The sequence below is a fragment of the Mucilaginibacter sp. P5_A6 genome, assembly GCF_056400585.1.
Genome location: NZ_JBFUKZ010000012.1, coordinates 57,672 through 168,407, shown reverse-complemented (window position 1 = coordinate 168,407; position 110,736 = coordinate 57,672). Strand labels below are relative to the sequence as shown.

General features: G+C 42.6%; 102 protein-coding genes and 2 tRNA genes (1 of these 104 cut by a window edge). 33 read left to right on the top strand and 71 right to left on the bottom strand.

All coding sequences use genetic code 11. The features are described 5' to 3' along the window. Nucleotides 1-276 precede the first annotated feature (276 nt). Nucleotides 277-1,863, bottom strand: coding sequence for a 2-oxoglutarate dehydrogenase complex dihydrolipoyllysine-residue succinyltransferase (odhB, locus tag AC1DO4_RS14930; protein WP_477417134.1), 1,587 nt, complete (start codon nt 1,861-1,863; stop codon nt 277-279). Nucleotides 1,864-1,989: 126 nt separating this feature from the next. Continuing rightward, on the bottom strand, nt 1,990-4,818 hold the full coding sequence (locus tag AC1DO4_RS14925) for a 2-oxoglutarate dehydrogenase E1 component (protein WP_477417132.1): 2,829 nt from the start codon (nt 4,816-4,818) through the stop codon (nt 1,990-1,992). 873 nt (nt 4,819-5,691) lie between these two features. On the opposite strand from AC1DO4_RS14925, the gene AC1DO4_RS14920 reads away from it, so the two are divergent. Beyond that, nucleotides 5,692-7,017, top strand: coding sequence for an IS4 family transposase (locus tag AC1DO4_RS14920; RefSeq protein WP_477417130.1), 1,326 nt, complete (start codon nt 5,692-5,694; stop codon nt 7,015-7,017). Nucleotides 7,018-7,131: 114 nt separating this feature from the next. On the opposite strand, the gene AC1DO4_RS14915 is transcribed toward AC1DO4_RS14920, so the two are convergent. From AC1DO4_RS14915 to msrA, 4 genes are all read right to left on the bottom strand, one after another. Beyond that, on the bottom strand, nt 7,132-8,445 hold the full coding sequence (locus AC1DO4_RS14915; RefSeq protein WP_477417128.1) for a DASH family cryptochrome: 1,314 nt from the start codon (nt 8,443-8,445) through the stop codon (nt 7,132-7,134). A gap of 69 nt (nt 8,446-8,514) precedes the next feature. Next, on the bottom strand, nt 8,515-8,619 hold the full coding sequence (locus tag AC1DO4_RS14910; RefSeq protein WP_477402267.1) for a DUF2256 domain-containing protein: 105 nt from the start codon (nt 8,617-8,619) through the stop codon (nt 8,515-8,517). A 72-nt stretch (nt 8,620-8,691) separates the two neighbouring features. Further along, nucleotides 8,692-9,498 (bottom strand): 5'-nucleotidase, lipoprotein e(P4) family, encoded by an 807-nt coding sequence (locus AC1DO4_RS14905; RefSeq protein WP_477417126.1) that lies wholly within the window; start codon nt 9,496-9,498, stop codon nt 8,692-8,694. A gap of 209 nt (nt 9,499-9,707) precedes the next feature. Next, on the bottom strand, nt 9,708-10,283 hold the full coding sequence (msrA, locus tag AC1DO4_RS14900; RefSeq protein ID WP_477417124.1) for a peptide-methionine (S)-S-oxide reductase MsrA: 576 nt from the start codon (nt 10,281-10,283) through the stop codon (nt 9,708-9,710). 217 nt (nt 10,284-10,500) lie between these two features. On the opposite strand from msrA, the gene AC1DO4_RS14895 reads away from it, so the two are divergent. Then, nucleotides 10,501-11,415 (top strand): hypothetical protein, encoded by a 915-nt coding sequence (locus tag AC1DO4_RS14895; RefSeq protein WP_477417122.1) that lies wholly within the window; start codon nt 10,501-10,503, stop codon nt 11,413-11,415. 116 nt (nt 11,416-11,531) lie between these two features. Further along, nucleotides 11,532-11,924: a DoxX family membrane protein gene (locus AC1DO4_RS14890; RefSeq protein WP_477417120.1), complete on the top strand. Its 393-nt coding sequence runs from the start codon at nt 11,532-11,534 to the stop codon at nt 11,922-11,924. A 351-nt stretch (nt 11,925-12,275) separates the two neighbouring features. On the opposite strand, the gene AC1DO4_RS14885 is transcribed toward AC1DO4_RS14890, so the two are convergent. Continuing rightward, nucleotides 12,276-14,462: a TonB-dependent receptor gene (locus AC1DO4_RS14885; protein WP_477417118.1), complete on the bottom strand. Its 2,187-nt coding sequence runs from the start codon at nt 14,460-14,462 to the stop codon at nt 12,276-12,278. A gap of 172 nt (nt 14,463-14,634) precedes the next feature. Then, the gene (locus AC1DO4_RS14880; protein WP_477417116.1) at nt 14,635-14,952 is read right to left on the bottom strand and encodes a DUF6660 family protein; all 318 of its coding nucleotides are present in this window, start codon (nt 14,950-14,952) and stop codon (nt 14,635-14,637) included. 570 nt (nt 14,953-15,522) lie between these two features. On the opposite strand from AC1DO4_RS14880, the gene AC1DO4_RS14875 reads away from it, so the two are divergent. Next, entirely contained in the window at nt 15,523-16,692 is a 1,170-nt protein-coding gene (locus AC1DO4_RS14875) for a hypothetical protein (protein WP_477417114.1), read from the top strand. A gap of 77 nt (nt 16,693-16,769) precedes the next feature. Here AC1DO4_RS14875 and AC1DO4_RS14870 read toward each other — a convergent pair whose 3' ends face one another. From AC1DO4_RS14870 to AC1DO4_RS14855, 4 genes are all read right to left on the bottom strand, one after another. Next, complete coding sequence (locus tag AC1DO4_RS14870) at nt 16,770-18,194, bottom strand: hypothetical protein (protein ID WP_477417112.1); 1,425 nt, start codon at nt 18,192-18,194, stop codon at nt 16,770-16,772. Between the two features lie 70 nt (nt 18,195-18,264). Next, nucleotides 18,265-18,897 carry a hypothetical protein gene (locus AC1DO4_RS14865; protein WP_477417110.1) on the bottom strand — a complete coding sequence of 211 codons (633 nt, stop codon included), beginning with the start codon at nt 18,895-18,897 and terminating at the stop codon, nt 18,265-18,267. A gap of 241 nt (nt 18,898-19,138) precedes the next feature. After that, nucleotides 19,139-21,475 (bottom strand): M1 family metallopeptidase, encoded by a 2,337-nt coding sequence (locus AC1DO4_RS14860; protein ID WP_477417108.1) that lies wholly within the window; start codon nt 21,473-21,475, stop codon nt 19,139-19,141. Beyond that, complete coding sequence (locus tag AC1DO4_RS14855) at nt 21,472-22,062, bottom strand: HupE/UreJ family protein (RefSeq protein ID WP_477417106.1); 591 nt, start codon at nt 22,060-22,062, stop codon at nt 21,472-21,474. The genes AC1DO4_RS14860 and AC1DO4_RS14855 overlap by 4 nt, the downstream gene beginning before the upstream one ends. Nucleotides 22,063-22,818: 756 nt before the next feature. On the opposite strand from AC1DO4_RS14855, the gene AC1DO4_RS14850 reads away from it, so the two are divergent. The 3 genes from AC1DO4_RS14850 (at nt 22,819) to AC1DO4_RS14840 (ending at nt 25,518) form a co-directional block, all read left to right on the top strand. After that, entirely contained in the window at nt 22,819-23,295 is a 477-nt protein-coding gene (locus tag AC1DO4_RS14850; protein WP_477417104.1) for a DUF6702 family protein, read from the top strand. A gap of 630 nt (nt 23,296-23,925) precedes the next feature. Beyond that, nucleotides 23,926-24,663 (top strand): hypothetical protein, encoded by a 738-nt coding sequence (locus AC1DO4_RS14845; protein WP_477417102.1) that lies wholly within the window; start codon nt 23,926-23,928, stop codon nt 24,661-24,663. A 75-nt stretch (nt 24,664-24,738) separates the two neighbouring features. After that, nucleotides 24,739-25,518, top strand: coding sequence for a hypothetical protein (locus tag AC1DO4_RS14840; protein WP_477417100.1), 780 nt, complete (start codon nt 24,739-24,741; stop codon nt 25,516-25,518). Nucleotides 25,519-25,713: 195 nt separating this feature from the next. Here the strand turns inward: AC1DO4_RS14840 and AC1DO4_RS14835 are convergent, their stop codons facing one another. Further along, the gene (locus AC1DO4_RS14835) at nt 25,714-27,162 is read right to left on the bottom strand and encodes a serine hydrolase (protein ID WP_477417098.1); all 1,449 of its coding nucleotides are present in this window, start codon (nt 27,160-27,162) and stop codon (nt 25,714-25,716) included. A 537-nt stretch (nt 27,163-27,699) separates the two neighbouring features. Between AC1DO4_RS14835 and AC1DO4_RS14830 the strand changes: the two genes are divergently transcribed. After that, a complete protein-coding gene (locus tag AC1DO4_RS14830; RefSeq protein WP_477407208.1) occupies nt 27,700-27,996 on the top strand; it encodes an ArsR/SmtB family transcription factor in 297 nt (98 codons plus the stop codon). A gap of 30 nt (nt 27,997-28,026) precedes the next feature. Further along, entirely contained in the window at nt 28,027-29,130 is a 1,104-nt protein-coding gene (locus tag AC1DO4_RS14825) for an NADH:flavin oxidoreductase (protein ID WP_477417095.1), read from the top strand. A gap of 53 nt (nt 29,131-29,183) precedes the next feature. Here the strand turns inward: AC1DO4_RS14825 and AC1DO4_RS14820 are convergent, their stop codons facing one another. The 5 genes from AC1DO4_RS14820 to AC1DO4_RS14800 all read right to left on the bottom strand — a co-directional run bounded on the left by AC1DO4_RS14820 (nt 29,184) and on the right by AC1DO4_RS14800 (nt 32,781). Next, nucleotides 29,184-29,657 carry an SRPBCC family protein gene (locus AC1DO4_RS14820; protein ID WP_477417093.1) on the bottom strand — a complete coding sequence of 158 codons (474 nt, stop codon included), beginning with the start codon at nt 29,655-29,657 and terminating at the stop codon, nt 29,184-29,186. A gap of 37 nt (nt 29,658-29,694) precedes the next feature. Then, nucleotides 29,695-30,531 (bottom strand): sulfurtransferase, encoded by an 837-nt coding sequence (locus AC1DO4_RS14815; RefSeq protein WP_477417091.1) that lies wholly within the window; start codon nt 30,529-30,531, stop codon nt 29,695-29,697. Between the two features lie 60 nt (nt 30,532-30,591). After that, nucleotides 30,592-31,065, bottom strand: coding sequence for a ribonuclease H-like YkuK family protein (locus AC1DO4_RS14810; RefSeq protein ID WP_295717807.1), 474 nt, complete (start codon nt 31,063-31,065; stop codon nt 30,592-30,594). Between the two features lie 379 nt (nt 31,066-31,444). Next, nucleotides 31,445-32,179, bottom strand: a complete 735-nt coding sequence (locus AC1DO4_RS14805) for a lysophospholipid acyltransferase family protein (protein ID WP_477417089.1) — start codon at nt 32,177-32,179, stop codon at nt 31,445-31,447. Nucleotides 32,180-32,220: 41 nt separating this feature from the next. Next, nucleotides 32,221-32,781, bottom strand: coding sequence for an NUDIX domain-containing protein (locus AC1DO4_RS14800; RefSeq protein ID WP_477417087.1), 561 nt, complete (start codon nt 32,779-32,781; stop codon nt 32,221-32,223). Between the two features lie 262 nt (nt 32,782-33,043). Here AC1DO4_RS14800 and AC1DO4_RS14795 point away from each other — a divergent pair, with 262 nt between their 5' ends. Next, nucleotides 33,044-34,483, top strand: a complete 1,440-nt coding sequence (locus tag AC1DO4_RS14795) for a glycoside hydrolase family 125 protein (RefSeq protein WP_477417085.1) — start codon at nt 33,044-33,046, stop codon at nt 34,481-34,483. Between the two features lie 217 nt (nt 34,484-34,700). Here AC1DO4_RS14795 and AC1DO4_RS14790 read toward each other — a convergent pair whose 3' ends face one another. From AC1DO4_RS14790 to AC1DO4_RS14770, 5 genes are all read right to left on the bottom strand, one after another. Next, nucleotides 34,701-34,922 carry a hypothetical protein gene (locus tag AC1DO4_RS14790; RefSeq protein WP_477417083.1) on the bottom strand — a complete coding sequence of 74 codons (222 nt, stop codon included), beginning with the start codon at nt 34,920-34,922 and terminating at the stop codon, nt 34,701-34,703. A gap of 180 nt (nt 34,923-35,102) precedes the next feature. Beyond that, complete coding sequence (locus AC1DO4_RS14785; protein WP_477417081.1) at nt 35,103-35,867, bottom strand: hypothetical protein; 765 nt, start codon at nt 35,865-35,867, stop codon at nt 35,103-35,105. Then, nucleotides 35,864-36,280: an ABA4-like family protein gene (locus AC1DO4_RS14780; RefSeq protein WP_477417079.1), complete on the bottom strand. Its 417-nt coding sequence runs from the start codon at nt 36,278-36,280 to the stop codon at nt 35,864-35,866. The genes AC1DO4_RS14785 and AC1DO4_RS14780 overlap by 4 nt, the downstream gene beginning before the upstream one ends. A gap of 120 nt (nt 36,281-36,400) precedes the next feature. Then, nucleotides 36,401-36,982, bottom strand: a complete 582-nt coding sequence (locus tag AC1DO4_RS14775) for a Crp/Fnr family transcriptional regulator (RefSeq protein ID WP_477417077.1) — start codon at nt 36,980-36,982, stop codon at nt 36,401-36,403. Nucleotides 36,983-37,200: 218 nt separating this feature from the next. Further along, nucleotides 37,201-37,533, bottom strand: coding sequence for a hypothetical protein (locus tag AC1DO4_RS14770; protein ID WP_477417075.1), 333 nt, complete (start codon nt 37,531-37,533; stop codon nt 37,201-37,203). A gap of 398 nt (nt 37,534-37,931) precedes the next feature. On the opposite strand from AC1DO4_RS14770, the gene AC1DO4_RS14765 reads away from it, so the two are divergent. Then, the gene (locus AC1DO4_RS14765) at nt 37,932-38,111 is read left to right on the top strand and encodes a histone H1 (protein WP_090652322.1); all 180 of its coding nucleotides are present in this window, start codon (nt 37,932-37,934) and stop codon (nt 38,109-38,111) included. A gap of 232 nt (nt 38,112-38,343) precedes the next feature. Here AC1DO4_RS14765 and AC1DO4_RS14760 read toward each other — a convergent pair whose 3' ends face one another. From AC1DO4_RS14760 to AC1DO4_RS14740, 5 genes are all read right to left on the bottom strand, one after another. Further along, the gene (locus AC1DO4_RS14760; RefSeq protein ID WP_477417073.1) at nt 38,344-39,141 is read right to left on the bottom strand and encodes a Fic family protein; all 798 of its coding nucleotides are present in this window, start codon (nt 39,139-39,141) and stop codon (nt 38,344-38,346) included. A 224-nt stretch (nt 39,142-39,365) separates the two neighbouring features. After that, nucleotides 39,366-40,244: a 4-hydroxy-tetrahydrodipicolinate synthase gene (gene dapA / locus AC1DO4_RS14755; RefSeq protein WP_477417071.1), complete on the bottom strand. Its 879-nt coding sequence runs from the start codon at nt 40,242-40,244 to the stop codon at nt 39,366-39,368. A gap of 171 nt (nt 40,245-40,415) precedes the next feature. Next, the gene (locus tag AC1DO4_RS14750; RefSeq protein WP_477417069.1) at nt 40,416-42,869 is read right to left on the bottom strand and encodes a DUF5686 and carboxypeptidase regulatory-like domain-containing protein; all 2,454 of its coding nucleotides are present in this window, start codon (nt 42,867-42,869) and stop codon (nt 40,416-40,418) included. 295 nt (nt 42,870-43,164) lie between these two features. After that, nucleotides 43,165-45,180, bottom strand: coding sequence for an NAD-dependent DNA ligase LigA (gene ligA, locus AC1DO4_RS14745; protein WP_477417067.1), 2,016 nt, complete (start codon nt 45,178-45,180; stop codon nt 43,165-43,167). Nucleotides 45,181-45,247: 67 nt separating this feature from the next. Then, nucleotides 45,248-46,174, bottom strand: coding sequence for a DUF6263 family protein (locus AC1DO4_RS14740; RefSeq protein WP_477417065.1), 927 nt, complete (start codon nt 46,172-46,174; stop codon nt 45,248-45,250). 152 nt (nt 46,175-46,326) lie between these two features. Between AC1DO4_RS14740 and AC1DO4_RS14735 the strand changes: the two genes are divergently transcribed. Then, a complete protein-coding gene (locus AC1DO4_RS14735; protein ID WP_477417063.1) occupies nt 46,327-46,572 on the top strand; it encodes a hypothetical protein in 246 nt (81 codons plus the stop codon). 149 nt (nt 46,573-46,721) lie between these two features. On the opposite strand, the gene AC1DO4_RS14730 is transcribed toward AC1DO4_RS14735, so the two are convergent. Beyond that, nucleotides 46,722-48,506 (bottom strand): DUF885 domain-containing protein, encoded by a 1,785-nt coding sequence (locus AC1DO4_RS14730; RefSeq protein ID WP_477417061.1) that lies wholly within the window; start codon nt 48,504-48,506, stop codon nt 46,722-46,724. Between the two features lie 86 nt (nt 48,507-48,592). On the opposite strand from AC1DO4_RS14730, the gene AC1DO4_RS14725 reads away from it, so the two are divergent. Then, entirely contained in the window at nt 48,593-49,066 is a 474-nt protein-coding gene (locus AC1DO4_RS14725) for a DinB family protein (RefSeq protein WP_477417059.1), read from the top strand. Between the two features lie 40 nt (nt 49,067-49,106). Here AC1DO4_RS14725 and AC1DO4_RS14720 read toward each other — a convergent pair whose 3' ends face one another. Then, nucleotides 49,107-50,429, bottom strand: a complete 1,323-nt coding sequence (locus AC1DO4_RS14720) for an alpha/beta hydrolase (protein WP_477417057.1) — start codon at nt 50,427-50,429, stop codon at nt 49,107-49,109. Nucleotides 50,430-50,701: 272 nt separating this feature from the next. Between AC1DO4_RS14720 and AC1DO4_RS14715 the strand changes: the two genes are divergently transcribed. After that, a complete protein-coding gene (locus AC1DO4_RS14715; RefSeq protein WP_477417055.1) occupies nt 50,702-53,149 on the top strand; it encodes an outer membrane beta-barrel protein in 2,448 nt (815 codons plus the stop codon). Between the two features lie 9 nt (nt 53,150-53,158). On the opposite strand, the gene AC1DO4_RS14710 is transcribed toward AC1DO4_RS14715, so the two are convergent. The 3 genes from AC1DO4_RS14710 to AC1DO4_RS14700 form a co-directional block, all read right to left on the bottom strand. After that, entirely contained in the window at nt 53,159-53,374 is a 216-nt protein-coding gene (locus AC1DO4_RS14710) for a KTSC domain-containing protein (protein ID WP_477417053.1), read from the bottom strand. Between the two features lie 61 nt (nt 53,375-53,435). Further along, nucleotides 53,436-53,816, bottom strand: coding sequence for a DUF1634 domain-containing protein (locus tag AC1DO4_RS14705; protein ID WP_477417051.1), 381 nt, complete (start codon nt 53,814-53,816; stop codon nt 53,436-53,438). Between the two features lie 154 nt (nt 53,817-53,970). Beyond that, entirely contained in the window at nt 53,971-54,807 is an 837-nt protein-coding gene (locus AC1DO4_RS14700; RefSeq protein ID WP_477417049.1) for a sulfite exporter TauE/SafE family protein, read from the bottom strand. Between the two features lie 145 nt (nt 54,808-54,952). On the opposite strand from AC1DO4_RS14700, the gene AC1DO4_RS14695 reads away from it, so the two are divergent. From AC1DO4_RS14695 to AC1DO4_RS14670, 6 genes are all read left to right on the top strand, one after another. Next, nucleotides 54,953-56,338 carry a M16 family metallopeptidase gene (locus AC1DO4_RS14695; protein ID WP_477417047.1) on the top strand — a complete coding sequence of 462 codons (1,386 nt, stop codon included), beginning with the start codon at nt 54,953-54,955 and terminating at the stop codon, nt 56,336-56,338. Then, a complete protein-coding gene (locus tag AC1DO4_RS14690; RefSeq protein ID WP_477417045.1) occupies nt 56,335-57,645 on the top strand; it encodes a M16 family metallopeptidase in 1,311 nt (436 codons plus the stop codon). The genes AC1DO4_RS14695 and AC1DO4_RS14690 overlap by 4 nt, the downstream gene beginning before the upstream one ends. 174 nt (nt 57,646-57,819) lie before the next feature. Beyond that, entirely contained in the window at nt 57,820-59,664 is a 1,845-nt protein-coding gene (locus AC1DO4_RS14685) for a UbiD family decarboxylase (RefSeq protein WP_477417136.1), read from the top strand. A gap of 294 nt (nt 59,665-59,958) precedes the next feature. After that, entirely contained in the window at nt 59,959-60,654 is a 696-nt protein-coding gene (locus tag AC1DO4_RS14680; protein ID WP_477417043.1) for a hypothetical protein, read from the top strand. 140 nt (nt 60,655-60,794) lie between these two features. Then, nucleotides 60,795-62,174, top strand: coding sequence for a M16 family metallopeptidase (locus AC1DO4_RS14675; protein WP_477417041.1), 1,380 nt, complete (start codon nt 60,795-60,797; stop codon nt 62,172-62,174). 17 nt (nt 62,175-62,191) lie between these two features. Beyond that, the gene (locus AC1DO4_RS14670) at nt 62,192-63,529 is read left to right on the top strand and encodes a M16 family metallopeptidase (protein ID WP_477417039.1); all 1,338 of its coding nucleotides are present in this window, start codon (nt 62,192-62,194) and stop codon (nt 63,527-63,529) included. Between the two features lie 119 nt (nt 63,530-63,648). On the opposite strand, the gene AC1DO4_RS14665 is transcribed toward AC1DO4_RS14670, so the two are convergent. From AC1DO4_RS14665 to AC1DO4_RS14640, 6 genes are all read right to left on the bottom strand, one after another. Beyond that, nucleotides 63,649-64,746 (bottom strand): AI-2E family transporter, encoded by a 1,098-nt coding sequence (locus tag AC1DO4_RS14665; protein ID WP_477417037.1) that lies wholly within the window; start codon nt 64,744-64,746, stop codon nt 63,649-63,651. Between the two features lie 493 nt (nt 64,747-65,239). Beyond that, the gene (gene galB, locus AC1DO4_RS14660; protein WP_477417035.1) at nt 65,240-67,669 is read right to left on the bottom strand and encodes a beta-galactosidase GalB; all 2,430 of its coding nucleotides are present in this window, start codon (nt 67,667-67,669) and stop codon (nt 65,240-65,242) included. Between the two features lie 273 nt (nt 67,670-67,942). Further along, entirely contained in the window at nt 67,943-68,425 is a 483-nt protein-coding gene (locus tag AC1DO4_RS14655) for a hypothetical protein (RefSeq protein WP_477417033.1), read from the bottom strand. A 69-nt stretch (nt 68,426-68,494) separates the two neighbouring features. Beyond that, complete coding sequence (locus AC1DO4_RS14650; RefSeq protein ID WP_477417031.1) at nt 68,495-69,868, bottom strand: type IX secretion system plug protein; 1,374 nt, start codon at nt 69,866-69,868, stop codon at nt 68,495-68,497. A gap of 126 nt (nt 69,869-69,994) precedes the next feature. Beyond that, the gene (locus AC1DO4_RS14645; protein ID WP_477417029.1) at nt 69,995-71,917 is read right to left on the bottom strand and encodes an ABC-F family ATP-binding cassette domain-containing protein; all 1,923 of its coding nucleotides are present in this window, start codon (nt 71,915-71,917) and stop codon (nt 69,995-69,997) included. A gap of 169 nt (nt 71,918-72,086) precedes the next feature. Then, nucleotides 72,087-72,848, bottom strand: coding sequence for an SGNH/GDSL hydrolase family protein (locus AC1DO4_RS14640; RefSeq protein ID WP_477417027.1), 762 nt, complete (start codon nt 72,846-72,848; stop codon nt 72,087-72,089). A 174-nt stretch (nt 72,849-73,022) separates the two neighbouring features. Between AC1DO4_RS14640 and AC1DO4_RS14635 the strand changes: the two genes are divergently transcribed. Continuing rightward, nucleotides 73,023-74,066, top strand: coding sequence for a quinone-dependent dihydroorotate dehydrogenase (locus AC1DO4_RS14635; protein ID WP_477417025.1), 1,044 nt, complete (start codon nt 73,023-73,025; stop codon nt 74,064-74,066). A 118-nt stretch (nt 74,067-74,184) separates the two neighbouring features. Here AC1DO4_RS14635 and AC1DO4_RS14630 read toward each other — a convergent pair whose 3' ends face one another. From AC1DO4_RS14630 to AC1DO4_RS14620, 3 genes are all read right to left on the bottom strand, one after another. After that, the gene (locus AC1DO4_RS14630; RefSeq protein WP_477402690.1) at nt 74,185-74,358 is read right to left on the bottom strand and encodes a spore protein; all 174 of its coding nucleotides are present in this window, start codon (nt 74,356-74,358) and stop codon (nt 74,185-74,187) included. A 33-nt stretch (nt 74,359-74,391) separates the two neighbouring features. Beyond that, nucleotides 74,392-74,462 (bottom strand) — tRNA-Cys (locus AC1DO4_RS14625). 50 nt (nt 74,463-74,512) lie between these two features. After that, nucleotides 74,513-75,262, bottom strand: coding sequence for a TrmH family RNA methyltransferase (locus AC1DO4_RS14620; RefSeq protein ID WP_477417023.1), 750 nt, complete (start codon nt 75,260-75,262; stop codon nt 74,513-74,515). Here AC1DO4_RS14620 and tamL point away from each other — a divergent pair. Further along, complete coding sequence (gene tamL / locus AC1DO4_RS14615; RefSeq protein ID WP_477417021.1) at nt 75,253-77,613, top strand: translocation and assembly module lipoprotein TamL; 2,361 nt, start codon at nt 75,253-75,255, stop codon at nt 77,611-77,613. The genes AC1DO4_RS14620 and tamL overlap by 10 nt on opposite strands. Before the next feature lie 35 nt (nt 77,614-77,648). Here tamL and AC1DO4_RS14610 read toward each other — a convergent pair whose 3' ends face one another. Together AC1DO4_RS14610 and AC1DO4_RS14605 are read right to left on the bottom strand one after the other, a co-directional pair. Continuing rightward, nucleotides 77,649-78,182, bottom strand: a complete 534-nt coding sequence (locus tag AC1DO4_RS14610) for a hypothetical protein (protein WP_477417019.1) — start codon at nt 78,180-78,182, stop codon at nt 77,649-77,651. 52 nt (nt 78,183-78,234) lie between these two features. Beyond that, the gene (locus AC1DO4_RS14605; RefSeq protein ID WP_477417017.1) at nt 78,235-78,729 is read right to left on the bottom strand and encodes a TspO/MBR family protein; all 495 of its coding nucleotides are present in this window, start codon (nt 78,727-78,729) and stop codon (nt 78,235-78,237) included. 126 nt (nt 78,730-78,855) lie between these two features. Between AC1DO4_RS14605 and AC1DO4_RS14600 the strand changes: the two genes are divergently transcribed. Continuing rightward, a complete protein-coding gene (locus AC1DO4_RS14600; protein ID WP_477417015.1) occupies nt 78,856-79,224 on the top strand; it encodes a hypothetical protein in 369 nt (122 codons plus the stop codon). Nucleotides 79,225-79,348: 124 nt separating this feature from the next. Here the strand turns inward: AC1DO4_RS14600 and AC1DO4_RS14595 are convergent, their stop codons facing one another. Beyond that, entirely contained in the window at nt 79,349-79,765 is a 417-nt protein-coding gene (locus AC1DO4_RS14595; RefSeq protein WP_477417014.1) for a hypothetical protein, read from the bottom strand. Between the two features lie 118 nt (nt 79,766-79,883). On the opposite strand from AC1DO4_RS14595, the gene purU reads away from it, so the two are divergent. Both purU and AC1DO4_RS14585 read left to right on the top strand, forming a co-directional pair. Further along, nucleotides 79,884-80,708 (top strand): formyltetrahydrofolate deformylase, encoded by an 825-nt coding sequence (purU, locus tag AC1DO4_RS14590; RefSeq protein WP_477417012.1) that lies wholly within the window; start codon nt 79,884-79,886, stop codon nt 80,706-80,708. A 163-nt stretch (nt 80,709-80,871) separates the two neighbouring features. Beyond that, nucleotides 80,872-81,750, top strand: a complete 879-nt coding sequence (locus tag AC1DO4_RS14585) for an endonuclease/exonuclease/phosphatase family protein (protein ID WP_477417010.1) — start codon at nt 80,872-80,874, stop codon at nt 81,748-81,750. A 40-nt stretch (nt 81,751-81,790) separates the two neighbouring features. On the opposite strand, the gene AC1DO4_RS14580 is transcribed toward AC1DO4_RS14585, so the two are convergent. From AC1DO4_RS14580 to AC1DO4_RS14565, 4 genes are all read right to left on the bottom strand, one after another. After that, nucleotides 81,791-83,251, bottom strand: coding sequence for a glycoside hydrolase family 30 protein (locus AC1DO4_RS14580; RefSeq protein ID WP_477417008.1), 1,461 nt, complete (start codon nt 83,249-83,251; stop codon nt 81,791-81,793). 306 nt (nt 83,252-83,557) lie between these two features. After that, nucleotides 83,558-83,935: a chorismate mutase gene (locus AC1DO4_RS14575; RefSeq protein WP_477417006.1), complete on the bottom strand. Its 378-nt coding sequence runs from the start codon at nt 83,933-83,935 to the stop codon at nt 83,558-83,560. Nucleotides 83,936-84,111: 176 nt separating this feature from the next. Beyond that, nucleotides 84,112-84,474, bottom strand: a complete 363-nt coding sequence (locus AC1DO4_RS14570) for a hypothetical protein (protein ID WP_477417004.1) — start codon at nt 84,472-84,474, stop codon at nt 84,112-84,114. Between the two features lie 91 nt (nt 84,475-84,565). After that, nucleotides 84,566-85,000 (bottom strand): pentapeptide repeat-containing protein, encoded by a 435-nt coding sequence (locus AC1DO4_RS14565; RefSeq protein ID WP_477417002.1) that lies wholly within the window; start codon nt 84,998-85,000, stop codon nt 84,566-84,568. 172 nt (nt 85,001-85,172) lie between these two features. On the opposite strand from AC1DO4_RS14565, the gene AC1DO4_RS14560 reads away from it, so the two are divergent. Further along, a complete protein-coding gene (locus tag AC1DO4_RS14560) occupies nt 85,173-85,520 on the top strand; it encodes a hypothetical protein (RefSeq protein ID WP_477417000.1) in 348 nt (115 codons plus the stop codon). Nucleotides 85,521-85,561: 41 nt separating this feature from the next. On the opposite strand, the gene AC1DO4_RS14555 is transcribed toward AC1DO4_RS14560, so the two are convergent. Further along, entirely contained in the window at nt 85,562-86,557 is a 996-nt protein-coding gene (locus AC1DO4_RS14555) for an EamA family transporter (RefSeq protein ID WP_477416998.1), read from the bottom strand. Continuing rightward, the gene (locus AC1DO4_RS14550; protein ID WP_477416996.1) at nt 86,544-87,011 is read right to left on the bottom strand and encodes a DoxX family protein; all 468 of its coding nucleotides are present in this window, start codon (nt 87,009-87,011) and stop codon (nt 86,544-86,546) included. Before AC1DO4_RS14550 ends, AC1DO4_RS14555 begins: the two co-directional genes overlap by 14 nt. 81 nt (nt 87,012-87,092) lie before the next feature. On the opposite strand from AC1DO4_RS14550, the gene pdxR reads away from it, so the two are divergent. After that, complete coding sequence (gene pdxR / locus AC1DO4_RS14545; RefSeq protein WP_477416994.1) at nt 87,093-88,592, top strand: MocR-like pyridoxine biosynthesis transcription factor PdxR; 1,500 nt, start codon at nt 87,093-87,095, stop codon at nt 88,590-88,592. A 42-nt stretch (nt 88,593-88,634) separates the two neighbouring features. Here pdxR and AC1DO4_RS14540 read toward each other — a convergent pair whose 3' ends face one another. The 6 genes from AC1DO4_RS14540 to AC1DO4_RS14515 all read right to left on the bottom strand — a co-directional run bounded on the left by AC1DO4_RS14540 (nt 88,635) and on the right by AC1DO4_RS14515 (nt 92,086). Then, a complete protein-coding gene (locus AC1DO4_RS14540) occupies nt 88,635-88,799 on the bottom strand; it encodes a hypothetical protein (protein WP_477416992.1) in 165 nt (54 codons plus the stop codon). Nucleotides 88,800-88,888: 89 nt separating this feature from the next. After that, nucleotides 88,889-89,359, bottom strand: a complete 471-nt coding sequence (locus AC1DO4_RS14535) for an OsmC family protein (RefSeq protein ID WP_477416990.1) — start codon at nt 89,357-89,359, stop codon at nt 88,889-88,891. Nucleotides 89,360-89,387: 28 nt separating this feature from the next. Further along, nucleotides 89,388-90,395, bottom strand: a complete 1,008-nt coding sequence (locus AC1DO4_RS14530) for an aldo/keto reductase (RefSeq protein ID WP_477416988.1) — start codon at nt 90,393-90,395, stop codon at nt 89,388-89,390. Between the two features lie 94 nt (nt 90,396-90,489). Then, nucleotides 90,490-90,942, bottom strand: a complete 453-nt coding sequence (locus tag AC1DO4_RS14525) for a nuclear transport factor 2 family protein (RefSeq protein WP_477416986.1) — start codon at nt 90,940-90,942, stop codon at nt 90,490-90,492. 75 nt (nt 90,943-91,017) lie between these two features. Beyond that, nucleotides 91,018-91,626 (bottom strand): hypothetical protein, encoded by a 609-nt coding sequence (locus AC1DO4_RS14520; RefSeq protein ID WP_477416984.1) that lies wholly within the window; start codon nt 91,624-91,626, stop codon nt 91,018-91,020. After that, nucleotides 91,610-92,086 (bottom strand): RNA polymerase sigma factor, encoded by a 477-nt coding sequence (locus AC1DO4_RS14515; RefSeq protein ID WP_477416982.1) that lies wholly within the window; start codon nt 92,084-92,086, stop codon nt 91,610-91,612. Before AC1DO4_RS14515 ends, AC1DO4_RS14520 begins: the two co-directional genes overlap by 17 nt. 189 nt (nt 92,087-92,275) lie before the next feature. Between AC1DO4_RS14515 and AC1DO4_RS14510 the strand changes: the two genes are divergently transcribed. From AC1DO4_RS14510 to AC1DO4_RS14490, 5 genes are all read left to right on the top strand, one after another. After that, on the top strand, nt 92,276-92,629 hold the full coding sequence (locus AC1DO4_RS14510; protein ID WP_477416980.1) for a YciI family protein: 354 nt from the start codon (nt 92,276-92,278) through the stop codon (nt 92,627-92,629). A gap of 48 nt (nt 92,630-92,677) precedes the next feature. Continuing rightward, the gene (locus AC1DO4_RS14505) at nt 92,678-93,907 is read left to right on the top strand and encodes an RNA polymerase sigma factor (RefSeq protein WP_477416978.1); all 1,230 of its coding nucleotides are present in this window, start codon (nt 92,678-92,680) and stop codon (nt 93,905-93,907) included. 39 nt (nt 93,908-93,946) lie between these two features. After that, on the top strand, nt 93,947-94,297 hold the full coding sequence (locus AC1DO4_RS14500; RefSeq protein ID WP_477416976.1) for a TfoX/Sxy family protein: 351 nt from the start codon (nt 93,947-93,949) through the stop codon (nt 94,295-94,297). A 183-nt stretch (nt 94,298-94,480) separates the two neighbouring features. Continuing rightward, nucleotides 94,481-95,338: a helix-turn-helix domain-containing protein gene (locus AC1DO4_RS14495; protein WP_477416974.1), complete on the top strand. Its 858-nt coding sequence runs from the start codon at nt 94,481-94,483 to the stop codon at nt 95,336-95,338. A gap of 35 nt (nt 95,339-95,373) precedes the next feature. Further along, the gene (locus tag AC1DO4_RS14490) at nt 95,374-97,839 is read left to right on the top strand and encodes a TonB-dependent receptor (RefSeq protein ID WP_477416972.1); all 2,466 of its coding nucleotides are present in this window, start codon (nt 95,374-95,376) and stop codon (nt 97,837-97,839) included. Nucleotides 97,840-97,869: 30 nt separating this feature from the next. Here the strand turns inward: AC1DO4_RS14490 and AC1DO4_RS14485 are convergent, their stop codons facing one another. From AC1DO4_RS14485 to AC1DO4_RS14450, 8 genes are all read right to left on the bottom strand, one after another. Next, a complete protein-coding gene (locus AC1DO4_RS14485; protein ID WP_477416970.1) occupies nt 97,870-99,918 on the bottom strand; it encodes a copper-translocating P-type ATPase in 2,049 nt (682 codons plus the stop codon). 33 nt (nt 99,919-99,951) lie between these two features. Further along, the gene (locus tag AC1DO4_RS14480; RefSeq protein ID WP_477416968.1) at nt 99,952-102,213 is read right to left on the bottom strand and encodes a multicopper oxidase domain-containing protein; all 2,262 of its coding nucleotides are present in this window, start codon (nt 102,211-102,213) and stop codon (nt 99,952-99,954) included. A 43-nt stretch (nt 102,214-102,256) separates the two neighbouring features. Continuing rightward, nucleotides 102,257-102,772, bottom strand: coding sequence for a DUF3347 domain-containing protein (locus tag AC1DO4_RS14475; protein WP_477416966.1), 516 nt, complete (start codon nt 102,770-102,772; stop codon nt 102,257-102,259). A 33-nt stretch (nt 102,773-102,805) separates the two neighbouring features. After that, entirely contained in the window at nt 102,806-103,369 is a 564-nt protein-coding gene (locus tag AC1DO4_RS14470) for a helix-turn-helix domain-containing protein (RefSeq protein WP_477416964.1), read from the bottom strand. A gap of 72 nt (nt 103,370-103,441) precedes the next feature. Then, nucleotides 103,442-103,843, bottom strand: a complete 402-nt coding sequence (locus tag AC1DO4_RS14465) for an HYC_CC_PP family protein (RefSeq protein WP_477416962.1) — start codon at nt 103,841-103,843, stop codon at nt 103,442-103,444. A 130-nt stretch (nt 103,844-103,973) separates the two neighbouring features. After that, complete coding sequence (locus AC1DO4_RS14460) at nt 103,974-104,186, bottom strand: heavy-metal-associated domain-containing protein (protein WP_477416960.1); 213 nt, start codon at nt 104,184-104,186, stop codon at nt 103,974-103,976. A 332-nt stretch (nt 104,187-104,518) separates the two neighbouring features. Further along, nucleotides 104,519-105,136 carry a hypothetical protein gene (locus tag AC1DO4_RS14455; protein WP_477416958.1) on the bottom strand — a complete coding sequence of 206 codons (618 nt, stop codon included), beginning with the start codon at nt 105,134-105,136 and terminating at the stop codon, nt 104,519-104,521. Between the two features lie 10 nt (nt 105,137-105,146). Beyond that, nucleotides 105,147-105,503, bottom strand: coding sequence for a VOC family protein (locus tag AC1DO4_RS14450; protein ID WP_477416956.1), 357 nt, complete (start codon nt 105,501-105,503; stop codon nt 105,147-105,149). A gap of 196 nt (nt 105,504-105,699) precedes the next feature. On the opposite strand from AC1DO4_RS14450, the gene AC1DO4_RS14445 reads away from it, so the two are divergent. Further along, nucleotides 105,700-106,071 (top strand): hypothetical protein, encoded by a 372-nt coding sequence (locus AC1DO4_RS14445; protein WP_477416953.1) that lies wholly within the window; start codon nt 105,700-105,702, stop codon nt 106,069-106,071. A gap of 25 nt (nt 106,072-106,096) precedes the next feature. On the opposite strand, the gene AC1DO4_RS14440 is transcribed toward AC1DO4_RS14445, so the two are convergent. The 6 genes from AC1DO4_RS14440 to AC1DO4_RS14415 form a co-directional block, all read right to left on the bottom strand. After that, nucleotides 106,097-106,792, bottom strand: a complete 696-nt coding sequence (locus AC1DO4_RS14440) for a DUF2461 domain-containing protein (protein ID WP_477416951.1) — start codon at nt 106,790-106,792, stop codon at nt 106,097-106,099. Between the two features lie 4 nt (nt 106,793-106,796). Then, nucleotides 106,797-107,969, bottom strand: coding sequence for a metallophosphoesterase (locus AC1DO4_RS14435; protein ID WP_477416949.1), 1,173 nt, complete (start codon nt 107,967-107,969; stop codon nt 106,797-106,799). Between the two features lie 152 nt (nt 107,970-108,121). After that, nucleotides 108,122-108,895, bottom strand: a complete 774-nt coding sequence (xth, locus tag AC1DO4_RS14430) for an exodeoxyribonuclease III (protein WP_477416947.1) — start codon at nt 108,893-108,895, stop codon at nt 108,122-108,124. A gap of 132 nt (nt 108,896-109,027) precedes the next feature. Then, nucleotides 109,028-109,100, bottom strand: a tRNA-Cys gene (locus AC1DO4_RS14425). A gap of 55 nt (nt 109,101-109,155) precedes the next feature. Then, entirely contained in the window at nt 109,156-110,595 is a 1,440-nt protein-coding gene (locus tag AC1DO4_RS14420; RefSeq protein ID WP_477416945.1) for a SusD/RagB family nutrient-binding outer membrane lipoprotein, read from the bottom strand. Nucleotides 110,596-110,600: 5 nt separating this feature from the next. After that, nucleotides 110,601-110,736, bottom strand: partial view of a SusC/RagA family TonB-linked outer membrane protein gene (locus AC1DO4_RS14415; protein ID WP_477416943.1) — the end only. It continues 3,044 nt past the right edge of the window; only the last 136 of its 3,180 coding nucleotides appear in the window; its start codon lies off the right edge, out of view — the gene reads right to left on this strand; the stop codon is at nt 110,601-110,603.

Genomic DNA, 110,736 nt, shown 5'->3' with positions numbered 1-110,736 from the left:
GATCTTGGTAGTGAGAGACAAATTTGCTATGAGTGCCTCGGGAACGAACCCTAACAGCTGTTTTACGCTGATGTTGTGGTCTTTAAATATGGCCATATCTTATTGATTATCAGCCAATAAGATACAAAATTAACATGATAAAAACAATTAAATAATTGGTAATCAGATAGTTAATTTCAAAATGCAAAACCTATAAAAACAAAAAAGTCGGAAGAATAATCTTCCGACCATGACTGGGTTTTCACCAGGCTTTTTTAATATCTATAACGGAGTAATTTATACCCCCAATAACAATCTTGCAGGATCTTCCAGTAATTGTTTTACACGTACCAGGAAGCTTACCGATTCGCGGCCATCAATGATGCGGTGATCATATGACAGGGCCAGGTACATCATCGGGCGGATAACCACCTGCCCGTTTACGGCAACCGGGCGCTCAATAATATTGTGCATACCTAATATAGCAGACTGAGGCGAGTTTAATATCGGGGTAGACATCATGGAACCAAACACACCACCGTTGGTGATGGTGAAAGTACCGCCTGTCATTTCTGGTATAGTTAGTTTGTTTTCGCGGGCTTTGCCTGCTAATACAACAATTGCCTTTTCAATTTCGGCAAGGCTCATGCTATCTGCGTTACGGATCACCGGAACCACCAAACCTTTAGGGGCCGATACAGCTATCGAGATATCGGCAAAGTTGCTGTAAACAACCTCTTCGCCCTCAATACGGGCACCAACAGCAGGCCAGTCTTTCAAAGCTTCGGTAACCGCCTTGGTGAAGAAGGACATGAAGCCCAGGCCTACGCCATGTTTCTCTTTAAATTTATCTTTGTATTTGCCACGCAGTTCCATGATGGGTTGCATATCCACTTCGTTAAAGGTGGTAAGCATGGCTGTTTCATTTTTAACAGCAACCAGGCGTTTGGCAACAGTTTTGCGCAGCGAGGTCATTTTCTCGCGTTTTTCGCTTCTCTCGCCGGCTACAACAGGTGCGGCGGCAGGAGCCGGAGCAACAGCCGGTTTAGCAGCTGGCTGGGCAGGTGCAGCCTGCGCGCCAAGCGCGTCGCCTTTGGTGATGCGGCCATCAACACCGGTACCGTTAACACCATTTGGATCAACGCCTTTTTCGGCCAATATTTTTGCAGCAGCGGGTGAAGGTGTACCTGATGCATAAGTTTTACCACCAGAAGTACCGGCGCCACCGCCACGCGGCGATTCATCCGTAGCATTAACCACTTCTGGTGTAACATGCACAGCAGCGGGTTTTGCAGCGGCTGCACCTTCAATGGTACAAACTACTGCGCCAATGGGTAGTACATCGCCTTCTTTGGCTATAGTTTTTAATATCCCGGCTTTTTCGGCAGTTAATTCAAAAGTTGCTTTGTCTGATTCCAATTCGGCAATGGCTTCGTCCATTTCAACGGCATCACCGTCTTTTTTTATCCAGCGCGATAAGGTTACTTCTGTAATAGACTCACCAACAGTTGGAACTTTAATTTCTAAAGAACCGGCACCCGTTGCGGGTGCAGGAGTAGCGGCAGGCGCTGCTTCGGCCACAGGGGCCGGTGCAGGAGCATTGGCTACAACTTCAGGCTGCGGCTGTGCTGCCGGAGCAGCAGTACCGGCTCCTTCTTCAATATTGGCAACCAGTGCGCCAATAGCTAAAGTATCGCCTTCTTTGGCAACTGTTTGTAAAGTACCTGCACGCTCGGCAGTAAGTTCAAAAGTAGCCTTGTCCGATTCCAATTCGGCAATAACCTCATCCATTTCCACGTGATCGCCATCTTTTTTAATCCAGCTTGATAGGGTTACTTCTGTTATTGATTCACCTACGGTAGGTACTTTGATCGCTAAACTCATATTTTAGTATTGTAGATTTATATATTTTATTGGTGCGGGTTTTAGGTTCGCGTTGCGGGTTACGAGGTTCGGGTGCCGGGCTTTTCTTACCCGTAACACGATACCCGCAACCCGCAACCGAAATTATCAATCCGCTCCCGCATCAGCCATTTTTTTGGCTGTTTTTTTTATTGCTTGCTTTACCACTTTGCCCGCAGGCGCTTCAAATGCTTTTGAAACAATGTACAGCTGTTGCGCGGCATGTTGCTTGGCAAAACCTGTTGCCGTACTACTGCCTTCATTACGCGAGATCACATTCAGGTTAATCACCTTATCGTTATGGAACTTGCGGCAAATATATGGCCATGCACCCATATTCTCCGGCTCTTCCTGTACCCAGATAAACTCGGTTGCTTTATCATATTTCGCCTTAATCTTCAGGATCTGGGTAACCGGTGTTGGGTATAATTGCTCAACGCGTACAATGGCTACATCATTGCGTTTATCGGTCTGTTGTTTCTCCAACAAATCGTAATAAACCTTACCGGTACATAGTAATACCCGTTTTACCTTTTTAGCATCAGCGTAAGTATCATCAAATAGCTCATGGAATTTACCACTGGTAAAATCCTCAATCGGCGATACGCATTTAGGGCTGCGCAACAAGCTCTTTGGCGTAAATATGATGAGTGGCTTACGGAAATCGCGGTGCATCTGCCTCCTTAAAATATGGAAGAAGTTTGCAGGTGTAGTACAGTTTGCAACCTGGATATTATCATCGGCGCAAAGTTCCATAAAGCGCTCTACGCGCGCTGATGAATGCTCCGGACCCTGACCTTCATAACCATGCGGCAATAACATTACCAAACCATTACCACGCTGCCATTTGGTTTCGGCACTGGCAATATATTGGTCAACAATGATTTGCGCGCCATTAAAGAAATCGCCAAACTGGGCTTCCCATATGGTAAGCGCATTGGGGTTTGCCAGGGCATAGCCATATTCAAAACCTAAAACACCATACTCGGATAGCAGGGAGTTATAAATGCTCAGCTTTGCTTCTGTTTCTATAGTAGCAAGCGGCGTATACTCATCTTCAGATTCGGCCAATGTTAATACCGCGTGGCGGTGCGAAAATGTTCCGCGTTTTACGTCCTCGCCGCTTAACCTGATGGGGTAACCATCTTTTAGCAAAGTACCGTAGGCCAGCAATTCGCCCATAGCCCAGTCAAATACCCGGGTTTTGTTAACCATGGCGTTACGGTCTTCAAACAGTTTTTCTATCTTTTTAAAAAACTCTTTGTTTGGCGGTAAGGTGGTTATTTTGTTACCTATTTCCAATAATTCTTCTTCCGGTACCGATGTTTCAACCGTGCGAACAAATTCTTTGTGACTGGCCAGGTGTAAACCGCTCCAGGCGCCTTCAAACATGGCAATGGTATCGGTAAACTTATCTTCGGCTTTTGATTCATCCAGCTTTTGCTGCAGCTCGTCTCTGAAAGTTTTCTCCATTGATTTAAGCAGTTCGGCATCAATGCTGCCTTCGGCTATCAATTTCTGGTTGTAAATTTTCAACGGGTTGGGATGCGCTTCAATAGCCTTGTATAATAATGGCTGGGTGAATTTTGGTTCATCAGCCTCGTTATGGCCATAACGGCGGTAACAAAGGATATCAATAAACACATCCTCGTTAAATACCTGCCTGTACTCCATGGCCAGGTTAACTACATAGGCCAAAGCCTCCACATCATCGCCATTTACGTGAAATACGGGAGATAGTACAGTTTTAGCCACATCGGTACAATAAGTACTTGAACGGGCATCTTTATAGTTGGTGGTAAAACCTATCTGGTTATTAATAACCAGGTGAATGGTGCCGCCGGTGCGGTAGCCATCAAGTTTTTCCATTTGTAAAACTTCGTAAACAATACCCTGGCCTGCAACTGAGGCATCGCCATGGATCAATATAGGGGCTATCTTGGAATGATCGCCATTGTATTTAAAGTCGATCTTTGAACGGGTAATCCCTTCAACAACCGGGTCAACCGCCTCTAAGTGCGATGGGTTAGGGCACAAGCTTAAGTGTACTTTTTTACCGTTTGATGTAATTACATCGGTAGAAAAACCTAAGTGGTATTTAACATCGCCGCCAAAAGGTGATTCAGAATCAAAGTTTTTACCTTCAAACTCAGAGAACACCTCTTTATAGGTTTTCTCCATGATGTTGGTAAGCACGTTTAAACGACCGCGGTGAGCCATACCAATGATAAACTCCTCGATACCCAGGTCGGCGCCTTTTTTAATAACCGAATCCAGTGACGGGATCAGCGCCTCTGCTCCTTCGAGCGAGAAACGTTTTTGACCCAGGAACTTGGTACCTAAAAAATTCTCGAAAGTTACAGCCTCGTTCAGCTTATTCAGCATCAGCTTTTTCTCGTCGTTGGTGAATGAAGGCGTATTGCGATGCTTCTCCATCCTGTCCTCAAACCATTTAATCTTGATAGGATTACGAATATACCTGTACTCGGCACCAATGGCCTGGCAATAGGTATCTTCCAGCAGCTGGCGGATGTCGCGCAGTTTGGCTGCACCCAGGCCAACTTCAACACCGGCGTTAAAAACCGTATCCAGGTCGCCCTCGTTCAGGCCAAATGTTTCCAGTTCTTTACCAGGGTAATAGTGGCGGCGCTCGCGCACAGGGTTGGTTTTGGCAAACAGGTGCCCGCGTGAACGGTATCCATGGATCATGTTTAACACATTGATCTCTTTTAAAAAGTGATCGTGCGTTTCATCACCAATTGCAGGGGCTGCCGATGTTGCAACCGTGCCGGTCGCGTTGGTATTTAGGTTAAATTCAAAACCTTCGAAAAACTTTTGCCATCCATAATCTACCGATTCGGGGTCCTGTTTGTATGCTTCGTATAAGGAATTGATGTAGTCTGCGTTGCCGCTATTAATATAATTTAGACGATCCATGTGAAAATGATCTTTAAAACGGTACAAAAGTAAGCATATAGGCTTATATACTTCACAATTAATTGTAAAGAAATTTGGGAAGAAATGGTGCGGAGGTGTATTTAAGAAGGTTTCGCGCGAAGACGCTTAGGCGCAAAGAAGCTAAAATAAATAAACCGAACCGTCATTGCGAGGCACGAAGCAATCCCAAACTATACAGATCGGATTTGCAAAGTTTCTCTGTCAGGCCTACCGTGTGTACACATCTTTTTAATAAAAGAAAATGACAATCGTTTTTAAGTATCGATAGAATCTAAAATGTGTACACACGGTAGCTGTAAGGCGGGGATTGCTTCGTGCCTACCTATGACGTATTTGTTTTTACACAAACATTCGCTTGAACGCTGGCACCGACTCACCCCGGCTACGCTGCGCTGGCCGACCCTCTCTCCGGCTTACGCCGCAAAGAGGGTGAAGCTCTTTTTTTTATATTTCTCCGCCCCTCTATGCGACACAGTCGGAGAGAGGGGCAGACGGGCGTAGCCTCGTCGGGGTGAGTCGATTCGGCGCCATGCTATATACGTCATTCCCCCTTCAGAGTTTCGCGGAATTTTACCACTCGCAATGACGCCATAGCCGTTAACCTAAGGAAATTTTGAAAAGTTTTTTTTGAGATGTAGTCACGATGGGGCTTCGCCGTTGGGCAAAACCACTTAGATTTTCCCATATTTGTATAATTTATTTTTGATGAAAAAGGCGGTTGTTTTCGAGACATTTTACCGCCTTTTTCTTGTATAAATATACCGATTTTTTTTAAAAAAGCAGCTGTTTTGTAGGAGAAAAGCTGCTTTTATTTTCAATCAGGATCAATTTATTGCCGGTAGGTGGTCAACTTTGCAGAACAGTATAAGTGCTGCTCTTGATCCTTTAAAACTGGACCAACTGGCTCGTGAAAGCGGTTTCATCCGCCGGAAATCCAAACTTAAACCTGAAGAATTTATCGACACCCTTATGTTTAGCGAGTGCGATCACAGTCAGCTAAGCTTACAGGATTGTTGTAACGACCTGGCTCAACAGCATCGGAAGTCTTTGAGTAAGGTAGCCCTGCATAAACGGTTCAACGACAGGAGCCTGGATTTTCTTAAACTGGTTTTAGCAGATCAGATGTCTGCTAAATTAAATATTGAGCAGGAGCATCACTGGCAAGCTTTCTCCCGAGTTCTGGTTACCGATTCCAGTAAATTTATTCTTCCTGAAAGATATATAGCCGATTATCCTGGCTTTGGCGGCCGTAATAAGCTATCGCTGATGAATATACAGTATACATTTGATCTGAAGCATGGTGACTGGGAGAACCTTGAATTGACCAAGGCAACCGAAAATGACCAAAGTCATTCCAAAAAGACGCTGAACAGGATCGGTAAGAACGAGCTTCACATCCGGGACATGGGATATATCACAATGAGCTACCTGTCGAAAGTGATCGGGGAAGGGGCCTTTTTCCTGAACCGGATGCCTTCCTTATGGAAACCTGTTCAATGCAGTAGCGGTAAAGCGATTGACTGGTCTGCCCGCTACCGGGAGATGCAAAACAACAAGCAGAATCGCTTTGAAACGATGGTAGCCATAGGTAAAGGTAACGATGCCTTTTGCTGTCGCCTGATCACAGTACCCGTATCTGAAACGGTATGGGCCGAGCGCATACGTAAAGCCCAGCTACAGGCAAAAGGGCGCGGCTGGGAAGTTTCTGATGACTATAAGGAGCGTTGCCGGTTCAGTATATTTATAACCAATGTTAAACAAGAAATATTGGGTGCAGATGATATTATTCAACTATATCGCTTAAGGTGGCAGATTGAACTGGTGTTCAAAACATGGAAGTCGTTGCTGAGTATTCACCGGGTTAAAGCCGTAAAAAAAGAAAGACTGGAGTGCCAGCTGCTGATCAAATTCATCTGGATATTACTCAACTGGAAGATATTCTATAGTATCGATGCTTTTATACAAAAAAACAGCGCTGGATATGCCTGCTCTGTTTGGAAGTTCTTTAAACAAATACAACATTATAAACACTCGTTAAGAAGCGTGATCGCTGGCCGTTTGAGCTTCAAAGACTGGTGCGAAATATGTATCTGCCCAATCATAAAAGGCCTACTCATCGAACCTAAAAAATCCAAAGTACCAGCTTTTGCTATTGTTAATCGAATCTTTAATCCTTAGGTTAACGGCTATGGCAATGACGCGTGGATATGTGCTTCATTAGAAGTACAAAAACATTAATAAATCAAATTTAGACAGCCTCTAAGAGGATTTATGTAGGAGGATTTACTAAACTTATGCCTCCACCAAATCACCCGCCTCATCTTTAAGTGATGATTGCCAGGTGTTCACAAAATCGCTTTTGTTTTCCAGTTCTTTTGGGGGCATAGCGGCTATGGCGTATTTGCTTTCTTTGGCATCGTTTACGCCGGCTATAAAGGCCCAGTTACCCCAGTTACTGGCGGGCGAATAGTCTATTAGTTTTTCTTCAAAATAAGTGGCGCCTTTTGTCCAGTCGGCTTTAAGGTCGTTTACCAGGTAGCTTGCCGCAATTTGCCTGCACTGGTTGCAAATGTAGCCGGTGGCATTCAGCTCATGCATGCAGGCATCAATAAACGGAACACCGGTTTTGCCCGCTGTCCATTTTAAAAAGCCTTCTTCACCCGCGGCCGATACCACTGCCTCTTCACCAGCTTTTTTGGCCTGTATAAATTTTTGCCCATGCTTTTTAAACATGAACCTGAAATAATCGCGCCAAAGCAATTCCAGTTTGAGCATAACACCCGGCGTGCTTCCCTCCTGACTATGTTTAAATATTTCCCAATATACCTGCCTTAGCGAGATACAGCCAATTGCTATCCACGGCGATAATTTTGACGAATTATTGATGTTACCACTACGGCCTTTTGATTTAACCGCAAGGTCGGTTTTTGAAAAATATTTATGTAGTTGCAGCAGCGCGGCCGTTTCGCCCCCCTGGAAACAGTTGGTAGCCCGTGGATCATTCACAGGTTCTGTCAATCCTAATTGCTGCAAGGTTGGCAGCTCTCCTGCATCTGTAATTTCGGGTGTGTAAATATGTTCGGGCGTTGGTACACACGGGCGTACATTGCTATCGCGTTCCACCTTCTTTTTAAATACGGCAAAACTATCGGGAATATCTTTTATAGGGAAAGGCAGATCCTCCTTATGGTATAGGGTATGGCCTATAAAATGCTTCAGGTTGAGTCTCATTTTCCAAAGCGCTGTCTCTACCTGCTCTGATATTTCGGTTTCTTCATAAGCCACCTCGCGGTGATGATAAACCTCATTCACCTGGTATTGGGCAGCCAATTGGGGGATTATTTCGGCAGGGTTCCCTATCCTGATGATGAGTTCGGCACCATAACCCTGCAAATTTTTCCGCAAATCGGCAACGGCCTCTAACAGGAAACGAGCCCTGAAGCTACCTGTTTTAAAATTACCCGATGCTGTTTGCTGAAAATAATAGGGATCAAAACAATAAACCGGCAGTACTTTATCTGCCTTGCGTACGGCTTCTAACAAAATTTCGTTATCGTTTATGCGCAAGTCATTTCTAAACCAAACCAGTATCGTTCTATCACTCATCGTTAAACAGGGAGTTAACTGTATTTATGCAGGTTACAAATTTGCAATTTATTTGCCGTTTCTGCACATTTAGCAGCAATATTTGACATCTTTCCAACATTTTCCCGGTTTTTTGCGCCAATTGAGGGGCTTTTTGCAAACGGAACATGCTATGGAGCACCTTTTTGCATACAAAAACTAAATATAAGCTATCTGTACCATTAATCCGAAATCCGCCGCACAAAATGCCGGATATCTGATTAAAACCTACTTATCCGTCTTGATATTAGCTTTGATGACAGAATCCTTTTGAGCGTTTGTGAGCTTATAATTAAAGTGAAACAGTGCTCCCTCAAAATCGCCGTATGATGGGTTAGGGATTACAATATACCGGCTGCCAAATTCCTGCTGCAGCTTTTGCGTTGTTGCCACCCGGCTTTCTTCGGGTGGGTGGTTATCATACAACATATCAAAATCGGGCAGGTTATCGCCGCAAAGCAGCAGTATGTTATGCGTTTTTAACACATTTAACCGGCGGGCCTCTTTGCTTGATGTTGTTGTTTTTAATTGCAGGTGCGCATCGTCGGCATTGGGTAAACCATACAATTGCAAATTTTTTAAGGTTGTTGTCCGCTCGCTCTCGTTACGGTTGGTGATGTAAAATATGGTTATGCCTTTTGATGCCGCGTATTTAAAAAACGCAGGCGCGCCGGGTACGGTATCGGCAATGGCTTTATCCGTCCACCCTTTCCAGGTTGCATCGCTGTAATCCAGGTTCTGTAATGCCCTGGCGACATCATAAGGACTGTTGTCCAGCAAAGTTTCGTCAATATCGGTTACAATGGCCAACGGTTTGCTGCCTGGATTTTTTACACCTTCATCAACCCGCAGCCTGGCTATATTATAGGCCTGGAAACACAAAGCCTTGTACTCCGCTGCCCTTTGCTGCCAGATGGATGCCCATGCTTTACCGCCGTTGGTGATGGAAAGAGCATTACCGGTAGCAGCTTTTTTTGTGGATGCGCAGGCTGTGAGTAGCAGCAGCAGTATTGGGAGTATGTAGCTTTTTTTCATGTAGGGTGATGGTGTATTTGCCGATGCGATAAGAAGTTTAAAAACAGATTGTGTTAAAAACAGATCGTCATTGCGAGGTACGAAGCAATCCCCGATTTACAGAGTAGCTTGGCAAATCCGATCTGTATAGTTTGGGATTGCTTCGTACCTCGCAATGACGATGGGATAAAAAAGCGTATATGACCCGGGGTTAATTACTGCAATTGATTTTACAGCAGCTCCGGCTTAATTTTATCCGTAAACTCTTTGGCAAATTTATTGAGTTTTGGCTGGATAACAAAGGCGCAATACGACTGGCCGGGATTATCGTTAAAATAATTTTGGTGATATGCTTCGGCTTTGTAAAACTTGCTTGCCGGGGTAATTTCGGTAACAATAGGGCTATCAAAAACCTTTTCGTTTGTAAGGGTTTTAATCATGGCTTCTGCAGCGGCTTTTTGTTCATCGGTAGTATAAAATATAGCCGACCGGTATTGTGTGCCCACATCATTACCCTGGCGGTTAAGCGTTGTTGGGTTATGGGTTTTAAAGAAAACCAGCAAAAGTTCATCCAGCGATAGTACATCGGCATCATACTCCAGCGCTATTACCTCGGCATGGCCGGTTGTGCCGGTGCAAACCTGTTTGTAGGTTGGGTTATCCACATGGCCGCCCATGTAACCCGATGTTACTGACAGTACGCCTTTAAGTGATTGAAAAATGGCTTCGGTGCACCAAAAGCAACCGTTGCCGAAAGTTATTTTTTGAATACGTGGGAGCACTTTTTTACTATTGTTTTGTTCCATCTTAACAACCTTTTCAGTATAGTTGATAACTAATATTTTATTTATATTGAGTGTAAATTTACTCCATTTCTACCTATTTGCCGGCTATATAGTTTCATCCCTATGTAAGGATTACATTTCAATCCCCAACCGGGATAATCTATCCTTTAAAATAATTTTGGAGAATCGTGGAAAACGCACTGTTGATATTAGTTATATTTGATAGCTTAACTGCCTTATGCTTAATTGGATTGACAAACACCTTTTTTTTGACGCTATTGCATTAGGGCAAATCATTACTGCGATTTTTGCTGCTTTGATATCAATTATCAGTTTAAATAAGGATTTTCGAGCAAAAACCAAAGTCCTACAGAGAGAAGCGAGAGTTATAAAATATATAATCATTATTTTAACACTTTTATCTATCAGTAATATTTTTGTATCAACTTATGACTCGCATGCTGATAAAAAGGCTTTGAATGATTCATTGGCTGTGTTAAGAAGGAGCAGTGACAGTCTAAGGGCCACATTAAACAAAAATTCAATCAAGCAGTCAAATCTTATAACTATAAGTCAGCGGCAATCAGCGGCAGATTTAAAGATAGCTGCTAATTCTCTACGTGATGCGATTAACGGAAGTGATAGTATTCCAATTATAACATTCGTAAGCTCCTCTTCTAATTCTTTGTTCGCATCTTTAATAAATAATAGCTCCAAACCGATATATAATATATTGGGTCATATTTCTAATTATGATCAGCTAATTGGCTGTAAAATTATCACTATAAAAAAAGTATTTTATATGAGTACTATGTGCATCGATTCGGCTACGCTTCAGTTTGGAGAAGTTCGGTATGTCAGCCCGAAGGGTGCTCTCGATGTACCCTTGCCTTTATTCGAGTCCACCAATAAGAAAACTGTAGCGCGTTATAATGTAAGTATTCGGTTGGCTGGAAAAGACTATGAAGAACAAGTGATTTACAAAATAATTAACAACGTACTTTTTGATGCAGTAAGAGTGATTGAATTTAAAAATAGAAAACCTTTTAAAATTTGGTTTCCTAAAAGAATAAAGCCCTTAAAATTTATTGATTGGAAAAAGGAATTTCCTCTTAACTTGTTTGAGATTCAAAGATATGATTTCAAAAGTTAATCATCCTAATTTTGAGGTATAGCATTATTTGTGGGTAAATTTAGACGGTACAGTATTTGATTATGTCAATTAAATTACTAAACTTAGTGTTTAAACTTACATTTAACCTCAACATTATGAAAATTGCAGTATTAATTGCCCGCATATTGCTGGGCCTCATCTTTGTAGTATTTGGTTTTAATTTCTTTTTTCATTTTATCCCAATGGCGCAGCCTGCCATGTCAGAGAAAGCACAGGCCTTTAGTGGCGGTCTGTTTAATTCCGGTTATTTTTTCCAATACATGAAAGTTATCGAAATTACTTCAGGCATCGGTTTGCTCATCAACCGTTACACTGCTTTGTTTGTGCTTGCCCTTTTTCCTATTTCGTTAAATATTTTCCTTTTTCATACTATGCTGGCTCCTGCAGGCGTCCCAATTGGTTTAACCGTAGTTATTTTAAACCTGTTTTTGGGCATAGCTTACTTTAAATACTATAAAAGTATTTTTACAGCGGTGCCAACTGTGTAAATACATTTTAAGTAGAAACGCCCCGATGCGCTCATCAGGGGCGTTTTTAACAATCAATTTTGATATTTATCGCATCTGGTAAAACACAACTGTTATGTTTAATGATGGATTCCGGTTCAATAAACATCGGCTTTGAACGCTGGCTACGACTCACCCCGGCTACGCTGCGCTGGCCGACCCTCTCTTCGGCTTCGCCGGAAAGAGGGTTGAACTCATTTTTTATTTTTTTTAGCCCCCTCTATGCGACGCAGTCGGAGAGAGGGGTGACGTCCGTTAGCTAACGGATCGTCGGGGTGAGTCGTCGCCGCCATGCGATATACATCATGCTCTCTCAGAAGTGAGCGGGCCTGTTTACAGCTTAATCTTTATCCCCCCGTTCACAACAAAGCCGTCCAAAGGGGCATATATATCTTTAAACACCGGGTTGGTTAGGCTGCCGGTATAAATGGCGTCGAACTTTGTTTGCCGGGTATCGGTCAGGTTCTCAAAATTAATGAACAGGGAAAACCGCTCCCAGATCTTTTCGGCCATCAACCCGGTTGTCCAGTAAGCCCTGCCTGTGGTGCCGTCATTTAAGCGTTGCGGACTAAAATAGTAGGCTTCCAATCCTATCTTTAACTTATTCTCTATTTCATAAACCAGTACGTTGTTCAGCCTGTGTTTAGATACTAAGGGATATACTGCAATGTTGTTGCCGGTATGCTGCGTTACATCTGCCAGCGTATAACCTATAAACAGTTTAAAATCGGCATAGGTTAGCTTCACATTGGTTTCCAATCCTTTGGTGTTCAGGTCGCCGCGGGGTTGCTGGTATTGGAGGTTACCATCCGGCAGCGATGCAAGCAGGATGGGCTTCTCTATCCGCGTATAAAAAAACAATTGATTAATGCTAAAACTCACCTTATCATCAAATAAACCTGTACGGTAATTCAGGTCATAATTGGCGCCATATGATCGTTCGGCGGTGGTGTTTTTAACGTCAACGGGCAATACATTTCTAAACTGGATGCGTTCGGCGTCCTCGGTAAATACGGTAGGCGCTTTATAACCAAGGCCACCACCCAAACGGGTTGAAAAATGCGAATTGATCTTCAGCAAAGCAGATAAGCGGGGCAGGAAAAAAAAGCCGTACCGGTTATGATAATCGCCGCGTAAGCCGCTTTCAACAGTCAGTTTTTGTGTGGCATTCCAGGTGTTTTGTACAAAGCCGCCAATGGTGCTGTAGTTGTAGCTCCTGAGCGGGAAGGTGCTGTTTTTATCCTCGGCAAAGTTTTCTGATAAATAGTTTAACCCTGCAACCCAGTCAGATCTGTCGTTTGTGCGGGAGTAAGTTGCTTCACTATACGTTGAAAACTGAATCCCTGAAAAGCGGTAATCGGGCAGGTTGATAGCCCTGTCGAAATAACTTACACTGTTTTTAAATACCAGCTTTTCCCGTTCATTCAAAGTGCGGTCCAGCTCCGCCTGTGTGCTGTACCTGCCTGTTTTATTTTTTTCATAATAACTGTGCTGCGCGTTGCCGTCGCCCTCAATATAATGCAGGTCGCCGCCAATGCGGTTCTCTACCGTGCTGTTGATGCCTGTTATCAGGGTGGTTTTATCATCCAGGTAAAAAAACAATTTGGGGTTAAACGTAAACCGGTTATACTTTGGGATGGCGGTTAAATCGATATTGGCAGGGTCATAAGCAGTACCATGATTATAGGCAGCAAATATAGTTGCACCCACTTTTTTAAACTTCTGTGCATAAAAACCGCTGGCATCCAAACCCAATGCCGAAGTACCGTTTAACAGGAAGTTGAGTTGTCTTTGATCGATTGGTGTTTTGGATACCAGGTTAACCAGGCCTGCAATAGCGCCGCCGCCATACAGCGTAGAGGACGAGCCTTTGATCACTTCAACCTGTTTCAGATCGAGCGGGGCTATTTGCAGCAAGCCCAGGCCACCCGAAAAGCCGGAGTACAGCGGGAACCCATCCCTTATAATTTGTGTGTACTTACCATCGAGTCCCTGGATACGGATACTGGAATTATTACTGGTTGCCGATGTTTGCTGTGTTTGGATGCCTGTGCTTTCGGCAAGCAGCATGCGGATATCGCCTGGTTTCATGTTGGCTTTTTCGTCCAGTTCCTCGCCCGAAATAACCTCCACCCGGGTAGGAATATTGGCAATGGTACGGCTGCTGCGGGTTGATGATACGGTAACTTCGCCCAGCTCCTCGCCATCTCCCTTGCCTTTAGCCTGGAGCAAAATTATCATGGGAGATGATTGCTGAACCGGAAAAGTTAAGGTATCCAGCCGGGTTTCGTAACCTATATAACTAAACCGGATAACCTGCTTGCCTGCGGGTATATTTGTTAAGGTAATTAAACCGGCAGCATCGGTAGTAGCCCCTTTATTAATTCCCTGTATTATGGCTGTTGCACCAATCAGGGTTTCGTTAGTTTTCGCGTCTTTAATAATTGCCTTAAGCGTATCCTGGGCATACGCCATAGCGGTATATAAAAATGCCGTAAAAAGCACTATGATTTTTTTCATGAATATGGGAATTTGTATAACTGTTTGGCCTCACCTAAATCCTCTCCAAAGGAGAGGACTTTTACCTGCATGGCATTTAAAATTTTATTTTTTTTGAACCCTCTCCTTTGGAGAGGGCAGGGTGAGGCTTAATACAAAACAATCAGCTGCTTAGCTGTAATGGTGGCTTGTATTAACTTATCTGCGGGGGTTGCCAGATGGAAAGGGCAACATCTTCGGTATATGGCCTGTTATAAGCAATAACATGCTTAACGGGTATGGTAGGCAATAAAAACGAGGTGTGGTCGATAGCTTTGGTAACGGTAAACCCGGTACATGAGCCGCATGCAAAAAATGGCGAACAACCCTGGCAATCTTTCTCTTTGGGCGATGATTTGGCCGGGGTGTTTTTCGCAATAGCGTTTTTGATGCTACAATCATTATCGGCACAACATGGCTTTGCCGTAAGCAGCAGCACAATGATGGCAGATATATAGCAAAGGAACTTCATTGGGGCAAAGGTAAATAATTTAGCGATAGGTGAAAGCCACGTAAGCAGGATGATTTTATTTAATAGATGAAGTCCTTGTTCCTTTATCCTTTAATCCATACTCCTATCCTTTAATCCATACTCCAATAATGGCATTCCCTGCGGGCCGCGCTTTACGCTCATACGCGCACAAGGCCTTATCCGTTAGCTAACGGAGGTATCCGCTGCAATCGCTAATGCATTTGTCTGAACCGGAATTTTCAGAATTTTAGAATGTACAGAATTTCATCTGAACCGGAATTAAACGAATTTTTAGAATTTGTAGAATTTGCTTTTAAATTCTGTTAATTCTTTAATTCGTTTAATTCCGGTTCAGACAAAAGCGTTAGGGACAGCAGTGGATACCCGCCGCGCGATGGCACTGCGCGTAGGCCGCGCTTAATGCCTTGTGTGCGTATGAACGGATGGCCCGGCCGCAGGCAACGCCATCATTATTCAGATAAAAACTATTTACTCATTTGTATTAATTATGATTATCTTTTGACTTTTATCACGTTTTTTACTACGATATTACTTGTCCCAAGGAAGTTTATGAAACACCCCATCTGCACTATAGAAATAGCAGAAGCTGCCAACCGCAGCTTCGAGTGGGAAGTGCGCAATTTTTTGCGTGCATGGGTGTATAACCATGAGGATAAAACGCTGCTCCAGTTTGATCAGCCATTGGATGAGTACCTGGCCAATGATGCCTTGCGGGATTTCTTTTTGAATACGCGACATCCAATCCAGCGGTTGTTAAAAAACCGTCCCATCGCCTGCCACCTGGGCCGACGTGCACGTTCTGTTTATTTTGACCCCATCAGCGGCGATCCATTATTGGCACCCACGGAGCAACGGATTTATAACCTTGCCCGCAGGATGGATAGCGAACGGATGCATATTCCGTTCCGCTCGGTTCATCCTTACAAGCAGACTGAAGCGGGCGATACCGCGGATATCAGCACCTATCCCCCCGATTCAGGACAAATTCGGTATAACAGCGGCAATCATTTTAGCAGCCGCCCGGCAAACGGGAATGTATTTGACGAAAACAGTAAGCGCTGCACGGCAAAATCAGCAGGTAACCTACACGTGCTTTTCAAACGTGGATTTTTGGAAGAGCGCTTACAGGATGTTAAAGTGCTTACAGCCGCCATGCATGAGGCGGGTGAATCACAGCCGCAATTTTTTGTGATCTACAGCAGGCATTCGCCGGAAGAGGGGCATTTTGGAACATCCCTGGTGATCATGGACCCGGCAAATCCCGACTTCCCCCGGCGCGTTATGGTTTGCGATACCCTGCTCAAGGAACTGCCCCATCACCCGCGCTGGTGGAATCATTTTATTGCCGAATATTCGCATGTATTTGGCGAGGCGATAGCAGAGATTGTAGAAGATCTTTCGCACCCGCTACAAAAGGTAAATATTAAAGGCGATAACCCTTATCGCCATGATTGGGACTGCCCCTACTACGCCACCAGCATGGCCAATGCCCTGGCCGACCTGGTAAAAAACAACCCGGAACTCGCGTTAACCGGAAGCACCTATGACATCCACAGCGCGATGAAAGCCATAATGCAGGATTACTACCACCCGGATCTCGAAATTAAAGACAGGCCGGGCATTCAACACGCCAACCGCTTAAAGCGCTGGAAAAGCGGACGGGAATTAATTAAGGATCTGGTGAGTGAGATTAGCAGGAAATCGTCGTATGAGTTGTAGGTGGTTTGTCCTTGAAATATTGATACATATCTTCTTTTACTTTCAATTTAATATTAATAAATATGTATTAACACTAACTAATTTTCTAAATGTTGTTTCGTTAACCAAGCCTCAAACTCACTTTCGACGTCTTTCATAGCTGTTTTATCACATGATTTCTCTATAACAGTTTCAATCGTTTCATAGTTATCCAAATCAAATAACTCAACATCTCTTTTTAATAAATTATTAAATAAAGGTTTCAGTTTGCCCGTATCCTGTAAATACAAAATGAAATACCTTGAGAGTGCATCCCTATATAAATTAAAATAATTTTTAAAAAAATCATCTAAAACCATATCAATATGAGTGCTTTCATTTTGATAAATGGAAGGATTCCACTTTTTTATATAATTAATAGCCTTCTGCTTCATTAAATTTGTTTCTGTTGGAGTTGGCTCGAATTCAGAATTATTAATTAAATCAAGAATTGAGTAATTAAAAAGATTTGCCTGAAGTATCGAAAGGCGCCAATTATTTCTTCCGATTAAAACTTTATCATTAAATTGCGATTCCTCATATAATTCTGCCAATCCCTCTTCAAACCAATGAGGCGTACTACTAAATTTTGATTTTAGCAATAAATGTATAAGTTCATGCTTAATTGAACCAACACTATTGGCATCTGCAATCCAGGCAGTTATACAATTGTCAAATCTGTTTGAATACCCCAGAATGTCAAAATCTATGACGATGCCGTACATTTTATTTATAATTGCTTTCAAGTCTGGGAGTTTAGTGGCTAAATTAATGACCACTAGCTCATCTGAAGATTCAAAGGCATAGTTGGTGTTATAAAACTCTAATACTTTTTGCATATTCTCCCCTACCTTTGAAAGATTAATTGGATTTTTCTTAGCTGAGATTATCAAAAAGTTTTGTGTTACAAAATATTTTGTTCCCACCCCATATCTATTAATGGCTCTTTTAATTCCTAACGCATCATTCTTTTTGCATCTTTTGCTAACTAAGTTATCCACAATCTCATTACTTAAATTACTAATTGAGTCATTTTTGAAAGTCGATTCCTCGGCAGTTTTCTCAACAGCACTAATAGTAATTTTGTTAAAATTTGGCTTGTTTAAAAATCCACCATGTATTATATGATAACTTTTAAACTCTGCGAAGACCCCTCCTGGTTTTCGTCTATCTATATATTGACTATTCTTAATTTTAGCAATTAAATCGTTATTTAAAATAGAATTGGAGTTGCAGATTGAGGAAAATCCTTCTTTCATTAATGCTATATCATTGCGACTAATTCCCTTATAATAATCATCTAAAATTAGTGCAGAAATTTTGCAGGCCTTTTCTTTTTTTGATGGATTCATACAGATACTGGTAAGTATCATGTAGTCAAGTGCAGGGATACCTTTGCCATTCAGCGTTTCCCTATACTTTTTACCCATACTAATCACTTCCTCATACTTTCCACAGCGRTATTTGTCTATTATAAGCTTCATTTGATTTTGGCCAAAAGAAACGCTGTAGGAGCTTATTAGTATTAAAATACTTATGCAAAACTTCATTGGTTCATAATTCTTTATATAGTGAATCTAAAATTTCCTTTTTCCTGCGGTTAACCGTTTTTCTTTTTTCCAATTCAGATTTATTAGTGATAGGTAAATTAATCGGGTTTGCTATTGTATCCAATGATAAATCCGGTATATATATCGGAGAATCAATTACACTTAAATTTGTCTTGGAAAATACTGAAATAGAAATTAGTACTATTCCTAAAAATGATAAGATAATACCAGGAGAAGATGAAACTAACTTAACGTTCAACTTTTCGTTACCTGCTCCAATTTCGGTGTGCTTTTCGGAATATTTGCTTAGAATAAAAATTGCTCCAATAATTGACAATGTGATTCCAGTTAAAAAGGAAAGAGAAATAATTAAGATCCTGCTTCTCACAATTAATCTTGCATGATAATATCTATTACTTAATGCAAATTGTTCTAAAGTGTACAGGTTATCCCATTTTTTTTCATTTAGTGAGTTGTTTTTTAGCGTGATACTTTCCTGGAAAATTGGAGGCTTTGCCAATGCATTTTGAATATCGTTAGTCTCTAAGAAGAAAAAAACCAAGTAAACCACAGCTAACAGAGAAATAACTGTAATTAAAAATGGCATTAATTTGGCTTGGAAATCTTTAATATCCATTGGAGCAATTTTGATAAGTCTAGGTTTAACTGATGATAAATTTAAAACAATAATATGTAATATACAAATAATTGACAATGTGATATTTAAAATATTTTAAGACACTTATTTTTAGCCATGTAAAATAACGAAATATCAAATCGAATGAAAAAGAATAGGTAAGGTTAATGTTATTGAAAGAGTTAAATTCCAAAACAACTACCCCACAAAAAAGCCCCCAATCACATCGGGGGCTTCTTTATTAATTAGTTTTCCTGGCATCCTGCATCGGGTTACTGCCCGGTGTTGAGCCTCTGGGCACTGCTTGTTGCTTGAACAGCTCGAACCTGCTTGGGGCGTACTCCCTTGGCCAGCTGTTGTTGGCCTCGTCTGTATCGGCCGTTTGGCGGTATGGGTCGAGCCTGATTGATTTTACTTCTTTGGTTTTGGCAAACACCTTGCTCACCTTAAATTCGTTTTTACGCCATATGTAAGCCGGGATATTGTCTATCTCCGTGGTACCATCGGCATAGGTCCACTCAATAATGATGGGGCTCACCAGGCCGCCTTTGTTGCTGAAGGTAAGCTCGTAAAAATAGCTTTTGCTATCGTACAGTTTCTTCTCGTCGGGAGTTAAGCCGCTGTACATATCCTGGTAGCTTTTAGTGGTCATTGGCGTTGCCGCGAAACGGTCCCATTTGGTATAAAAATCCTGCAATGCGGTATCGGCCTCCACAGCAAAGCGGGTTCCGGCTGCTTTGTTACGGGTGGTGCTGATGTTCTCGAGATTATGCTCAAATGCGGCGCGGTCTGTAGCGCCTTCAACAGCCGGGTTTTTGGTATTTAAACGGTAGTATTTTACGCTATCCAATGATACATCCACCGGCTCGGTTCCGTAAAACCATCCGCGCCAAAACCAGTCAAGGTCAACAGCCGAGGCATCTTCCATGGTACGGAACAGGTCTTCGGGTGTTGGGTGCTTAAAGGCCCAGCGTTTGGCGTAGGTTTTAAAAGCATAGTCAAAAAGCTCGCGCCCCATTACGGTTTCGCGCAGTATGTTTAAGGCTGTTGCAGGTTTTGCGTAAGCATTGGGACCAAACATGATAATGTTTTCGGAGTTGGTCATGATAGGCTCCAGCTGGTTCTTTGGCATCTTCATGTAATCCACTATCTTGTAAGCCGGCCCACGTGACGATGGGAATTTAGGGTCCCACTCCTGCTCGGCCATGTACTGGCAAAAGGTGTTCAGGCCTTCGTCCATCCAGGTCCACTGGCGCTCATCGGAGTTTACAATCATGGGGAAAAAGTTGTGGCCAACCTCGTGGATGATAACGCCTATCATCCCGTTCTTGGTAGCCTCGCTGTAAGTACCATCCTTTTCGGCCCTGCCAAAGTTAAAGCAGATCATCGGGTACTCCATACCGTTTGCGGCCTCAACAGAAATAGCAACCGGGTAAGGGTAAGGGATAGTATGTTTTGAATAGGCGCGTAAGGTATGCGCAACAACCTTGGTTGAATATTTGCGGTAAAGCGGATAAGCCTCGGGACCATAGTACGACATTGCCATTACCTTTTTACCGCCCTCTATCTGGGTACTCATGGCATCCCATACTATCCGGCGTGATGATACCCACGCAAAATCACGCACGTTTTCGGCATGGAAAGCCCATGTTTTGCGGGCGGCTGCATGGCCTTTCATGGTGTTTTTTACCTCCTCTAAATTTACAACCTCAACCGGCGAGGTTGCAGACTGGGCCGCGTTCCAGCGTTTTAGCTGGGCGGCAGTTAATGTTTGCGCGTAGTTTGAACATTGACCTGTACCACCCACCACATGATCGGCAGGTACGTTAATGTTCACTTTAAAATCGCCAAAGGTTAAGGCAAACTCACCGCTGCCAATAAATTGCTTATTTTGCCATCCCTGGAAATCGCTGTAAACAGCCATCCTTGGGTACCATTGCGTCATGGTATACAGGTAATTGTTGTCCTCGGGAAAATACTCGTAACCGCCGCGACCGCCAATGGTCATCCTGTCGGATATATTATACCACCAGTTAACCTTAAACTTAAATTTTTGCCCATGCTGCAAAGCTACCGGCAATTCAATGCGCATCATGGTTTCGTTAATGGTAAAGCTAAGCGCACGGCCATTAACATCCTTTACGCTTTCAATATGGTTACCCAGGTCAAGCTGGGTGCCCATGATGCCCTGCAACTGGCGAATGCTCATTTTGCCCTGCATTTTGCTTTCATTCATTTTTGAAGCTTCCCCATCTTTTTTATGCTGATTTTCATCAAGCTGCAGCCACAGGTAAGTAAGTGCATCGGGCGAGTTGTTGGTATAGGTTATTGTTTCCGATCCATCCAAACGCTGCTTATCATCGTTAAGGGTGGCGTTGATGTCGTAATCGGCTTTTTGCTGCCAATATTGCGGACCAGGTGCGCCGGATGCCGAGCGATAACCGTTTGGCGTGCTTAGCATGGTGCCCAACTGCTCAAAACGATTACCGTGATTGGAGCCGGGGTTGTTGTCGTGTTGTGCCCATGATGCCGAAGCCAGCATCAGGCATGAAAATAGAGCCGGGTAAAATTTATTCATCTGAATTTAATTAGAAAAAAACGTTCGATACACATTATAAAAGCAATTCCAAATATAGCCGACGAGAGGAACAGTGTCCAGTCACGCCCTGGTGTTTTGGTAAATTTGATAAGCAAATAAGAGATAAGTAACGCAGATATTACAATTAAAACCTGCCCAAACTCAAGCCCAAGGTTAAAAGCGAACAGCTGCGCCGCAATATTACTGCTGCTGCCCAACAAACTTTTAAGGTAGTTGGAGAAACCCATGCCATGGATGAGCCCAAAAAATAAGGCTAAAAAATAGTTAAGCCGCATGGTATTGGCTGTGCGCTTTTTATTGAGCACATTAACCAAACTGGTAAAAACAATAGTAACCGGAATAAGGAACTCAATAAGCGAAGTATTGATGCGAATGACATTTAACACACTTAAAGCCAGTGTGATAGAGTGCCCAATAGTGAATGCTGTAACCAATACCAGCACCTTGCGCCAGTCGGCAAGCAGGTAGGTACCGCATAGTACGGTTACAAATAAAATATGGTCGTACCCCTCCCAGTTGCAGATGTGTTGCCATCCCAACTGGAAGTATAATGAAAAGTCAGTCATTGAGTTAATTCGCAATTGCGAATAAAAATAACGTTTTTTGTCGAAAATAAAATACCCGTGCGATACGGTCCGTTTATAGCACGCAGGTTATAGCAGGCGCCTGCGGAGCCAGGAAGCTATACGGTTATTGCTATAAACACCTGAGCCCGATGGGGTCGGATTGTGGTCTGAGGAATTTACTAAGAGGCTGTTTAAAAATAAAAAACTGGTCGTCAAAATCCGTGGACTCTGAAAGGGGAAATGACGTATATCGCATGGCTGCGAGTCGACTCACCCCGACGAGGCTACGCCCGTCTGCCCCTCTCTCCAACTGCGTTGCATAGAGGGGCAATAAAACAAAATTAAGCTTCACCCTCTTTGCGGCACAGCCGGAGAGAGGGTCGGCCAGCATAGCGTAGCCGGGGTGAGTCGTGGCCGGCGTTTAAGCCAATGTTTGTGTAAAACCAAACATGTCATGGGTAGCCTGTCGAAGCATAGTGGGCAAAGGTCTCTGCGCATGAGTCTTCGACAGGCTCAGGACTGATAGACCTTTACACCTTGAAAGACGAATAAGTCACAGGTAGGTACGAAGCAATGACAGTCTTTATCTATTTTTAAACAACCCCTAAGGATTAGCAATAATACTTAGGTAAGCATAGCAAGCTCCGTTAGGAGCTACGTGTTTATAGAAAGAATGAAAAGTGTGTTGGCTCCGTAGGTGCCTCCTCTGCATCTGCTACGCCTTGTTATCGTTTAAAATTGAACTATTGTCAATATATGTTAAAAATATTCATCATAAGCTGGTTTAGCTTTTTCCACCCCTTTTTTGTAAGCGTTACCACCATTAACCACAATGCCAAAAACCAAAGCGTTGAAGTAAGCTGCCGTATTTTTTACGACGACCTGGAACGCACCATCGAAAAACAATACAAAACGCCTGTTGATATTGTACACCCGAAGGATAAAGCCAAAATGAACCAGATGCTTAACGATTACATTAAAAAGCATTTGCTCATTAAGGCCGACAGCAAAGCGCTTAATTTAAGCTATGTTGGTTACGAGATACAGGAAGATGCCGCCTGGATTTATTTTGAAGTGAAAGGCATCAGCAAAGTGAAAAAAATTGATGTTCATGACGATATCCTTTTCAGCGAACATGCCGAGCAGATCAATATGCTGCACGTAACGGTGGCCGGTGAGCGAAAGAGCACTAAGTTGGATAATCCGGATAGTGACGCGGCGTTTGAATTTTAAATCAGATGTGCAGATTTCAGATTTCAAATGTGCAGATGATGCACTGCAGATGTGCAAATTATAGATTTCAGATGTGCAGATGATGTTTTGATTGATTTAACATGATAAAACTGTTTGTCATGTAACGTAGTGAACATCTATTCGTAGACTATCCAGGGCGAAGAGGTGTGGCTGAGAACAGATCCTTCGCTATCGGTATCTATGACGTATTAGGTTTAAACGTGGCAATCGGCTTTGAATGCAGGCAACGACTCATCCCGGCTGCTCCGCCAGTCGGCGGATGGCCACCCCTTCAACTTCGTTGGAAAGAGGGTTTAAAACATTTTCATTGATTTTTCAAATCCCCTCTATGCGCGAAGCGGAGAGAGGGGTGACGAGCGCAGCGATGTCGGGGTGAGTCGATTATGCGCCATGCAAAAACGTCATTCCGTCTTTCTGAGTTCCTGGATTTAATTACCCAGGACGACAAAAGGCCTAATACTCCCATCCTCTTTCAAATAGTATATTTTTTTTGTAACATAGCACTGTGTCCCCACATCTAACTAAACAAAAAACTTAAATACAAAAAAACCGGCCGGCACAAACCATAACCAACAAACTGCCATGTTCGGCAAATCATTAAAAAACAGCATGAAAAAAATATTTATAGCACTTACAGGTTTAGTATTGCTGGTTTCGGCGTGTAGCCAAAGGCAGCCACAGCAAAATAATGTAACTATTGAAAACAACACCACTGCCGGTTTCGACGTAAATAAGCTTGCCCAGTTTGTTAAAACCAGCACCGATCCGCAAACGCTGGAGAAAGCTATTAATAACCCTGCTAACCAGATAAATAACCTGGACCTGGATAAGGATGGCAATATTGATTACCTGAAGGTACAGGAAGCCGATAATAACAACCTTAAGGTAATTGATGACGTTAGCAATTCCGAATCGGTAACGGTTGCCAGTATCAAGGTTGGCCCTACGGACAATAACAATACTGCCGATATGAGTATACAGGGTAACCCAAGCTATGCGGGATATAATAACTATTACCATTCCTCATTTTCGTTAACCGATGTACTGATATTAAGCTACTTTTTACGCCCGCATAGCTATTATATGCCTATGTACCATTACGGGTACTATCCATCGTATTATACCCGCACCCGTACTTACACTGCCTTCAGGCCCACCACCTCGTCGGCAATGTCGTCAAGAAGCAGCAGCCGGAGCAGCTTAAGCCAGCCCACACGGTCGCAAAGATCGTTCGGTTCCCGCAATTCAAACAGCAGGGTAAGGAGCGGCGGATTTGGCGGCAGCAGATCAAACGGCAGCAGATCAAGCTTTGGGCGCAGCCGCGGCGGATTTGGCCGCAGGCGCTAAAATCATCTCCATATATCTAAATTTTTATAGATTTTTATTCACAAACTTTACAGAAAACCGTTCTGAACTGTAGATATGGCTATCCAATTAAGAAAAAATACCGTTTTATCCGACGATAATAAAAAAACGTTTAAGGCAATCGTCCTTTTAAACGAAATGATAAATGGCAACCACCAGTTTAGCGGCAGCGCTCATGGTGACGATGCCGCGCTGCAGCCTTTATTTACCCAACTTGTTGCCAACGGCTATATCATTACCTCGGGCTCCGGCTACCGGGTTAGTTCAAAGGGCCGGGGTGTGTTTGATACCTTTATGAAGCGTTATACCGAATACCTGAAGGTTTATGATGTTTTTTCATTTGTAGATCTTGAAAAAGGCGAATTCGCTTTCGACAGCTATTTTGATTTTGATACCGATGATGCCTGGTTTGATTTCACCAACGACGAACGATTTGACGACCTGCGTATTGCCGTAGCCATGTTTAAAAAGGCAGATCCTGCAGAAATTGTGTTTATGTCGTTCATCAATGAAAACAGGTTTGATACAACTGCGGCCGGCTGGCAAAATGATTTGATGGTAGATGATGCCTGGAACGAAATAGAAGAAATTTGCAATACCGCCATAAAACCCGAAGACGTGGGCAAAGATGCCATGGTAGATATGATAAACCAGGGATCGGAGCTGATGATAAGGCTCATGGAGGAAGAAGAAAAACAAAATAGCAACAGCAATAACGGCGGCGGCGGTGGCACTACTACTACCGTTGTTGAAGAAGAAACAATAACATATTACGAGCCGTATTATGATCCGTATTACATATCGCCAATATGGCTTGTACCTTTGTTTATTTGGTAATTAAGGGGTTCAATTGCTCATTGATCTTAGTAGTGTTATGACGGATAGTCTTTAGCCGAAAGTCTTAAGTTCTTAAGTCAAAAGAGAATAGATCTAACTTTTGACTCAAGACTTGGTACTATTAACTTAACATTAGCTAACCATAGCAATTTAAAAGTTACTATATGTGTTGGTTTTCCCTAAAGGGGGAAACCATTATTTCAGCCTTTTCAACATATGTTTACCGCCATCCCCATACAAAGTAAGGTTGGCTTTTCCTGTAGTATCCGGTAAAAACTCAAGCTCGTAAGGAAGCTCCTTCAAAAAAAACCTTGTTGCCGATTGAGCATATAATTGTTTTTTAATGTCGCCACTTACCCGTACAAACAAACGCCCGTCTTCCATAAAGATAGTTAATCCTCGTTTTGGCGCCAACTCAAATTCGCCGATATAGGTTTGCAGCATTTCTACAGGTACGGTTACTATCTTTTTAACATTGGTTTTATATAAGCCGTTAAAGCCGTAAACTTTTGCAACACTATTTACCACCTCGGTCAATATATCGCCCCTGGCGCTGTTAACCATAACTGCTACACCATTACCGGCTTCCATACTTCCAAAATACTTGGCACAAAAACCGGCATCAACCCCATCATGGCTAAAATACAAAGTGCTGTCATCCCTGGTAACAAAAACGCCCAAAGCCACATCCTTACTTACATAAGGCGTGAACATCGTCTTCACGCTGGCGTGATTTAATACCTTAACCGATTTGCCTGCATAAGCCTTCTGCATTTCGATGATGAATTTCGCAAGATCGGTTGGGTTTGTCCACAAACCGGCGGCAGCCTGCTCCGTGTAAATATGGAATTTACCGGGAATAGGGTTACCGTACAGGTTGTACGCGGTTGCCAAAAGGGATGCATTGGCATCGTTTGGTGGTTGGCTAAAGGTGCTACCAGTCATACCCAAGGGTGTTAGCACTTCTTTTTTCATATAAGTTGCATAATCCGTGTGCGTTACGTCAGTCACTATCAGCTGCGATATCATAGTACCACCACCCGAATATTCAAATTTTAAACCCGGCTCATACATCGAACGTATGAGCGGGGTATTGGCGGGTTTCTCGCCGTTAAGCACCTGAACTAACGTTGGCAGCGGTTGCCCTTGCAGGTATCCGCCAAAGCCATGTAAATTTAACCCGGCGCTATGGCTAAGCAAGTTGGCCAGGGTTATCTTTTTTCCCTTTGATAAACTATCATAAGGGAATTTCCAGCTGGTTAAATAGTTGTTAATATCGCTATACAGATCGAGTTTTTTACCCTGCACCAATTTAAGTACCCCTACGGCATTTAACGATTTACTGATAGATCCCGCCTGGAAAAGCGTTTGGGTAGTTACCGGTGTTTTAGCGCTGTCATTTGCAAAGCCATATCCTTTAGCCCAAATTACCCGATAGTTTTGGATAACCGCTATGCTTAGCCCTGGTACTTTGTAATAAATCATGCGTTCTGTAATGGTCCATGGCGCTTCACCCTCAATTTGTATCGGGGCAAACAAACCCGTTTCTACCTGTTTTATTTTTGCTGCAGCATTGGGTTGGGCAATCACATCCCCCACCACTAAAACCAATATAAGAATCAGTAAATTCTGTAAATTCTTCATAGCATAAGTTCTAATTACAAAGCGAAAATAGAATTTAATTTTGAATTTATAATAAAAACAAAATATAATTCTAAAATATGGATAAAATCAATAACAAATCAAAACAAAAGAGATGTAACTAAATATACAGACTCTTAAAGAACACCTCATTAATTTGAACGTTTTAGACATATTGCTGTCAGATCTTATTTCTTCTAAACCTTCCTATAACATGGGTAAATGGCGTATTTTTCACCCAAAATGCGATTTTATTGAAAATCTGGCGTTTTACTGAAAAACATAACACACTGACTATCAGTACAAAAGTGTTCCATTCCCTGTTTTACCAAAACTTAAATCGCTGACAATCAACACCAAGGCGTTCCACACCGTTCCAGTGCGTTCCACCGCTCCGGTGGAACGGTCAATCAGCTGCCAGGTCCTGAAATAGCTTTACCCTTTTGGTTATTAGTCCTGTGACTAGTTTACATCATCAATCTAATGTCATCTCTACATTATTAATTGGAATATCGGGAAAAGTCGATATATATTTGTCACATGGATCAGTTGGAGATTTTTAAAGCATTATCGAACAAAGCCAGGTTGCAAATATTGCAATGGCTTAAAGAACCCGAAAAAAGTTTCCCCGAACAGGAAGGCGGTTTTGAAAACGGGGTTTGCGTGGGACAAATCCAGCATAAATCAGGGCTCACCCAGTCTACCATTTCCGAATATTTAGCCCTCATGCAGCGTACCGGCCTGGTTACCGCTACTCGCGTTGGCCAATGGACCTATTACAAACGCAATGAAGAAGCATTTGCAGCCCTGAGCAAACTGGTTGAATCGGAATTATAATCAAGCATTTACCATCTAAATACATATACAATGAGCACTAACAGCACTTTGTTCAGGCCGTTTAGCCTGAAATCATTAAATATCAAAAACCGCATAGTAATGGCGCCTATGACACGTTCATTTTCGCCCAACGGAGTACCAACTGACGGCGTTGCAGCTTATTACCGCAAACGTGCCGAAGGCGAAGTGGGTTTAATTTTATCTGAAGGCACTGTAATTGACCGCGTTTCATCGTCAAACGATGCCAACATACCACATTTTTATGGCGAACAGGCATTGGCCGGCTGGCAAAATGTAATTGAGGGTGTACATGGCGCCGGTGGCGCTATGGCGCCACAGATCTGGCACATGGGCATAATGGACAACCATCATTCGGGCTGGGTTCCGTCACAGCCATTTGAAGGGCCATCAGGTTTAAACAAGCCGGGCAATTACAATGGCAATACCATGACCGATGCTGATATTGCCGATACCATTGCCGCGTTTGGCCGTGCAGCTGCCGACGCCAAAAGGTTAGGTTTTGATTGCGTGGAGATCCATGGCGCCCATGGTTATTTGATAGACCAGTTTTTTTGGGATGCTACCAACAAACGTACCGATATATACGGTGGTAAAACCCTGGCCGAGCGTAGCCGTTTTGCGGTTGAAGTAATTAAAGAAGTAAGGAAACAGGTTGGTGATGATTTTGCCACTATCATCCGCCTATCACAATGGAAACCTGCTGAATATAATAACCTGCTGGCTAAAACCCCACAGGAACTGGAAGCATGGTTAAACCCTTTGGCCAATGCCGGTGTAGATATTTTCCATTGCTCGCAACGCCGTTTCTGGGAAACCGATTTTGAAGGATCGGACTTGAACTTTGCCGGATGGGCAAAAAAGGTAACCGGTAAAGCAACAATCACCGTTGGTTCGGTTGGGCTTGATGGCGAATTCCTTAGCGCATTTGCAGGTGCAAGCTCAAACCCAAGCTCATTAGATGAATTATTACGCCGTATGGACCGGGGCGATTTTGACCTGGTAGCCGTTGGCCGCCCATTATTGGCCGATCCTCATTGGGTACAAAAGATCCGCGAAGAACGTACAAATGAATTGAAAGGCTTTAGCAAAGAGGCTTTGATGGAGTTAGTATAATTTAAGAATAAGTCGTGCCGGATTTACTTCGGCACGACTTATTTTTAATATAACTATCCCTTATAAACCCCAAACATTTGCTCAATAGCCTTCTCCCTAAAGGCGAATATTTTGTTAACCTCTTTCCCTACATAAACGCTATTGACTATCTGCCCGATAACACCATATGGGATGGCGTAATGTAAAATATCATTCATCTGCACACCGCCTTTTATCTCTTTAAAATGGTGCTGGTGATGCCACATTGCATAGGGGCCAAAGCGCTGCTCATCCACAAAGTATTGTTTGGCGGACACGTGCGTAATCTCGGTCATCCAATTCATTTTGATGCCCAACAGGGGCGATATCTTGTAGGTGATGATCATCCCGGTGTACACCTTTGCATCCGCGGCATAATCAGATGTTATTACAAACCCCATCCCGGGCGGCGTTATCTTAGCCAGGTTAACCGGCGACGAAAAAAAACTCCAGGCCTCGTCCAAACTGATGGGTATCTTTTGTTCGGCTTTTAAAACGTATGTTTTCACTGACGAATCGACAAATTAAATACTCATTTATTTTACCTTATCTTTCAGTAGTGCCAATTGGCAAATCGCGCCTTGACCATTCACTCCATGAACCAACATACAATTTAGGGCCGGTAATACCTGCATATTCCATACCCAAAAGCGTATGGCAGGCCGTAACACCCGATCCGCAGTGAACAATGATATCCTCATGAGTTACATTGTCAATCGCTTCATCATAAATTTTACGCAGGGCCTCGGCAGGCAGATATTTACCGTCAACATCAAGGTTAGTAATATAAGGCAGGTTGTATGCACCGGGGATGTGGCCTGCTATCAGGTCGAGCGGTTCGGTCTGGCCTAAATAACGCGGGCTTTCACGTACATCAATAACAATCCGGCCCGGGTCATGTGCTGCAGCGCCAACCTCATCAATAACAACTGTACCCTGGTACCCACCGGCTATAGGATATGGATCAACCGCTGTTGGTGTATATTCTTCTGTACTTAGTTCAATATCGGCGTTTACAGCAGCTTGCAGGCCGCCATTCAATACCTGTACATGTTGATGACCAATAGCTTTCAGCATCCACCAGAAACGGGCGCCGCCAAAAGCCGCAGCCTTATCATCGTACACAACAACATGACTATCGGGTGTTATACCTAATTTGCCCAGCAGGGCCGCAAAATCAATAATATCGGGTAAAGGGTGCCTGCCGCCGATAGCAGCATTGGTAACCGGGGCTGCCAGATCCCTATCCAGGTCAACATAAGCAGCATTTTTAAGGTGGCCGGCGAGGTAGCGGTCATGGGTATCTTTCCCGGCGCGGGCATCGATAAGTATAGTGTTCGGGCCGGCGATAGCCGGATCGTTAATTTCAATTAGTGGCGACATAGTTTTTTCGATCTGTAGTAAAGACCAAATATAAATACACCACTTTGTGTTTTACGCTTTTTACTGCACTATTTTATTGGCGCAGTAGGAGCTTGCAAAAGCCTCGGGTTTAGCCTTAAATACAAAGCCCATGCTCAGGATATAACCCATTGCCTCGTGCAGCGCCTGGTTGGATTTAAACATTGGGTTGGTATTAATGTCGGCATGTACCTCCAGTTCCACATCATACAGGTCGAGCAAATCGCAAAGCTTGTAAGCAATGTCGATGGATTTTTGCACCTCGCTCAGCATCCGTTCCTTGATGCTCATTTTTTGCGACGTTCGCTCCTGGTGAATAAACATAAAAGCGCCGCGCTGCTCGCGCACAAAAACAATAACTGTAGCAAAATCAGTTACGGTGCCCTTAACCTGCGAATCGGTTCCGATACATACTTTAAGCTTGTTACCAAGGTTGGCTTCGCGTTCAATTGCCCTTTCAACCTCTTCCATAATGGGCGATTGGATCACCTCACCGCTGAACTTTCTCCAGGTCATAAAAATTGTTTTAAGTTAATTTTAGCCGACCCACTTTATAGGTCTATAAAAATAAGCGATAAGGTTCCATATAAACGTAAACTGACTGTAATTTATTTGTTAACATTTAGCTGAATATCAACATATAAGGGAATTTTTTAACACGACTTAGGGATTGGGCAGGATTTACAGGATTATGCGCAGAAAATGCCTGACCCTGAATTTATCGAATTAATGAATTTTTAGAATTTATCGGCTCCCCAAATACAAGTAAAAATTCCAGAAATTCGATAAATTCCGAACAAAAGAGAAAATTTATTTATGAAGTAGAAACAACAGGAAAGGACATCATCTGCACATCAAAAAATCCTGTAAATCCTGCCCAATTCCGTAATCGTGTTTAATCCTGTAATCGTGCCCTAATCATATTCTCCGCCTCAAGCACCAGCTCTTCAACGGACCGCCCCGCGGGTTCAATTGGTGAAAGCACCTCCCAGGTCATTGCCGTAAAAGTATTGAGTGGGTACTGCCCGTATTGGATCATTTTCCAGGAATTTTTTATGGCGATAGGTACCAGCAGGGCTTCGGGGCATTTTTTTAGTATGGTGGCTATTCCGCCAACCTGGAATGTTTTTACGGTACCATCGGTTGAGCGGGTACCCTCAGGAAATATCACTGCCGACCATTTATTCTCCTTCATTCGCTGGGCCAGTTTTACAATTTCGCCGATGGATTGCCGGCCGTCTTTACGGTCAATATTAGCACCGCCGCCATGCCTCAAGTTGTAGGATATAGAGGGTATACCCTTGGTAAGCTCAATTTTTGATATAAACTTAGCGTGATATTTGCGCAGGTACCAGATGAGGGGTGGTATATCAAGCAGCCCCTGGTGATTGGCCAGAAAAATGATAGGCCGCCCAAGCGGCAGGTTTTGTTTATTTATAAAGGTAACTGTATTCCCTAACAGGTATATCGAGCGAAAAAGGAACAGATTCAGGATATCAACCGACCTTTTATGTGCCGAATAACCAAAAAAACGAAAGCACACCCACTGTATAGGTTGAAATATAATAAGTACCAGTAAAAACATCCCGGTAGCTATCGGGGTAAGGAAATAGCCTAAAAATTTTTTCATTCGACAGGCAAATTTAGGTTATTTTGTGAAATCCTATGGGTCTATATCTGGTTTTCTGTGATCATTAATTGCACTTTTAGCACCGCAGCAACCGTCATAGCGTCAGTGATCACTCCATCGCAAACCATCTGGTATACCTGGGCAAAGGGCACCTTCTTTATAATCAGCTGCTCGGTGTCTTCCGGCTCGGCTTCAAACTGGGCCAGGTCACGGGCTACGTATAAAATGCTAAGCTCGTCGCTTACGGAGTTACTCAGGTGCAGGCGCTGGATTTCGGTCCATCGGCTGGCTTTCAGGCCGGTTTCTTCCAACAGTTCGCGTTTGGCAGATTCCAGCGGATCGGTGCCTTCCGGACCGCCGCCTTCGGGCATTTCCCAGCTGTATTGGTTCAGTACAAAACGATATTGGCCCACCAGGTAGGTGTTCAAATCGTCGTCCAGCGGTAAAACGCCGATGGCCAGGTTTTTAAAATGCACCTTGCCATAAATACCAGGGTTGCCCGATGGATTGATCACCTGGTACTCTGTTACGTTTATCCAGGGGTTATCATATATGGCTTTTTCGGAGGTTATTTTCCAGGGATTGTCTTCGGGGTGATGCATGGGGGAAAAATAGCTTTTTTTGGATTAAGGATAAAGGATTTTGAGATAAAAGATAATCAGACCGATAAGGTGTTCGCTTTTTTATATGTACTATACGTTGACCATCTGTTTAAAAATATCTTGCTGATAAGTCATCCTGTTAAATGTTGCCTTAATTTATAATACGGACAAAATACTGTTACTAAATTAATTTAGCACGATTTTTTTTGGATAACCAAAGGCTTTTATATTTTTACATTTACCATACTATAAAAACCCGCTTATGATTACCAGAAGACATTTTATTAAACTAAACAGCGTTGCAACTGCTGGTTTGGGCCTTGGCGTTGTACCAGTACCAACCTGGCTTGGCAGCACCGCGCCTGTATTTGAAAGCCGTCGCCCAAAACCTGCCGACCGCAAATTCACCAGCAAGGCTGTTGAAAGCATTATACAAAAAGTTAAAGCCGATATAAAAGACCCGGAAATAGCCTGGCTTTTTGAAAATTGTTACCCCAATACTTTAGATACAACAGTAAATTATTCAGAAAAAGACGGGAAACCCGATACATTTGTAATCACCGGCGATATTTTTGCCATGTGGATGCGCGATTCATCGGCACAAGTTTGGCCCTATTTGCCACTTATAAAAAATGATCCGGCCCTTAAAAAGGTGATACAAGGGGTATTAAGCCGGCAGGCCAAATGCGTTTTGATAGATCCTTACGCCAATGCCTTTAACCAAGGCCCCACCGGCAGCGAATGGGACAGCGATGTAACCGACATGAAGCCCGAACTGCATGAACGCAAATGGGAGATTGATTCCCTTTGCTACCCTGTTCGTTTAGCCTATAACTATTGGAAAATAAGCGGCGACACCAGCTTTTTTGACGAAACCTGGCAAAAAGCAGGTAAAACCATACTGGATACTTTTAAAGTACAGCAGCGCAAAACAGGCAAAGGTCCGTACCACTTTCAGCGTAAAACAGAAACCGCCAGTGATACCGCGCCAAACAAGGGTTATGGTAACCCGGTGAAACCTGTTGGGCTCATCTGCAGCATCTTCCGGCCATCCGATGATGCTACTATCTATCCCTTCCTTGTACCATCTAATTACTTTGCGGTAACCAGTTTGAGGCAAATGGCCGAAATGTTTACTGTGATAGGCAAGGATGCCAAAACAGCGGCAGCGTGCAAAGCCCATGCCGCCGAAGTGGAGGCCGCGCTTAAAAAATATGCGGTTGCCAATCACCCGGTTTATGGTAAAATTCTGGCCTTTGAGGTTGATGGTTTTGGCAACCAATTGTTGATGGATGATAGCAATGTGCCAAGCCTGCTTGCCCTGCCGTACCTCGACTCGTTACCGGTAAGCGATCCTTTGTACCAAAACACACGCCGCTTTGTGCTGAGCCTGGATAACCCATACTTTTTTAAAGGCAAAGTTGCCGAAGGTATTGGCGGTCCGCATGTGGGGATGGATTTTATATGGCCAATGGCTATTACGATGCGCGCACTAACTTCAACAGATAAGTTAGAGATGACCCGATGCCTGCACATGCTAAAAAACACCCATGCCGGTACCGGCTTTATGCACGAAGGTTTTCATAAGGATAATGCCAGCAACTTTACCCGCAAATGGTTTGCCTGGGCCAATACCCTATTTGGCGAGCTGATTATTAAATTGCATGCGCACCACCCGGATTTATTGCAGAAGATATTTTAAATTTTGAAATAAAAATGCCCGTGATTTAATTATGGGCATTTTTATTTTGAAGTGAAATTATGCAAAGATAATTTGCGTTTTCGAATATACAGAGCAGTATGGATTGCATACGGGAGATGCAAAATATTGAGTTTTTACACTAAATACCCATTACAAATAACCTGCTGCTAAAACAAATTATTATTTTCAGATAGCTTTTGAGAACTCACCAGCAAATTTACAGCTTCCATATTTCATCAATGTGAAGTTTGGTAACTTCTCGTTTTTGCCCTTGTTCAGTTGATTTTTGCAGATGCTTTGGATTTGCTTTGGATGATAACCGGTAAGCTGTATCCCCGGGTTCTTCACTGATATTATAATCAACATGCAATGCATCCAGGAACATGCGAATAGCAGTTTCCTGATCAGCGGTTATGGGATGGATAGTTAGTGTTGTCATACTCAAATATAATTAGTTTTTAGCTTTTTGTCAACTATAACTATCAAGAAATCAGGGCAAATTCATTAAAATAATTCAGGTAAGGGCAGATATGTTTTTCAATAATATACAAACTCAAAGGTCGCTGCTCCGGAGAGCAAAAACTTTGTAAAGAAAAATATACGCAGTTTACAACCTCCTTCAAAACAAGGGCCTGCCCAGCATAGCATTGTACAAAAGCAGGGATATTAATACAAAATATGCTGCTGCAAAAATGATGGTTGCTCCCGCGTTTTTAAACCAGGTTAAAAAGGCAAATAAGGGCACAATTTGCAAAGCGTGTAAACCCATAAAATGAGCTATCCGTAAATCACCCGCTATCCGGCTCCAGTTAAAAAAAGGCAGGCCCTCTCCACCGTCGCTGGCGCCAACGGTATGCGCCAGCCGACTGGCCATTATACCACCTTCAAAAGCAAAAACACCTGCCATAATTATCCCTAAACGGATACCCCACAATAAAGCTGCCGGCATTTGCACTGCCTTTACTTTAAAAAACAGGAACCCCATATAAAGCGCAAACAGTGTTTGCGAAGCGATAACTACCCCCATTAAGCCAAACACCAGGTTGTTATAAAGCCCGGTAATGTTGTAATGCGATAGTTGTCCTCTTGCGGCCTGTGTAGCAATACAAACCATTTCGAACGAGAGGGCAAATACACTAAAGTTTATGAATCTTTTTTTAACCCGGTCAAAAGGCAGATATTGTAAAAACAGCGGCCATGTTAGGCTGTAAATAGCTATGGATAAGGCAAACTTCATGGGCTTTATCCATAAGTTGATCCCCATCAGCTGCCGGTGATCAAACTGAGCGATGATGAGCATCAGCACAAACAGCGCAAAATGCGCTAAACCGCAATAATAAAAAGCAGGACTTATATTCCTGATCCGGGTGAATAAGGTTTTCATTTGGTGGTTTTAATTTTAGTGATGATTTGATAAAGCAGGTAGCCACATGGCCCAAACATGAAAGTGAGTACCAGGCAGGGGATTACCAGCCAGTGAGAAACCGCCCTTGTTTGTGCCGATTGGATGACAGAGAAGCCGATAAGCAAATCAAAAGCGAGGTAATGCACCCAGCCGGCGAGGAGCAGGTTATCATTGCTAAAAAGCATACGCACCTCCTGTATCGACCCAAATCCACCACCCTGAACGCTAAAAAAGCCCGCAATGTAAATACAGTAAATAACAGCCAATAATAAGGGAACAACAGCATAGTTAATTAACCGCTGTGTTACCTTCCATTTTGGAAGCGTTATTAACAGTAGCCATTGCAAAGCCGCAAGTGTGCTAACTGCCGAAAAAACCTGTGCTGAATTCATATCATTTTTGATTTATTTGATACCGCTGTGCATTTAAAATGCACAGCACAAAAATGACGTTAATAGCTTCGCCCAAAAATGATTTGAGGTTAAAAAGAGCAGCTGATTTATTAACCTAAGTTAATTTTTGGCATTTAAAAGCCTGGCTCGGATGCGGCTGAGGCTTTGAGGCTGGATGCCCAGGTACGATGCAATCAAATGCTGTGGTAGCCTTTCAAATATATGGGGCTGGGTGCTTAGTAATTCCTGGTACCTATCTTCGGCCGATTGTATCATTAAATTACGGTTTTGTTTGGCAGCACCAATAAAAAGTTTCTCGGCAATAATGCGCCCAAATTTTTCAAAGCGCTGGCTGTGCTGGTACAAAGCCTGCATATCGGCGTAGCCCAGGGTAAACAGTTCACAATCTTCAAGGGCCTCAATAAAATCGGGCGATGGAGTCTGTAATAAAAAGCTTTCGTAATCACCAATCCATTCGCCTTCAAAAGCAAACCCAATGGTATGGTCCCCCTTTTCGCCCCGCGAAAAATACCTTAGTCCGCCTTTATAAACAATAACCATACTTTTGCAAACCTGCCCCTCTTTCAGGTAAAAAGCATACTTTTTTAAGCTTACCGGCTTAAGTCTCTGCATAAACAAAAAAAGCTCTTCATCGTTAAAATCAACAAGGCTACGTAATGATTGCGTAATAATTTCGTGCATATGGAATGGGCAGCGCTTATCAATGGCCAAACACCAGGAGCAGCTATACCAAATATACACGGATAATTGCAAAACTTTCAATCCCGGTATGCCGCTGCCATCTAAGTTGAGGGTTTTCACGCAAAGAAGGGAAGACGCAAAGTGATTTTATTTTGCTTGCGTCATGACGTGAAATCACATGGCGTTTGAATGCCACGGATGATCTGTTGGTGAAACAGCTATTTAACAATCTTTACTTGCGAAACAACTATGTAGTTATAAGCGCCATACGGTAAGGTATCGTGTTTCCAGTTCAAATTAACATTTATTGGGAATGCCGTGTTTTCACTGATGCCCAATTGTTGTAGTGTTGAATTAATTTTGTAAAAGGGTGGCGGTTTTTTGGCTGTATCGTCTTTAATAGTTATTTCAAGGCCTCCGCACATGGGGCTGGGGCATAACCTAAGGTCGTAGCCAATTATTGTCCCCTGGCTTTTGCCGGGGTTAGGGTTGCTTTTTTTACAACCAAAAACAATCAATCCTAAACCTAACAGGAGAAACATTTTTTTCATGTCGGCTTTTTCTTCTTATACGCTAGGGTGGCGCTAAACGCTACATCCAGGCAAACATAAAAATATATCTCGCCAGCCGATACGGAAATATTACTATCAATTAAATAAGTGTATCAAATAAGGCCTATCTAAATTAAAAAGCAATTAAATACTATTTAATACCAACATATTTTAATTATTAAATTTATCATTTACATATAACTAAAATATACCATAGTATAGTACCGTTTTCATATTGTACAATCAAAACATAAATACTTGCGAATAACTCAAAATGTGGAAAAAAACCGCTTTAAAGGCAGTATTTTTCGGCTTTTAAAATTTTAAATTAAAAAAAAACCTTATAGATTAGCTTTAATTAAAAACAATAGACCTCATAATTTAAAAGGAGTAATTAAATGAAAAAATTTACTGAAGTAAAAGAGCTTGTAGCTTCTTTAGAGGCTGACGCCGACAAATTCTACAACAAAGGAAACAGCGCTGCCGGAACCCGGGTTCGCAAAGGTATGCAAGATCTTAAAAACCTGGCACAGGCTATCCGCCTTGAGGTTCAGGAGGCTAAAAATAAAGAAAGCTAAGGAAGATTTTTTGATCAATCTTATTCCTATAAAAACCCGGTTACAATCAATAACCGGGTTTTTTTGTTGCCATTTTGTTCCTATTGATCGATAAATTGAGGGCGATCCCTGCGGTCCGGGTTATTCACTCATACTACACAGGCCTTAGCCCCGAGGGCCGGTGCCCGTTACTATCCCTATCGCGAAAAACCAATATTTTTGCCTCCTGCAATTATAAACAGGAAGCCGCGGATCAAAATAAGAAGGAAAATCCCCCACCTTTTGAAGGTTTTTTCATTTCTTCAAATTTTTCTATTTCCTTCCCTAACAGAAAAGCGTACTCGCCGCCCATAAAATTCCGGAATATCTGAATATTCTGCTGTTCACGTGTATCAACCAGGGCCTGGATGTATGCGACCTTGTTTTCGCTTTGTACAATGGCTAAAGGCAGGTTATAATAAGCCTGAATATAATTCATCAGCAAGCGGGAGGTACGGCCATTACCATCATAATACGGGTGGATGCTTACGAGGTTGAAATGAGCATCAAACGAAAGGTTTAATTGCTCCGCTACAGACAGGGAATTTTCCATTGCCTCATTCAACTTTTTTACAAGGTCCTTTGTTAATCGCTCTACCTTATCAAAGTTCGGGAAATAGGAAACCCCAGCCGTTACATTACCCCTACGGAATGCTCCTGTTGCTGAATCTACGGTACCCAGCATAGTGTTATAAACTTTACCGGTATTTTTCATCACCAGGGCATTTATCTGCTGTAAAAGAGTTACAGATAAACTTCGCTTAGCTTTTGCATTTTCCATTGTAAACAAAAGGGCGGCATGATGATCCGTTACCATCAGGCTTTCTTCAAGCGGCTTACCATTAGGTGTGCGCCCCTCATTAATAAGCACCTGTGTTTCAATTTCGGTGAGCGTGGAGCCCTCAATTCGCGTTGAATGATGATCAATGGCGATCAGGTTAAACCTGTCATGATCAAGCACCCCCGGTATGCCCAGGTCATTATATTTTGTTATGAGTTTTACCAGGTCCATATTTGATGATACGAAAATAGGGATAAAACAATTCAAATCCGATCTGTTCCTGATCTGGGTGGCGACTAAAAGGTTAATTTATACCTTCTCCCATCTCCCGGATTAATATGATATTTAAAAATACACAGTAAGGAACCGCACGTTCTCTCACTTTCTATTTATTGCCGCAACAAAAAAGCCACATCAAATTGACATGGCTTTCTTTATTTTTAAGCTGTCGCTATTTAAGCTAAACTTTGCGTTTCCTTAATAATGGCATCGGCAGTAGCCTTGCCAACCTGCACCAGGGGTAACCGCACGGTATCACCGCAAATGCCTAATTGCTTTAAGGCGGCTTTAACGCCGGCCGGACTGCCATCGGCAAACATCAGTCGGGTAAATTCTATTAAACTATAATGAGCGGCATGGGCGCCTTTATAATCGTTATTCAATAATAAACGCACCATATCTGATAGCTGTCTTGGCAAAGCGTTGCCTATAACCGATATCACTCCTACCGCGCCCAATGCCATCATAGGCAAAGTAACCGGATCATCGCCCGATATGAATAAAAACCCTTCGGGCATATCACGCACCAGTTGGTTAAACAGGTCGAAACTACCCGAGGCCTCTTTTATACCGATGATATTTTTAAAATCCTTTGCCAGGCGCACTGTGGTTTCGGCACTTATAGTACTGCCCGTACGGCTGGGTACATTATATAAAATAATGGGCAGCTTCGCATTTTCGGCTATTGCTTTATAATGCTGGTAAATACCCTCCTGTGTGGGCTTGTTATAATGCGGGCTTGCCGATAGTATGGCATCGAAACCATCGGTATTAAATGATTTTACCTGCTCAACAACTTCATGAGTATTATTACCACCTATACCGGCAACCAGGCCAACACGCTTATTCACCACCCCGGCAGTAAAAGCCCAAACCTGCTTTCGTTCGGCCTCGCTTAACGTGGCGCTTTCGCCGGTTGTACCTAATGATACAAGGTATTCTACCCCGCCATCAATCAAATGTTCAATAAGGTTTTTCAACCCATCGTAGTCGATCTTTCCATCCGCATGAAAAGGGGTCACCATGGCTACCCCCGTTCCGTAAAATATATTCATGATTAAATTTAAAGGACGCTAATATAGGAGGAAAGTATCAAGTAGTTAGTATCATGTATCAAGATTTTATCGGATAAGTATCATGTATCAAGCCTTGACTGGTATTAACGGTACAGTTTTCTATTATCGCCGGCTGAAGATTACTTGCTACCTGATATTAACTACTTGCTGCTAAAGAGAAATTCCTATCACCAAATTATTCCTCATATTACTTCCGCTATTATAACTCACGCCGTACAATACCCTCACAGCGCGGTATTGTAAACCGAAACCAAGTTCGGTGTAATTTTTAAGTGTTGGAGTGTACAGGTAATTTACATCAATGATCTCCTGTAGTTTTAAATTGCGGATAAAGGGGATCTTATTGGTTATAAAACCCGAGAAGTTATGTTCCAGATGACCTTCGATGTATTTATCCGGTGTGCTGAAATTGTAATAATTCAAAAGCAGGAAGCGGTTAAAAGCCGGTTTGTAAACTACCAGCTGGTTACCATCAAAGTGCTTATAATCTGGGTAATATACTTTGTTTGTATTGAGGAATTTTCCTGCGCCGATAAAAAAGGAGGTTTGCCCATAAAAACCGAGGTCAATATCAGATTTCGCAATGTCGGCGCTCAGCAGGTCGTAGTCCACATCGCTTCCAAATACCCCGTTTATCCCTTTGGTATAATTGATACCGATAGTTGGAAATTTGGATGGCAGATACCTACGACCAAACGGATAGGTTTCATACCGGTTGCTAAAATCATAACTAATGCGTGTACTTATTTTGAAGGATTGATTCTCTGGAAACAGCGGTACATCCTGCGTGGGCACTAAAGGATTGTTTGAAGTAAACTGGCGGTCGCTGTTATGAAAAAAGCTGTAATTGGTACTATTAGGCAACCATTTACGGTTAGCCCACTCCACATAGGCGCTGGCCTGCCATCCGCCGCCGATCCGACCGGAAAGCGATGCCGAGGCAAATTGTTTTTGATACAGCTTTTGATAGTTCCACCTGTAAAACAACGTGTAAACTGAATTTAAAAATGGAGATTGGGGTTGATTATTGTTGAGATCAGTAATGTCCGATCCGGCGTTGAAGCTCAATGTCATTCGCTTCACGGGCATAGCAACCCCGGCAACGCCATTAAACAGGTGATTGCTGAAACCATAGCGTGCCCTGGCATTCACGGTTATAGAGCTATTGTTAACGGTATCTGTAAGTTTACTGTAACTTACACCATAGTTAACAGCAAAACCCTCAACGGTGTTGTACAATACCGAGTTTAATACACTGTTATAGTGAAAACTTTCTTTATTGTACCGGTTACGGGTATCAATACCTGTAACCAGCAAATTACTTAGTTTAAAAGTGTTATTGGCTTTATCCAACGAATCGAGATAGGGTTTTGATTCGCGTTTAATGGCCAGTTTACCCTTAACCTCATAGTCTTTCTTTTCCTCATCGGTAAGCGGAATAGGACGCTCCTGTGCCCAGTATACCGAATCCTTATCATGCCCTTTGCTGATATTGATCCGCTCCACAAAATCCTTTTTGTTAAGTACGGGGTTAAGGTCATAATTTTTATAAATGCTTATAAAATACCCGCCCAGCTTAAAACCAAAAACACCGCCGGTAAATTCAAATTTAATTGAAGCCGGCATCCATACCTTATCATTTACCGGGTAAAACTGTTGGTTTATCTTCAGCGTATCAACAAAATTGATGTTCGATTTTTTACTGATAAAAAGCTGCAATGCCGAAAGCCGCCAGCTATCGTCCAGTATGTAAATATAGCCCTCAAAACATGGATCGTAACCGCGCCGGGGCGTTACCTGGATTTTGTTAATGGTTTCGCCGTTTTCAACGGTCACTCCTATCAGCTTATACTTATAGTAAAACAAGGCATTATCCGCTATGGGCGATACCAGCGGGCGGTTGCTGAGGCCCTTCCAGCTCTCAAAATTCTGGTAAAAGTTCACCAGCATATCTGATGACCGGTTAAAGCTGAAAGCCCTGTTAAAACCCGATACTTTTGACGATACCTGCACCTCATGCACCAGGTCGGGCCGCATAAAGCTGTATTTTGATTCAGACTCCGAAAGGTACACAATGCCGGTACGATTGGAGTCGAGCCCGGCCTCGCTGGTAGCTTTCTGCACATCAAAACCCATGAATGATTTTGGGGCGGCCAATAATTTTTGTAATCCTTTTATATAAATATCGCAGGTATAGGCATTTACCTCGTTTAAATAAGTTTTGCGCTTTTTAATAGCCTTCCGGATGATGGCGTAGGCCGGATCTTCGCCGCCGGCATGTATGGCAATATCCTTAAGCTGGTAGATTTCCGTTTTCAGGCTGATGTTTATCACCTGGCTTTCAGTTAGCCTTACCTGTTTACTTTGCTGCCCAAATCCTACTGCTTTAAACTGCAACTCATAAGTGCCCGGCTTTAGCTGTATCTGGTAAGCGCCGTCGCTGTTGGCCGATACACCTTTGGTGGTGTTTTTTATATATACCGATGCAAAAGGGATGGGTTTATTATTTTCGTCGGTTATTTTACCGCTGATGCTGAGCTGCTGTTGTGAAAACACATGAATATTTAAACCTAAAAACAGGAATAATAACGGGGTTAATTTCATTTAGCAGGTATTTAAGCTAAGATGAAGCTTATTTACTAAATGTTACAGTGGTTAAATGTTAAATTGTGTGAAATCGCTTTGAAATAACTAAATGTACCATTGGAGCTAAAATCCGGGGACTTTGAAGGGGGAAATGACATTTTAAAAGGTTTGTCATCCTTGAACGTTTGAAGGATCCATTCGCATACTGTACAGGGCGAAGAAGCATGGCGAAGAATAGATGCTTCACTGCGTTCGGCATAACCCATGACTTTTTTTTGCAAACAGTCATGGGTAGGCACGAAGCTTACAAATTTTAGCTTATCAGGTCCAGCAACTCCTGGTCGCTGATGATGGGGATATTTAATTTTTGAGCTTTTTCCAGCTTGGCGGGGCCCATATTATCACCGGCCACCAGGTAGCTCAACTTAGCCGAAATACCGCTCAATATTTTACCGCCATTTTGCTCAATAAGGTCTTTCAGCTCATCGCGCGAGAATTTTTCGAACACACCGGATATGATAAAGCTTTGCCCCGTTAATTTCTCGCTTGCCAGCTTAACCTCATTTTCCACTACAACAAACTGCAAATCCCGGGCTTTTAATTTTTCTATTTCCTGCTGATGTTTTTGATCGCCAAAATACTCGATAATGCTTTGAGCAATACGCTCACCTATTTCATCCGCAGCCACGAGGTCTTCAAGACTGGCAGCCATCAGTTTATCAATTGAYTTAAAATGAAAAGCCAGTTTTTTGGCTACTGTTTCACCAATATAACGGATGCCCAGGCCAAACAATACCTTTTCAAACGGCATCTGTTTTGATTTTTCGATCCCGTCGAGCATATTGTTGATGGATTTTTCTCCAAAACGGTCTATCTGTTTTAACTCATCGGCATGCGTATACAAATCGTAAATATCACTAATGTGTTTTATAAACCCACGCGAGTATAATGTTTCAATTGTTTCATCGCCCAAACCATCAATATCCATGGCTTTACGGCCAATAAAATGCTGCATTTTGCCAACTATCTGCGGCGGGCAGCCTTCATCATTGGGGCAGTACCAGGCAGCTTCACCTTCGGTACGTAATAATGGGGTATTACATGCCGGGCAATGGGTTAAGTAGGCTATAGGTTTTGCATCGGGTTTGCGCTTATCTAAATTCACACTGATGATCTTCGGGATGATCTCCCCTCCTTTTTCAACAAAAACGGTATCATGTTCGTGCAGTTTCAGGCGCTCGGTAATTTCATCGGCATTGTGCAGGGTGGCGCGTTTTACAGTTGTGCCTGCCAACAGCACCGGCTTTAAGTTGGCTACCGGCGTAACCGCGCCTGTACGGCCAACCTGGTAGCTTACCTGCAGCAGTTCGGTCTCCACACGCTCTGCTTTAAACTTGTATGATATGGCCCAGCGGGGCGATTTGGAAGTAAAGCCCAGCTCCTGCTGCTGCGAGTAATTATTTACCTTAATAACAATACCATCTATATCATAGCTCAGACCGAAACGGTCTTTATCCCATTTGTTTATAAATTCCAGTACATCGTTAATGTCGCCGCATAAGCGGCTATGGTTATCTACATGAAAACCCCAGCTTTTTACAGCTTCCAGGCTTTCCCAATGGGTTTTAAACAAAGTTTTTTCGGTGTATAAACCATACAGGAAACAGTCAAGCGGACGCCTGGCTACCTCTGCCGAATCCTGGAGCTTCATGGTGCCCGATGCAAAGTTACGCGGGTTGGCGTAAGTCACCTCACCATTGTCTGCACGTTCTTTGTTCAACCGCTCAAAGGCTTTCAGGTGCATAAACACCTCGCCCCTTATTTCAAACAGATTGGGGTAGCCGCCTTTATCTAACTTTTTAGGGATGCTGTGAATAGTGCGCACATTGGTAGTTACCTCATCGCCCTGTGTACCGTCGCCGCGGGTTACGGCGCGAACCAGCTTGCCATCTTCATAAGTTAAACTCATGCTGAGGCCATCAAACTTAAGCTCGCAAACGTATTCAAAATTATCGCCAATAGCCTTGCGGATGCGCTGATCAAACTCCACCAGTTCCTGCGCGTTGTAGGTGTTACCTAACGACAGCATGGGCCAGCGGTGCTTTACTGTTACAAACTCCTTGGTGATATCTCCACCCACCCGTTGCGTAGGCGAATCCGGGTCGGCAAACTCCGGGAATTCCTTCTCAAGCTTGTTCAGTTGCTCCAGTTTCTTGTCAAAATCAAAATCGGTAATTGTAGGCATAGCCAGCACATAGTAGTTGTAATTGTGCTGCTTTAACTCGGCGGTTAATGCCTGGATCTGTTTTTTTGCTTCGGCGGGTGACATATATGCGAAGGTAATAATTTAGTGATTGGTCGTTAGTCACTGGTCATTAGTTTTTTCAAATGCTGGCCTAATGACCAGTGACTATTGGCTTATCCGTAATAACCGTTTCACTAATCATGCTCATTGGAAAGGTAATGCCGCCGGGAACATCTGGATTATCTTTTATTGACACCGTTCCGCTGATATTTTGTTTAATTTTTGATTCGCTGATCCAGCCGGTTACCTTATCTGCTTTAATATCGGATATCATGGTTCCCTTCATATCATATTTCATCGGCATATCCGCTACCGGCCCGGTAATGGTTACTATTGTGCCGTCGCCATGGATCACGTAACTTGATGGCGTAACATCAGTTAGCTGGTAATCCGTTGTAACATTGGCCTTCATGGTGCTTTGAAGCGTGGTGCGGATGGTCCATTTATCATTTTTCGCTACAGCTATTTCCGGAAAAACCGCTGTCGACATTTCGATGCTTCCTTTAATAGCCCCGCCACCAAATGATTGTATGAACTTTGCTTTTAACTGTTCTTTTTGCACTCCCTGGATCTGCGAAAAACCATCAAGAACTGATGAGATCATGCTTTCGACATTTTCAACCGATTGAATCTTGCCACTTTTGGTAAAAGTGGCGGTAAATGGCTTATCAATCAGGCCTCCTAAAATAGACGACATAATATCCGCAGGGTCTTTTTTTTGGGAATCAAAGCTCACCGCCCCGCTTGGTAACTGCATTTTCATATTCAGGTTTTTGTAGGTAACCTCCATATAGTACAGGGAATCGTCTGCATTTAGCACTTTAAAGGATGTGGTTCCGGATATTGAAACATCCATATTATTTACCTGCCCGTTTATGGTTTGCTTTATAGCCGATGTGGTGGTGGTAATCATATTATAAGTATTACCTTTTGTTAAATGCAGAGCGAGTTTTAACCTTTGCCCCTGGCAGGTAACTGTTGCAATTAACAGTAAAAACAGGTTGAACAGATATTTCATGGCGTTAAGAGCTTACCGGGCTAAGATATTATATTATTTTATCAAAAAAATGTAATAAATTTTAACAATTAATTAAAACTAAATTCGTTAACTTTATAGTAACCAATTACTCTTTATCATTCAGTCATTTTAATAACCGAAAGGAGGGTTTTATGTTACAGCAAATAGCATTTATACCACAGCGTCAATTTCACGTGCTGATCAATTTTAAAAACGATGAACGCGTTGTAGCTGTATTACCCAACGAGGCAGGAAAGTTCCGCGTGGTTGATCAGGGTAAGATTATCGCTGAAGTTAATTTTGATGAAAACCGAAACGTTGTTTGCTGCCAGGGTAAGCTGGAAGATAAAATAATGGCCCAGCTGGCGCAGCATATAAAAAATCATTACGGGTATTAATAAAACAGGTAAAAAAGAATTTGATAGTTCATGGGTAATGGCTCATGGTTCATAGTCCATGGGAATTTATTATTCGTGGGCTATCTTTTTTTATTAGCCCACCCAAACCCTCCCCGAAGGGAGGACTTAAAAACAAACGCGGGACGCTTCTATCCCTTCTTCACCGGTTCCTTTGCCAGCATAGCCTCCTTAATAAATTTAACCGGGGCACTGCCATAGCTTAAAAATTTCTCGTTAAAATCCTTGAGTTTATATTTATCGCCCATTTTATCTTTCCAGGCATCGCGCAGGTCCATGATCTCTTTATAGCCGGTGTAATAGCTGGTAAGCTGTACGCTGCTAACACTTACCCTTTTCCATTTGCCATCGGCTTCGGCCTGTTGCTGAAAGGCTTCGGTGGTAAGCATTTTAATGGCCTGCTCTTTGGTCATGCCACCGCTATGCACACTGTAATCCAATATGGCATTGCATACCGAACGCAGGTTCCATTTATACCACATCAGCAGCATCTCGGCTTCATTATTGCCATAGCCCGCGTCCAGCATCATCTGCTCGCTATACACAGCCCAACCTTCGGCCATGGCGCCATTGCCAAATACAGCTTTGACGATACTTGGCACTTTATTAGCATAAACGCCCTGTACATAGTGGCCGGGCACAGCCTCGTGGATACTCAATATCTGGATGATGTACTGGTTGTACTCGCGCAGGTAGCTTTCTGCTTTTTCTTTTGACCAGTTGGCAAGGCTGCCTACATTGTAATAGGAATTGCCATTTTTATCATAAGGCCCCGGCCCACTCATAGATGCACCGGCAACACCTGCCATATAACCCGGCTCTTTACGAATAATGAGCGGTTTGGTTGGATCAAGCGTTACCAGGTCTTTGGCAGTCACGAACTTATTTAGCTTAGGAATCAGCTGCACAATGGCCGACTGAAACTCATCCGGCTTTACGTGGTTTGATGACAGGCTATCAATCAGCTGGCTAATCATCGCCAGTGAATCAACAGGTATCGCCTTATTACCAAAATATTTTGGCCACAACTGCCTGCTTATTTTAGCCATCTGCTGGTGAACATATTTTTTACGCTGTACCGCGGCATTGTAAACCTGCTGGGCGGTGTTTGCAGCTACTATTTCGTACTTAAATTTATCTTCATACAAATCCTTGCCCAGCCTGAAACTGCGTGGGTGGTCGTTCTTTAAATTCTTTAACCATTCGGCATAATCCTTTATAGCCTTAACGGTGATGGCAACCCTGTCTGTCATCAATTTTTGTTCGGCCTTGGGGATATTAGTTTTCTTAAGCGAGTCGGCAAAGTCTTTTTCTATTACATCCACGCCACCCAGGTTTTGCTCAATGGCAAGGCTGGTAAGCTCGGCCACCGGGTTTTTTATCTGCTTCTGAGCATCTTTATAAAAAAGCGGCACATTAACCATTCGTTGATAAAAATTGCGCAGGCGTTTGGTAAGCGGAGCATAGTGCTCATTCAAAATATAGGCAAAAGTGCTAATTACGTTGTATGAAGATGGGTCCCATTCGTAACTCTTCAGTTGTTTTATCTGCCATTGCGCATAATCCAGCTGATTCTCCAACATTTTAAAGTCAACTCTGTTACTTTCATTAAGCGTGTTTACATCAAATCTGCTTAGGGAATCTTTTTGCACTTTGGCAAAATCAAGTATCTTATCGCGACTTTGTTGATTTGGAATAAATAGCAAACTATCGTATTTATGGTAACCTACAGACGTAGCCCAGTCGGGGTTTAGCTTCCATAAACCATCCAGGAAGGAGTTTTCATAAATGGTGAAAGCTTCATCATCTTTACCAAACGTTGGATAGCTGCTTGCACTTTCCTTTTTGCAGCCGGTTAAGGCTACCATGAAAAGCACAACAACCAGTGCTATTTTAAACAGTATGTTTTTAATCACGGGATAATAAAATTAAATACCGCATAAACTTAAAACATTTAAGGTGAATAAATCAAACGGTAGCTTAATTTGTTACTTTGGGCATTATGAATAACGAACACAAAATTTTGATTGAAGAAATAGTGCATTTACTGCAAGGTGGCAATGCGCATGCCGATATAAAAAAAGCGTTGGATGACTTGCCTAAAAACCTGCGTGGTGCAAAACCCGGTAAGTTACCTTACAGCATCTGGCAATTGGTTGATCATATACGCATTGCACAATGGGATATGCTGGAGTTTTGTAAGGATGGCAGCCATCAATCGCCCGAATGGCCCGATGGATACTGGCCAAAAGAAACGGAACCCGGGAGCGACGAAGCCTGGGCCAAATCAGTTAACCAAATAAATAAAGACCTGGACGAACTTATAGAACTTGTAAAAACCAGGGACCTGTTTACAAGGATCCCACATGGCGACGGACAGCATATTTTACGGGAAGCATTGCAGGCGGCAGATCATATGGCTTATCACGTTGCCGAGATCATTGTAATACGGAGGTTATTAGGAGCCTGGGGGTAGGCCCCTTTAAATTAAAACGCGTCCTTTCGGTAAAAATAAACTACCTCACCTTCTTCACAAAACTAATAACCGCCTTCACAAATTCGGGCTTTAGAGGCCGGTCTGGTTCGTTGTAGGTGGCTAGGTTTTTATCCTTATCTATAGGCGCTTCTTTTAAAACGTGGTTCATATCGGGTATAATATCAAGCACGGCATCTGATTTGGCTTTTTTTAATTTTTCGGCATCTCCAACTTTTACCTGCAAATCGGTAGTGCCCTGAACAATCAGTATAGGCATTTTTAATTTCCTTATTTCCCTGGCAGGGTTATACCTGAACCACGACATCAGGTATTTTTGAATCCCGGGCCTTGCTATAAAATATAGTGAAGGATCGATATTATCGGTTGTCTTCCCCCTTTTCAAACTATCAAGCATCCGCTTAAATCCTTCAGAAATATGTGTTGGCTGCGATTTCATTTGCTCGGTAAGGATGATATCTGCCGAATCGCCGGGACCGGCTACGGAAATGAATGCTTTTACCGGCTCATCAACAGATGAAAGTATGCCTACTAATGACCCTTCGCTATGGCCTAATACAATGATGCGCGAAAACCGCTCGTCATCATTCAGGAAATTTATCAGGTTAACAGCATCTTCCACATAATCCTCAAACCTTATCTGATTTTCTGTGGTAGAGCTTACACTTTGGCCAACAAGGCGTTTATCATAACGTAAAGAGGCAATACCGCTTTTGCCCAATTCGTTGGCAATCATTTTATAAACATTGGCCGATAAGCCTAACTTAGGGCTGTTACCATCTCTGTCTGTTGGGCCCGATCCGGCAATTATCAATACTACCGGCACTTTGCCGGTAACGTTTTTAGGCATGGCCAGGGTACCCGATATAGCGCCGGCAAGGTTTTTTACCGATACCGGTGTTTCTTGAATAGACGGATCCATAACAAATGCAGCTGCGGCAGGGGCAGTAGGTCCGTTTGTATTTGCCTCGGCCGCTGCACCCTCATATGGTTTTAAAAACAAACCAGTGTATTGGTTTTTATCATTCAAAGCTATATTCAATAAAAACGTCCCTTTACTAAATGTTGCTTTATATGCGGCTATGGGACTGGCAAATTTTACAAAATCGGTTCGGTCCAGGCTTCCCATTTGTGTCTTTAATTGAAGCGTAGTAGTTTTGAAGCTTTCCAACGGCAGGCTGGCTTTCATTTCGGGGCTAAAAAAATTAAAAATACTATCGGGCTTGTTACTGTTGTAAAATTGTATAAACCTGCTTAGTGCGGTTTTATAATTAGCCGGCTCTGTTTGTGCAAAAAGCTTAGTTGCAAAACATATGATCAGTACTAAAAAACTAACTTTCTTCATGGTTATAATCTTCCAAACGGCATAACGCCTGTTTGATGCGAAATTAATAAAAAACGTATGGGTTTCATTTTATTTGATTTACATATTTCACACTGAGAGCAACGTTAGATTTATAATGGTTTTTACGTGTAAACATCGATATGGAACCTATCTTATTTATTAACAGGCCGTAAAAAACAAATTATCAATATATTATCAATTTAATATTTTGTGTTATATTGCGTTACATTTCATATACTGAAAATATCGGAAATTTCTACATCTAACTATTAATGAAGGTTTTATTCGGAAGCATTTTTTTTGCATTCCTTACCGGAGTGCGTTGTATTTCTTTTGCTCAAACCCAACCTTCTGCTATTCAAGGTAAAGTTGTGATAGATATTAACGGCCCTGCCGAGGGGGCTACCGTTGTACTGATGAAATATGCTGATTCGACCATCATTAGATCGGGATTGGCTGATAGATCAGGAAATTACAAGTTAAACAACCTGAAACCCGGGAATTATTTACTTTTAGTAACCCAGATAGGCAGTGGCAAAGTATATTCAGGGCCTTATCAATTAACTGCCGGCCAAACTTTTGTGGCTCCTGACGTTATTCTGAAACAGGTAAGCACCCAGTTAAAAGATGTTACAATTATAGCACGTAAACCTTACATTGAAGTAAAGCCCGGCAAGATTATATTAAACATTCAAAACAGTATTTTAGCCGATGGCAACTCGGCCTATGAAATATTGCGCCAGTCGCCGGGAGTACATGCCGGGGGCGATAAAGAAACATTAAGCATTATTGGACGGCAACCAGCCCTCATCACTATTGACGGCAAAACAACAAACCTAACCGGCGATGATCTTAATAACCTGTTGCGCAGCATGCAAAGCAGCACTATTGACCAAATCGAGATCATCAGCAGCAGCTCGGCAAAATATGATGCCTCGGGTGGGGGTATCATCAATATCGTATTAAAAAAAGGTAAAAATCTGGGCACCAACGGAACCTTTACCGCCGGAGCGGGTATAGGCAAATATGCAAAGGGCCGTATCGGCATAGTGTTCAATAACCGTACGGCAAAACTTAATGTGTTTGGTAATTACACTTTTGATGACAATAAAACCACCCGCTACTTTAGCAACAACAGAAATATTAATTATCATGATACTTTAAGTAATTATAATGTAGCGTATAATAATATTCAAAGAACGCAAAATCATAATTTCAAATTGGGTGTTGATTATTCCCTGTCAGAAAAGCAAACCATAGGTATTTTGGTGAGTGGCATTGTAAGGACTGACGCCTTTATAAAAAGTAATAATTTAGAGATCTCCAATCAAAACAAACTTGATTCCATAATCATCGCTCAATCTGATCTTAACCGGAGCAGCAACCTTTTTAACTATAATATTAATTATAATGCCGAATTGGATAAAAGCGGCAAAACTATATCTGCTGATGTAAATTACTCCACTTATARGCGCCATTCAAACGAGTATATTACCAATAACTTTTACAGGCCCAATGGCAGCACTTACCGCAATACGATGGAGTTGGAGAATCTTTCGCCATCTGACATCCACACCTGGACATCAAAGATCGATTATATTAACCCGTTCTCTAAAACGTCAAGATTAGAGGCCGGCGTTAAATACAGTAGTACCAAAAGTGATAATAACCTCATATTCGGCCCTAAAGTAAACAGCGCCTACAAGGCCGACACTAATTTTAGTAATCGGTTTTTATATACCGAACAGGTAAGCGCGGGTTATATAAACTATGTAAACAAAATTGGAAAATGGAACCTTACTGCTGGTATACGTGCCGAGAATACCCACTCAAAAGGTGTTTCGATAGGATTAAACAAAAGCAATACAGATGCCAGCATTAACAATTACTTTAACCTTTTCCCCCTGGCACAGTTATCATACACTTACAATAATAAAAACGCATATAGTTTAAGCTACAACAGCGGTATCCACCGGCCCGATTACCAGGATATTAATCCATTTTTATACTATACAGATCCATATGATTATCGATCTGGTAATAAAAACCTAAAGCCCGAGTATACCAATACTATCCAGCTATCGCATACTTATAAAGAAGAATTTATTACATCGGTATATTATTCTCAAACTAATGATGCGTATGACTTTCCTTTATACAATCAAAATGATGCCACCAAGGTTAATGTAACAGAGCGCAAAAATTTTGGCCATGTATTTTCATACGGAATTGCGTTTTATGCGCCTGTGCAGTTTACCAGTTGGTGGTCGGGCAATTTCAATGTGGATGCATCATACCTGCGCTACAAAGCTTATCCCGTTAACGGCAATTTTGATAAGGCATCGCAGTATATTACGGCCAACAGCACACAAAACTTTGCTATCAGCAATACCATATCCGCCGAGATCTCAGGCCGGTTTGAATCGCCTACTTTATATGGGATCAACCGGCTAAAAGAAACCTATTCTGTTAACGCTGGTATCAGCAAACAGCTTTTTAACAAACGTGGCAGCATCAAAGTAAATGTGACTGATATTTTTAACACCGACCGCGACCGCAATCACGCTGTTTACCAAAACGTCGACCTATCAGGAACAGACAAAAAAGAAACCCGCATATTCAGAATAAGTTTTTCTTACCGCTTTGGTAAAAGCACAGTTAAGTCGGCCTTAAAGCATGATACAGGCAACGCCGATGAGCAACGCCGTACGGGTAACTAAACCTTTTGGTTACCTTATCCTTAGTTCAGGATACTTACCTTTTATCCGGGTTACAAAAAAGTTCCCTAATGACTCGGCATGCATAAATTTTTTAAAGGATGCTTTTGAAAAGCCAAAATATTGCCATACCCCTCCACTATCTCTAAACTCCAATTCCAAAACCTTCGTGGAAGGATTATAGCCCGCACTACTTAATGCCGATGATTGCACAGCCTGCCTTAGCATATCCTGGTATTACATATTATTATATATAATATTCAAAAAGGAAAAATGTTTTAAAAAACAATTACCCCGCGTGGCCGCTAAGCATGCTTGCCAAAATAATAAGCAAAACTAATAATGTAATGCACAGGTACAGGTAGTCCTTTTCCAATACAAAACCAATAGCCGAGAATACAACCCTTATTATTGGTGTAGCTATCAGCAAAATAATACCGGCTTGTATAATAGCTCTGCCGCGTAATGTAAAAATGCCGTTAATGATACCACTTGCGTTCTGCACAAAATCGGGCACACCCTTAAAGGTACTGTAATCTACATGACTTTGCCCGTGCCTGTACAGGTACAGCACACCGCCAATAAACACCACACTCATGGATATCAAAACCCCTGCCCGCAATATCCAACCTATAACGGATTGCATGTCGGTATCTTTGAATTTAGTCATTAGTCATTAGTCATTAGTCATTAGTCATTAGTCATTAGTCATTAGTCATTAGTCATTAGTCGGAATTGACAATCGGATGCTTTGTTTTAATTAGCGATAACTATTTTTCTAACCAGAAAGGCACCAATGACAAGCGCAGCATAATGCCCTATGACTAAATCTTATGTGTGAGCCCATTATATATCATTTGCGAAGCCAAAAAGGTTACAACTATAGCAAAAACCCATCGCAACCAGCCGGATGAACTGGTGTGTACCAGTATTTTTGATCCGCTAAGCGCCCCCAATAAAACTCCTATAGCAACCGGCATGGATAGTCCCGGATCAATATATCCGCGTTGAAGGTAAACCACCGCGCTTGCCGCGGCTGTTACACCTATCATAAAGTTACTTGTTGTGGTTGATACTTTAAAGGGGATACGCATAATGGTATCCATAGCCAGCACCTTTAACGCGCCTGATCCTATTCCTAACAACCCGGATATGGTGCCGGCAAACATCATCATAAAAAAACCGCCACCTACATTTTTAACTTTGTAAGCTACCGTGCCCTGGCGCGATGGATATGTACTGTTCAGTTTGAGTTTTTCGGCAAGTTTACTTGGTTGCTGATTAATAATTTCAACCTTTTTCGTTAAAGACATAATGGCCGACAGGATCAATATCACCCCAAATAATATAGCGATGTAATGAGTTGGGATATAAACAGCAATCAACGCGCCCACCATGGCCCCGGCTGTTGTGGCAATCTCCAAAAACATACCCAGCCTGATGTTGGTGATACCCTCTTTAACATAAGCCGCGGCCGATCCAGATGAAGTAGCAATTACCGATACCAGCGAAGCGCCGATGGCATAATGGATATCAACCTTTAATAACAGTGTGAGCAAGGGAATAATAACCACACCACCACCCAAGCCGGTTAGCGAACCCAGTAATCCCGCAAAATACGAGCCGATAAGTATAATAAGCGTTAGTACAATTACCGACATAATTTGCAGCAATGTTGAATTGCGAAAGTAACAATAACTTTTTTAGATAGCCACTAACCCTTTCACAAGTATTTTAATATATAACGCAGATTATGCCCTTTGCGTTAATTTGTTTTACTATTTTAAGCCCTTAAAACTTAAATACATGAACAAGAAAGCCTGCCTGCTTTTATTCCTTTCGGCCTTGATGCCCGTTTTGCTTTTGGGGCAAACTAAACTGCCTGCCAATATGTTTTTGCGCAAGCTGCCCAACGGCCTGGATGTACTGGTGGTTGAAGATAATAGTGTACCACTTGCAACTATCATGATCACCTGCAAAAATGGATCATACACCGAAACGCCAAAGTTTAACGGCCTGAGCCATTTGTATGAGCATATGTTTTTTAAAGCCAATAAGGATTATAAAAACCAGGACGATTTTTTAGACAAGGTAAGTGAGCTGGGGATGCAGTTTAACGGATCGACCACTTACGAAAACGTAAACTATTATTTTACGCTGCCAAAATTCAACTTAAACCAGGGACTTGATTTTATGAACTCGGCTATCCGCTACCCATTGTTTGACAGCAAGGAAATGGCTAAGGAAAATGTGGTTGTTGACGGCGAATTCCAACGGCAGGAATCAAGTCCCGTCTTTGCTTTGAGCAATGCTATGGACCACCACATGTGGGGCAGCCTGTACAGTCGTAAAAACGCCATAGGTGACCATGATGTTATCCGCTCGGCCACGCCCGACTTGATGGATTCCATTAAAAACAAATACTATTACCCTAATAACGCGCTGCTAACCGTTGCCGGTGACGTTGCGCATGAGGATGTTTTTAAAAAAGTAGAAGCTATTTATGGCAGCTGGAAACCATCGGGCTTTGATCCGTTTAAAAAATGGCCCATTCCTGAGTTTAAACCGCTGGTAAAGCCGGATTATTTTATTATTGAATCAGACCTGAGCAACGTGCCTTTCATTATGATAGACTGGCAGGGGCCCGATACCCGTACCGATATTCCATCAACCTACGCGGCAGATGTGTTTAGCTATATATTAAATCAAAACTCATCCACGCTAAAAAAAGCTTTGGTACAATCGGGCCTGGCGCTTGATGTAAACATCAGTTATTTAACCTTAAGTCATGTTGGCCCTATCACCCTCTTTGTGGTACCCAACCCTAATAAAATTAAGGAATGCATGGCCGAAATAAAAAGGCAACTTGCGCTGATGGACAAGGATGACTATGTAACTGATGAACAAATTGCCACTTCCAAACAAAAACTGGGCATCCTTAAGGTTCAGGAAGAAGAAGTAGCATCCGATTTTGTGCAGGTATTATCGTTCTGGTGGTCGTCGGCCTCTCTTAACTACTTCACTACTTATAATGCGAGGTTAAACAAGGTAACCCGTGCCGATCTGCAAAACTATGTACGCAAGTATATTAAAAACAAACCCTATTGCGCCGGGATGCTTATCAACCCCACCCTTGCCGCACAAGTTGATCCCAAAACCTTTTTTACAGCATCAAACTCATTAAATCAATGAAGAAACTATTAACAACCATCCTGTTGATCTGCAGCGGCATATCTATGGTTTTGGCTCAAACAGAAACTACCTCGTTTGATGTGGATGGCATAAAGGTGATATTTAAACCAACCTTAAAAGAGATCATTAATGTACGCATGTACTATCGGGGCGGTGTAACCAATTACCCTGCGAGCCAGGCTGGTATTGAAAGCTTTGCGCTGGAAGCAACCAATGAATGCGGCACAAAAAAATACACAGGCAATGTTTACAAAGACAGGGCCGATAAATATGGCATCAACATAGGCTCGAACTCAGAATATGATTATGGCAATATCCAAATGGAATGCGTTGCCAAATATTTTAACGAGGGCTGGGACCTGTTTACCGAAGCTATTGTGAACCCTGTTTTTGATGCCGGTGAGGCTGAGCTTTTAAGGAACAAAATGATTGCAAAGGTAAAAGGCGATCAATCAAACCCAGACAAACAAGCAGAACACCTGGTATTGCAAAATGCCTTTGAGGGTACTCCATATGCTACAGATCCTGATGGCACCGAAGAAATTTTGAGCAAACTTACAGCCGCTGATCTTAAAACCTACTATAACTCCATATTAAATAAAAACCAACTGTTTATTGTGGTTGCCGGTAAGGTTGATAAAGCGGAGCTTATTGCAAAAATTAAAGCATCATTTTCAGGTTTACCGTCAAAACCTTATAATCCGGTAACCCTGGAAGAGCCCATCTGGAATGATTATCATTTACTGAAGGAAAACAGAAACCTGCAAACTAATTATATTAATGGCATTATGAATTCCCCCAAATTTAACAGCCCGGATTATGTGCCCTACCGCGTTGGGATCTCGGCCCTGGGCGGCTCCCTTTTTAGCGAATTGCGCACAAGGCTTAACCTTTCTTATGATCCGGGTACATATTCGGTAATGCAGCAAATGCCATATGGTATTATGTATGTAAGTACAACTAATCCAAAAGAGGCAGTACTGGCCATAAACAGGCAAGTAAAAAAAGTATTAAGCCATGGTTTAACTCCCGAAGGATTACAGCGTATAAAAAGCAGCTTTATTACTACAAACTATATCAAGCAGCAAAGCACCGCATCAATTACCGGCAGCCTGGGCATTGCTGAAATTTTAGGCGGATGGCAAATTGCCGATGACCTGCCAAAACTGATAGAAAAAGTAACCGTAGACCAAATTAACCAGGCCATGTACAAGTATATTGTAGGCCTGAGATGGAGCTACCTCGGCGACCCGGAAAAAGCCACCGAAGCGGCTGAGGCGTTTAAGAAGGTAATCAGGAATGATTAGTTCATTGGTTCACTGGTTCATTAGTTTATTGGTCTTTGCAGGCGTTGGCTCTTTGATAATATTCACAATCAACCTAAAGTGGGCGACATTTTAGTTAAGCTTATCAAGCAACCTGACGAACAATTTCCACTAATGAACCAATGAACTAATAAACCAATGAACTACTTTTGCGGAATGGGTTATAAAAGTTTACAGGCTTGTATTGCCGACCTGGAAAAGCATGGTCATTTGGTACGGATTAAGGAGGAGGTTGACCCTTACCTTCAAATGGCAGCCATTCACCTGCGGGTATTTGAAAACCAGGGGCCAGCCATACTTTTCGAGCAGGTTAAAGGCAGCAGGTTCCCCGCGGTATCCAATCTGTTTGGTACCCTGGAGCGTTCGAAATTTATTTTCCGGGATACGCTGGATAAGATCAAGACCCTTGTTGAAATCAAAAACGATCCGCTTAAGGCTATAAAACAGCCTTTTAAATACGCCAACGTAGCGCTTACAGCCCTATCGGCCCTGCCCATGAAAGGCAGCAGCAATGCCCCGGTAACGTTCGGTAAATGTAAGATCAGTGATATCCCGCAGATTGTGAACTGGCCCATGGATGGCGGCCCATTTGTGACCATGCCGCAAGTGTACACCGAAGACGCCGATAAACCGGGCATCATGAATGCCAACCTGGGCATGTACCGCATCCAGCTGGCCGGTAACGATTATATTTTGAATAAAGAGATAGGCCTGCACTACCAGTTGCACCGCGGCATCGGCGTACACCAAACCAAAGCAAACGCCAAGGGCTTGCCATTAAAAGTGAGCATATTTGTAGGAGGCCCGCCCTCGCACCCTGTTGCTGCGGTGATGCCCCTGCCCGAAGGTTTATCAGAGATGACCTTTGCCGGAGCCTTGGGTAACCGCCGTTTCCGTTATTTTTATGATGAGGAAGGGTTCTGTATTTCTTCGGATGCTGACTTTGTGATCACCGGCACAGTAATGCCGCTTGAAAACAAGCCCGAAGGCCCTTTTGGCGATCATTTGGGTTATTACAGCTTAAAGCACCCTTTCCCTTTATTAAAGGTCCATAACGTATATCACCGCAAGGATGCCATCTGGTCGTTCACGGTGGTTGGCCGCCCGCCGCAGGAGGATACCAGTTTTGGGGCGCTCATCCATGAGATCAGCGGTGCAGCCATCCCCAAGGAAATTCCAGGCCTGCATGCCGTTAACGCGGTGGATGCGGCAGGTGTACACCCTTTGTTATTTGCCATCGGTAGCGAGCGTTATACACCCTACATTAAAGAGCGTAAACCGCAGGAGATATTGACCATTGCCAATCACATATTGGGCAAAAGCCAGCTAAGTTTGGCCAAATACCTGCTGATTGCCGCTCAGGAAGATGCCCCATCGCTGGATGTAAACAATATCGAAGCATTCCTGCTGCACATACTGCAACGCGTCGACCTTACGCGCGACCTTCACTTTTATACCCGTACCACTATCGACACCCTTGACTATAGCGGAGACGGGCTCAACACCGGCAGCAAGGTAGCCATCACCGTTGCCGGCGACATCAAACGTGAGCTGTGGACAGCATTGCCATCCTGGTTCGATTTGCCTAAGCCGGTAAGCAACTATAAAATGGCTATGCCCGGTGTGCTGATGGTTGAAGTGCCCAAACATGTGAACCATAAGGATATAGACAACATCATCAGCATTATAGAGTACCGGCTGAAAGAAGAGGAAGAAGAGCTAAATGGCTTACCATTAATAGTATTATGTGACGATGCCGCCTTCGCTGCCCAAAACATCAGCAACTTTGTTTGGGTAACGTTTACCCGCAGCAACCCATCGCACGATATTTATGGCATAGGCAGCTTTACCGAGCATAAACACTGGGGCTGTACCGGTCCGCTTATTATTGATGCCCGCATTAAGCCTCACCATGCCCCTGTACTGGAACGGGACCCGGAAATTGAAAAATCAGTTGACAAAATGGGCGAAAAAGGCGGAGCGCTTTACGGGATAATTTAGGATTGAAAACAGCAAGATAATGAGCCACAAGCGTTCCATTGGAACGTGGAACGGGGTGGAATACCATTTGTACTGATAGTCAACACTTTAAGCTTTCACAAAACACAAGGCAGAACACCTTTATATTTGATTATCAATTAGTTATATTTTTTAAAAAATCAGCATAACATTCAACTTTTCCTGGTGCTTTGCAGGCAAAATCCTCTAAATCCTGCAAAATCCTTAAACGGTGTGGCTTCTTAAACACCTAAAATATAAACAATGAGTGAAAAATCGTGTTTATCTTTGACTGCTATGAAAAACATCTTTCTATATATTTCCATACTCCTGCTTGCCTGTGGCTGCAAAAAAAAAGACGTACCATACTACACCATATCCAGGGTAACAAAATCTGATACTGCCAGTAAAGTTATTGTTAATATCAACGCACGTTTAACCCAGGCCCAGTTGCTAAGCATAGCCGGGAAAATAAGATCAGATAGCGCCGCATTGCCCAACCTGCAGCTTTGCTACATACTACCTGGCCATAGCGATAAAAATACCGGTTCAAATAACTTTTATGCTGTTGCCAAATATCCCGGTGCACAGGTTACTACCATGCAGGATACCCTGAAAGATACCGAAGGCAACATTGTACGCTTAAAAATAACCGGAGTATCTGCACAAACAGCTAAAAAACTCATCGGCTTTCATCCTAAGGAACTAAAAGATCAAAACTTTTATGGACACTTTATTGATGATAATAACCATACCGTTATCATTCCCTTCAGGGATTTAACCGACCCCAAAAAGGAGTATTATATCCTGGAGCTGGATACAACCGGTAAAGTAGTTTCGGCAACTATCCCAACTGTAATTAAAAAGGATGGGGTTGAAAAATGGTTTGTTACCGACCGGGGTGACTATATCACTATAAAAGATAGTGTACTTACCCAATACTCTATTGATGACCTTGGCGTGCCTTATAATAGTATCAAATCGGGCATGTAAAATATATTTGTATTAATTATATCTATTTTTATCTATTTATATCTATCGCTCTAACTAAAAATTAAGTTAAAAAGGGATAAAATTTTCCTTTTCATAATTTATACCAATATATTTATAGTGTCTAAAACATTATGAAATATATGACCCGAAATCTTATTAAAACTTTAGCACTTAGTGTTATTGGGGTGTTCAGCTTTTGCATAGCGATTGCCCAACCCCGCTTACCGGAAGGATACTTCTGGAAAAAGCTTCCAAACGGACTGGAAGTGGTTGTTATTGAAAACAGCAAGGTGCCCCTGGCCACCATAGAAATTGCTGTAAAAAATGGCGCCTATACCGAAGGCCCGGAATTTAGCGGCCTCTCCCACCTTTTTGAGCACATGTTTTTTAAAGCCAATAAGGATTACCCTAACCAGGAAGCATTTCTAAAACGCACCCAGGAATTGGGCGCCATCTGGAATGGCACCACCGATGTAGAGCGTGTAAACTACTTTTTCACTTTTGACAGGGACAGCCTTAATGCCGGTTTAAAATTCATGAACGCCGCCATCCGTTTCCCTATTTACCGCGAGGAGGATATGAAAAAGGAACGCCCTGTTGTTGACGGCGAGTTTCAGCGTGCCGAAAGCGACCCGGGTTTTCAGCTGTGGTATGGCATCCAGCAAAAACTTTGGGGCGACCTCATCACCCGTAAAAACCCTATCGGGATCCATGAAGTGATCAATACAGCTACGCCCGGGAAGATGATGATCATCAAAGACAAATATTACTTCCCCAACAATAGCCTGCTTACTATTTGCGGCGACGTAAAACATGAAACAGCATTTGCCTTGGCCGAGAAGATATTTGGCGACTGGGCCAGCAGTGGTTTCAATCCGCATGAAAAATACCCTATCCCTCCCTTTAAGCCTTTAACAAAAAGCGAATACTTTATAAAGGAAAGCACCATAGCACAAACGCCATCTATACAACTTTCATGGCAGGGCCCGTCATATTTAACAGATTCGGCATCTACTGTGGCTGCAGATGTATTTAGTACTATTTTGGGCTTAAATTCATCAAAACTACAACAGGCCCTGGTTGATAAAGGCCTGGCAAGCAGCGTTTATGTAAGCTATACCACCAGCAAATACGTTGGCCCTATTGATATGGGTATCGAGCCCAATCCTACTAAACTAAAGGAATGCTATGATGAGGTAGTAAACCAGGTAAGCCAATGGAGCAAAGCTGATTACTATACCGACGAACAGCTAAAAGATGCCCAGGCTATTTTATTAAGAAACAGCATCCATCGTAAAGAAAAACCATCATCGCTGGCCAGCCAGCTGAGTTACCAATGGTGCAGCACCTCGCTTAATTATGGTACCGATCTTGACGGCAATTACCAGAAAGTAACCCGCGCTGATATCAAAAAATTTGTGGATACTTATATTATAGGTAAGCCATACGCCGCAGGTATAATCATAGCACCTGATTTAAGTAAACAATTAAATGTAGCTTCATTTTTTGTAGCTAAGTAATTTTTAAACATCTTATCATGATGAAAAAATATGTATTCACCCTGCTGATTGCAGCGGCGATAGGAAATATAAAAACAGTGCAGGCACAAAAAGCCGCCTATGAAACCACCGTTGATGGCGTAAAGGTAATTGTGCAGCCAAGCGGAAACGATATTGTGGAGATACAAACCATTATAAAAGGCGGCGTACAAAATTACAGGGCCGACAAAATGGGGATCGAATCGATGGCTATGAACGCGCTTACCGAGTGCGGAACCATTAAGCACGATAAAAACAGCTTTAAAGATTTATTGGATAAAGTAAGCGCTACCGTTTATGGTTACAGTAATAAAAATTATTCGGTAGTGCGCATGAACTGTATTAAAAGCGACCTGGACGCGGTATGGCCTTTATACGTTGAGGCCATGACCCAGCCCCGCTTTGATGTTAAAGAGTTTACCCGCATTAAGCAGGATGCTATTAACCAAATAAAAAGCATGGATTCGAGACCTGATGTGGCTATTGATAAATTTGCCGACAAAACAGCTTTCGCTAACCGTGATTATGCCAAGGACCCTGCCGGTACAGTTGATATTATTACTAAATTAACCCCCGAAGAAACAAAAGCCTATTACTCATCCATCTTCACCAAATCGCGTTTAGTAATTGTTGTTGTTGCTGATCTTGACCAGGCTACCATTGAGGCGAAAGTAAAAGCTATGCTTGATGGTGTAAAAAAAGGCCAGGCATTTGAATTTAAAAAATCATCGTTCAGGGTTTATAAAAACAGTATTAATGTAGAGTCGCGCGACCTGGCTACCAATTATGTGGAAGGCGTAACCAGCGGCCCTATCCCCGGCAACCAGGATTTTGATGCGTTCAACGTAGCGATGAGGATATTTGCAAATCGTCACTTTTTAGATATACGTACCAACAATGGTTTATCCTATGCACCCCAGGCCTGGTTTAGCGTAGGGCAAACATCAACAGCCAGGTTTTCGGTATCAACTACGCAGCCCGATAAATACATAGCGGTATTTGATAAACTGGTTGATAAGGTAAAAACCGAGGGCTTTAAACCCGAAGAGGTTGCCAACATGAAGATAACCTACCTTACAGGTTTTTATTACAAAAACGAAACCAACAGTGCCCAGGCATCGTCAATAGCATCAAACGAGGTGCTGTTCAACAACTGGAAACGCTCATTAACCCTGGTTGACGATGTTAAAAAACTAACAACCGAGCAGGTAAACAACGCCTTTAAAACTTATATCAACAATATTGTGTGGGTATACCAGGGCGATCCTAAAAAAGTAAACCAGGTATTGTATATCAACGGAACTTTAAATAAAGGCGAAAACGGAGCTAATCATTAAAAAAGTCAAAATTAAAAAGTCAAAAGTCAAAATTGCCATACAGTTTTGACTTTTGGCTTTTATAAAGAGTTCCGCCAAACTAATTGCCCGCGTCCCCTTTTTGAATTTTGAATTTTGAATTACTCTACCGGAAGAACCACCTTCTTCCTTCTGCCCCAAATCTCGCCTTTATGCCGGGTAGGTACGGTGTCGCCTAAAAGTTTACCCCAGGGCTTAAGACCGTCAATCCGGTCGAAAATGATCTTGAGCACAGCTATGAACGGGATGGAAAGGAACATACCAGATAGCCCCCACAGCATGTTGCCCAATAATACAACGATGATGGACATAAGCGCGTTGATTTGCACCTTGGATGATACAATACGTGGCACCAGGATATTGTTATCAATAAACTGGATAACAAGGTAGGCCACTATCACCCCCAATTGCGTTGTATAACCATCTTTAGTAACCGTAGCCATCAACACCGGCAAGGCAATGGCAATAATACCGCCTAAATAAGGCACCAGGTTAAGGATTGCGCCTATCACTCCAATCAATATCCCATATTTTACGCCAAGCAGGATAAGCGCCAGCGAATTCAGCGCTGCCACAATCATCATCTCTATCAGCAAACCTATAATGTAGCTTTGGATAGCCGCTTTGGTTTCGTGCAATACATCGGCCACGCGCCTGGAGTTCTCCTCTGAAAACACTTCGAAAAAAAAGTTGAGCAGTAAGGTTTTATAATAAAGTACAAGGAAAACATACACAGGAACAATCAATATCAACCCAAAGATGCCAATTACCGAACCTAAAGTACTGCCCAACAGCGAATGGCTATTATCCATTGCCTCTTTAATTAATTGATTCTGCTTTTGTACAGAATAACCAAAGGTGGTTGCTACCCAATCTTTAGCATCAACGGATATTGCTGCAAACTTTTGTTTCAGCATGGGCAGCGAATCGCCAAACTGGATAATTTGGGTAGATAGAAAATAAAACAACCCGGCAATGGCAACGGATGCCAAAAGCAAGGTAATAGAGATAGCCAATACTTTGGGTACCTTTTTCATTTCCAGCCAATTGCAAACGGGGTTTAATAAAATAGCAATAAACAACGAGAACGCGATCGGTACAAAAACATCGGCCAGCTGTGAAAATATATAGACTAATAAAATGAGCCCGAACATGATAACGGTGCTCTTGAGATAAAAAGGGTATTCTTTAACAGGCATACAGGCAGAAAATAAGGTGTATCCAAATCAAGGAGTAAATCAACTAATTGTTTTATCTGCACAATAAATTCCTGAAAAACAAAAGGATCTGAAACCAAAGCTTCAAACCCTTTATATCAATATCATAAATCCCGTCTTCCGCAAATTTCGTCCCCGCATGGTCTCTCGCATCTTATTAAGTTAAGAGGCTGATAGGCTGCTCCAGAGGAGCAAAAGCTTTGTAGCACAAATAAATCTACAATCTTTTGCGTGCCAGAGGTACGCCACCTAAGGTTCCGTACCTCTGGCACGGAGCTTCATTTTTGCTTTTTTACTACAAAGCTATTCCCCCGCTGGGGGAGATACTCATTAATTTCCCGTCCCCGTAGGGTCTCTCGAAAGAGGACCCTGCGGTTGCACTAAGCCCGTATTATTTACGAAAACCGCGTTTATGCGTGGTAATCGGGGTATCTCAGGGTCCTCTGTGAGAGACCCTGAGGGCACGAAATATTTTTTACTTGGTATTCAACGTAATTTTAGCAACAGGCAAACCCTTTGATGTCGCTGTAAACGTAACTGCACCTGCCTTTTCCTTAGCCTGTACAATAGCCAAAGCTAAGCCATGAAAAGCTTTACGATACGATACTTTAAATGAATCATGACTTACCGGATCGCCGTTATCAACGCTGGCAATAAAGGCTGGTCCGGTTATTTTAAAGTCGACCAGGTTTTCGGCATCCGGCACTACATTGCCATCTTTATCCAGGACTTTTACGGTAATGAATGACAGGTCTTTACCATCAGCTTTGATCAGTTTACGATCGGCAGATAGCTCGATTTTTGCCGGCTCGCCTGCGGTATGGATGAGGCGGGTTAAAACCTCTTTACCATTTTTGCGCGATACTGCCTTTAGCGTGCCCGGCTCATATTTTACGCGCCACATGATGTGCAAGTCGTCTCCCGTTTTCTTTTTAATGCCTAATGATTTGCCGTTCAGAAAAAGCTCAACTTCATCGGCATTATTGTAATATGCCCAAACATCAACCATTTTACCGGGTGTCCAGTTCCAGTGCGGGAAAATGTGCAATACAGTTTTGTTAGTCCACTCACTTTGGTACATGTAATACACATCCTTAGGGAAACCCGCCAGATCAACAATACCAAAATACGAGCTGCGCGATGGCCAGCTATATGGCGTAGGCTCGCCTAAATAGTCAAACCCTGTCCAGATGAACATCCCCGATAGAAACTCGTGCTTTTTCATCACCTTCCAGGTCATCTCGTGGGTCGATCCCCATGGCGGTCGCACATTATCATAAGCTGATACGTTATTACCTTCTCTTACAAAGGGCTTATCCCATCTTTCGGGCCATACCCTGATGCTATCCGATGGCATTTCGTAAAAGCCCCGGGTTTCCAGGCCGGATGTAGTTTCTGTAGCGATGAATTTTTTACCGGGATACCTGTCATGAAAACCGGCATATTCTCCCTCATGGTAATTATAACCTACCAAATCAATCGCGCCTGATGCTATGATCTTGTTTTTTGTATCCGGATTATTATTGGCGGCGGTTATAGGGCGCGTAGTATCTAAACTATGAACAATAGCTGTAAGCTGCGGCGCAATCCTTAAAGCCGAGGTATCACTTTGCTGCCCTATTTCGTTACCAATACTCCAAATCATTACGCTGGGATGATTTCTATCGCGCAGAATTTGATCTTCCAGGTCGCGTTTGTGCCATTGCTTGAAAAACAGGTGATAATCGTACTTTGCTTTTTCCCATTCCCAGGTATCAAAAGCCTCATCCATTACAATGAAACCCATTTTATCGCATAGATCAAGCAGCTCCGGAGCCGGCGGGTTATGGGAGGTACGGATGCCGTTGCAACCCATACCTTTTAAAATCTGCAGCTGGCGTTCCAACGCACGGGTATTTATAGCTGCGCCAAGGCTGCCCAGGTCATGGTGATCGCAAACGCCTAAAATTTTCATCGGTTTGCCGTTCAGGCTAAAACCTTTATCCACATCAAAGTTAAAATAGCGGATACCTAAAGGGGTAGTATATTCGTCAATTACCGTTTTGCCCGCAAGCACCTGCGTAACCGCTTTGTATAAGTAAGGCTTTTCAACACTCCATAATACCGGGTTTGTAACATTCAGCACGCTGCGTGTTTCAAATACAGTATCTTTTAATTGTTTTTTTGATGGAATAGATGCCTCGGCAGCAATCACTTTACCGGCAGCATCATATAGCGTAGTTTTCACTGTTACCGGTGAGGATGCGGCGTTTTTAACCTGCACCTTTAAATTAACTTTGGCCGATGTGTTGCTTACATCTGTTGTGGTTACATAAGTACCCCAATGGTTAATTGCTGTTTTATTGGTGGTAACCAGCCATACATTCCGATAAATTCCAGACCCTGAATACCAGCGGGAATTTGGCTGAACAGAGTTATCAACTTTTACCGCGATAACGTTATTTCCGCCAAAGTTTAAATAAGGAGTAAGCTCATACCTGAAAGAGATATAACCATTTGGCCTGAAACCAAGGTGATGCCCGTTAACCCAAACATCGCTCTTCTGGTAAACGCCGTCAAAATCTATATAAATCAATTTCCCTTTTGATGAAGCCGGCACTGTAAATGTTTTACGATACCAGCCTATGCCACCCGGCAATGCGCCGCCTTCGGGAGTAGCAGGGTTATCTTTGCTGAATTTCCCCTCAATGCTCCAGTCATGCGGTAAATTTAGCGAACGCCATTTGGCATCACTCGTGCCAGGCTTTTCGGCATGGGGTACATCGCCTAAATTAAAGCGCCAGCCCTTATCAAAGTCGAGCGTTTGACGGCTTTGCTGGGCAAAACTATCCGCACAAAAAAACAGGGTAAGAAGCAGCAAGCCGTATGATGTTACAGCTTGGGCAATTGACTTTATAGGATGCATAATAGGTTAATTGGGATTAAATGTAATTTAGACACTAAATTAGAAATAATATAATATTAACCCAATGTAGTGCCGAATTTATTTCGGAATAACGTTTTGCAAAAAACTCTTTTCTGTCCCGTAGGGTCTCTCGGAGAGGACCCTGCGGTTGCACAAGCCCGTATTGTTCACGAAAGCCGCGTTTATGTGAGGTGATCACGGTACCTCAGGGTCCTTTGCGAGAGACCCCGAGGGGACGGAACTTATATTCAGATGCTGAAATAAGCCAGAGACTTATTTTAAAATAAAGTTTACGTTCCTGGTTTCACCAGCCGGAACAGCAACCCTCAAAACCATATCATATTTACTAATTATTCCATCGCCATTAATATCCTGGTGAATATCATCTCCAACTTTTGCCGCGGGTGTTTGCACCGGCGAACTATTAATCTCAAACTGACTGGTGAACTTTCCGGTTACAATGTACGTGGCTTCCGGGTCGGCAAGTATTTTGCCATCTGAGGCAGAATGATATAAGTAATAATTTTTACCTGCAGTAACGTCGAAATCGATTTTACCATTACTGCTGCTTTGAGCCTGAGCAACATTGTTGCCTGATATTCTTTTTTCGTCGGATAACAGCTGTACCGTTATGCCATTCAATTCAGCCTGTGTATCCGATTTTACAACTACCTCTAAACGTGTAGGTTTATTGTCTTTTTTACAACCAGCTAATATTATTACCCCAAAAACAGAAACTATAAGTTTTAAACGCATGAATAAATATAGTAATAGTCGTGAAATTTATAATATCAAAAAAAAATGTGCCCTATAAAAAGTGTTGCCCTATTTTTTCACCGTATTCACCATACTAAATCCTACCAGTTCGTCCCAGCGGGCTGCGGGCGGGCGGTAGTAAACCAATAGCTGGTAATCGTTCTCGGTTTCAAAATGACTGCCTTCAAGGGGGACATCATCGGCCTTGCCATTTTTATCAACCCAAACATATTCATAATCATATACGCCCTGCTTTAACAACAGGTTGATATAATACCGGCCATTTTCATCGCGGATAAGCTTACTCTGCTCATCCAGCTTGTAATCGTTAAACATGCCAACAATGTATGGTGTGCCTTCACTTCCCAATTTATTGGCAGCAAGACTGAAATATACATGCGCGTAATCGGCATCGGTACGCGGGTCGCGGCCATCCTGGTTCAGGATAAAGAATTTGCCGTTGTTATCATAGTACAATACATAGTCGGGATTATCGCGAATGGGGTCGCCCAATAGCACTACGATATTTGCCGTATCCTTATAAATCTTAGCCACGCGTTGCGAGTTAAGTTTCAAGGTTCGCATATCAAACAACCTGAATTCATTACGGCCGGGGAAATCGTTAATGGCCACATCGTTATAGATTAATGATGTACCGCGGATATTTGTTGGCTCTGTATTTAAAATACTGGTGGAGGTACGCGCGTTCTGCATTACAAATGCACGGATCTCCCGGGATGGGCTTTGAACCTGCAGACTTCCGTAATCAACTGTAAAATTTAATTTCTGGTTGGTTTGCCGCGTTTGCGTATTAGGCGATGCAATTATATTGGCTGCTATAGAAACCTTTTTACCAACCACATACAAGCGCCGGGTAAGCACCATTTTTGATTGATCACCATCCTCATAAACTTTCAGGATATAGTTTCCCGATATTTTAGGGGCGATGTTATTATTAGGGATCAGTTGCTCATAATGGGTATATTTTTGGAACGTACCTGTTGAATAGCTGTAATTATACAAACGGTCGTCCTGGAAACTTTGCAGGTACTCGGCCGGCGATAAGTTAGATGAGTTCCATTTGGTATCACAATGCTCAATGGTATAATAATAATTACGACTGCCGCCACGCAGATCATCAAAAGCCAGTAGTACTTTATCATCAGTGCCAAGGTTGATTACCGGAAACGTATTTTGCTTATCGGTGTTGTTAAACTCAACGCTTTTTATGGCGGGGCTGTAAACGTTATTATCGTACGGTGTTTGAGCAAAAGTTTTGAGAGAGAGGAGGACGAGTAGAAATAGTATTATTGATTTAGAAAACCACGCGCCCCACCGCCCGTCATTGCGAGGCACGAAGCAATCCCCGATATGCAAAGCGGCCTTGCAAGGTTGCCCTGTAAAGTTGGGGATTGCTTCGTGCCTCGCAATGACGGGTTTCATAAATATGTTTTACTTTAAAACTATGTCATTGCGAGCGTAGCGTGACAATCGCGTCGCATGCAAATCGAATATGCACAGTTCGCGATTGCTTCGTGCCTCGCAATGACATATTTTTGGATACAGTTTTTACGCTTCCAGCTCCAAAATCTGCTCGGCCAAAGTTTCCCATTTTTGTTGGATCTGCTTCAGCTCGGCTTGTTTTTGGTTATAGGCAGTATTGGTTTCTTTTAGCTTTTGACTGTCGTTATAAATTTTGGTATCGGCCAGTTTGGCTTCCAGCTCTTTCACTGTTTTATCAAGCGCGGCAATCTGCTCTTCCATTTTGGCCAGGTCCTGGTTCAGTTTCTTTAGCTGCTGGTGCTTGTTTTCGCCTTGCTGCTGTTTAACCGGCTCGGGCTTTTTCTCTTCTTTTTTAGGTTGAGGTGCGGGAGCTGCAGCCTTAGGTTCTAACTTGCGTTTTGAAAACCACTCGTCGAACTCGGCATAAGTACCGGGGTATATTTTTATCTTTTGATCCTCAATGAACCAGATCTTGTTGGCCACATTATCAAGGAAATACCTATCGTGAGATACTACAATGAAAGTACCCTCGTACTGCTCCAAAGCCTGGATCAGGATGTTTACAGATTGCATATCCAGGTGATTGGTAGGCTCATCCAGCACCAGGAAGTTAGCATCCGCAGTAAGTGCCTTGGCTAAAGCCACACGTGATTTTTCACCTCCCGATAATACCTTTATCTTTTTAAATACATCATCACCGGTAAACAAAAACGAACCTAATATGGTACGCAGTTCGGTATCGGTATGTTTCGGCGCAAATGCCTGCAGTTCCTGCAGTATCTGGTTTTCCAGGTGTAACGACTCCAGCTGGTGCTGGGCAAAAAACGTAGTGCTTACATTATGCCCGGTTGTTACCTTACCTGTATAATCATGATCGGCATTGGCAATGATGCGCAACAAGGTTGATTTACCCTTACCGTTTGCACCAATCAGGGCTATTTTGTCGCCTTTTTCAATTACCGCTTCGCCGCCATCAAGAATATCAATTGCGGGATACTTTTTAACAATATCCTCTAACGTTACCACGTGCCTGCCCGATTGTTTGGAGAAACGGAAAGCAAAGTTAACGGATGGGTTATCATCATCCACATCATCCACGCGCTCCATTTTATCAAGCATTTTGATACGCGACTGCGCCATTTTTGCTTTAGAGGCCTTGGCACGGAAACGCTCGATCAAACGCTCTTCCTGTTTTATTTTTGATTGCTGGTTTTTAAACTCACCGCGCTGAATTTCTTCGCGCTGGGCTTTTTCTTCCAGGTAAAAAGTATAGTTACCCGCATAAACGGTAAGTTTCCCTTTACGCGATTCAACTGTGCGGTTAATCACCTTATCCAAAAACCACCTATCGTGAGATACGATGATGATGGCGCCGTTAAAAGCTTTCAAATAATCTTCCAGCCATTGGATAGAAGGTAAATCAAGGTGGTTAGTAGGCTCATCCAACAACAAAATATCGGGCGCCTGTAACAGGATCTTGGCCAGCATTACACGCATACGCCACCCTCCCGAGAAGGTGCTTAGCTTACGCTGGCAATCAGCCTCGTTGAATCCCAAACCCGCTAAAATTTCGTGTGCTTTGTATTCAATATTATAACCGTCAAGCAATTCAAACTCATGCTGCTTATCGCTAAGCTTGTGCAAAAGGTCTTCGGTATAGTCGGTTTCCAATTTTTTAAGCAGCACTTCTATCTCGTCATGCAACTGGTTTTGGCGCTCAAAAGCCTCCATAGCCACATGCACAATATTTTTATCAGATGAGTATGACAGCAAATCCTGGTTAAGGTAACCCATGGTAAGGTCCTTCGCCATTGATATGGTGCCCGATGTAGGCTTATAGTCGCCTACAATAATTTTTAAGAGGGTAGTTTTACCGGTTCCGTTGGCACCTATTAAACCAATTTTTTCACCGGGTTTTATATGCCAGTTGGCTTCATCGTAAAGGGCCCGCGCACCAATCTCAAACGTAAGGTTATTTATAGCAATCATTTGGGCGCAAAGATACGGATTTGACGTGAAATTTAGGTAAAAGGTAAAAGGCTAAAGGTGAAAGGTTTTTAAATGATGACAATCAAGCCACTTTGAATAACTGTACCCTCAAAATTCTAATACCCCAATGCCTACCTTTTGCCTTTCACCTTTATCCTTTCACCTCAAATTATGCTCCCACCGCTTTAAGCCAGGTTTGCGCCATCAGGGCTTCGCCGGCTACGCTGGGGTGTACGCCATCGCGGTTCCAGTAGGTGGCGGGGGCAATGGTTTCGGCTTTGTCAAATGCTGCCTGGTAGGGTACAAAAATGGCACCGTATTGCTCGGCAATATCTTTGGCCGCCTTGCGGAATAAGTCAAACGTAGGGTACCATTTGTCGTCAACAGCCTTCACGCCCTTTTGGGCAAATGGCTCGCAAATCACCAGTTTAATATCAGGCAGGGCCGCTTTGGTACGATCTATCAGTTTTTTATAATCGGCTATGTAAGTATCAATTGTGCCGGTGTAACCGTTGGTAAGTGTATGCCAAAAATCATTTACACCAATATGAATGCTCAGCACATTGGGTTTAATGGCCAGGCAATCGGTATCCCAGCGCTCGGCCAGTTGATATACCTTATTGCCGCTGATGCCTTTGTTATAAATTTTAAGGTTCTTATCAGCATGTTTAAGCAATAGCTGCGATGCAGTTATAAGCGCATAACCCGATCCTAAGGCGCTGGTTGTATTAAATTCTGTCGTCTTATGATCACGACCCCAGTCGGTAATAGAATCGCCCTGGAAAAGGATCACATCACCGGTATTGAAGCTGATTTTTTTTGATGGTTTTTCGATAGCTAAAGCTGCCGAAACTATCTGGGGTAAGCCCATGGCGGCTATAGTACCTACTGATGCTGTTTTTAAAAAATTGCGTCGGTTGCGTTTAAACATATTGTTCATAAATGATTTTATAGATCGATTTTGATTTCCGAATTTACAGATTTACCCGGCTTTTTTATACTTTGTTAAATTTTATATAAACTTTTGAATGATTAATATTATCGAAGGCTTGTTTTTCATCAAATTCTGGTTTACACACGTATCAGTATTTACTAACTTCGCGCCATGTATTTTTTATTAAAACCCATTCTTTTCCTGTTCGATCCCGAAAAAGTACATTATTTTGTAACACGCAACTTAAAGCGCGTTAACCGTTTTCCGGGTGGCGCTGCTTTAAGCAGGGCTATATGGGATGTAAACGACAGGCGTTTAGAAAAAGAGGTCTTCGGCCTAAAATTTAAAAACCCTGTTGGGCTGGCAGCCGGCTTTGATAAAAATGCCGAACTGATGGGCGAAATGGCCAACATCGGCTTTGGCTTTGTGGAGATAGGTACCGTTACCCCCCTGCCCCAGCCCGGCAATCCGCAGCCGCGCATGTTCCGCCTGCCATCAGATGGTGCGCTGATTAACCGGATGGGCTTTAACAACTTCGGCGTTGATGTTGCTGCCGAAAGAATAGCCACCTTTCGCAAAAATGCCAAAGGAGCGCAAAAAAGCTTGATCATTGGCGGCAACATCGGCAAAAACAAGGTAACACCTAATGAAGATGCCGTTAGCGATTATATCAAATGTTTCGATCGCCTGTTTGACGTGGTTGATTATTTTGTGGTGAACGTAAGCTCGCCCAATACACCCGGCCTGCGCGAGCTACAGGAAAAAGAACCGCTGATGCAATTATTGAACACCCTGCAGCAACGCAATTCAAAAAACGGCATCAGCCGCCCCATACTGTTAAAAATTGCACCAGACCTTACCAACTCACAACTGGATGACATTGTTGATATTGTACAGCAAACCGGCATTGCCGGCATTATAGCTACCAATACCACCATCAGTCGTGAAAATTTAACTGCTGCCGATAGTTTAAAATCAGAGATGGGTGGCTTAAGCGGTAAGCCGCTTACCAGGCGGTCAACTGATGTGATCAGCTATATTTTCAAAAAATCACAAGGCTCGTTCCCTATTATTGGTGTAGGTGGAATCCACTCTGCAGGTGATGCAATGGAGAAATTAAATGCAGGGGCATCGCTGGTGCAACTATATACCGGGTTTATTTATGAAGGACCGGGGTTGATAGGGAGGATAAATAAGAAACTTCTTGGCAAATAATTTTCTGAACCGGAATTTTTCGGTTCAGAAAAATAAACCAACAAAAAAATCCCACCGGTTTCTGAAACCAGCAGGATTTATAAGATCTTTTGAGCGCCTGCGCTCTTAACAGATAGAATTATTTACCTGCAGCAATTGCCAAAACGGCATTGTTTTTTGCTATCTGGCTGTGTTTTGACTCAGCAGAACGGCTTCCGTACTCAAGGTTGGTAGCCAGCTTCAAAAACTGTACTTCTAAACGTGAAGTAGTTTTGTTTTTTCTATCTTTTCTTTTTAAACGTGTAACGCCCATGGTGTTGTTATTTTAATTTTTTTAATACCCTTGAGGTCGGGAGCGGATTCGAACCGCTGTAAAAGGTTTTGCAGACCTCTGCCTAGCCACTCGGCCACCCGACCCTCTTTTTAAGGATTGCAAAAATAGTAATTAATTTAATGGTAGCCAATATTTATTTCATTGAATTTCTTTTTATTTCAGAACATAGTATGGCTGTAGCTATAGCAACGTTCAATGATTCGGCTTTTCCGGCCCTTGGGATGGTTATTTTTGTGGTAATCAGCCGCTCAATCGCGGGGCTTATACCGTTACCCTCGTTACCCATCACCAGCAATCCTTCGGTGCCAAAATTGCCGTTATAAATGTTTTCCCCATCCAGCATTGCCCCAAATATGGGCAACCCTATCTGTGGCAAAACCGCCTCCAGGCTTGCATAATGCACATTTACACGCGCCAGGGAACCCATAGTAGCCTGTACCACCTTAGGGTTATAAACATCAACCGTATCTTCGCTGCATACAATATCGGTAATGCCAAACCAATCGGCGGTGCGTATAATGGTGCCCATGTTGCCGGGGTCCTGTATACTATCAAGCACCAATGAAAACTTTTGTTTGAGGCTGTTATAATTTAATGTTGCCCATATTGGTATTTTAATCAAACCAATTACCTCCTGCGGCGTTTTCAAAGTGCTTATTTTTTCTATATCCTTCATTGAAATCTCCTGAAAGTTTATTTTTCGGGATAAATTCAGCATTTTTGGAGCAATTGAAGGGGTATGGTATATGGTATCTACCTGGTAACCTGAGCTTGTAAATTCAATTACTGATTTATAGCCCTCAACCAGGAAAAAACCATGTTCCCTGCGAAATTTTTTATGTTGTAAGGATGTTAATAAACTGATTTGTGATTTTGAAAGCATATATAAAACCTGCTGGTTACCGCCTTACAATATTAAGTATTTTGCTGCTCATTATCGGCGCGGGTTGCAGCGTTACCCGTGGCATACGCAAAGATCAGGCTTTAGTGCGCAAAATTACCATAAAAGGCATTGATAAGGAATTTGCAGAAGTTGCAGTAAACTATGTTGATAAAGAGCAACAGCCCAACAATAAACTCAATCTTCAATTTTATTACTGGTTTAGCAATAATGGTAAACGAAATATTGGGGAGGCCCCTGCCATACTGGATAGTAACTTAGTTGAATATTCGCGTTTCCAGATGGAGAAATTTATCCAGAACCGTGGGTATTTAAAAGCCAGGATCACCGATAGCATTGTGATAAAAAAACAACGGGCCGAGTTGATTTTTACAGCACAGGAAGGCCCAATGTTCCGCATCCGTAAAATTGAAGACAGCATTCCCGATAAAAAAATCAAAAATATTTACATAGCAAACCGCAATAAAATATCGCACATACAACCCGGCGCCCGTTTTGATACCGACAGCCTTGCACATGACCGTGATGAACTGTACCTGCTCATGAAACGCAATGGCTATTTTGATTTTTACAGGCAATACATCAATTTTAATTACGACTCCACCTTTAACAGCAGTGTAGTTGATATTAAAATGATGATTGATAATCCGGCCGGTAAAACAGAGCACCCGGTTTACAAAATTAACAATACACTTATAACCATATCCGCCAGTAGTGGCAGAACACCGGGCAAGGCCGATACAATACAGGTTGATTCGCAATTTAGGTTTGTTGATTTTTCCAAGCGTTTTAAACCAAGGGTGGTTATTGATTATACCTATCAAAAAAAGGGGCAAATATATGATATTGATAAACAAACCCTTACCACTACCCGCCTATCGGAGTTAAACGTTTTTYGTAACGTACCCAACCCTACTTATGAAAAACTTGGTGATAGCACCCACCGATTAAATACCAAAATAGATATTATCCCGCTTAAACATTACTCAGACAGGGTAGAAGGCGAGTTCCTGTTTGCCAATGGGCGGTACGGATACAACATAGGCAATACTTTTACAAACCGAAACCTGTTTATGCAGGCAGCCATATTACAGGTAAAACTTAACTGGAGCATTTTATTTGATAACGGCACAAACACTACAAATAATGCCGATATCCAGAACCAGGAATTCAGGGCAGGGATAAATTTAATATATCCGCGTATCGTATCACCTTTTCATTTTCCTTTAATGGGTAAATACGGTGTGCCACATACCACATTCTCCACAAACTATTCATTGTTTTACCAAAAAGACCTGGTAACACGCCAAAGCTTTGTAAACTCTATAAGTTATGATTTTTATGAAACCGGGCGCAAGCTGCATACTGTTACACCCATAAATATCGAATTTTCAAAGGGGGTAATTGATCCAGCTGCGCGCGATACCTTATTGGCACATGGTAAGTTTGCCTACGTAAAACTAATTGGCCGAACTGTATTTACAACAGGTAGTCAATATACATTTCAGTATAATGCACTTGAATTAAACTCCTATAAAAACTTCGAATATTTCCGTGGAAGTTTGGATATAGGTGGTAATTTCCTGAGCTTGCTGGGCAGTACCTTTAATACACCAAGGGATTCGGTTGGGCAACGTCAAATTTTAGGATATACCTTTTCTCAATATACCAAAACCGAAGCCGACTTTCGCATTTACCGAACCCTGGGGGGCGAACGACAATTTGTATTTCGTTTTAATCCCGGCATTGGTATACCTTATGGCAATAGTAACGAACTGATATTTGAAAAAAACTTTTACACCGGCGGCGCAAATGATATGCGCGCGTGGTTACCCCGCACACTTGGCCCAGGCCAGTTTAACCGGGGAACCGCTTATGCAGGTGACCCAACATCCCTTGCCCGCCTAAAATATCTTGATCAGTTTGGCGAAATAAAGATAGTAGCCAATGCCGAATACCGCTATAAACTGGCAGATAACTTTTTTGGCGCAAAATTAAAAGGTGCTGTTTTTATAGATGCCGGTAACGTTTGGAGGCTGGGCAAAAAAGCAGAAAGTCCAAATGGTGAATTCAGGTTCGATAATATTTTACAATCAACAGCTATTGGTATTGGTACCGGTTTACGGTTCGATTTGAGTTTCTTTGTTTTCCGGCTTGATGCAGCGTTTAAATTTAAGGATCCGCAGTTTAGCGGAGCCGACCAGTGGGTACTGATAAAGCACTCAAATGAGCTTTTCCACAGCAGGTCATTTAAAACTGCTTATGCAAACAACAACGGCGGCGATACCTATAATTTTATGCAGTTGAATTTTGGTATAGGATTGCCTTTTTAATTTTGAATTACTGAATTAGCATTAAGCTCCTCCGGCTAAAATAGTCCCTTCAAACCATCTATAGCGCTTTCAAAAAAGGTGTGCATACTTAAACCATTATGGTAGTTAAAATACAGGAATATGCAGAATATGATAACCGCTATAATGATGAACCGCTTAAACATATAGGCCAGCAATATTAAAATTACTGGTATAGCTATCAAAAACATAATACTGATATGGAACGGGCTTAATTTGCTATCGTGTTTATAAATATAGTAGAGTATGCCATGTGTGCCGCTTTCGTTAATATGTTTGGCATATAAAAAGGTAGAGCGGTCTATCTTTTGCCTGTAAAAGGCAACTCCCTTTTCAAACTTTAACTGGTATTCAAAACCGTTCATGATAAATGTGAACAGGCCGTTCACGTTCTCCTGGGTCACCCCAGCCGAATCTGTGGCTATAACAGCCACCTGGTCAACCCCGAAAGGGTTTTCTTTAACTACAAAATGATTTATGGCAATTGTATCGGCAAAAACAAAGCTGTGTGTAGCCGCAATAAGGCACAATAAAAACAATAATTTTTTCATCTGTTAAAAACCATAAAATAAAATGTACGCAATAAAAATAGTGTTTTTTGTGCTATCTGTTTAGTAAATAAATACTCGCGTTAAGCACAGCTACAAAACTTATCCATAGTAAATAAGGCCAAAGCAGCCGCCCGGCAACCCTACTATATTTACCAAACCAGTTAATATTTAAAATAATACTTATCCACAAAAAGATAACAACCGCCATAGCACCCAATAACTGGTGTAAAACAAAGAACATAACCCACCACAAAAAATTTAAAAACAACTGCACAAAATAAATTGCCCGGGTGATTTTAAAGGCAGGTTTGCGGCTCCGGTGTTTCCAAACCAGGTAGGCAGCTATAGCTATAATGATATAAAGCATTGTCCAAACCGGTGCAGAAAGCCAGAGCGGCGGGTTAAAAAATGGCTTTTTAAGCGTATTGTACCAGCCTGTAATTTCGGGCCGTGTAAAAAGTGCAGCAACAAAACCTATCGCCAGTGTAATTAATAAACTGATGAGAAACGGAAAGAACCGGAATTTTCTGGGTATCGCTGGAATCATCGTTTTATGGAAACCAATAAAATAACAATAAGTTTTGGGTAAATAATTACATACACATTATGCAGGCGTTACCATTAAAAACCGTAAAAATATTAGCTTAGCAACCGTTGCCACAAGTAAAATGAAATGATAAAAGCTTATAAACTATATACCGGCGAAGACGGGCACTCACATGTGCAAACAGGAACAGTAGCCGAAATGATTTTTAACCCGGCTTCAACTATCCGGTTCCAGGAATCGCCTCCACATTCGTTTTACGATTGGCACAACGCTCCTGCCTGGCAATATGTGATCAACCTATCCGGCACACTGGAATTTGAAACCCGTACGGGCGAAACCTTTATTTTACGCCCGGGCGAAATACTGATAGCCATGGATACAACAGGAACGGCTCATCAATGGAAACTGATAGACGATGAGCCATGGCGACGTGTATATGTTACCTTTGGTACCGGGCAGGAGGTAAACTTTGTGCCGGATGGCGAAAAAAATTAAAGTCATGCTGATCTGCCTTTCGGTAGATCAGCCTCCCACTTGCAAGCTTTCATCTGTAATTGATCACCTTGCTTGTGGGACCCGGGTAAGCTGGCCAGCATTTACGGGATGACTTTTAGTACTATTAATCTGGTTTAACCCGCACATATACGCTGTTAAAACCGTCACTGATAAATACATCATTCAAAAACAAAGTATCATTCCTGATAATAAATGCATCGGCCTGCAGATCATTGATCTTCAACAGATCAATAGTTTCGGTAGCCGAATATTTATAATTTCGGTTTATAGAAAATTTGCCAGAAAGCATAACCGAATCTTTTTTGAACATTTTAAAAGTGCTGTCATTCCTGTATATCTGGGTTAAGTTATACCCGGCACTTTGGGGCGTTATGGTCATCCCAGCTATGCCCCCAACAGATTTTACCCAACGCCAGCTACCAAATATTGATGTGGAAACAGGGCCCGGTAAACCATTTTTATTGCATGAACTAACGCTGCATAGTACCAGCGCGGCAATTACAAGGGTAAAGTATTTCATAATACAAGGTTATATACAGCATTACGCAGGCCCTAAATGCTTTGATACAATGAGTTATAAATATTTCAAAAAAAATCTTATTCCTTAATTTCAACAAAATTCTTTGTATCATTAAACCATGATTATTGTTATCCAGTGTAAAGACCAGGTGGGCCTGGTTGCATCTATATCGGCTATATTAGCAAAATACCAATTGAACATAGTTTCGATGCGCGAACATGTCGATAAGAGCGAGAACATATTTTTTATGCGCCTGGAGGTAGAAGATGGGGATAATGAAAATCTTGGACAAAAATTAAAAGAAGTTTTACCTGCCGGTGCAATTATTTCGGTTAATCCCCTTCCCGAAAAAAAAGTGGTTGTGCTGGTAACAAAGGAGTATCATTGCCTTGCCGATATACTCATCCGTAATTATTTTAAAACCCTGGGAGCAACTGTTCAATGCGTAATTGGCAACCACGCCACCCTGCAAAACATTTGCGAACGCTTTGATATGCCTTTTTACCATATATCGCATGAGCAAATAACTAAAGAAGAATTTGAACAAAAAATAAGCGATACTATTGAGCAACATGCACCGGATTATGTAATACTGGCCAAATACATGCGCATTTTGTCGCCGGCCTTTGTAGCAAAGTTCCCCATGCGGATAATCAATATCCACCACTCCTTTTTACCTGCTTTTATCGGCGCTAACCCCTATCGGCAGGCTTTTGAACGCGGCGTTAAGCTAATAGGCGCTACCGCCCACTTTGTATCAAATGAGCTGGATGAAGGCCCTATTATTGCCCAGCAGATCATCCCGGTAAATCACACCTTTACTGCAGCAACTATGGTAAAGGCCGGGCAGGAAATTGAAACATCGGTATTAGCTAAAGCCCTTAAATTGATATTTGAAGATCGTGTGTTTGTTTCTAAAAACAAGACCGTTGTGTTTGAGTAATTGTAAAATTTCGGAGACACAGAGTCTGCTTGTATAGACAATTTTATATACAGACTCAAATATCCGTCTTTTAATACCCCGGGGCTCCATAAACAAACACATTACTTAACGGTTATTTAACAACAACCGGTTATTTTTGCCTGTAATCTATCTAAATAGATCAATGAAAAAGCTTCTGTTTATTTTATTGCTTACTGTTTTCTCGTGCTCTTTTGTTTTTGCCCAGCATTTTACAGTAGCCACTTATAATCTTCGTAACGATAATGCCACTAACGATGATTCCTTACAGGGCAACGGCTGGAAGCAGCGCCTACCTGTTATAGCTAAGTTGATACAATTTCATGATTTTGACATCTTCGGCACGCAAGAGGGTCTTGTTCATCAATTAAAAAATCTTACTTCGGCCATGCCCGGATATGCCTATACCGGCATAGGGCGCGATGATGGTAAAACAGAGGGGGAGTTTTCGGCTATATTTTATAAAACAAACAAATTTAAGTTGCTTAAGCATGGTGATTTCTGGCTATCACCTATAACCAACCGCCCTAATAAAGGTTGGGATGCAGCCCTGCCGCGTATTTGCTCGTGGGCATCGTTCCAGGAAATAAAAACAGGTTATAAATTTTATTATTTTAACCTCCATATGGATCACATTGGCGTAATAGCACGTCGCGAAAGCGCCAAACTTGTTCTGGCAAAAATTAAAGCAATGACAGCTAATGAACCGGTTATATTATCCGGCGATTTTAATGTCGACGAAACATCAGATAGCTATGCGGTAATTAATACATCGGACAAACTGAAGGATGCATATGAATTGTCGCCAATAAAATATGCCCAGAATGGCACTTTCAACGACTTTAATGCTGAAAACAAATCAAAAGGACGAATAGATCATATCTTCCTGAGCAAAGATTTCACGGTAAAAAGATATGGGATATTGACAGATAGTTACCGTGCTTTAAACAATACAACTAAAAAGTACGAGGCAAAATTACCATCAGACCATTTCCCGGTAATGATAATGGTGGACCATAAATGATCCACCATACATCTGAGATTTAGTTGATTATAAAAGGTCTTTATTCTACTACGAGGGTAGCTATGGAGTGCGGCTGGCTGGTTATTTTTACAGCTTTACCTTTTACCCATAAACTGTATTCAATTTTCTCTTCGGTTTTATTCATTACTATTACGGCTAACTTGCCATTAGGGTTTAGGTAAGCAGTAGTTAAAAGTTTATCTCTGCTGGCAACAGCAGCTACACGCTTAGCGCCCGGCTGTATATATTTGCTGAAATGCCCCAGGTAATAGTATGAGCTGGTATAAATGAGGCTACCATTACGCAGATCGGCGTGTACGGGTGCAAAGCAAAAGTTGCCAACATGATTTGGTCCGCCTTTTTCATCAAGCAGGATGTTCCAGTCTGTCCAGGCAACTGTACCGGCATTAAAATCATTGATCATGGATAGGCCGTATCTCTCCCCAAGCGACCAGTCGTTAATTTTATCAAGGTCGAATTTTTCAATACAACCTTCAGTAAAAATCAGGTTTTTACCGGGGAATGCCTCATGTACACGGCGGGTAGCTTCAAACTGCTGCCCGGCACCGGTCCAGGTTTCGTACCAGTGAAAACCAACGCCCCAGATATATTTTGCCGCCGCCGGATCTTCCAATATAGTACTGGCGCGCTGATAAAGCAAATCGCGGTTATGGTCCCAAACAATTAATTTTTTATTGGCCAGTCCTTGTTTTTGTAATGTTGGGCCTAAAAAGTTCTTTACAAAATCACGCTCCTCTTCGGCGGTGTATTTACATGATTCCCAGGTTTGTGATGCCATAGGTTCATTTTGTACCGAAAGCCCCCATACCGGGACACCTTCGTTTTCATAAGCCCTTATAAATTTGCCATAAAAATTTGCCCAGCTTTGATAGTACTTTGGCAAAAGCTTACCTCCATGTAAAACACTGTTATTATCCTTCATAAATGCAGGCGGGCTCCATGGCGATGCAAACAAAGTAAGCTTACCACCGGCAGCGGCCATTGCAGCTTTTATAAAAGGTATGCGGTATGCCCTATCATGGCTGATGCTAAATGTTTTCAACGATGCATCGCCCTCCTTTATATAGCTATAGCTATCGCTCGAAAAATCACAGCTTTGGATATTGGTACGGGCTAATGTATAGCCAATACCCTTATCTTTATCATAATAGGCCTTTAAAAACTCTTTTTGCTTGTCTTTGGGTAGTTTGTAAAAGGTTTCGGCAGCGGCATCTGTTAATGCACCGCCAATACCCAGCATGGTTTGGAATGATTTTGCCGGATCAACAAAAACAGCAACCTCTGTTTCGCCAGGTTGCGGGCTATCGGTAAACTTTAATGTCTCGGTGGTTTTAAATTTAACACCCGCTTCGTTATCAGAAACAATAACCTTTACATTCTTATTTTGGGCAGAGAATACCGCTTTTACCTGGGCATTTACCCAATCTGCCGGCAGCATACTACCAGCAATAAAACAAGTGAGTAATATTTTTTTATTCATGATTTAACTTAATTGGTCTCCGGCGGGCAACGTTGCTAATCAGAAAGCGGTTCCGGTATCCCAAATTAAGAAAGTTAATTTGAATAAAGCAAATAAGAAAGGCTATAAATAATTGATTTATAACTACTTGTTGACTAAATGATACGGTTTAATACCAAACAAATAACAACAAATATGGCTCATAATCAGTTAGTTTCACAATTATTAATATTACCGAAGAAATGTTTTGATACGGTAAACTACATTGTGTAATTTATACACTTTAGAAAGCCGGTTTATGACTTTTTGATAAGTTGAGGTTTTTAGTTATTGGTTTTTAATCTCCTCCTCTATCCGCAAACTTTCTTTGTGGATGGCGTTCATTAATTCGGTAACAAATGTTTCTGATAAGCTCTCCTGTTTGCCGGCCTCAATGGCTTTTTCAAGTACTTGTTTAAAGCGGTCGGTTTGTAGCGGAGGAATATTGTTTTTGGCTTTATAAACACCAATCTCTTTAACAACCTTCTCGCGCTCTCCCAGTAATTCTATCAGTTTTTTGTCAAGAGAATCAATTTTGTTACGGCTTATCTTCAAGGTTTGACCTGTGTTTTTAGGGGCATCTACCGATACTGATTGCGCGCGGGCCAAACCCGGGTTAAATAAATATATTAACAATACAAATACGATGCTGACAAATATTTTCATATGCTCAATTTAACAATTTTAATTTGAAGAGTCGGTGATTTGAAGATTTGAAATAAATAGCAACTTAAAAAATTAAACCAAAATAAAAAACCGGAAAGATCAATCACCAGCTTTTTTAACAGGATTCAAAGGATCCATTTTCAAATCTTCAAATTAACAAATCTTCAAATTGGGCACTACTTCCCGTCGGCATTATGCCCTCTTTTAATCATTTCCTTAACTGCACGAGCTAAAAACGCCTTCCCATCCTCATCAAGGTGCGTTTGCTTACCGCCACCATTTATTTCATAAACGATTCGGCCATTATCGTTTTCGGCCACAAGGTCATCGCTGTTACGGCTAAATTTTACATAACCATGCGGCGAAATGCTTTTGATGCCTTTTCCATCTTCAGTAAAATAGGTTTGTCCGCCGTATTCTATTTTCACGGTGGTACCATTGTTGTTCTCCACAATGGTAGTATGTCTTCCGCCAAAGCGACAAGCTGTTGCCAGGGTTAATAGCCCTGCCAAAGCAATTAATAGGTGTATTTTTTTCATGATGATAATTGTTAATGCGCCAATGTCATCACAAAGCTAATACAAAACACAGTACTATACAATACATAGTACCATATTTATTAAAAATATTTTATCCCTTGTAACTTTTTAGCAACTCATCAACCAAAATACCATTTATAGTCATCCCCTCTGTATTACAATGGGTAATAGCCACACGTTTAAGATTACAATTGGTTATCGTACTGCCTTCCAGTTCGCAATCCTCAAAACGCAGGGGACGTTGCCTGGCATTTTCATCATAAGCAGGATGTCCTTGGGGTGGCATACCGATGTTGTGTATATAAGCGCCGCCCAATTGTGCCCCTTCAATTTCAAGATCACTTAAATTGGCGTTTTCAATTTTTAAATTACGGAGGTCAACATCGTTAAAGCTCGCTTTGCTCATTTTTAACATCACAAACGTTGAACCGTCAAGGTGCGAGTATTTGGCTTCAATCATTTTTGTAGTTTCGATGATACTGATGCGTTCGGCATTTGCATTATCCTGGTTATTTGCGCTTTCCATATAAATGTTTTTTTAATACGAATTTAAGGATGATTACCTCAACCTACAATGGCTATACCTGACATTTTAAGGGTGCAATTACGACATCGATTTCCCCGGTTGCTCACCATCAAATAAAAGTCATGATACTTTAAATTATTTGAAATTAAAACGTTAACTTTAATATCCGATTATGAAACCGCTCTTTTTTACGCTAAAAAGCCATCTCCATTTAATGGCTATACCTGATACTGAGGCGCACTTAAATGGTCACCCGGTAATTAGTTATACCTATAGCCTATTCATTGACAGGGCTAAAGGCGACCCAAACCAAAGCTTTAACAAAGAGAGTAGTTTGCACCTCGATAAAATTAATGATCCTGATTATTTAGGCTTTATTGCTTTTGAAGAACCGGCTAATGTATTCTCATACACTGCCGGTGAACGGTCATTAAGTGTAGCTGAAGTTGAGGAAGTTATTGAGCAGTTAACGCATATAAGAGATAATCCGGACCTGTGGAATTCATTAGGTAACCTGTAAATAAACAAGGCTGTTAATCTACAGATTACTATATAACATATTTAACAAGCCTTTACCATTAGGTCGTTTTCCTTTAAACCAGTGATTGGTATAACATTTTGCAGGGTATTTGCTTTACGGTATTTTGCCAGGTTTATGAGCAATACGCTCACTAATATAACAACAAGGCCAATAATCTGCAATAATGAGATGCGCTCATTGGCAAACAATACACCTAAAAGAACCGCAATTACCGGATTTACATAAGAGTGGGTACTTACCTGCGTTGCCGGCTTAACTTGCAACAGCCATATATAAGCGCTAAATGCACCGATAGACCCAAACACGATAAGGTAAATTATGGCCATCCATGATGATGTAGGTACACTCATCAAACTAAAGCCGTTAAATTCATGATGTATTATGCCTGCAGGCAAAAAGGCAACACCCGCAATAATCATTTGCCATGCTGTATTTAAACCTGCCGGGGCACTGCTTGCTTTCCGTTTTGAATATAATGAACCTGCCGACCATGCTATCGGCCCCAAAACTAACAATGCAACACCCAAAATGGTTGAAGTATTGTGGCTACCCTCAAAAGCTTTGTGCACCTGTTCGCCAAACAACAGTAGTACACCAGCAAAACCAATTATCAGGCCACCAATGGTTGCCTTGCTCTTAAAGTTGGTACGCCAGTTAAGCCTATCCAATGCTACAAACCAGATGGGCCCGGCAGAAACCGTAATGGCAACCATGGCGCTGGGCAAAGTTTGCTCAACCCATATAACTATCCCTGTAGCTAAAAATAGCATAAGCAAGCCGCTTACTGCAGAATTGACCACATCCTTTTTTACCCAGATCTTATCGCCCCTAAAAGCACACCAGCCAAGCATTAACAGGCCGGCGGCAGTGTACCTCAATGCTCCCATCAGCATTGGAGGAAAGCCACGCACTGCCATTTGTATAAAAAAGTAGGTTGAACCCCATACTATATAAACTGTTGCAAACGCTATTATTACCAGTAATGCAGGTGTTTTTTGTTGCTTAATTTGTGTCATGATTGTTTTTAGTTTTTGTGTATAATGAATCGATGCTCCATTTATAATCTGGCAGGGTGGCCAGCAACAGGCTTGCAGCGCTTACTGTAAAAACAGAATAACCTATCGGCGATTCAAGGCCACCGGATATGGCCATGGATAGTGCAAAAGCCAGGCTGAGCAGGCAGCTAAGGGAGGCAGCGATCCGCGTAAATAAACCAACCAATAATAATATCCCAATAGTAGCTTCGCCAACGGTGGCTATTACTGCCAGTGTTGGTATAGTTGCTTCGGGTAAAAAGTTCATAACCTGGCGGGCATAGGTCATAAAGTGTTGCCAGTCGCCCCAGCCTACGTGGGGTTGCCCGTGGGCACCAAAAAAACCCAGGCGATCGGCTACTTCCCATAGGTAACTGGTTGCCAGGGTACCTCGCAAAGCGATGGATGGGAATGAATAGTTTTTAATGAGCTGCATATTTTTTTATTTGCTGATATAAAATTACACATCTATTGGCCTACCTTTATAGTCCAGAAAACACAAACAAGGTAGTCCAACATGTTGTTTACAGCCGGGTTAATACACATAGATAAGGATGCGCAGGTACCCGTTTACCTGCAGATAACCAACAGCATTATAAGCCACATCAGGCAGGGCGCCTTAAAGCCGGCGTCTGCCCTGCCAAGCAGCCGATTGCTTGCAGCTGCGCTAAAGGTTCACCGCAAAACCGTAGTGGCCGCTTACAACGAATTATATGCCCAAAGCTGGGTGGACGTTTACCCGCGGAAAGGCATTTTTGTAGCCGGGAACCTGCCTGTTGTATCACCACGACCTATCAATCAGGCGCTGAAGAAAAACACTTATCCCGATAAAACCTTTTTTGAAGTGGATGAGAAGGTTCCCTATCCTGATCTGTTTGTGGAGAATAAATATCGCCCCCTTGTATTTGATGATGGTTTCCCGGATACAAGGATGGCGCCGGTTGAATTACTGGTGAGAGAATACAGACGCTTTGCCAATTATCAATTCACTCAAAAGTATTTAACTTACGGTCCGGAGCAGGGTTCGGTAAACCTACGCACCGAACTGGCCCGTTTCCTCGGCGAAACGCGGGGCTTACAAGTTACGTCAGCGGATATTTTGGTTACCAAAGGTGCGCAGATGGCTATTTACCTGGCCGCCCAGATCCTGTTGAGTAAAAATGATGTGGTAATTGCTGCCGATCCCGGGTACCCTGGCGCCAATGAAGTATTTGAGCAAACAGGCGCCAAATTATTATTAGCGCCTGTAGATGAGCATGGTATTGATTTGGATGTAGTTGAGGACATCTGTCGGAAGAAAAAGGTAAAACTGGTATATGTGATCCCTCACCACCACCGCCCTACTACGGTAACTTTAAGTGCCGACCGGCGTATCCGCCTGCTTGATCTGGCCCGCAAATACCGCTTTGCCATTATTGAGGACGATTACGATTATGATTTTCATTATGCCAGCAGCCCCATATTACCGTTAGCAAGTGCCGATTATTATGGTAGCGTAGTTTATGTGGGTTCATTTTGCAAAACCATAGCGCCTGGCATAAGAATAGGATTTATGATAGCGCCACAAAACCTGGTTGTGCAGGCTACCCGCCTACGTAAACTGATTGACAGGCAAGGCGAACACTTACTGGAGGAGGGCATAGCCAACCTTTTGAAAAATGGGGATATAACAAGGCACCTTAAAAAGGCAAATAAATTATACCATGAAAGGCGGGATATCCTTTGCGCTTTATTAAAAGAATACCTTGGCGATCAGCTAAGTTTCAGGATACCGGATGGGGGGTTTGCGGTTTGGGTAAAATACCCTGATGACATTAAACCTGCAGATGTTGCCGAAAAAGCCGCTGCCATGGGGCTTACCGTCAATAATGGTAAGGATTATTTTTATGATAACAGTCAGAATCACCAATACGTGAGGCTGGGTTTCGCATCACTCAACCCCAAAGAACTGGAGGAAGCTGTGAAAATATTAGCCGATGTATTCAAAAGGCTTAATCGCCAAAAAACCGCACCTTAATCTGGTCCGAAGCATACCCCTGTTAACTCAATCTCATAAAAATCAATCATCAGCGATGCTGCCCCCCATAACAAAAAATATATAATGATCGTCACCATGGGTACTAAGCGGTTCATCCTCTTTAGGCATATCACCTTCCGGGAAACGCTCAATCTCCAGTCGCGATGTGACACGTTCTTTTAGCTGATGTACGGGGATGTCTTTCATTTGGTCAACCTACGTCAAGAACAAATCAGGGTGTTGCATTTGAACCGCGAGTTAAATCCTGTATACTTTTAGATGAAAAATTGGAAAAATTAACCCACAACCCGGTACTGTGCTTCGTGTATTATCTGAAATTTAACAGAATTCGCAATAAAGCACAGCTTATTGGCTTCATGATGCAGCTCATCAGCTTTAGCCTGCATGGCTGCATCCTTTAGTGTTATCAATGGACTTAACACCACCTCGGTAAAATAGCCGCCGCCATCGCTTGTTTCAACCATGGTACCTTCTGCGTTATCTTCATAAGCAGTTACAACAACACCAGCCGTGGTGCAAAGGTGCAGGTACCACAGCATATGACACGCAGATATGGATGAAAGCAACATGTCCTCCGGGCTATAGCAGGACTTATCTCCCCTGAATGCCGGATCCGACGAACCTAAAATATCCTGCTTACCCTCAATGCTGATAGTGTGACTGCGTTCATAAGAACGATAATCCTTTGTTCCCACCCCCGTGTTACCCGTCCAGCTGATGTTGGCTTTATAATGATGATCTTTCATTGGCTGATATTCGATAAAACGCGGTAAACTAAAGGTTGGTCATTTTCAAAGATGCCTCGGTATAGCGCTGACCTGTATCAGGATATTTTTTTAATAGGTCGCCTATCTCCAGCAGATCGGCAGCCGATAAATTAACATCAACTGCTCCGGCATTTTCCTGCAGGTACTTGCGTTTTTTGGTGCCGGGGATGGGGATTATATCATCGCCCTGCGCCAATACCCAGGCTAAAGCAAGTTGGGCTGGTGTAACATTCTTTTGCTGCGCCATATCGGCAAAAGCATCGGCAAGCTTTTGGTTGTTATCCCAGTTATCGTCACTGAAACGCGGCAGCGTCCGGCGGAAATCGTCAGCAGCCAAATCATCCTTGCTCACGGTGTTGGTAACCAAACCACGGGCCAGCGGACTGTATGGCACTAATGATATGTTCAACTCCCGCAGTACAGGCAATATTTCGTTCTCCACATCGCGGCTCAGCAATGAGTATTCACTTTGCAGCGCGGCAATAGGATGAACAGCGTGGGCCTTACGGATACTGGCTGCCGAAGCTTCTGATAAGCCAAGGTAACGTACTTTACCTTCCTTCACCAGTTCGGCCATCGCCCCTACCATATCCTCAACGGGTATGTTGGGGTCAATGCGGTGAGCGTAGTACAGGTCGATGGTATCTATATCTAAACGTTTCAGGCTTTTTTCAACCGCGGTTTTAATATAAGCCGGCGATCCGTCGAAATACACATTTGAACTCCCGCTGCCCGAATACGGCGCATTGACATCCCTGTACCTGAAACCAAATTTGGTGGCTATAAATACCTTATCGCGGTTTTGCTTAAGTACTTTGGCAATCAACTCTTCGTTTTTGCCATTGGCATACATATCTGCAGTATCCCAAAAGTTTATACCCAGATCGAGCGCAAGGTTAAGTGTGGCTAATGATTCCTCATTATCAACAGGACCGTAAGCGAAACTCATCCCCATACAGCCTAAGCCAATAGCCGATAATTTTTCTCCCGTGTTCCCTAAATTTCTGTATTCCATAGGTTTTTTGTTTTTGTTGATACAAATTTAAACTGGCAATAAGACCGGGAGGTTATCAATATCAAACCAAAACTTACAAAATTCAAACAGCAGCTTACTGCTTATTACGCATTGCGGTTATTTTTTGATGAGCCAGCTTTGGCAGGCTGGTATTACCGCTTTGCCTATCGTAGGTTAGTTTATGGTAAGTTATTAACCATGTACCCTTTTGTTTCTCCAGCCGGGTGTTGTAGTTGCCAATTGTTGTCCAAATCTCTTCGCCAATAAAATGATCTGCTTTGCCAACATAAAACACATCGGCCTCATGACCGTGCAGCTGTACCTTAAATTCCGAAAGCTGGTGTTGGGTTCTATCAAATCCGGGTAAAAAAGATTCCCATGCATCAATTACCTGTTCATGGTTATGCACAGATGGTTCTGTATTGTTCATTGACGAATAATCCAGAAAAGTTTCTTTTGCCAATACACTTAGCCCCAACAGCCAGTCACGATCATCTATTGCTTTAAATAAAGTTGCTATTGCCTGAGTTATTTTTTGACCTTCCATGGTATTTAGATGTAAAGCTATTGAATTTGTTTCAAACCAAAGCTTAATTCAACACCAGCTTTAATAATTAAAGGCTTACTCTCGTTCTTTTAATAATGCCAATTGGTCATTTATAGCCTGCAGCTTCTGAATGGTAGCGTTCATTTCGGCTTGCTGCATTTTAAACTCCCGGGGGGTTATATAAAAATAAACTAATGCCAGGCACACAACCGGGCATATGTAAGCCACGCTGCCCCATAAAACACTCAATTTTTTTACAGATTCTATCATATATAATAACAGACCCAGGCCCAAAAACAAAAAATACAGATTTAACACTCTGGTATGAATGAAATACTGTTTCTTTTGTATAGCAACCAATTCGGCCAGGTAGGTAAATGTATCAGCCTCCGGGTGACTTTTAAACAGATTGAGGTACAAACCGCTACTTACTAAAATAAAAGAAGCTATAGAAAAAATGATCAGGATAATTCCTGCTGTGGTGGTAAGTACAAGGGTATCTAACTTAACACCAATTATAATTACGATAATACCAATTATGGTTAACGTAAGGTTAGCCCATATTAATTTATTCCTGGTTTTACGCTTCAAATCCATTGCTTTATTAATCACCGTGTTTATATCGGGTTTTCCGGCGTCAGGCTGTTGATGCCAAAGCGCTTTAAAATCAATATTGCTGCTCATACTTTTTGAATTTTTGTGCGAGTTTTTCTTTAATTCGGTAAACTTTTACCCTGATATTGGTTTCGGAAAGACCTGTAATACTGGCTATCTCGGTTTGTTTGATATCTTCAAGCTCAAGGGAGATAATGATGCGGTCGATCTCGGGCAGTTCGGCTATGTATTTGTACAGCAGCTTCACCTGGCTTTCGGTATCGGGAGGTGGTTTATCTTCCAGCTCAAAAGGCATTTCGCCCGGAGGCATGCGATTTTGTTTTTCCAGCTGACGCAGGCAATGATTTGATGCGATCCGGAAGATCCAGGTGCCGATGGCCGATTGGTTACGAAACTGCCCCAGCTTTTGCCACACTGTAATAAAAGTTTCCTGTGTAACATCCCGGGCCCGGTCATGATCATTCATGTACCCCATGCATACGCGGAATATCTTGTTATAGTAAGTATGATAGATCTCCTCGAACGACATGCTTTGTTGCTTTATGCCTTTTTAGATACAGGCTATTGTAAAATGCTACATTTAAATCAAAAGATTTATCAATTGCAAATTTGATGTATCTTGAACCGGCAATTGCCATGTTTAATATTTTTTACGGGCATTGTCCTATTTCCCAAAAACCAATCGTCTTATGGCTTTAATCATTAAATTTAAAACATCATGAACGAATTCTTATTGATCTTCAGACAAGTTGAAGCACCTGGCGCAGAAAAGCCATCGCCAGAGCAAATGCAAAGCACCATGAAATTATGGATGGACTGGTTGGGCAGCATTGCCGCGCAAAACAAACTGGTTACCAATGGAAACCGCCTGTATGGTGATACCGGCTCTGTGGTGAGGCCCGGCGAGGTGGTTACCAATGGCCCTTATGTTGAAATTAAGGAATTGATAGGTGGCTATTCTATCATCAAAGCCGATTCATTGGAGGATGCTACAGAAATATCTAAAGGCTGCCCAATCCTGCGCGTTGGCGGCAATGTAGAAGTACGCCAGATTGTACCGATGGAAATGTAAATAATTTTGGCCACCTCCGGCTGCCGGAGGTGGCATTTTTTACCTGTAATGAACAAAACTGAACTATTACCTCATTTATTCCGTACCGAATACCGCAAAATAGTATCGGTACTGTATAAGCATTTTGGTTTCGAATACCCCGAAATTGCCGAGGATATAGCCAGTGAAACTTTTTTGAGCGCCGCCGAAACCTGGGGGCTTAAAGGCTTGCCAGATAACCCGGTAGGCTGGCTTTACGCGGTAGCCCGCAACAGGGCAAAGGATCACTTAAAGCGGAACAGGATTTTTGACCAAAAGGTTGCTCCTATACTTCAATTTGCACACCAGGATTATACGGAATTTGAAATTGATCTGTCTGAAGAGCATATCAGGGACAGCCAGTTGCAGCTGATGTTTGCCATTTGCCAGCCTGTTTTGTCTGCCGAAGCACAAATTAGCCTGGCGTTGCGCATCCTTTGCGGGTTTGGGATTGATGAAATTGCCGATGCCTTTTTATCAAACAAAACAACTGTCAACAAGCGCTTATTCAGGGCGAAGGAAAAACTGCGGGAGCAGAAGGTTAAAATTGAGTTTCCTGCGGCAGCCGAGATCAATGCAAGGCTGCAAACAGTTTTAACTACCCTATATTTGTTGTTTAATGAAGGCTACTATTCTACCAGCCAGGATACAACACTGCGCAGGGATCTTTGTTTAGAGGCCATGCGCCTTAACTACCTGCTCATAGAAAACCAGACTACCAACCTGCCCGAAACCAATGCCCTGATGGCGTTGATGTGTCTCCACTCCTCGCGCTTTGATGCGCGTACTGATGAGCATGGTGAAATGATCCGTTATGATGACCAGGATACCAATCTTTGGAACGAAGAACTAATTGAAAAAGGGAAACACTATCTCAACCTGGCATCCATGGGTAATCAAATAAAAAAATACCACCTTGAAGCTGCGATAGCTTACTGGCACACCATTAAGGATGATACTACCGAAAAATGGGAAAGTATTTTACAGCTGTACAACCGCCTGCTGCAAATTGCCTACTCACCTGCCGCTGCGCTCAACCGCACCTATGCCTTATATAAATCCCGTGGCAAACAGGAAGCAATAATTGAAGCCGAAAAGCTAACGCTTACCGATAACCATCTATATCATGTTTTATTGGGGCACCTCTATAAAGATGTGGACAAACAAATTGCCATAAACCATTTGCAAACTGCACTAAAACTTGCCAAAACCGGCAGCGAAAAAAGCAGGATCAATAAAGACATTGAACAATTGTTTTAAAATTCAGTTTCCTATTTTTATATATTCAATTATATCAATATGGCTTATAACGAACAATTGGTTAACCGGGTACGCGAAGCCCTGATCCATCAACCGGTGGTTGAGGAAGTAAAAATGTTCCAGGGTTTATGCTTTATGGTTGATGATAAAATGTGTATCTGTATCCGCGATAATGGCCTGCTTTGTCGTATCGGCCAGGATCAGGCTGCAATTGAATTAGAAACCGGCGATTGCCGCCAGATGATACACGGCAGCCGCGTAATGAAGGATTTTGTTTGGGTAGACGGGGATGACCTGCATGCCGGCAAAAAGTTTGAACATTGGATAGCATTGGCTTTACAGTTTAATAAAACAGCAAAAAAGAGCAAGAGAAAAAAGCTTAAAGCTTAAGGCCGAAGGCTCAAAGCTTGCTCCAATCTTTGTCATTTCTAAAGATTTATTCACAGACTATACAGAGCGAAGAGGGATGGCAAATAACTCTTTATCCAATAAAGTGATAAAGCTGTTGATTATTGTTGGTGATTTTTTGAAATCAGATGATTAAAAAACACAATTGTTACCTTCGTTACAATTATGAACGGCATCCCAGTTAAATCCAAAATAAAAGCCGACCAGGTTTTAAAGATCAGTGTGTTTAAGGAAGTGATCAAGCCGACAGTTCCGCATAAGCATGCCAGTTATTTTGAGTTAATTATATTGAGCCGGGGGGCCGGGTATCACGTGATTGACGATCAGACTTTTGATGTTTTACCGCCGACTGTTTATTTCTTAAAGCCAGGTCAAACGCATTGCTGGAATTTTTCGCAAATACCTAAAGGATATGTGATACTTTTCAGGGAGGAACTATTAAGCAAAGAGGATTTGGCCATTATTTACCAGCTGAATACATGCATCACCGTATCAGATCCCGTTGGCTTTTTTCAATTAACAGATACCTTTTGCGGCGATTATAATCAGGATACAACAAACTTAAAACTGTTGAAAGCCTATTTGCATCTCATTCTGCTTAAGATCTCCTCTTACTCATCTCCTGTAAGTGAAAAACCTTTCCAGGCAGTTTATTACCAGTTTAAAAACCTGATCAATGAAAATTACGAACGGGTAAATAAGGTACAGGATTATGCCGGCCTTTTAAATATCTCAACTGCGCAACTGAATTTAATCTGCAAGCAAATCAGCGGTAAAACTCCATCTGCGATCATTAACGAACGCATCCTGTTGGAGTCAAAAACCTTGCTGGCAGTTACAGGCCAGTCAATCAAAGAAATTGCTCTTTATCTGCAGTTTGCCGATACATCTCACTTTGTTAAATTTTTTAAAGCAAACACTAACCTAACCCCTGGCCAATACCGGGAACTTGCACTAATCAGCGCTAATAAAAGCACTAATTATACCTTGAATGATGAGCAAACTACCGTAGCACAGGGTTAAATATTTTTATTATTGCAGTTTACCTTAGGGCTGTTATGAATAGATCTGCATTTATTTTTCTTACGCTTCTTTTTCTAAAACTTAACCTGTTTGCCCAGGTCGCCTCTATCAAAGGTCATGTAACCGATGGTCAAAGTAAATTGCCGGTAGAATATGCAAGTGCAGCCTTATTTAAACTCTCAGATTCATCCCTCGTGGCCGGAACGGTTACCAAAGGCAATGGCGAATTTCAACTGGCTAATATTCCTGCGGGCACTTATCGGCTTAAAGTCGTTTTCATTGGCTACACAACTAAATACATCAAGCCTGTATCTGTTGCAAATGGGCAGCAATTGGATTTAGGCCAGGTGCTACTGAGCCCGGGCAATAAAATGCTGAGCGAAGTAAAGGTTTCGGGGCAGGCTACCAATGCCGCAAACAAAATTGATAAACAAAGTTACAATGCGGGACAATTTGAATCGGCCAGGGGCGGCTCGGCTATTGATGTGCTAAAAAATCTACCCGCTGTTGCAGTAAACGGCGAGGGAGAGATCAGCGTTCGCGGCTCAACGGCATTTATGGTATTGGTAAATGGCAAGCCTGTGCTAACCGATGCCCAAACCGTTTTATCGCAATTGCCGGCCAATGTTATAGCCAACATCGAACTAATTACCGCCCCGTCTGCTAAATATGATCCGGACGGCAGGGGTGGTATCGTCAATATCATTACTAAGAAAGGTGCAAACGATGGCTTAACCATTGCAGCTAATGTTCAGGGCGGCTTACCCAGCACAACCGATTACGGCAACAAAGAAAAGCCGCTGAGGTTTGGAGGCGACCTTACCTTTAATTACAAAAGGGATAAATGGGCTATTTCTGTTGGCGGGAATTATAACCGGAACGATAATGCCGGTTATCGCGAAGGTGATGCATATACAAAAAACTTTGTTAACAATACCATTACCAGGTTTCCATCAAACGGAGAACGAAGTTTTATAAAGTATAATTATGCAGGCCGTGCTACCATAAGTTACACTGCTGATAAAAACAACGTGCTTTCTGGCGGATTGCTGATAGGCAAACGATACCAGGCCCGCCGGGCCGACCTTTTATACAACAATACCACATCAAACCTCAATAACAATGCGCTAATAAAAAGCACCACCTATTACAACTCAAACCTGCAGACAAAGGAAGGTGATTTTGCCTTGGCAAATTTTGATTATACCCATAACTTCAACAATAAGTCAACCCTTACGGCCGGCATTATTTATGAGCACGCCAATTTGTTTGGCAATACCAAAAACAGGAATTTAAAGTATCCCAATACAACCGATACTATACAATATGTGTACAATCCCTACAAAAGGCCAATCAGTGGTTATCGTTTTAAGCTTGATTACGGGGCTAACATTGGTACAGGGAAATTGGAGAGCGGGTACCAGTTAAGATATGACACACAGGACGGCCAGTTTGATTACCTGGTTACACCTGCTACCTCTCAGCCGGATGCAGCACGTTTCCAGGGAAGCCTTCATGCGGAGAATGAAATTAATGCTTTTTACACACAATATTCGGGGAAAATACAAAAACTTGAATACAACGGTGGCTTACGTTACGAATACGCTACACGCTCGGTCGCGCTTTCCTACGATGCTAATGTTCACCGGCTTAACCTGTCAAATTTTTTTCCTTCGGCAAGTTTGTTGTATAGCCTCACCGATAGCTGGAAAATAAAAGCAGGCTATAGTAAACGTATTAACCGTACAACAAACTCAGAACTAAACCCTATTCCCGAACGCGAACATTCAGAAACATTGGAAGAGGGCGATCCCGACCTGCTGCCTGAATTTATTGACCTCGCCGAGCTGGGGCTGATCAGGAACTTTACCAAAGGTTCGTTTTTTACCACGCTCTACTATCAGCACATTAAAAACCCTATTCAGCGGCTAAACAGTGTTTATGCCGATACTATACTTAACCGGGTGTATACCAACGCGGGCAATGCACGTTTATTTGGCCTGGAGGCCGGTACAAATTTACAACCCGCTAAATGGTGGAGCCTTTATATTGGCGCCAATATTTATAATTATAAAATTAATGGCAACATACAAATTTTGGGTATGCCTACTATCATAGCCAACAAGAACTGGGCTTATACCATCAATGCCAACACCAGCTTTCAGCTAAGCCATACTTTAAGCTTACAGGGAAATGTAAATTACCTGTCCAGGCGTCCAACTGCCCAGGGAGAAGACTCGCAGTTTTTTGTACCAAGCACTTCGGTTAAAAAAACTTTTATTAACGGTCGTCTATCAGCTTCATTGCAGTGGCAAAACATAAATTTAGGGATGTTGGGAGCCAGTAAACAACGTATTACTACCTCCGGGCCCAACTTTTATACATCTACAAATTATATTTATGAAACAGATGTGTTCCTGATAAATCTCAGTTTTAATTTAAACAAGTTCACCAGCAAATTAAAACTGCCAACCAGTGAAATTGGTGATAAGGAATTTTAATTGCTGTGAATGATCTTTATAATAATCCGTTTAATTATGGGTAGATGATTTTACTTTTAGTAAGCTTGCATTAATGGCAACAACTACGGTACTTACGGTCATTAAAGCAGCACCCAATGCAGGGCTCAATACAATCCCCTGGTTATATAATACACCTGCAGCTAAAGGCAAAGCTATAACATTATAACCGGTTGCCCATACCAGGTTTTGTATCATCTTGCGGTAGGTTGCTTTGCCAAAAAGTATCAAACTCACTATATCCTTTGGATTGCTGTTCACCAAAACAATACCTGCGGTTTCTGCGGCAATATCACTCCCAGAACCTACTGCGATACCAATATCAGCCTGTGCCAATGCAGGTGCATCATTTACACCGTCGCCAGTCATAGCTACAAACTCACCTTTACTTTGAAGCTCTTTTATCTTCTCTAATTTTTGATGTGGCAATACTTCGGCAATGAAGCTATCCATACCCAAAGTATTACTTACACTGCCCGCTACTTTACTGTTATCTCCTGTAAGTAATATGGATTTGATACCTTCTTCTCTTAGTGTTTGAATGGCTGCTTTAGACTCGGGCCGGATTTTATCCGACAAAGCAATATATCCTGTCAATGACTTATCAACCATCAAAAATATTACTGTCTCTGTATCATCCGAATTAAAACCAGCCGGAATTTGAATGCTGTTTTCTTTTAAATAACCCGGACTAACCACCATTATTTTGCTGCCCTCTACCGTAGCTTCTACACCCTGGCCGGTAATGGCGTTAAAGTTTTCGGCCGCCGGTATACTCACAGACCAATCTTTTCCCTTTTTCAGGATGCCCGTGGCAATGGGATGTTCTGATTTTTGTTCCAATGCAGAGGCCAACCGAATAATATCCTTTTCGTTCAGCTTTTTATTTAATGACACTACTTTTGATACTTCAAATTTGCCGAAAGTAAGCGTACCGGTTTTATCAAATACAATTGTTGTGATTTTGCGCGAATTTTCAAAAGCTGTACGATTTTTGATCAAAAGGCCATGCTGTGCGGATAACGAAGTGGATTTGGCAACTACCAGCGGGACAGCCAACCCTAAAGCATGAGGGCAGCAAATAACAATAACGGTTACCATCCTTTCCATGGCAAAAGCCAACTCTTTTCCGTCTGCCAGCCAAAAAACAAAAGTGCCAATACCAGCAAGCAGGGCAATAATAGTTAGCCATCGGGCAGCCTTATCGGCCAGTAATTGTGTATTGGATTTAGCATCCTGAGCGTTTTTAACAAGTGTGATCACCTTTGACAAATAGGAATCTTCTCCGCTGTGTGTCACCTTTATTTTTAAGGCCCCATTACCATTTACCGATCCTGCAATTACTTCCTGCCCCTTAGTTTTCCGTACAGGCGTCGATTCTCCGGTCAGCATGGATTCATTCAAATAACTTTCGCCATCTTCAATCATGCCATCGGCCGCTATCTTCTCACCCGGTTTAACTAAAATAACATCATTCTCTTTTAAGCTGTCCGTTCTCACATCTTCGGTAACATCTCCTTTAGTCAGGTGAGCTTCCGCGGGCATTAACTGCACCAGTAATTCCAGTTCCCGGGAGGCCCCCGCCACAGACCGCATTTCAATCCAGTGGCCTAACAGCATAATCAGGATCAGTGTTGTCAGTTCCCAAAAAAAATCCATTCCCTTTAAACCAAATACTGTAGCTGCGCTGTACCCATAGGCCACACTAATGGCAAAACCAATCAGCGTCATCATACCGGGATTCTTTGCGCGGAGCTCGCTGAACCATCCGGTTAAAAAAGGCCAGCCTCCGTAAATAAAAACGATGGTTGACAGGGCAAAAAGCACGTAACCAGAACCGGCAAACCGGATGTTCAGCTGCAGCCATTGCTGAATCATTGCAGAAAGCAACATGACGGGGATAGTAAGAAATAGCACTACATAAAACCGTTTTTTGAAATCAGCAATCATCATGGCATGATGATCATGGCCGGCCATACTCATGGAAGGATTGGTTGCATGATGCATATGCTTGTGGTCCATTTGATCCATATCCATACGTCTTTCGCTTTGGTGCTCCATTTTTTTCGATTTTTGATATTCCTGATAACGCAATTAATAAGTCAGGGTCAAACCTCCGCCCGGCCCCATATCACTATCATAATGGCCCGACACTGAAAAATATTTAGTAACGATATACCTTAAACCTGCCGTGTATTCTTTATCGGTATTACCCATAAGCGTAAGCCTTAAACGGCTGGCTACCGGTATATCTTCCCGACCTAACTGGAACCTGAATTTGCCATTACCATCAACTCTTGCATCGGCAACAAACAGCATTGGCAAAGTATAGGCCAAACCCGCAACTACAGTTTTCCTGTTATTTTTATTACTCACCTGGCCAAACAGGTTCTTTTCCTGCTCATTGGTCTTTTTATAATGATAATCAAAACCGGCATAACCGTACAGCCATTGCATTTGCCCAAAATAGCGGCCAACCATGGTTTCACTTTCATAGCCCTTTGTGCCGTTTATTCCCAGGTGCCACATGGTGGATAATTTCCAGCGGGTATTTGCAAAACTTAAATTTCCATCGCTGCCATTGCTTTCCAAACCAACTTTGGCCATCGCGAAAAATCGCCGGTCATCAGCGTAAACCTTTTTTATGGAATTGGCAGGATCGGGAAGCTCGGGGTTTGGCGGCGAATTTTCATAGCTGAATATACGGCCCATACCGCTCATCATATGGTAAAGAATGTGGCAGTGGAAAAACCAGTCGCCACTTTCTATAGGGGCAAATTCAATAGTGTCCGTTTCCATCGGCATAATATCCAACGTATTTTTTAAAGGCGCATAGTCACCCTGCCCGTTCAACACCCTAAAATAATGGCCGTGCAAATGCATGGGGTGGCGCATCATGGTATTGTTGTACATAATGATCCGTACGTTTTCGCCCTTTTTAATCAGGATCTTATCGGCTTCCGAAACTGTTTTGTTATTGATGGTCCAAACATAACGGTTCATATTGCCGGTAAGGTTAAAACGCAATAATTTCAAGGGGGCCACCGGGAGTTTGGTAGGTTTAACGGCTTTTAACATGCCGTAATTAAGGGTTACCAGGTCGGCATTATTTCCCATATCCATGCCAGGCATATCTTCCATTTTTTTATCGCCCGCAGCGGTATCTTTTTTCATGGTATCATCGCCATTTATTTCCGGGTACATAACGGTGTTCATATCCATCACCTGGTTGGTCATTACCATACCGTCCATCATTTTCATGTTGCCGTCCATACCCATCATATCGTTCATCATCTTCATCCCCTCAAAATATTTAAGCCTGGGCAAGGGTTTTGCTTTCACCTGGGGGCCGCTGCCTAACCATAAGGAGGTAGACCGGGTCCTGTCTTCGGCGGTAGCTAAAAATTCATAGCTGCCATCTTTGGGTATGGTAACTACCACATCGTATGTTTCGGCAACTGCTATAATCAGCCTGTCTGCCTGTACCGGCTGAACGTCTTCACCGTCATTGGCCACAACAGTGATTTTGCCACCCGCATATTTTAACCAGAAATAAGTGGATGAGCTGCCATTTACAATATGTAGCTTTACCTGGTCACCTTTTTTAAACTGAGGAGCCTGACTTATCGGCTTTCCATTACTAAAAAAGCGATCGTAGTAAACATCGCTTACATCCATGGCAACCATTCTCTTCCACTCATTGGTTAGTTTTGTTTTGAAGTGACCTTCGGCAATTGCTTCCGCATAATTTTGCGTGCTGCCTTTACGTATGGCATACCAATCTGTTTGGTTATGTAATGATCGTTCCACCTGATCGGGGTTTTCGTTCGTCCAGTCGCTAAGCAGTAAAGTATATTCCTTTTGCGTAACTTGTTGTTTGGGGCGAATTATAAAAGCGCCGTACATCCCGCTTTGCTGCTGGGTCATGGTATGTGAGTGATACCAGTAAGTACCATGCTGCACCAGCGGGAATTTATAAAAGTGGGTTTCACCAGGTTTAACAGGCGCTGTTGTAAGGTAAGAAACACCATCATAGCGGTTAGGCAATATCAGCCCATGCCAGTGAATCGAGGTTTCCATCATCATTTCATTGTGCACATAGATCTCGGCGGTATCGCCCTCTGTAAATTCTAATGCCGGAGCAGGTATGCTGCCGTTAATAGCCATAGCCGGCCTTGGTTTTCCTGTATAGTTAACTGTTGTATCTGCTATATATAAATGATAAATCTCCCGTTTTCCAATCTTAGTATAAAATGGTTCGCGCATTGCTTTCTCATTCATTTTCATGCCGCCATGCTGTGCATAGGCCAATCCGGGAAGGAAAAGATTAAGTATAAATAGAATGTATATTTTCATGATAAAATAAGCTGCCGGATCGTCTCCGGCAGCATTTAGTTAACTATTTGGTTACCGCAGGAAGTGTTTCTGTGATTTTTCCGCAGGTAAGCATTTGCTTGCCGTAATAAGGGTTTTTGATGGCAGCGGTTTCACTTAACCAGGTAGCCTTTTTCATGGGGCAGTACTGCTCATAAATTACCGTGCTGTTTAATTTTAATCCTTTAACAACTTCATAAAGATTTTTAGACAGGCTGCTGAAATGTTCGCGCTGGTGATCCAAAGCCGCACTTTCGCTGATGTGCCTGCTGTCGAACTGTAGTTTTTCCATATACGTCATCCAGAGTTTATGCTGATCGGGGGTTAGTTTCCCCATTGGCACAGCGGTGATGGCTGCCAGTAAATCTTTTGCTTTGCTTTGGGTAACGGTATTATTGTCTGATACAAGTGCATTTTTAACACTCAGGTAAGCGGTTACCACATTATTTATGGCATTGCCCCCGGTAAGCTCCTGGGCTTTTGCCTGTGTAGAGGCTATTATTAAAGTTAAGGCTAATAGCAATGTTTTTACGGTTTTCATGATGTATGATTTTAAATGTTTTTGAATTTAATTCTATAATTTATCGATCGGTTTGCGGCTATTGATTGTTGTGGATTTGAATTGGCTGGGTGTAATGCCGGTAATACTTTTAAACTGCGCAGATAAATGTGCGCTGCTGCTATAGCCCATTTGCCAGGCAATTTCATTCAGGTTTAACGCTCCATATTGCAACAGCTCTTTTACCTTTTCTACCTTTTGCTGAATAATATATTTTTCAATCGTAGTATCTTCATGTTCCGAGAACCGGCGGCTTAAATAGGCGTAGTCCCTGTTTAATTTACCGGCAAGCAAGCTTGAAAAATTAATATTACTTTCGGCGAGGTTTGAATAATGCACCTCCCGGATGATGATGTTCTTTATTAGTTCAATCAGCTTATCTTTTTCACTGTCAATCAATTCAAAACCAAGCAACTTTAGGGCCGATGCAATTTCCGCAAGTTTACTTTCGTCCGGCTCAGGATTTATGGTTACCACACCCAGGCTTATACTGCTAACTTCCAGTTTTAAGTTTACGAGCTGTTGTTGAACAACCATAATACAACGGTCGCAAACCATATTTTTAATATGTAATGTCATGTTTTTATTCAGGCTATATAGTAAATCAAAGACAATAGGTGTCCTGTCCGCAATGGGTGCGGTTAAGCCTGATCAGATCTGAAGAGAGCGTAATTGAATGGAAAGCGCTTTTCCAGATTTCCCCGGCGGTGCTTTGCTGTCTGTCCAGGAGTAATAGCTTACCATCGGTTTATGCATTCCCCACCCGGTCAAAATTGGGTAATTAACTAAAACAGCTATCTGCGAAAACTGGTAATCAAATCCTGGTTTCAGGTTTTCCTTGATCACATATTCGCCATGTTTTTTACAGCAGCCGCAATCACCGCCGCCTGTACAGTGTTTTTTATGCTGATGCTCATTAGCCTTTGCATGCCCCATTTGCATGGGCGATTTTTCGGTCATGATTTCGGCAGCGCAATGCACAATACAAACAAACATCCCTGTTGTAAGTAACAGGTAAAATGCTGCCATACTAAGAATTGCTGTTTTTTTCATAGGATAACAAAGTTATCAGCTTACAGAATAAGGTGTTTATAGAATTCTGTAATTATATTATAAAATTACGCAAAACGCATTACAATTAAAAATCGATAGCACGGGCGTCCGGGGATACTGACTTTTAACGTTAAACCATCTCGGCATTGTATCCTTTTTGTTTTAAGGCGCCGATGATTTCTGCAGATGATATTCCGTCATTGGATTGAACGGAAAGTATTTTATCAGGATTGTCAGTATCTACTTCCCACTTGTTTACCCCTTTCAGGTTATTTAAAGCCGGTGTAACGGCAACAACACAACCGCCACAATGTATATTTGTTTTGAATTTGAAAGTTTCCATATAGATATTATTGTTAATGTTAAAGATTAGGATCGTATCGACTGTTGCATATTTAAAGGCCGTATTATTTTAGAGTGAAGTCAATCTTCATTGATTGCATTGCTTGGCTTACCTCTGCTTTTCTACTCTTTTTTGTGCGCCTATCATGAATTCAACACTTGATCCACAGGAAACGCATACCATCCAGGTAACAGGAAATGTAGCATCGTAATTGTTGTGTTTCCATTGGTGTTAATATTTCAACACCACAAAATTACCACTGCCAACAGGTTTTAATTTTACAGGATTTTGTTAAAGATTTATGAAATTAGGTGAACGATGGAATAAAAAGTTCAGTAATTGATGGCAATTTGCGGCTTGTAACCGGCCCCGAAAGCGTTAACAGTAGATTGGGGCGTTAACACTGTCACTTCTGTAGCTTTTGGCAAATGCTGCTTTTTGTCATAGCCTGCAGGTGTCCATCGATAAACGTGGTTATCAGCTAAAATATAAGGCTGGCCATCCAGTTCAATAAAAGTACCATCGGGCAAGTCCTCAATAGTTGTTTTAAATGTTACTTTATTGCCGTTTTTCGCTATCCTCTCCTCGTGCATAACCTGGTCTATTTTTGTAATAGATACTTTGCTATCAAACCCAAATTTGGGATTGCCGTTGAGCCAGGCCGATTTAAAGCGATTAGCGTCATCGCGGCGACATTCAAAGCAGGGCCTGTGTCCGGCCGCAAATGCTGTAGCTTCATCCAGAAAGAATAATTCCGTCCAAAGGTTTGGCGACATCACCTCGCGGTGCCTGCCCTTAAATTCCAGCAGGCAGATGATCCATGCCTGGTGTTTAAAGGGGCGCAGGATGGTTTTACCACTACCGTGCAATTGTCCGCGATTACCCAACCAGGCACCGCGGGCGCTCGTTTTAATTATATTCCCTTGCGGGTCGACGCGATTTTGCAGCATAATCAACTCATCAATCACAGCTCGTATTGTGACCAATCCGCAGGATGTGTCCATCGGGATCTTTCACCAGCATTTCCCGCATAAACCAGGGTTTGTCTTCGGGAACGGCCAGGATTACGGTGCCCTTTGCTTTAATGGCATCGTAATATCCATCAACATTAGTCACGTTGAGGCAAAGCCAGGTTCCAGGGTGCCCCTGGTTGCCTTTACAAAAGAAAATGGTAGTATCACCGGTCAGCACCCCACCGAATGTCGGTGGATCATCCCAGGTCCATTTTTCTTCAAAACCCAACACCTCCGTGTAATAAGTCAGACTACGCGAAACATTATCGGAATAAAGAACAGGTATTACAGATTCTATTTTCATACGCCATTGTTTACACGAATTTACTATATATATTTTAGAGATCGGTCTAATCGTTTTACCCACCCAGGCTAAGCTTCCTAACTTAAAGTTAGGAAAGCGAAAAAAGGGGTTGAAATACTTGCAGGAAAGGGCGGTTTTACTGATCTATTCCCGCTAATGGTGTCCGTTCTCTAATTAAGCCATACCTTTACAGCATATGGCACGGACTATTCCTTACGATTTTATACTGGATTATTTGCCGCGTGATGTTATTGTTAAACAAACGTTCGGAATGTACTACATCTACCTGGATAAAAAGATAGTACTTATCCTGCGCAAACTTAGCAAAAACCTGAACTTTAATGGAATATGGATAGCCACCACGAAGGAACACCATGAAAGTCTTAAACTTGATATTCCGGCTATTGCCGGCTTTGTGCTCGACAACGGTGAAATGCATGATTCAGGCTGGCAGATGATCAGGGAAGACGACGATGATTTTGAGGCATCCGCGATCAGGGTATGTGAGCTTATCTCGCACAGGGACAAAAGGATAGGCAAAGAAACCAATAAGGGTATTTCACTGTAATTGATTTTACAGGCAGTGCTGCTCCTTAATCATATACCCCATTCACATCGATTGTCAATACATCGCTCATGTAATCAAAAAACGGGCGCATGTTCCTGAATGCCTGACATACCTCCCGGAAGAAATTTTCATTTAAAACTTCCTGATCTGAAAACCGCCGGACGATAAGAAATTGTTTGTACCGCAGCAGATCGATAGCGTCGTGAGCCGGATCGTAGCCCTTCGGGCTGGTCTTTATTTGTTCGCCCTCCAGCTTACTAAATGTATTGATAAAAGCAGCACTGCCAAGGATGCTGCGTAATGGCCTGGCATCAAAAGCAATATCATCCCTTATCCGTTTTAAATCCTGTGGGTTTGGCCCCCTGAAACCGCCCAAAACAAAACTGTTACCGGGCTCAAAGTTGTAATAATAACCGCCACGGCGGTATTTGGTGGCACGCCGGAAACCGCCGCTCCAGTTGGTTTTAAACGGGGTTTTATCTTTGGAAAAACGGCTGTCCCGGTAGATGCGGTGCATGCTTTTTCTGCCGGTAGGTGTTTCGATAACATCATGTGTTTGAAGGTCGTTCAACAAGGCGTCGCAAAAGTGTTCCACCAGGCCGAGCTCCTTTTGATAAGCATCCTTATATGTTGCAAACCACTCGCGGTTATTGTTAGCTGCCAGCATGCACATAAAATCAAAGCAGGATGCGGGCAGCATAGGATCTGTTACCAGGCTCATCGCGCTAAACTAAGGATTTACGTTTTAAAGTGAGTACTGCTATTTCGGGCCAGATGCCCACGCGCCCCTTAAGGCCGAGGAACCCAAAGCCCCGGTTAACATACAGGTAAAGACCGCTCTTTTGGTAAAGGCCCGCCCATTGTTTATAAATATATTTGATAGGGCTCCATTTAAAGCCGAATAATTCAAAGCCGAACTGCATGCCATGTGTGTGACCTGCCAGCGTAAGGTGTATTGGCTGGTGATGGCCAAGTGTTACCGCGTCCCAGTGCGAAGGGTCATGCGACATCAGTATTTTGAAGGCATTGTCGGGCACGTTGGCTGTAGCCTTTTTGAGATCGCCATATTTATGAAAGCCACCCTTTCCCCAGTTTTCGACACCAATCAACGCTACAGACTGATCATCTTTCTGAATTGGCATAGACTCGTTAAGCAATAATTGAAACCCTATCTCCTGGTGCACCTGCTTCAGGCGGTTCAGGTTGGCTTGTTGCGCTGCTTTATTTTCCCATTTTATGTAATCGCCGTAATCATGGTTACCAAGCACAGAGTATTTGCCATAGGGCGCTTCCAATTCGGCGAAGGCAGGTATCCAGGGATCCATTTCGGCCGCCTCGTTGTTCACCAGGTCGCCGGTAAAAAGGATCAGGTCGCTATTTTGCGCGTTAACCAGGTCAAGTCCTTTTTGTACCCCTCGCCTATCACTGAAACTGCCGGAATGAATGTCAGATAACTGGGTAATGGTAAAACCGTCAAAGGTTTCGGGCAAATCGTCAAAATAAAGGGTCTCCCGCCGAACTTTATAATAATGGCGCCCACGCGTAATGCCAAACAGTAATAACCCGAAAAGCACCGCGGCTAAGATCAGCACAAACTCGCTTACACCATAACTGCGCGGCGGAAAGCCCCGGAACACGCGGGTGAAATCTTCGAGCACCATAACTATGGAACCCACCAGCTTGGGTACAAAAGAGAGCAGCATCAGCGCCATCAGCCAGGACACGAGTTTGGTTTTCCTGGTCATCACACTGTATAAGATAGTACCAGCCAATAAGGCATCAAATAGCCAGTAGGCCAGGTATAGAAAGGAGTTTTGAGTCAGCGTTTCAACTGCTGCAAAAAAGTAAATATCAATTGTCAGCCATAGCAGTACAATGGCAAGGATTCGTTTCTTCATATATAGCTAAGACGAGCAGGTGCCTGAAACATTTCAAAGACACAAACATAATGGCGTTAAGATGACAAAATGTTTTTTTGCGCAAAGATCATTCTGTATCGTCGTTATGGCTTTTTCCTGTCGCTTTATATCCGCAGAGGTTGGGCATAGGGTTAAGGTGTTAGTTCGATCCAGACCGGGCAATGATCGCTGGTCTTTTCCCAGCCGCGCACATGGTGGTCTACACCGGCGGCTTTAAGCCGGTCTTTCAGTTTTGGACTGAGCAGGAAATGGTCGATGCGCAGGCCCGCATCGCGCCCGTAGGCATTACGGAAATAATCATAAAAGGTATAGATCTTTTCGGTAGGATATAATTTCCGGATGGCATCGGTCCAGCCCTGCGTCAACAGGTTATGGAAAGCTGCACGGGTTTCGGGGCGGAACAGGGCATCGTCGAGCCAGCGTTCGGGCTTATAAACATCCTGCTCGGTGGGCATCACGTTATAATCGCCGCATAAAACTACCGGTATTTCCTGGTTAAGCAGATCCAGGGCGTGAGCAGCCAGGCGATCAAACCATTGCAACTTATAGTCAAACTTGGGTCCCGGTGCCGGGTTTCCGTTCGGCAGATAGAGGCAGCCGATCATCACACCATTCACCATGGCCTCGATATAGCGGCTGTGCAGGTCTTCAGGGTCGCCGGGCAATGCCCGCCTTGATTCCTGGATATCGCCATTACGGGATAAGATCGCCACGCCGTTCCAGCTTTTTTGTCCGTGCCAAATGGCCTTATAACCGGCATCATTGATCGCCAGTTCGGGGAATTTTTCCTGGGGTGCTTTGAGTTCCTGCAGACAAACAACATCCGGCGCGGTTTCTGCCAGCCAGCGGAGTAACACGGGTAGGCGTCCATTAACGCCGTTAACATTGTAGGTAGCTATTTTCATTTCACATGATTCAACAGAAAACTAAGTTAAAAAATCAATTGCTATTCTCAATTAATTTTCAATCGTAATCATGCGGCGCAACCTTAAAGGGCTGCTTTTTCAGATGAATGATATTTTAGCATTTTAATAATGAGGCGTGAGGATGGATTCGAACCACCGTAAAGGGTTTTGCAGACCCCCGCCTAAGCCACTCGGCCACTCCGCCTTTTTAAAAAGCGACCATAAAAGGTATCTACCTAAATATGGCCGCTTACCTGTTTTTAATTTACATCAAACCATAATTTAGTGGTAAGCACATCGGCGCCCTGGCTGGCTACCGCAGCTTTATAGTTAGTACCGTTTAATGATTGCTCGGTACCGGGATAAATAAACCTTAATGGCAATTTGCCACTCAAAGTACCGGCTACAGCGGGCTGTAATTGCGGATAATCAAGCCTGCGCCACTCGGCAAAGGCTTCCAGACCCTGGCCAAAAAGTGCTATCCATTTTTGTTCGCCTATTGATTTTTTGTAGTTGGTGGCATCGTATTGCACGGCGGGCAGGGCTGTGTAAGTAGTAATATCCGCATCGGCAATGCTGTATTGCTTTAGCGAGGCGGTTACCGCCTGTTTGTATAAACCGGCTGCATCGCCGGTAATAAAGCCACGTGCAACAGCTTCGGCCTGGTCAAACAAGGTTTCGGCATAGCTGATGATCACCGCCGGGGCATGCGGCGCCAAAAAGTAAGTTCCCGGTTTTGATGTTTTGGCAAAGCCCAGGTTACTGGCATCGCCAACCAGTAAACCATTAGGTATACCAACGTAGGTTTGCGGCGTGACATCTTTGGTTGGGCTGGCATAAACCTTCAGTCGGGGATCATTCAGCGCAACCAATTTATCTACAATAGTTTTACTGATGCGATAGTCATCCCGGGTATCAAACAAATTGCTGATTGGGTTCTGGTTTGGCGAATCTACATAAGTAAACTGCGCGGTTTCGGTATTGGCGCTAATGTAGGCGCCCCCTTCGGCCTGTATATCTGCCAAAACCTCTTTGGCTTTTGCGGGCTCCCGATCGGCAATGCGTAAGGCGATGCGCAGGCGCAGCGAGTTGGCAAATTTTTTCCAGAGGGCAATATTGTTACCATAAATAACATCACCGGCAATGGCCTTACCTGATGGATCAAGCGCTGTTTGGGCGGCCTTCAAGTCGTCCAGTAATGCAAAATAAACATCCTTCTGCGTGTCATAGGCCGGGGTAAGGTATTGATCGATGCTGGCTGCCTGTTTGTAGGGGATATTACCATAGGCATCCGTTAACAAAGTAAATACCCATGAACGCAGTACCAGCGCCACACCTTTGTAGTTGGTATTTCCCTGTGCGTCGCCCAGCTTAATGATCTGGTTAAGGTTAACAATGCTTTTTGAATAACCAACCGTCCACAGTTCCTGGAAAGCGCTGTTACTGTATATATACCTATCGGGATCGGTATACTGAATTTTGGCCCAATATTGCACAAATAGTAAGCTGGCATCCATGTTATTGGCTGTACCCCAATAAGTATCGGCAGTAACTTTGGTAGCTGCAGTAAACAGGTAATCGGGCTGCGCGGTTTGCGCAGCATTAGGGTTTTGGTTGATCACAACCAAATCTTTTTTGCAGGATGCAACGGATAGCAAAAGTGCACCTGACAATAATATAGCTGTATATTTAAGTTTCATGATCATTAGAATTTAAGGTTGATATTAAAACCGATGTTGCGCACGGTTGGCAGGGTAAGATCTTCCAGTCCCTGGCCATTGCCGGAGTTGAAGGCTGTTTCGGGATCGATATTAGGTGCATTTTTATGGATGATCCACAGG

Coding starts and splice junctions, on each gene's coding strand:
- AC1DO4_RS14515 (WP_477416982.1), bottom strand. CDS start 92,086: ATGTCGTTCGAGGAGATCTATCATACTTACTATAACAAGATATTCCGC.
- AC1DO4_RS14690 (WP_477417045.1), top strand. CDS start 56,335: ATGAAGAAACTATTAACAACCATCCTGTTGATCTGCAGCGGCATATCT.
- AC1DO4_RS14845 (WP_477417102.1), top strand. CDS start 23,926: ATGAAAAAAATATTTATAGCACTTACAGGTTTAGTATTGCTGGTTTCG.
- AC1DO4_RS14610 (WP_477417019.1), bottom strand. CDS start 78,182: ATGAAAAAATTATTGTTTTTATTGTGCCTTATTGCGGCTACACACAGC.
- msrA (WP_477417124.1), bottom strand. CDS start 10,283: ATGGAACAAAACAATAGTAAAAAAGTGCTCCCACGTATTCAAAAAATA.
- AC1DO4_RS14640 (WP_477417027.1), bottom strand. CDS start 72,848: ATGTTTAAACGCAACCGACGCAATTTTTTAAAAACAGCATCAGTAGGT.
- AC1DO4_RS14600 (WP_477417015.1), top strand. CDS start 78,856: ATGATAAAAGCTTATAAACTATATACCGGCGAAGACGGGCACTCACAT.
- AC1DO4_RS14705 (WP_477417051.1), bottom strand. CDS start 53,816: ATGACTAAATTCAAAGATACCGACATGCAATCCGTTATAGGTTGGATA.
- AC1DO4_RS14670 (WP_477417039.1), top strand. CDS start 62,192: ATGATGAAAAAATATGTATTCACCCTGCTGATTGCAGCGGCGATAGGA.
- AC1DO4_RS14655 (WP_477417033.1), bottom strand. CDS start 68,425: ATGCGTTTAAAACTTATAGTTTCTGTTTTTGGGGTAATAATATTAGCT.
- AC1DO4_RS14450 (WP_477416956.1), bottom strand. CDS start 105,503: ATGAAAATAGAATCTGTAATACCTGTTCTTTATTCCGATAATGTTTCG.
- AC1DO4_RS14725 (WP_477417059.1), top strand. CDS start 48,593: ATGAATAACGAACACAAAATTTTGATTGAAGAAATAGTGCATTTACTG.
- AC1DO4_RS14550 (WP_477416996.1), bottom strand. CDS start 87,011: ATGCAGCTCATTAAAAACTATTCATTCCCATCCATCGCTTTGCGAGGT.
- AC1DO4_RS14680 (WP_477417043.1), top strand. CDS start 59,959: ATGAAAAACATCTTTCTATATATTTCCATACTCCTGCTTGCCTGTGGC.
- AC1DO4_RS14505 (WP_477416978.1), top strand. CDS start 92,678: ATGAACAAAACTGAACTATTACCTCATTTATTCCGTACCGAATACCGC.
- AC1DO4_RS14420 (WP_477416945.1), bottom strand. CDS start 110,595: ATGAAACTTAAATATACAGCTATATTATTGTCAGGTGCACTTTTGCTA.
- AC1DO4_RS14885 (WP_477417118.1), bottom strand. CDS start 14,462: ATGAAAAAAATCATAGTGCTTTTTACGGCATTTTTATATACCGCTATG.
- AC1DO4_RS14565 (WP_477417002.1), bottom strand. CDS start 85,000: ATGGAAAGCGCAAATAACCAGGATAATGCAAATGCCGAACGCATCAGT.
- AC1DO4_RS14925 (WP_477417132.1), bottom strand. CDS start 4,818: ATGGATCGTCTAAATTATATTAATAGCGGCAACGCAGACTACATCAAT.
- AC1DO4_RS14605 (WP_477417017.1), bottom strand. CDS start 78,729: ATGATTCCAGCGATACCCAGAAAATTCCGGTTCTTTCCGTTTCTCATC.
- AC1DO4_RS14835 (WP_477417098.1), bottom strand. CDS start 27,162: ATGAAGAATTTACAGAATTTACTGATTCTTATATTGGTTTTAGTGGTG.
- AC1DO4_RS14500 (WP_477416976.1), top strand. CDS start 93,947: ATGGCTTATAACGAACAATTGGTTAACCGGGTACGCGAAGCCCTGATC.
- AC1DO4_RS14880 (WP_477417116.1), bottom strand. CDS start 14,952: ATGAAGTTCCTTTGCTATATATCTGCCATCATTGTGCTGCTGCTTACG.
- AC1DO4_RS14855 (WP_477417106.1), bottom strand. CDS start 22,062: ATGACTGACTTTTCATTATACTTCCAGTTGGGATGGCAACACATCTGC.
- AC1DO4_RS14825 (WP_477417095.1), top strand. CDS start 28,027: ATGAGCACTAACAGCACTTTGTTCAGGCCGTTTAGCCTGAAATCATTA.
- dapA (WP_477417071.1), bottom strand. CDS start 40,244: ATGAATATATTTTACGGAACGGGGGTAGCCATGGTGACCCCTTTTCAT.
- AC1DO4_RS14620 (WP_477417023.1), bottom strand. CDS start 75,262: ATGCTTTCAAAATCACAAATCAGTTTATTAACATCCTTACAACATAAA.
- AC1DO4_RS14465 (WP_477416962.1), bottom strand. CDS start 103,843: ATGAAAAAAACAGCAATTCTTAGTATGGCAGCATTTTACCTGTTACTT.
- AC1DO4_RS14780 (WP_477417079.1), bottom strand. CDS start 36,280: ATGAATTCAGCACAGGTTTTTTCGGCAGTTAGCACACTTGCGGCTTTG.
- AC1DO4_RS14685 (WP_477417136.1), top strand. CDS start 57,820: ATGGGTTATAAAAGTTTACAGGCTTGTATTGCCGACCTGGAAAAGCAT.
- AC1DO4_RS14555 (WP_477416998.1), bottom strand. CDS start 86,557: ATGACACAAATTAAGCAACAAAAAACACCTGCATTACTGGTAATAATA.
- AC1DO4_RS14865 (WP_477417110.1), bottom strand. CDS start 18,897: ATGGATATTAAAGATTTCCAAGCCAAATTAATGCCATTTTTAATTACA.
- AC1DO4_RS14480 (WP_477416968.1), bottom strand. CDS start 102,213: ATGAAAATATACATTCTATTTATACTTAATCTTTTCCTTCCCGGATTG.
- AC1DO4_RS14520 (WP_477416984.1), bottom strand. CDS start 91,626: ATGAGCAGCAATATTGATTTTAAAGCGCTTTGGCATCAACAGCCTGAC.
- AC1DO4_RS14815 (WP_477417091.1), bottom strand. CDS start 30,531: ATGTCGCCACTAATTGAAATTAACGATCCGGCTATCGCCGGCCCGAAC.
- AC1DO4_RS14630 (WP_477402690.1), bottom strand. CDS start 74,358: ATGGGCGTTACACGTTTAAAAAGAAAAGATAGAAAAAACAAAACTACT.
- AC1DO4_RS14510 (WP_477416980.1), top strand. CDS start 92,276: ATGAACGAATTCTTATTGATCTTCAGACAAGTTGAAGCACCTGGCGCA.
- AC1DO4_RS14895 (WP_477417122.1), top strand. CDS start 10,501: ATGCTTAATTGGATTGACAAACACCTTTTTTTTGACGCTATTGCATTA.
- AC1DO4_RS14525 (WP_477416986.1), bottom strand. CDS start 90,942: ATGGAAGGTCAAAAAATAACTCAGGCAATAGCAACTTTATTTAAAGCA.
- AC1DO4_RS14905 (WP_477417126.1), bottom strand. CDS start 9,498: ATGAAAAAAAGCTACATACTCCCAATACTGCTGCTGCTACTCACAGCC.
- AC1DO4_RS14840 (WP_477417100.1), top strand. CDS start 24,739: ATGGCTATCCAATTAAGAAAAAATACCGTTTTATCCGACGATAATAAA.
- AC1DO4_RS14860 (WP_477417108.1), bottom strand. CDS start 21,475: ATGAATAAATTTTACCCGGCTCTATTTTCATGCCTGATGCTGGCTTCG.
- AC1DO4_RS14890 (WP_477417120.1), top strand. CDS start 11,532: ATGAAAATTGCAGTATTAATTGCCCGCATATTGCTGGGCCTCATCTTT.
- AC1DO4_RS14530 (WP_477416988.1), bottom strand. CDS start 90,395: ATGGAATACAGAAATTTAGGGAACACGGGAGAAAAATTATCGGCTATT.
- AC1DO4_RS14830 (WP_477407208.1), top strand. CDS start 27,700: ATGGATCAGTTGGAGATTTTTAAAGCATTATCGAACAAAGCCAGGTTG.
- AC1DO4_RS14795 (WP_477417085.1), top strand. CDS start 33,044: ATGATTACCAGAAGACATTTTATTAAACTAAACAGCGTTGCAACTGCT.
- AC1DO4_RS14535 (WP_477416990.1), bottom strand. CDS start 89,359: ATGAAAGATCATCATTATAAAGCCAACATCAGCTGGACGGGTAACACG.
- AC1DO4_RS14580 (WP_477417008.1), bottom strand. CDS start 83,251: ATGAATAAAAAAATATTACTCACTTGTTTTATTGCTGGTAGTATGCTG.
- AC1DO4_RS14875 (WP_477417114.1), top strand. CDS start 15,523: ATGAAACACCCCATCTGCACTATAGAAATAGCAGAAGCTGCCAACCGC.
- odhB (WP_477417134.1), bottom strand. CDS start 1,863: ATGAGTTTAGCGATCAAAGTACCTACCGTAGGTGAATCAATAACAGAA.
- AC1DO4_RS14470 (WP_477416964.1), bottom strand. CDS start 103,369: ATGACATTACATATTAAAAATATGGTTTGCGACCGTTGTATTATGGTT.
- AC1DO4_RS14710 (WP_477417053.1), bottom strand. CDS start 53,374: ATGCTAAGGCAGGCTGTGCAATCATCGGCATTAAGTAGTGCGGGCTAT.
- pdxR (WP_477416994.1), top strand. CDS start 87,093: ATGTTGTTTACAGCCGGGTTAATACACATAGATAAGGATGCGCAGGTA.
- AC1DO4_RS14915 (WP_477417128.1), bottom strand. CDS start 8,445: ATGAGTGATAGAACGATACTGGTTTGGTTTAGAAATGACTTGCGCATA.
- galB (WP_477417035.1), bottom strand. CDS start 67,669: ATGCATCCTATAAAGTCAATTGCCCAAGCTGTAACATCATACGGCTTG.
- AC1DO4_RS14805 (WP_477417089.1), bottom strand. CDS start 32,179: ATGAAAAAATTTTTAGGCTATTTCCTTACCCCGATAGCTACCGGGATG.
- AC1DO4_RS14675 (WP_477417041.1), top strand. CDS start 60,795: ATGACCCGAAATCTTATTAAAACTTTAGCACTTAGTGTTATTGGGGTG.
- AC1DO4_RS14740 (WP_477417065.1), bottom strand. CDS start 46,174: ATGAAATATCTGTTCAACCTGTTTTTACTGTTAATTGCAACAGTTACC.
- xth (WP_477416947.1), bottom strand. CDS start 108,895: ATGAAAATAGCTACCTACAATGTTAACGGCGTTAATGGACGCCTACCC.
- AC1DO4_RS14460 (WP_477416960.1), bottom strand. CDS start 104,186: ATGGAAACTTTCAAATTCAAAACAAATATACATTGTGGCGGTTGTGTT.
- AC1DO4_RS14770 (WP_477417075.1), bottom strand. CDS start 37,533: ATGAAAAAAATGTTTCTCCTGTTAGGTTTAGGATTGATTGTTTTTGGT.
- AC1DO4_RS14495 (WP_477416974.1), top strand. CDS start 94,481: ATGAACGGCATCCCAGTTAAATCCAAAATAAAAGCCGACCAGGTTTTA.
- AC1DO4_RS14455 (WP_477416958.1), bottom strand. CDS start 105,136: ATGCTGCAAAATCGCGTCGACCCGCAAGGGAATATAATTAAAACGAGC.
- AC1DO4_RS14440 (WP_477416951.1), bottom strand. CDS start 106,792: ATGAGCCTGGTAACAGATCCTATGCTGCCCGCATCCTGCTTTGATTTT.
- AC1DO4_RS14635 (WP_477417025.1), top strand. CDS start 73,023: ATGTATTTTTTATTAAAACCCATTCTTTTCCTGTTCGATCCCGAAAAA.
- purU (WP_477417012.1), top strand. CDS start 79,884: ATGATTATTGTTATCCAGTGTAAAGACCAGGTGGGCCTGGTTGCATCT.
- AC1DO4_RS14695 (WP_477417047.1), top strand. CDS start 54,953: ATGAACAAGAAAGCCTGCCTGCTTTTATTCCTTTCGGCCTTGATGCCC.
- AC1DO4_RS14765 (WP_090652322.1), top strand. CDS start 37,932: ATGAAAAAATTTACTGAAGTAAAAGAGCTTGTAGCTTCTTTAGAGGCT.
- AC1DO4_RS14650 (WP_477417031.1), bottom strand. CDS start 69,868: ATGAAACCCGTCATTGCGAGGCACGAAGCAATCCCCAACTTTACAGGG.
- AC1DO4_RS14445 (WP_477416953.1), top strand. CDS start 105,700: ATGGCACGGACTATTCCTTACGATTTTATACTGGATTATTTGCCGCGT.
- AC1DO4_RS14720 (WP_477417057.1), bottom strand. CDS start 50,429: ATGAAGAAAGTTAGTTTTTTAGTACTGATCATATGTTTTGCAACTAAG.
- AC1DO4_RS14790 (WP_477417083.1), bottom strand. CDS start 34,922: ATGACAACACTAACTATCCATCCCATAACCGCTGATCAGGAAACTGCT.
- AC1DO4_RS14735 (WP_477417063.1), top strand. CDS start 46,327: ATGTTACAGCAAATAGCATTTATACCACAGCGTCAATTTCACGTGCTG.
- AC1DO4_RS14575 (WP_477417006.1), bottom strand. CDS start 83,935: ATGAAAATATTTGTCAGCATCGTATTTGTATTGTTAATATATTTATTT.
- AC1DO4_RS14540 (WP_477416992.1), bottom strand. CDS start 88,799: ATGAAAGACATCCCCGTACATCAGCTAAAAGAACGTGTCACATCGCGA.
- AC1DO4_RS14665 (WP_477417037.1), bottom strand. CDS start 64,746: ATGCCTGTTAAAGAATACCCTTTTTATCTCAAGAGCACCGTTATCATG.
- AC1DO4_RS14750 (WP_477417069.1), bottom strand. CDS start 42,869: ATGAAATTAACCCCGTTATTATTCCTGTTTTTAGGTTTAAATATTCAT.
- AC1DO4_RS14560 (WP_477417000.1), top strand. CDS start 85,173: ATGAAACCGCTCTTTTTTACGCTAAAAAGCCATCTCCATTTAATGGCT.
- AC1DO4_RS14785 (WP_477417081.1), bottom strand. CDS start 35,867: ATGAAAACCTTATTCACCCGGATCAGGAATATAAGTCCTGCTTTTTAT.
- AC1DO4_RS14775 (WP_477417077.1), bottom strand. CDS start 36,982: ATGCACGAAATTATTACGCAATCATTACGTAGCCTTGTTGATTTTAAC.
- AC1DO4_RS14800 (WP_477417087.1), bottom strand. CDS start 32,781: ATGCATCACCCCGAAGACAATCCCTGGAAAATAACCTCCGAAAAAGCC.
- AC1DO4_RS14760 (WP_477417073.1), bottom strand. CDS start 39,141: ATGGACCTGGTAAAACTCATAACAAAATATAATGACCTGGGCATACCG.
- AC1DO4_RS14435 (WP_477416949.1), bottom strand. CDS start 107,969: ATGAAGAAACGAATCCTTGCCATTGTACTGCTATGGCTGACAATTGAT.
- AC1DO4_RS14700 (WP_477417049.1), bottom strand. CDS start 54,807: ATGTCGGTAATTGTACTAACGCTTATTATACTTATCGGCTCGTATTTT.
- AC1DO4_RS14570 (WP_477417004.1), bottom strand. CDS start 84,474: ATGAAAAAAATACACCTATTAATTGCTTTGGCAGGGCTATTAACCCTG.
- AC1DO4_RS14475 (WP_477416966.1), bottom strand. CDS start 102,772: ATGAAAACCGTAAAAACATTGCTATTAGCCTTAACTTTAATAATAGCC.
- AC1DO4_RS14595 (WP_477417014.1), bottom strand. CDS start 79,765: ATGAAATACTTTACCCTTGTAATTGCCGCGCTGGTACTATGCAGCGTT.
- AC1DO4_RS14645 (WP_477417029.1), bottom strand. CDS start 71,917: ATGATTGCTATAAATAACCTTACGTTTGAGATTGGTGCGCGGGCCCTT.
- AC1DO4_RS14585 (WP_477417010.1), top strand. CDS start 80,872: ATGAAAAAGCTTCTGTTTATTTTATTGCTTACTGTTTTCTCGTGCTCT.
- AC1DO4_RS14810 (WP_295717807.1), bottom strand. CDS start 31,065: ATGACCTGGAGAAAGTTCAGCGGTGAGGTGATCCAATCGCCCATTATG.
- AC1DO4_RS14485 (WP_477416970.1), bottom strand. CDS start 99,918: ATGGAGCACCAAAGCGAAAGACGTATGGATATGGATCAAATGGACCAC.
- AC1DO4_RS14850 (WP_477417104.1), top strand. CDS start 22,819: ATGTTAAAAATATTCATCATAAGCTGGTTTAGCTTTTTCCACCCCTTT.
- AC1DO4_RS14490 (WP_477416972.1), top strand. CDS start 95,374: ATGAATAGATCTGCATTTATTTTTCTTACGCTTCTTTTTCTAAAACTT.